This is a genomic window from Nostoc paludosum FACHB-159 (assembly GCF_014698835.1).
In the GTDB taxonomy this organism is placed as follows: Bacteria; Cyanobacteriota; Cyanobacteriia; order Cyanobacteriales; family Nostocaceae; genus Nostoc; species Nostoc paludosum.
Genome location: NZ_JACJTU010000011.1, coordinates 1 through 115,343, shown reverse-complemented (window position 1 = coordinate 115,343; position 115,343 = coordinate 1). Strand labels below are relative to the sequence as shown.

The following is a 115,343-nucleotide window of genomic DNA, read 5'->3' as shown; positions in this document are numbered from 1 at the left end:
ATTGGGCATGGGGCAACCAGGAAGTGTGGGAGGTCTGGGAATATGGGCAAGAAATCTTTCTCCCCACACTCCCATCCCCCCTGCGCCATCATCCGCTACTCCCCCAATTGAAAAGTTTTTTTGAATTTGCATAAATTCTTAATTCACCTTTGATAAATCTACAAAAGGCGCTACCCCGATTTCTGGAGTAGCGCAAGTTAATGCGATCGCGGATGAGATTTTGTCAATTTCGTAATCAATAAAAAACAGTAAAAAACCTAATTGTTCGAGGATGACTATATGAAACTGCTCCCTTTAGATAAACTAGGAGCTAGAGAAACCAATGGTATTGTTGATTTTGGATTATTTCTTCCTTGGGTTTCTCGAAGTGATGGGAATCGACTCAGGGTTAAAGTTATCCACGAAAAAGATCAATTTATACAAGACATTCAGCCTGTAGAATTTGAACTAAACCATTCTATCGATCCAGAGTATGGCGATTATTGGTCAACTCGCATAGATATCAATACTCAACCAAAACCTAGCCCCAAATCTGCATGGGGAGAACCAGGCAGATATGTTTATCGTTATTGTTTACAAAACCCCAATAAGGGAGAAATAGATTGGATTATTGACCCTTTTGCTAGAGAATTTGGTGTAGGTAAATTATCTGCTTTTACACTCGGCTATCAACCATACGAGTGGAGCGAGAACGAAAAAAATTGGAAAACTCCAAACTTAAAAGATATTGTTCTGTACGAATTGATGATTGATGAATTCGGCGTTAATATTGACGGAACAATTGAAAAACTCGGCTATTTGCAAGATTTGGGAGTTAACTGTTTGGAAATCATGCCACTTTCCAATGTGGCATTAACAGTAGATTGGGGTTTTTTACCACTCGGCTACTTTGGTGTAGATGAGAGATTTGGCAAAAGAAAAGATTTACAAAAGTTGATTGATGCTGCACATGAACACAACATTGCTGTCATTGTAGATGCCGTTTATGGTCATACTGGCGATCATTTTCCTTACTCTTATGTTTACAGAGAACTAGGATACCGTGACAATCCTTTTATGGGGACATTTGCCAAAGATTATTTTGGCGAAAGTACAGACTATAATCGCAAGTTTACCCAAGATTTTTTCTATACAGTCAACTATCATTGGCTAGAAGTTTATCATGTTGATGGTTTCCGATATGACTGTGTACCCAATTACTGGGACGGTTCTACAGGAGTTGGTTACGCTAACTTAGTTTATACTACTTACCAAACTGTTAAAGAAAAGAAAGAAGCTGGTGAATATTGGCAGAGATTCTTTAACAATAACACTATCAATTTGATTCAATGTGCTGAACAATTAGAAGGGCCTAAGGAGATTTTGGCACAAACTTATACTAACTCTACGTGGCAAAATGAAACTTTAGGTGCTGCTAAAAGTGTAGCTAATGGAAATCAAGCTGATTTAGCTAACCTTGGCTTTAAACTGGGTCTTGATGGCTATCCCACAGAGGTTACAAAAAATGGTGACAAAATCGCTAAGACGGGGCTTCAATATATAGAAAATCATGACCACTCCCGCTTTGTTTGTAACTTTGGTACTATTGCCCGTGATAATGATTTATTACAAGAAGGAAATCGTAGTCTGTGGTACAAAGTTCAGCCTTACCTGATTGGAATTTTAACAGCTAAAGGTATTCCTTTGTTGTGGCAAGGTCAAGAATTTGGTGAAAATTATTACCTTCCAGAGCAAGGTTTTGGCAGAGTAATGTTAGTTCGACCTGTACGATGGGATTATTTTTACGATTCCATCGGCAATAGCGTAGTTGCTTTAGTACGAAAACTGATTAAATTGCGTCTTCAGCAACCCCAGTTTACTGAAGGCGAACATTTCTTTTACAACAATTATGACCGCTATCATTCTAAAAATGTGCTGCTATTCTCTCGCAAACACGGTAACAAGTTTAGCCTAGTAGCGCTTAACTTTGGTAATAGCGATCAAAGTGTACCTTTCTGGTTCCCAATTGCTGGCGATTATCAAGAAGAACTGCACGGACAAAATAATTTAATCGGCGTTCCCAGTTATTCGGAATATTGGGTAAATATTCCCAGCAATTACGGAAGGATCTGGACAGTGACAACCAATACCTAATCCTAATTTATTTTTGTTTGCACTGAACAAAAATTAAACCACATAAATAATGTGGATATTTTAACAAAAAAACGTAGAGAATAAATAATTACTCTGCGTTTTTTTGTGTGAAAAAACAGTACAAGTCCTGTACGCTGGAATTTCAAGCTTTCTGATGCCAGAGTTAAGCTAAGGCGCATCTAAATTGCACATTTTTTTTTAGAACTGTCATTGTCCATTGGTCATTGGATAAAGGAAAAATGACTAATGGCAAAGGACGATACTCAAGAGTAAATATGCAGTTTAAATGCGTAGCAGCTTAGCAACATTTGGAGTTTGTATCACAAGTTTAGTATGACAAAGGCATTCCCAAATGTATCAAGGCGCTTGAAGAGTAGAGTAATCAAGTTGTTTAAGATGGGAATCTTCGTTATAACCCGTTTTATAGCAAACTGGAAACGCTATTTTTTGGGCGACATTGTTGATGTTCACCCCTCCCCCTCCTTCGATGTCCGTTCTCCTTCCTTGGCTGGCCCGGTTCTTAGCTTAGGTGGGGGAGGCCCCGATGTCGATGATGCTATTCAGTGGATGATTAACGAAGTGAGGGGAGGTACTAATTCCGCCACGAAAGTTAATGTTGTTGTAATTCGGACTTACGGTAATCACGATTACAATCGCCTAATTTCTGCTATGAAAGGCGTAAACTCAGTAGAAACTTTGATTGTTAGCAATCGCCAAGAAGCGAACAAACCTGAGATTGCTGAAAAAGTCAGAAATGCTGATGTGATTTTCTTTGCTGGTGGCGACCAATGTCAATACGTTCGCAGCTGGAAAGATACGAAGTTGGAGGCTGCTGTTAAGTCAGTTTATTTGAAGGGAGGTGGTATTGGTGGCACCAGTGCGGGTGCAATGATTCAAAGTGAGTATGTTTACGATGCTTGTGCTTCTTCGGAAAAAGGCATTGAAACTAGAGATGCACTCGAAGATCCTTATCGAGACATTACTTTTACTTACAACTTTTTGAACTGGGGTTATTTGAAAGGAACCATCGTAGATACACACTTTGACAGACGAGAAAGAATGGGTCGAATTATGGCTTTTATTGCCCGTCAAATTAAAGATGGTGTATCTAGTAGTGTTTTAGGTATTGCAGTTAGTGAAAGTACGTCGGTGGTTATAGATAAATACGGTCTGGTGAAAGTGATAGGTAGGGGCGCAGCATACTTTGTACTAGGCGATCATATGCCGGAACTATGCGAACCGCGATCGCCTTTGACATTTTCCAACTACAAAATTTGGAGGGTTCCCCGTGGCGACACCTTCAACTTAAGAAACAGACCAACTTCTGGATACTATCTCAGGAGTGTTAAAAGAGGACGGATTGATTCAAATCCTTATTGAATGGGCATGGGGCATAGGGCATGGAGCATGGGGTATGTATGGGGTATGGGGAGACAAGGGAACAAACAAAACAGACAAGAGAAAACTTGCAATCAGTCTTTCCCCTTGCCCTCTTCCCAATGCCCAATACTTCGGCTGCGCTCAGTACAAGTGCCCAATGCCCTATGCCCGTTTACCAAGGAACCACGCCATTCTCGTCAAAAAATCCTCCGGTAGAACCATCATCAGCGAGGGTAGCAAGTCTGACTGCTGCTGTGGCTCCCTGTTCTATGGTGCGGTGACCTTGATTTTGATTGATGTCGGTTGCTGTGTAACCAGGGTCAGCGGCATTGACTTTTATTGGGGTATCTTTTAACTCAGCAGCAAACAAAACTGTGAGGGCGTTTACTGCTGTTTTTGATGAGTTATAAGCAACAAGCTTAAAATTGGCGAACTCATAATTTGGGTCAGAGTTTAGAGTCAGAGAACCTAAGCCACTGGAGATATTTACTATTCGCCCTGCTGTTGACTTCTTCAAAAGTGGCAACAGGGCTTTTGTGACTGCAAATACTCCAAAGACGTTTGTCTCATAAGTATGTCGCAGTGTTTGAATATCAACTTGACTAGGTGGAAGGCGATCGCCATCACTTAGTATCCCAGCATTGTTGACCAGGATATCAAGTTTTCCGAATTCGCTCTCGATTTGTTGGGTCGTGGAGTCGATTGTCTTTTGGTCTACTACATCCAGTTGAATTGCTTTGCCTTCGATATTATTTAAACGAAGTTTATTCGCCGCTTCTTCACCACGTTCGATATCTCTTGCACCGACAAGAACAGTAGCACCTCTAGAACCTAGTTGGCGTGCGATTTCATAGCCAATACCTTTGTTTGCACCTGTAATAAGTGCAATTTTGCCTTTTAAATCTTCTGACATATTATTCTCTGTATTTAACTAACAACTGCTACTATTTACAAGCCACTCTAGTGTATATGTAGTATGCTCTCAACACAATATTTAGCATTTAGTAATGCTACACAAGTGTGATTAACTATAGTGTTTACACTAGTAGTCATTCACACCTGAGATAGCGGTTGATACAATATTGGCAGCCTAAACTACTAATTGACTCAAAAATTCTTGGAGAAAAGTAGATATGCAAACCAAACAGCTTGGGAATTCAGAGCTTCACATTACTCCAATTGGCTTTGGTGCTTGGGCGATCGGTGGAGGTGACTGGGCTTTTGGTTGGGGAACGCAGGATGACGAAGAATCGATGGCAGCAATCAATCGCGCTCTTGATCTGGGCGTGAATTGGATTGACACCGCAGCTATCTATGGTCTGGGACATTCGGAGGAGGTTGTTGCCAAGGCGCTCAAAGGTCGAGGCGATCGCCCCTACATTTTTACTAAATGCTCAATGATCTGGGATGAAAACCGCAAAATAGGTAACAGCCTCAAGGCTGATTCTATACGGCGGGAGGTTGAAGCTAGTCTGCGCCGATTGGATATTGAAACCATTGACCTTTACCAAATCCATTGGCCGAACCCAGATCCAGAAATTGAAGAAGGGTGGACAACTCTCGCCAAGCTAAAAGATGAAGGTAAAGTTCGCTATATCGGGGTTTCAAACTTTAATGTCCAACAGTTACAACGTGCCCAGAACATTGCGCCAGTCACTTCATTGCAACCGCCATATTCACTAGTCAAACCTAATGTTGAAAACGAGATTTTGCCTTTCTGCAAGGAAAACAATATCGGTGTAATTGTTTATTCACCAATGCAATCTGGCTTGCTTACAGGAAAAATGACACCTGAACGTGTAGCCAATTTCCCAGATGATGATTGGCGTAGGAACAGCAGTGAATTCCAAGAACCGCGTCTATCTCGCAATCTCAAGCTGGTGGAAGTATTACGACACATTGGTGAAAAACACGGCCGTTCGCCTGGTGAAGTGGCGATCGCTTGGACTTTAAATAATCCGGCGGTGACTGCGGCGATCGTTGGTGGACGCAATCCCCAACAGGTGGAAGGCATCATCGGTGCTGGAGATTTTCGCCTCAATCAGCAAGAACTAGATGAAATTGAGGCTTTCATCCGCGAAAATCCGTAACTCTTGTACAGACGCGATTCATCGCGTCTCTACTCCTAACTCCCCAAATTCACAAAAGCGGAATTACGCAAACTTTGAATTGTGGCGATCGCATGTTTCGCTACAATATCAATTTCTTCTTGTGTATTAAATCTGCCAATACCAAATCGTACCGATGCATAAGCAAGTTTTTGGGAATGTCCCAGTGCTGTGAGAACATGGGAGGGTGCGGTGGTTGTCGAGGAGCAAGCAGAACCAGAAGAAACTGCCATTACTGGCTGCAATCCTAGCAAAAGTGCGGCTCCATCCACTCCCTCAACGCTGATATTCAAGTTTCCCGCCAATCGCGCTTGTGGATGTCCGTTGAGATGAACTCCTGAAAGTTGCGAAAGTTGTTCCCACAATCTTTGTCTGAGTTCGGTGAGACGTTGCGTTTCTGTGGCTTGTTCTGCCAAAGCGATTTCTACGGCTTTGCCGAAGCCGACAATTTGCGGTGTATACAATGTGCCAGAACGCATTCCCCGCTCGTGTCCGCCTCCGTGCTGCTGTGGAGCTAGTTGTACTCTGGGGTTGCGCCTACGGACATATAGCGCCCCGATGCCCTTCGGGCCATATATTTTATGTGCAGTGAGCGACATTAAGTCAATTTTCATCGCTTGCACGTCCAAGGGAATTTTACCAATAGCTTGGGCGGCGTCGGTGTGGAAAATGATTTGGCGATCGCGGCACATTTCCCCAATTTCTGCCAATGGTTGCAACACACCAATTTCGTTATTTGCAGCCATCACCGATACTAAAATTGTCTCTGGACGGAAAGCTTTTTCTAGCTCAGTTAAATCAATTAATCCATCTTTTTTAACTGGCAAAATAGTAATTTCAAAACCCAGAGTTTTTAGATAATTACAAGGGTCAAGAACAGCACTATGTTCAGTAGCAACAGTAATAATATGTTGACCTTTTTTAAAATAAGCTTCCGCAACACCTTTAATAGCTAAATTATTCGCTTCTGTTGCACCGCTAGTGAAAACAATTTCTTCAGGAGTCGCGTTAATTGCTGCTGCTAAAATTTCTCGTGTTTGTTTAACAGCAGCTTCCGCTTCCCAACCGTAAACATGACTAATACTAGCTGGGTTGCCAAAGTGTTCTGTAAAATAGGGGAGCATTGCTGCTAGTACCCGTTCATCTACAGGTGTGGTAGCGTGGCAATCAAGGTAGATAGGGCGAATAGACATAAATTAACTCAAAATTTGACTCAAATTTTTTAATATACTTAGAACCTGATACAATTCATTTTTTCGTTTCAAAAGTGTAAATTGGTCAGATATAGCATACTGTGGCTGATTTTGTTTAGTCAGTTTCAAAAAAATAAAATCACTACCATTTGTTACTAATCCAAAAGTAGGTTTATCTTGACTAGGATTCGCTAGCATATAAACAAGTGCTTGAGGTATTGCTTCTAAAAGAGAAAAACTAGACCTTTTAGATTCAATTACTAACACCCAGAATTGTTCTTGAATAACTAAAATATCAATTCTGCCTCTAATAATTTCTCCTTCATCTTCCGCAGAAATTTTTATTGATTGTTCGCCTCTTATATAAAAAGGCTCATCATAAAATCCAGCTAAGCTGAGTAAAGGAGATAAAACTACTAATTTCACCGTTTCTTCTGACAAAGGAGGATGTTTAGCTAAACGGAGAAAATGAAGTTTTACTTTGTCTAAAGCTTGCTTTTCTAAATCTGTAATTTCTGGTAAATTTTCAAACCATTCTGTGAATAACGCCTCATCTTCAGCTAGCTGTAGACTAAATTTTTCCTCTAAATAGGCAAGCCCGACATTTTGAGCTTGAATAACTTGAATCATAGTTCATGCAACTGGATATCCTACTATAGCAATCCTAAATCATTTGTAAAAATTACATTTCTATTTCTTCCCTTTGCGTACTTTGCGTACTTTGCGGTTCGTTTCCTTCTCTATATTTTTCACAAATCAAATAGGGCTGCTATATAGCGATCCTATCTTAGTTGTAAAAATTAACGCAGACCCGCTACAGGCTACCGCCAAGACGCCTTCTCTACGAGACGCTTTCACAAAAAACTTAGCACTGCTATACCCGCATCCAGTTGCATTTATGTGGCTGCTAATTCCCGTAATTTAGTTAAAACTGCCTGAGCATGACCTTTAGTTTTCACATTAGGCCAAGTATAGGCAATAATTCTATCAGGTGAAATCAAAAAAGTTGAGCGAGCCACACCCATATATTCTTTGCCCATAAACTTCTTTAAGCGCCAAGCACCATAAGCTTCTATCAAAATATGTTCCGGGTCGCTTAAGAGGAGAATTGACAAGTTATGTTTGCTGATAAATTTACAATGGGATTTACCAGAATCTGGACTTACACCTAAGATTTTGGCTTCGAGTGCGCTGAACTCTTCATACAATTCGCTGAAATCTTTGGCTTCAGTAGTACAGCCGGGGGTGTCATCTTTGGGGTAGAAATAAAGCACAACCCATTTACCGCTGAAGTCAGAGAGAGTTATTGGATTGTCATTTTGGTCTGGTGTGGAAAAATCTGGTGCTGGTTGACCGATTTGGGGAATGCTGCTCATGATTGCACTGTGAAAACCGTTTTAGAATTGTACATAGGTTAGGCGATCGCTGTTCATGAATTAACAATGAATCCAGATGTAGAGACTAGCAATTGCAACGTCTCTACAAAGATTTTGATCTCACACACAATCGTTTTCAGACATGAAACGCCATAATAATGATTTAGCCTACTGTTATTTTTAATTTGTCCATTCCCACCTTTCAAAATTCAAATGTCTAAAGATATGCAACGCGAATTTACCAACCGCGATGAGTTGGTAGCTTACCTGTGCGAACAATTTCCAAATGCAACCCAACGCGATGACCACATCAGCGAAACTGTAGGAGGGCGCAAAGCGGCAGAAAAGGCGCTGCAAAAAATCGACCCAGTACGCTACGCACAAACACGCAATTTCTTCGCAGGTGCAGTTACGCGACTTTCGCCTTACATTCGCTATGGTGTTTTGAGTTTGCGAGAAATTCGAGATTTTGTCCTTGACCGGGTACAACAGCAAAATGATGCTACTAAATTAATCAACGAGTTGGGCTGGCGGGATTATTGGCAGCGGTTATATGTAAAGTTAGGGGATGGAATTTGGAAAGACCAGGAAGAATACAAAACTGGTTACACTGTGGCTGAATATGCATCGGAATTACCGCAAGATATCAAACAAGCAACTACAGGTAGAGTTTGTATTGACAGCTTCAGCCGTGATTTACGAGAAACTGGCTACTTACATAACCACGGACGGATGTGGATAGCCGCTTACATTGTGCATTGGCGGCGCGTTCGTTGGCAAGCAGGAGCTAAATGGTTTTTAGAACACCTTTTAGATGGCGATCCTGCTAGTAATAATATGTCGTGGCAATGGGTAGCCAGCACTTTTAGTCATAAACCGTATTTTTTTAATCGCGAAAATTTAGAACGATATACCAAAGGTATTTATTGTCAGAAATGTCCGCTTTATGGTCATTGCGATTTTGAAGGTAGCTATGAAGAATTAGAACAGCGACTTTTTCCCAAAGGGAAATTTAGCAAGCAACCTAATAGCAAAAGTTGGCGGTAGATTTAGCTATTATTCATTGTTAATAAATCTGCTTTTTTAGGGCGGGCGAGACGCCATCGGTTGTCAACTTAAGCTCAAGCTCTTGCCCCACAATCGTTTTACCCCACCCCCAACCCCTCCCCTTGCCAAGGGGAGGGGAGGTTTTGGCTTTAGACAAAACCGGGGTGGGGTAACGGGGATCGAACTCGTAAATGAGTGAATTCAAAACTACGTCATGACAAAGGTTTCACGTTAAGTTGACACTAATGGCAAGACGCCCACCCCACAAGAGTTAGTTGGATATTTTTTATTGTCAGTCTTTAATAAGAATAAGAAAACTAAAACTTTTATTACTATTGCCTTATTGCAAAAAGAATTTTTAGTCAGTCATAGTTGATAATATCATTGAGTCGGACAAGTCTTCGGTTTTGCAACCTACCAAGCTATCCGACTCGGTTTGATATTCGGAGGTTGTCGCCTTCCTCGCTGGTTCAGGTCTGGACTCCTTGGTGTACGCTCGATAAATTCCCATTTACCGACTCTGACTTTGAGGAGTACTCACGCCACAGCCACCGCCACCACACGAAAACCAACATTGTTGTTGCGATTCGCGCGCGCGTTCCTATTGCGATTGGCAGAACGGCAATTCCTAGCGTTGTTGTTCCAACTACCGCCACGCAGCAGCTAAAAACGACCTGCCCCATGCTCAAATTCTCAAACTAACTGAGAAATTTGATTAAACGCAGTGTATAATATTCTTGATGTCAAGACACCAATTTTTTTAAAAAATTTTTTATCCGCCTGCGGCGGAGAGGGAAGAAGAGAAAAGAATAAGAAGTGTAGAGGGCAAAAGGGGAAGAGTGTAAAGGGCAAGGAATCCTCACGCCACACCCACCACGCGAAAACCAACATCGTCGAAGCGATTCGCGTCTGCGGTATAATCGCGATTCGCACAACGGCAAAATCCTGCACTGAAGTGCCAACTACCCCCACGCAGCAGCTTTTTGTTATTATATTTACCAGTTAACCACACACTACTATCTTTTGGCGCACTCTGGTAATTGTCATTATATACATCTTGACACCATTCCCATACATTACCATGCATATCGTATAAACCGAAAGAGTTTGGCGGAAATTTTCCGACATATGTTGTTTGATCGCGATATTCACCTTTGGGTACAGAGCCGTAGGGATAGTTACCGTCGTAGTTGACTAAGTCTGTGGTAATGGTTTCGCCAAAATAAAACGGTGTCGTTGTCCCAGCGCGACAAGCATATTCCCATTCAGCTTCGCTAGGTAATCTGTAAGTACGTCCTGTCTTCTGACTCAGCTTTTTACAAAAATCTACTGCATCATCCCAATTCACCTGTTCTACAGGTCGTTTCTCACCTTTGAAATTGGCAGGATTTGTCCCCATAATTGCTTGATACTGTGCCTGGGTAATTTGATATTTTCCCATAAAAAACCCAGGAACTTTTACCTCATGCTGTGGACTTTCATCTGAATATCGTTGCGCTTCTGTTTCCAGTGAACCCATCATAAAGGTTCCCCCTGCTATCTGCACCATTTCTAAGGTGACACCATTCCCCAAGTCTTCAACAAAATATTTCGCTTGACGGTTACTGCGGTTGGTGATTTTCGCGGTTGCGTCTACCGTTACGACTTCAAATTGAAAGGTTTTTAAAGGATTTTTTTCAACTGTAGATGCTCCTTTTGTAGAATTGTCAGCACTAGGCTTAGGTGGTGGTGAAACTGGCTGTTGAGGTTCCCACCGCAACCTTTCAATTCTTTTAATTGCTTCAATTGCATCCGTGTCTTGTCCTGAAGCCGCAGCTAACACCCTTATCCATAATTGTTCTGCTAAATCTAGATTTCCTTCATCTTTTGCGCGGTAAGCATCATTTTTCAAAGTAGCAATATCTGCTAAAGTTGCATATCGCGGTACAAGTATGAGGTGTGATTTATTTACAGGTTCAGCAATTATATAAGGAGTTTGCCTCGTATTTTTATGGTGACGCACAATTTCCGGCACGCGAAAGTTGAGATACTGATTCAATCTTTCAACGGTGGCGCATTGTCCCCGAATTCCCAACCCTTCTAATAACGCCGTAGTAAAAGCACCTTGTTGTAGCGCTTCAATTTCATAAGAATATTCCTGCGGACTACAAGAAAAAATGCTGATAACTCCTTTTTGGCGTGCTTGTTCGGCGGTTTGTTCCCCAATTCCTTCACCTGTTTTTTTGCCTTCATTGCGACAAGCATCCAGAATGAGGACAACGTTATCAGCACCGCAGCAACGCAGGCGTTCGGTGACAAAGTTAATGGGAATGGCTGTTTCTTCTATGTCTGCTGGATTGCCATCCAAGGGCATGAGATAATCGCGTTCAGCATGGCGCATCCCGTGTCCGCTAAAAAAGAACCAAAAGTTATCTCCTGCACCCATGTTTAGTCGTTGAGGAAGGTTTAGTAATACATACCGTAAGTTGCTACGGATGGGTAGACTTGAGAAAGCCCGATTTTGAAAAGAAAAATCAGGGGAATCATCGGAGAATAATATAACCTCATCAAACCCCGCCTCATTGCGAAGAAACTGCTGGATTAACTGTGCATCCCGCTTGGCATAGTTTAGCGGTTGCAGATAATCATACTGATTAATTCCAATTGCGATCGCCCAATTTTTTGCCATCTGATTATGGTTCTTGGCGCTTGAACTTCAGCTTAATTGCTCCTTTACTCCCAGCTTTGGCACCATTACCAATTAATTTAACTTCCCCTTCGGCACTAATTTCTATGGATAACTCAATTTCATCTAGCTGCATTCCGACGGAGTTAACTTTTGCTTGCCGTTCAGCTTGACTAAACAAATTTGTTACTAGTTTGAGAAAGTGAGTCATATTTTGCTCTAATTTTTGAGCGCTAACCTTAACGGCATCTGTGACTCCTTTGCTACCAGTGCTTTCGGTGATGGTTTCGTCTCCCCAACTGCGTGTAATAGTATTCCCGCCTTTAACACCGTCAGGAATTGCTATTTGAGGTGTTTCATCGGTCACAATCCAAATGCCGTCTTGAGGCGTTTCTAGCATATTACTTTCAGTATTTAGATGAAATTGTGCCATAAATACAGATACAGCGATAGATATGGCGATTCCGATTAGTAAGAAATTTCACACAAGCTTAAAATAGTCTTGGCGAATGGAATTCGCGGCTACACAGGCTTTCGTCCGCCTATCGCGCTTGCGCTGCGCTTAGCGCACCACGCGGAATAACAGAAAATTAAGGCTTTTGAAACCTGCGTAGGCAGGTTTTGTTTGTGTAGACGCGGTTTATAACCGCCCGTTTCGCGTTAAGTTGACTGCCCGAATTCAATAAACGATATCCCGAATTCAATAAACGACACCCCGAATTCAATAAACGACATCCCGAATTCAATAAACGACATCCCGAATTCAATAAACGATATCCCGAATTCAATAAACGATATCCCGAATTCAATGAACGATATCCCGAATTCAATAAACGACACCCCGAATTCAATGAACGATATCCCGAATTCAATGAACGATATCCCGAATTCAATGAACGATATCCCGAATTCGATGAACCGTGATGAATTATAAGACGCGATGAATCGCGTCTCTACATGAATAATTGGTTTATGGGGGTTGCAGGAAAGACAGATCCCCGACTTTTTTAAAAAAGTCGGGGATCTTGATAGTGGTTATTGCATTAAAATTTGACGGATTAAAATACTCATCATCTCGTCGGCGTTACCTGTTGGTACTAATGGACTCCAGTCACCAACGTTAGCGTAGCCAATAACTTGTAGATAATGAATTGTGCTGATAATGGCTTTTGCAGAACCTATCAATGTATGTTTAATCGGTTCTCTTTTGGGTAATGGATTTTCAGCAGGTTGATTTAAAGCAGGTATATTTAAGTTTTCGTTACCCAAGTATTGTTGCAGTTGCGATCGCTCTTGTAGAAACTCTTCTTCTTGTGCCATGATGGTAATTATCTCTCAGAATGAGGGTTTAGGGAAAGGCGATCGCAAGCTCTTGCCGGAGGGCGATCGCCTTTCTTATTCTCATGTTAAAGTATAATTTTATACTTGTAAAGCACTTTGAGAAAAATAATTAGCATTTATCAGTAATTTTTTCAAGAATTTTATCTAAACTTGATATTTTCAAGAAATTCAATCAGCAAAAGCTGTAATTGCTTTCTCTAAAACAGGTTTTACTTTCTCAAAACAAGCTTTGGCTTTCTCGTTTTGGTATTTTCCGCAAGCAAAAGCAAGTTTTACTTTTTCAAAACAAGCTTTTACTTTCTCGTTTTGGTGTTTTCCGCAACTCAAATAAACTTTGACTTTCTCAAAAGAAGCTTTTGCTTTATGATTTTGGCGTTTTTCTCAAGTCAACTTAGAATTAAAGCGAATACAAGTCGCCGCTATACATGCAAAGTTAACCTGCAAAGACTAAGTAGTCGGACAGAATTACAATTTAATTCTGTCCGACTATTTAACAGCCTGCATGAATAGACCTCTTGCAAAAATCCTTGAATTACCCCTCCCCAACCCTCCCCTTGTGAAGGCTACGGTGTACACACAAGTTATGGAATCACTATCAGTCATTGAATTACCCCTCCCTAACCCTCCCCTTGTAAAGGGGAGGGAACTAGATTTCTTTTTTCCCCCTTTCCAAGGGGGGATTAAGGGGGGTAATTGACTTGTGTGTACACCGTAGCCTTTATAAGGGGGGATAAAGGGGGATCTATTCGACTTATGCAAGAGACTCCATGAACACAATTCACAACGAAGGAATGAAAATATTTCTTTCCTAGTCCCCAGTCCCCAGTCCCCAGTCCCCAGTCCCCAGTCCCTATTTTCAAGGCAGGTCTAATAAACACTTATTCCTGTGGAACCCAAATCCCATGAAACCCATAAGGTACGCGCTGGGGAATTATCACCCGCGCTACAGGTTCAGCAGTTATATCTTGGGCATTCACTACTACTAATTCTGAAGCATCTGAACCTTCATCGTGGAGGAAAGTCACAAGCCAACCATCATCCTCAGCCGTTGCACCTGGACGCGGCGCAAACACAGCTTCACTGCCGTAGCGTCCTTCTCCGTATTCATGGATTTGGGACTTTCCGCTGTTGAGGTCGTATTTGATGATACCTTCAAATAAAGGTAAGGGATTGTTGGCCATTTTGTTAGTGTAGCCATATCGGGTTTGCCGCCCCAACAGGTTTTCGTTGACGCGGGGAAATTCTGAAGCTACATCATCTAACATTTCTTCACGCACTGTCCCAGTGCTGAGGTTAAATCGCCAGCGATACAGGCGAGGAATGTTTGCTTCTGGGTCGGGTTGGGAATCATCAACAATCAAGACTGTGGTAGAACTCATGCGGCAAGCAATCAGCACTACTTCGTCTCCCTCTTCGTAGGCGTTGAGGGTATGGAAGACGTAGCAAGCAGGACTTTCAAACCAGCGGATATTACTGTTGTTACCGTGACGTGGTACAATGCCGAAACGACTGGGGCGATCGCGCTCAAACATGATTACAGATTCTCCCCGTTGCGCTCTTTGGGGGTTAAAAGTCATCGGCAAATCCATGAAAATGGTGTAGTTCTCAGTGATGGCGAAGTCGTGCATCATCACCCCTATTGGCAAGTCAATTGGCACTGTCCATAACAGCTCACCTTGTGCGGAAACTACACTATATTGCAGGTACGGCGGCACAAACGGAGAGTAGCCAAAGAAGATCATTTCGCCGGTCACCGGGTCTACCTTGGGATGAGCTGTGAAGCTAGAAACTAGTTTGCCATCGTAGGTGTACTCGCCAATGGTTTCTAATTCCGGAAGCTGGATGGCGTGAGGACTACCGCCCTCGTTCAGCGCCAACATTTGACCAGCGTGCCACACTAGGGCGGTGTTGGCTGTGTTTTTACTGGGGCCGTAGGGATTATCCATTTGTGGTGGTTCTAACAACCCAGTCCAAATAGCCTTACCCACTTCTTTTTCTATTTTCCATCCCCTTGTCTGGATGTAGCGGTTGCGATAAGTTGCCACACCGTTGCTGATTTCTATACCGTGCAACATCCCATCTCCATCAAACCAGTGATATTCACCGATTGGCGGCCATTGAGGGTTAGGGCCATTGCGAACAAACATCCCCGATAAGTCAGGAGGTAGTTCGCCAATAACTGACAATTTGTCAGCGGTGATTTCTTGGCGGATTGGGGCAAAATTGCGATTGAGATAGGGGTTAACTGCTATTGTTGTCATTCTTCTGATTGATGAGAGTTAGAAAATTTGATATTCTGATGAATGTGGATCTTGCTGACTAATAACTTTGATTGCTGTCTTCAACCAATCAATATAAGTCTGTTCTCTACGAATCACCAACTCCAGCACCAGCCTTTGCATTACCTCCTCACGGCTAGCAGACTCGTCGCCTAGTACTGGCAAATTGATATTTTCACATTTGGCAAGCTTTTCGTTTCGAGCCGCCAATTGCTGCTCTAATAGATGAATAATCATTTCATTAGGCAATCGATCTGCAAACTGCAACTGAACTAGCAATGGTTCCCGTAGAATCGGTAAGGGTTGGTGAGTACCAAGCCATCTGATTAATTCAGCTTTCCCTGATTCGGTTATGGTGTAGACTTTGCGGTTAGGGCGATCGTGCTGAATCTCAATCGTACAGGTAACACAGCCTTGCTCAACTAGCTTTTCCAGGGTTCTATAAATTTGTGCCTGGTCTGCTGGCCACAAATGGCCAATACATTGGTCGAAGCAGCTTGTTTTTAGGTCATAGCCCGTCATTGCTTGCTGCTGAAGAAGACCGAGAATTACATGTGCTAGCGACATGAAAACGGTTTTTCCATAATTTACTGTTTACTCATAGCTCCTATCTACATACTTGCTATAACTTTATGCTAATATATGATTAATCAAATATGAGATATGACACTATAAAAAGAGATGTTAGCTATAGTGTGTCCTACTAAAAAAATCGATACAGCAGCTCAAGCATAATTTAGGGCATAAACTAATCGTAAAACCCTGACATCAAAAGATTTTCAAGCCCATTGCCCATTGCCCATTGCCTATTGCCTGCTACACATGAACTTTAGTTGATAAATACCAAAGCAGAAATTATTCAAGCTATTAAAGACTATCGTAACGAGAGGATGGCTAACATTGACTTCCAACACACTTCTACAAAGAATCCGTCAACATCAATATCTGCGTGATTTGCGAAATAAATTATTGTACCTCCACAAGATGTTACTGGAGACAGAACGCATCGCCTACGAACAGGTTAGTGGACGGGTATCAAGTACAGAACTTCTGCAACTAGTCATCGGTCACGAACAATTTGCTTGGCTACATCGGATTTCTGAGATTGTTGTGCAAATTGATGAAATGCTGACAGCAGATGAACCAATAGCCCTGGATTATTTACAAAAGTTGATTGCCGATGTCCGCAGTTTAATTGTGCCCTTAGAGACAGGTAATACCTTTGAAAGAAAGTATTATAACGCCCTCCAGAGCGAACCTGCTGCTGTGTTGGCACATGCGGAGATCTCAAAGCTTCTGATGTCTAATGTTGAATGATAAGCTGTCGGGTGCAGCATATCTTTTTGTGTTGGCGGTTGACTGTTAACCGTCAACACTCAACAAACTTAAGAAGTGACTGTGCAATTTTCAAGCTTAGTAGCTTAGCACTTGACGTATAGTTTAGGACATAAACTAATCGTAAAACCCCAGCCCCAATAGACTTTCTTTGTCTATTGCCTATTGCCTGCTATAAACAGCCAACGATCATCCCAGCAAGTAAGATAAAACCAATCCAGACATTTTGTCGGAACATCTCACCATAAGCAGGGTTAGGTAAGTTTTCCTCTCTTAATCGGAGAGATTGCCAAATCCAGCCGATGCTGGCTAGTGCAAGGCTAATCCAGAAAGGTAGGTGAAGGTTTATAACTATGCCTAACCAAGCTAATAATAAGATTGTGCCAGCAAAGAAAATTCCAATAGCCACAGGCGCATAGTTACCAAAAAATAGAGCGCTAGAATTAACACCAATGCGGCGATCGTCTTCTTTGTCGCTCATGGCATAAACTGTATCAAATCCCAATGTCCACAATACAGTTGCGCCCCAAAGTAACCAAGTTGGCTGGGAGATAGTTTGGGTTACCGCACTCCAGCTAATCAATACCGCAAAACCCCAGGCTATGGAAAGTACTAATTGTGGAATAGGAAACACCCGCTTTGCCCCTGGATAAAGTAGAATTACTGGTACCGCTGCCACAGATAACCAGAAACTCAAGGGATTAAGATAAAAAGCCAGAACTGCTGCACAAGCCATCGCCACGATCGCGACGACAATCCCAACTTTCACTGATAAAGCACGAGAAGCAAGGGGGCGATCGCGTGTTCTCTCCACTTCTGGATCGATATCTTTATCCCACAAATCATTGACAACACAGCCGGCTGCACTTGTGGCTAGAGTACCCAATACAATCACGCCAACCAGAGGTAAAGGCGGTTTCCCCGCAGCTGCCAAAAATACAGCCCACAGGGCAGGAATCATCAATATTAATCGTCCTTCAGGTTTATGCCAGCGCAAAAGCCGGATAATCACAAGCCAAACTGGTTTTTCGTCGCGTTCAGGTGTCGTTAACATAACTATTGGGCATGGGGCATGGGGCATGGGGCATGGAAGCAGGGGAAAAGGTTAAAGGTAAAAGGGATAATTTTAACCTTTCCCCATTCTCAATACCCAATGCCCAATGCCCGAATCTATAATTCACACATCTTTACATCTATAGAATAACGTTATTTGTTATTTGTAAAAACATAACCCCAAGTGGCAACTTTAAAGTTATTTAAGTAGTCACTGGAGTTGTAAGCAGTAGGGTGAATATACTTAGCTCAGTTAATCTCGACCAAACTGAGTAACCAATGCTAAGTGAGTAATTTCACTTGTTGACTCAAAACTCAGCACTGAATTTGAGCAAGTATGTTGCAACAAATACCAGGTCAGCTACCCCGACATACCACCGTTTGCCATCACTAATACAGAGAGAAAACTAGATGCAGAATTTAGTGACTAGCTGGGAGAGTGTTCCAACTCAACCAGTTGAGCAACACCGGATTATTGCTGCCATTGATTTGGGGACAAATTCTCTACACATGGTAGTGGTAAGAATCGATCCCACACTACCAGCTTTCAGCATTATTGCCAGAGAAAAAGAAACCGTCAGATTAGGCGATCGCAATCTTGCTACAGGGGAACTAAAACCAGAAATAATTAGAAAGGCGATCGCTGCTTTAGGACGCTTCCAAGAAGTTGCCAAAACGATGAATGCCGAAACAATCATTGCTGTGGCGACTAGTGCTGTACGCGAAGCCCCCAATGGTAAAGATTTTTTGCACGCTATAAAAGCGGAGTTGGGTTTAAGCGTTGACTTGATTTCTGGTCAAGAAGAAGCGCGACGAATCTATCTTGGTGTACTGTCGGGGATGGAATTCCACAACCAGCCCCACATCATTATTGATATTGGTGGCGGTTCCACAGAATTAATTTTAGGGGACAGCCACCAAGCTCGTACTCTCACTAGTACTAAAGTCGGTGCAGTGCGACTCACTAGCGAGTTGATTACTACCGATCCCATTAGCAGTACTGAGTTTCAATATCTCCAAGCTTACGCACGCGGAATGTTGGAACGTTCTGTAGAAGAAGTACAAGCAAATCTAGAGGTGGGAGAATCTGTACGTTTGGTGGGTACGGCTGGCACCATTGAAACCCTGGCGATGATTCATGCACGGGAAAAGTCTGGTGGTATTCCCTCTACTCTCAATGGCTATCAATTCAGTCTCAAAGATTTACGGGAGTTGGTAAATCGGTTACGGAAACTGAGTAATGCCGAAAAGGCTACTATCCCTGGAATGCCGGAGAAACGGTCAGAAGTCATACTGGCTGGGGCAGTAATTTTACAGGAAGCAATGACCCTTTTGGGTATTGAGTTGGTGACAGTTTGCGAACGTTCTCTGAGGGAAGGTGTAATTGTAGACTGGATGCTGACTCACGGTTTAATTGAAGATAAACTGCGCTATCAAAGTTCAGTTCGGGAACGCAATGTTCTCAAGCTTGCTAATAAGTACCACATTAATTTAGAACATAGCGATCGCGTCGCTAAATTTGCCCAGAGTTTATTTGACCAAATGCAAGGTGTTCTACACCATTGGGGAGCCGACGAGCGACAATTACTTTGGGCAGCTGCAATACTACACAATTGCGGGCATTATGTCAGCCATTCCTCTCACCACAAGCACTCCTACTATCTAATTCGCAATGGTGAATTACTCGGTTATACAGAAACTGAGATTGAAATTATTGCCAATTTAGCCCGTTATCATCGCAAATCGCCGCCCAAGAAAAAACATGAAAATTACCAGGGTTTGCTAACTAAACATCAGCGACAAATAGTCAGCCAATTGAGTGCCATATTAAGATTAGCTGTCGCATTAGATAGACGACAAATTGGGGCGATCGCTCAGGTACAATGTGAATATTATCCTCAGTTTCGGCAAGTCAATCTGTTGATTTTTCCATCTCAATTGGATGATGATTGTGCCTTAGAACTCTGGAGTTTAGATTACAAAAAAGGAGTCTTTGAAGAAGAATTCCGTGTGAAATTAGTAGCGACTTTAGAAAAATCTGCTGTTGCTCGTTTCTCCTAGAAGGTACTAATCAGGTGCATTACAAAGCGTTTATGCACCTGTATAATACAGTATAAGCGCACAGAAATACGTTAATACCTATTAATTTGAATTCAGGCATCTATCTTTATAATTCCATTACATTTTCATCCTACTTAAGGAAGAATATATAAATCTCCTTAAGAAGTATTTAAATAACCAAAATTAGCTATTAAAATGTAGTTAACAGTTTAGTTACTGTTAGGTTATGTTGCAAGGGGATATCTAGGCTTGAGAAACCGAGGTATCCTCATTCTTATATATTCTTATATATATGTAAATTTGTTGGTATTCTGCACTGAACAATACCCAGATTTCAGCGTATTAGTTGTTCCATATTGTAAGAAAGCACAACTTATGTAATTAAGTTCTTAACTACTGTTCATCTTCGTAAGAGTACTTACAAAAGTCATTGTTTTCAAGCTCTTGTTTAAGCTACACTGGCTGATTAAGAAACGAAAGCTAACAATAAAACATAAAACTTCATATCTGCCTTGAAAATAGTGTTGACTGTTGACTAATGACAGGGAAAGAAATATTTTTATGTCTCGGTTGTGGGATTTTCTTGTGATTGACTAGTTTGAAAATAGAAACTAAAGAGCAGGGAAAGAAACCTTTTTGATACTTGGTTGTGGGTTTCTTCTGGGAATAGCTGTTTTCAAAAGTTGAGAGTCAAAAAAGCCTTATTTTGCAAACCTTTCGCATTATGGGTTAAGTATTCATTCATTCACAAATTTTGTATTTTTTAATATTCAAAAGCACTTCAAATCAACACACCTAGCAACTAGCATCAGGTGTTTAAAGGTACAAATATAGCAGTAGCCAGTGAGACTAGGACATCAACCAATACTTGTCGGGTTTTGGGGAAAAGGGGAAGGGGAAGGGGGAAAGAAAAAACCTTTACCCTTTTCCCCAAACCAAATTCCGAGTTCAACATGCAAAACCCGACAAGTATTGGGACATCAACTGATTGTTAAATATGGCCATCAGAACAGTTTTAAGCCTATTGCTCTTGCCTATTGCCTCTTGCCTGTTGCCTACCACAAGTATTTTTACTTCACAAAACGACATAATTCGGTAAAATTGGGTAAAGCAATTTTTACGCTTGTTAAATAAAAGCGCCTGCAAACCCATGCAACTGAAACTCAGTGCATTACGACTGACATTCGCTCCTGTTTTTTTAGTTGCCCCCTTTTTCCTATGGGGGACAGCAATGGTGGCAATGAAGGGAGTGATACCCCATACAACACCTTTATTCATGGCGGGTGTGCGTCTGTTACCAGCTGGAGTGTTGATTTTGATAGCAGCAGCATTTATGGGTAGACCCCAGCCAAAAAGTTGGGCTGCATGGCTATGGATTGCCTTATTTGGCTTAGTAGATGGGACACTTTTTCAAGGATTTTTGGCAGAGGGATTAGTCAGAACTAGTGCTGGGTTAGGGTCTGTGATGATTGACTCCCAACCCTTGGCTGTGGCCTTGCTGTCATTGTGGTTATTCCAGGAACGCATTGGTTTGTGGGGATGGCTGGGATTAGGCTTGGGAGTCACGGGTATTAGTTTAATTGGCTTACCAGACGAGTGGATTTTTCAGCTTCTGGACTCAGGTGCAAATGTCACAATTGGTAACTGGCAAGATTTGTTCGCTAGTGGCGAATGGTTAATGTTGCTAGCAGCCCTATCAATGGCAGTAGGAACAGTGTTGATTCGATTTGTGTGCCGACATGCTGACCCAGTAACCGCTACAGGCTGGCACATGATTTTGGGAGGATTGCCGCTGTGGGGAGTTTCATCAGTTGTAGAATCCCAACAATGGCAGAATTTAGGAGCATCTGATTTAGCGGCCTTGGGTTATGCTACCGTATTTGGCAGTGCGATCGCCTACGGATTATTCTTCTACTTTGCCTCCAGTGGCAATCTCACCAGTCTAAGTTCCCTCACCTTTCTTACACCCATCTTTGCCTTACTATTTGGTAACCTCTTTCTCTCAGAATTCCTCAGCCCATTACAATGGCTAGGTGTTTTCCTAACTTTAATCAGCATCTACCTGATTAACCAACGTGATAATTTAGCAGGGCACAATGACAAGATTAATACTGGCGAACAAGCCAACATACAGCAATCGGTTTTAGAATCATCTGCTAAAAAATTTAATCCTGTGGGCACTAGGGAGTAGGGAGTGGGTACAAAGAGGCACAGGAGAAGTTGCAGTAAATCTTTCCCCTTGTCCCCTTGTCCTCTTCCCATGCCCCATGCCCCATAACAAATAACAAACAATACTTAACATTTGGGCATCTTGAAGGTATTGTAATATCGATGACTTCAAAAGCACGTTCAGGCTGAAACTTGCAATATGAGGCTATGCCGTTCCTCAATCGTGGTATTTACCTGTTTTTCTTGCTTGGGTTTTTATACAAATACCCCAAGCACAGCTACATCTAACCCTCTACCTGAAGTTTTAGAATTTGCACAAGCTAATTCCAGGGTTGCTGCTAGTCCACCTGTTTTAGGACTAGGTAGCCAAGGGTCGGATGTACAGAGACTACAAATCCAATTAAAAAAATTAGGATACTACAGTGGCGCAGTAGATGGGAAGTATAGCGTTACTACCGAAATCGCTGTAGCTAAATTCCAAAAAGTCAAGGGCTTAAAAGTAGATGGCATCGTTGGTTTAGAAACAAAAACAAGACTGCAAGCAGCCTTAGCAGCCAAAACTCAGCTGTTTAGTTCTCCAATTGTTAAATCTCCAATTGTTATCTCTAGTGCTGCAACTCCCAAGCCAACTGCAAAACCCCAGCCAACCGAAAGAGGTTTTCTCTGGTGGTTAATATTTGCTGTTGGTGTTCTTGGAAGTTTTGGGGCATTGATTTTCCTGCTGAGGTGGTTTCGTCAAGTCAAACAAGTACAAAGGTCGGAAATATCAAATACTAAAAGTTTAAGTCCAGTGAAAAAAGATGCCGTTACAGCACCTTCCTCAGAAAATTTAACTAGTTCCCAGAGAAATAAGCTACCAGCAACTACACAATTGCTGCTACCAGAAAAAACTTCCCGTCTTGCTAAGCTCAATATCGTTGACGAATTAATTCAAGACTTACGCAGTCCTGACCCAACCAAGCGGCGCAAGGCGATTTGGGATTTGGGTCAACAGGGAGATTCTAGGGCAATTCAGCCAATGGTTGACTTAATGATTGATGCTGATTCTCAAGAAAGCAGTTTAATTTTGGCAGCTTTAGCCGAAATTGGCGCCCGCACACTCAAACCAATGAATCGTGCTTTGGCAATGTCCATGCAAGATGAAAATCCACAAGTGCGGCAAAATGCAATCCGTGACTTGACTCGTGTTTATGACATGATGAGCCAAATGAGTCAGATATTGTGCCATGCACTAGAAGATCCTGATGCTGAAGTACAAGCAACAGCACGATACGCTTTAAGTCAAATGAATAGAATACGTGCTTTGCCAGAACAAAAGAATATATCAGAAGATTTACATAGTAATTCGTAATTACAACAGAGTTCTAAATTCAGGAGTCACAATTCAAAAGCTGTCATTAGTGCCAACTTCAGCTTAAACGCTTACCATAACCTGCAAGCGGGGCTACGGTATACACACAAGTCGGAAATATTAGTCTGTCAAGGAATAATTGACGAGTAGATTTTCTGTAGAGACGACGATTTACCCAAGTCTTTCTAACGAGTCAGTCTTTTAGACGCGATAAATCGCGTCTCTACATGACGGCTTTGGAGCTTATTCCAAGGGTATTGGGATAAAACTGGATCTGACTTGTGTGTAGACTGTAGCCATTTTTCTAAAAATATTTCAATTGAACTTGGATATTAGTGTTCGGGCCTGCTACCAAAAATACTGCTTCGCTAAATTTAGGCGCACTTGTCCTAATTTCTGGGTTTCTGGAAAATCCAAAGCCTTCGACGGGCATACCAAAAGTATTACGATTGAGAGTGCGATCGCTATTTTGATCGTGGATCACAGCAACGGCATAATTACCTGCTTTTAAGTTATCAAAAGTCATCAATAAGGGAGTATCAGTAATTTCAATACACTGTTTTTGTAAAATGCGATCGCGTTGGTTAGGAAATCCTTGACTACTAGCAAATATACTCGCACAAACTTGTCCTTGTTTATTTTTCAATCCATCAATTTCCACGGTGAGTTTGCCGTTATAACCTGCCTTAGCAGTAAATGACCATGCCAAATTTCCCAAGACTGCCAACAGCAGCATACTAACTCTCAATCCTCTCACCATAAAATTTGTCCTTTGTTATTAGTTATTAGTCATTAGTCATATCAAGTTAGGCTAATAACTTATCATTAAAATTTATCGGGAAAGGCAGAGGGCAGGAGGCAGAAGGCAGAAGGGAATTCTGATTTCTGCCCTCTGCTACGACCGTTCGCGCAGCGTCTCGTAGAGAAGGGAGTAGGGGTTTAAGACCCCCACCAAATTGAAAATTTGGTGGCTCTTGTTCAGGTGGGGTATGTATCCCCTTCTGAACAAAACTTTCTGCCCTCTGCCTTCTGCCTTCTGCCTTCTGCCTTCTTCAATTGTCTCAAAGCGTTTTCGCGTCTCCCGCACCCCTATGGGAAGCAAGCTAGGCGTAGCGTCTCCACCAAAAGAAGGTTAGCCATGACTATGACTTCTGTTTACGCCAGCTTAAATGATAAGTCTTTCAGCGCACATGATATCATTTATTTTTTGTTATTTGTAATTTTTTCTTTGTCTCAAACAAATAACTAACGACTATTAGAAACAATGGGTAATGTAAACCAGAAAGTCGCGCCTGTTTCGGAAGTGGCATTAATACCAATTTCCCCGCCATGAGCATTGATAATTTGTTTGCATAGATATAATCCTAATCCCAAACCTACGGAATTGCGGATGTTATTGCCTCGAAAGTAAAGCTCAAAAAGTCGATCGCTTTGTTTTTGACTAATGCCCACACCGTTATCGCTAACAGTACAATAAATTTTGTCATCTTCAGGAGTGGCGTTAATTGTCAAAAGCAATCCAGGCGGATTGTGTTTGAGAGCGTTGACAATTAAATTAGAAAAAACTCGCCATAGTTGAGTTGGATCGGCATCCACTAATGGCAAATCTGCGGTTACCAAATTTGTCAGAGTAGCTTGGTTTTGTACTAGTAATGGCTCTAAATCTGCGATCGCCGCTTCGACAATCGTCAACAATTGTACTGGTTGGCGTTGTAAAATAATACCTTGTAATTCGCTGACATGAGCTTCCATCAACGAATCAATTAAGTTAAGTTGGCGATCGCTACTTTGAATCATTCGCTCTAAAATTGAACGCGGTACAGGAATTGAAGAAGACGTGGGGAGAAGGGGAGTGGGAGACGCGGGGAAAGAATTCTCCGTGTCACCGCGTCCCCGCGTCCCATTCCCCACTCCCTGATTTAACAAATTCTTCAGCACCATCAAAGTACCCAGCACTGGGTTGCGTAAGTCGTGGGAAACTGCATGAAAAAACACTCGTAGTTCTTCTTCAGTTTGTTTGCGCTGTGTAATATCTTCAATTAAACCTTCGTAGTATAACAATTTTCCCTGTTCGTCACGGACTGCATAGGCTTTTTCGGAAATCCAGACAATACTGCCATCTCGGCGATAAATTTGGGACTCAAACTCGGAAACTCTGCCATACTTTTCCATTAAGCGCACAAATTCGGCTCGGCGGTTTGGATCGACATACAATTGGTGTTCTATGTCTGTGAAATTTGCTGTGACTTCTTCTGGTAACGAGTAGCCATAAATACGTGCTAAAGCTGGATTTGCTGTGATGTAGCGTCCATCGGGAGTGCTTTGAAAGATACCTTCAATGGCATTTTCAAAAATGGTGCGATATTTCGCTTCTGCAACTTTGAGTTTTTGATAGGCAGATTCCAGTTCTTGACGGGCGAAAAACTCAGAACGTTGTAAGCGATCGTAGAGATAAACACCTATATCAGATATCGTACAAAACCAAAAAATATATAAAATAAACGTTACATTATATATCTCTGGGTGTTCTGGAATTGGTGTTTTTAGTCCAAGTATTGTATTTACACCAAAATAGTAAATCAGCACAGCTGCTTGAGACAACAAGTGAAGAGTCCAGCACACTGGCATTAATATAGCTTGACTCAAGAACAGCAGCGACCAACCAATACTATCGGGTAGTGCGAAACCTCTGAGGGTTGCAAATAATTGTGATGCTAAACTAATTGACCAAGAAGAACCCAAAAATAATAAATCTGGACGATGGCGGCCGAGTTTAGTTCTATGTAGAGCAAAGCAGACAAGTATATTTAGAAGCATTGCAAAATTAATTACAAGGCTTCTTGGCTGAAATAATTCTGGCAGCTTTTTGAACTCTTGGAAAGGGAAAAACAAGCCATAAATGTCGCGCAAAGTAAAAGACAACAGACAAATCAGTGCCAGCCACAACCATAAACGGAGTCTCTGCCACAAAAATCTGTTGCGCCAAGCTTTGTAAAGAATATTGGTTTCATCTGTTTTTGGTGCAGAAAGGGTTTTTCTCCACCAGCTTTGCACTGTTGTAAATGGGGTAGCCATCTGGCATTGCTTAGCAGTCTTTAGTAATACTTAGCATATAATTAGCTAGTATTTACTGTCCCATTTTTCGGTACTTTATGAGCGATTTATTGCGGATGCAGTTGCTAAAGGTAATGTAAACCAAAAAGTTAACCCGCGCTTGCGGTTATTAATCACACCAATTTCGCCGCCATGTGCCTTAATAACTTGCCGACAAAGATACATTTTTAAGCCAATGCTTGTGGAACAACAATCTTGGGGATCGCGGACATGGAGATCGAAAAGCCGATCGCACTCTGATTTACTCATTCCTACACCGTCATCTTGAATCTGAGTGCGAATCATTCCAGCTTCAACACTGGTACTGAGGGTGAAGTTTAATCCCGGTGGATTATTTTGCAAGCTATGTGTTACTAAATGCGCCACAACTTTCTGCAAGCGAGTTGCATCTGCCATTACTAATGGTAAATCTGCGCGAACCAAGTTTTTCAAAGTCGCTTGGTTTTGTGTCAGCATGGGTTCCAACTGAGCGAAGATTCCTTTAAGTAGGGTGCTAAACTTTACAACTTCGGGTTTAATTTCAAGACCCTCTTTTTCACAAGAATTAATTTCTAACAATGAGTTAATCATCGTCAGTTGGCGATCGTTTCCTTGAATCATCCGCTCGATTATTGAACGAGATACGGGAATTGGGGATTGGGCATAGGGCATTGGGGATGGGGCATGGGAATGAGGTAGAGGTTTAGGGATGGGAGGAGACAGAGGCGAAAAACTTGCTGTAACGTCGCGGCTGCCCCTCTGCTCCTGTGCTCCTGTGCTTCTCTGTTCCGCAGTTCCCAGTCCCCAGTCCCCAGTCCCCACTCCCTGATTGAACAAATTTTTTAATACCATTAAGTTACCCATAACAGAAGTTCGCAAATCATGAGTAACTGTGTGTAAAACTACATCTTTGAGGCGATGTAATTCTTCAACTTCTTGGATTTTTTGTTGCAATTGTGCTGTACGTTCTCGGACTTGGTGTTCTAAATTAATGTTGAGTTGTGCTAATTCTTGGTAAATTCGGCTTTGGTGAATGGCGATCGCTACTTGTTCTGACATTTGTTGTAGCAAATCAATTTCTATTGGCTGCCAATTACGTGGTGCTGAGCATTGATTGGCAATTAACGCACCAAATAATTCTTCATTTAGCATAATTGGTACAGCTAAACTAGCCCTTGTTTGAAATTTTTGGCAGTGTACTCTTACTTTGGAAGATTGGGGCATTTGCGTCATATCTTCCACGACACGCACAACATTATCTTTTAAAAAGTTTCTTAATTCTTGTATATAATCTTCATCATTAGTAGACCAACCATAAACTGATGGATATTTGGGATCTACTGATTCAGCAAGAGTTTTGATTCCTGAATTGGCATTATATAGACCAATAAAAACCCGGTCGGCTTGCAGAAATTGTCTGACTTCATTGACTGTGGTTTGGAGAATTTCTTCTAAGTTTAGCGAAGATCGAATTCGCACTAGGGTTTCTGCCAACAAGCGATCGCGTTGGGCACAGAGGCGTAATTTAGCTTCTACTTGCTTGCGTTCTGTAATGTCGTGATGAACTGCGAGTAAGGAAGGAATACCATCCAAATCAATGACTTCAGCTGACAGCAAGGTTGTAATTATTTTTCCAGATTTTTGCTTAAATTCTATTTCTAAATTGCGAATTACTCCCGTGGCTTGTAATTCCTGTATTAACTTCAGGCGATCGCTTGCATTTACCCAAAGATTTAAATCAAATGAAGTTTTACCAATCGCTTCATGTCGCTCATAACCAGAAAGTTTGACAAAAGTGTCGTTAACTTCTATAAAGCGTCCTTCTTTGAGCGTACTAATAGTAATGGAATCGGGACTGCAACTAAAAGCTTTAGCAAATTTTTGGGCAAAATTTTGCAGAGCGATTTCTGCTTGTTTGCGTTCTGTGATGTCTCGAACAATTGCTAATATTTCATCTTGGCCACTCACCACCAACCGCGCTTCATAATCTCTGATTCCCAAAGGTGTTGCTAGCTGATATTCGCAAGTTTGTAAACTTCCAGAATCTAAAGTTTTAGCGATCGCTTCTTGGCTAATGGCCGCAACATCACTCGGCAATAATTCCTGCAAATTCTTTCCCACTATTTCTTCGCGATCTAGTGTGACATTGGCTCCCTCACTTTTCAAATCGAGATATTCGCCATCGCGGCTAATGCGAAACATCAAGTCTGGAATAGCAGACAAAATTGCTTTATACCGCGCTTCACTCTCTTGCAATTTTTCTTGGACTTGTTTTTGCTCTGTGATATCCATGACTAGGCCATTCCAAAGCAAATCGCCGTTAGCTTGTGGTTCTGGAGTAGAACTACCTTGAATCCACTTTATGCCGCTAGGTGTGATGATACGGCCTTGCCAATGCCAAGGTCTAAAAGTGGTACTACAAGCGGTTATGGATTCTGCAAAGCCTTTTATATCCTGTGGATGAATCAGTTTGCATAACACGCGAAAATCTGCCTGTATAACTTCTGGTTCTATTTCATACAACTTTTTACAATCAGAACTTATATAAAGAACACAAACAGAACCATCCTGTCGTTGCAGAACTTGGAAAATTATTCCTGGGAGATTAACAGCAATTTTGGAGAGCAGGTTAATAACCTCTTGCTGGCAATCCGGTGTATGGGCATGTACAACAGTTTCATCCACTCTTTGACCCTTTATAAACAAGTTATTGATGTATGATTAAAAGCTACAATAGCCAACAGACCAGTTTGGATTCTGTTAGCGATGATGCTCCCAGAACCAAGACTGCACCTTCTCCCAGAGTAGTTCGTGAGCAAGCGATCGCATTCACCCAATCGGGTGAACCATTTGTTAGAAGGAAGATAAAATTGTTAACAAGTTAATGAGAATTAGCGATCGACAATACTTTTTTTACACAGCGATCGTCTTCAGTTAACTCCTATAACTCTACACTGATACTATCTGAAGATCATTGATTATAAAGATAATGCTGATAGTTTATAGAGTTTCCTAAAAGCTTTGATGCTTGCGGCAAGCCTACGCCGGAAGTCGGTGCTCAAACTTTTCGCTGTGTAACTTTGCGCTTGACTCTGCGCGACGGCAGTCGCTACAACTCTTGGAACCCCCGCAACGCGCTGCCTCCCCTTTGCGTTAAAAACAAAAGTTTGTATACCTCACTTAACTGGGAATCGCTATATCAGAATTTAATTTCATAAATAGCCCAGGCAAGTACTTCTAAAATTTGCCTGAAAACTATTTTATAATTAAGACTAGTAAAAGATTAATAGCGCAAAAATACTAATTTTATTGCGTAAAAAGATCGCTCTCAACTCTGAAACGCTGATTACTTATTTCCCTATTCTTTAGTTAGATCGTAAATTCAAAAATTAAAACTAGCTAATATAATTTATTTTATTTATAACTATATAAATAAACAACTAAGTAGAATTAAAAAGAAATTATTAAGAATAAATTATTATGATTTTTTTAATGATATAGACGGGCGAGTAAAAGTAATTCTTGGGTTACCAAATACAAAGCTACCTGGCACTACAAACTTAGTATGCAGTAAGGCAAATCGCTATTTAGCAATAAGTAGCTTATTTTAAGTACCAAATTTAATTATTTGGTATTTAACAGTACTAAAAATATCATTTTTAGTATCACTACGATACCGTTTATAGACACTAGTTAGCAACTTAGGTCGATACTCGTAGCTCAGCTAGTAGATATACTGAAGCCTTCTTTGCTTTGGCCTAGCTAGTTAGAAAATAGACGTTGTGAGAGTATTAACTGCATGGATATTGCAGAAATTTGGCTAAATTTGGCTAATAAGAAAAAAAAATTAAACGCCCTAACCTAGTCACAGAGTAGTTTTGATTTTATCGGAGATATTTACTCAAAGAAACTACCCTTGACTATTTTTACCAAAAATTCATAAACTGTACTCGCTTATAAAAAAACGAAAAGGCGAGTGAATTTTACTATTTTTTATATTGGTAAAATCGCTTAATTATTCGCGTGCAAACATATTGCCATGCAGTAATTTGTGTTCCCTGTGTGGTGCTAAGGAGACTTAATGAAAAAACTTCATCTAGGTTCGATGCGCTCGACCATTTCTTCGGCGCTTAGCTTTGCCATGACTCTGGGTATGGTAGTTAATACCCCAATATATGCTCAAACTCTCACTTCACAATCGACTCCACTAGATCATCTTAAAGCCGCACCTCGACCTGTATTTAAAAAAGGCAATACTCTATTACCTTTGGGTCAAGCGCATTGTGGGCTATCGAAAGAAACTTACATAGAATTAGCTAACTATTGGGGCTATGGACTACCAATACAGAATGCTGATCTGGCACAAGTGGCCCAAGCTAATCCTGGTCGTTACCATTTGATCGCATCCGTAGGAGAGGTCTATAGATTTTATGACAACTATGATGGACGCCACCCTGAGCTACCGAAGCTCCCGCCGAACACATGGTTACGTAACGCAAATGGAAACATCATTCTCAACGGTGGCCGACCGATAGTAAGTCCAGCTGCACCAGATCAGGCATTTCAAATCATCGGCGACTACTACGGAAAATCTATCAGACAATTAGAGATTACTGCTGGCCAACCTATCAAGCTGGTACAGAACCAAGGAGAATCTGGCTTGTGGGTTCCCCTGGACAACGATCCTGCACAGTTATACGGACAAGACCCTCAAGTAAAAGCTGACTTCACTAACTCTGGTCTGAATGACTGGTTCGCCTATATATCTCGCAACAAAGCACGACAGGAAGGAGCACTCAAAGAAAAGTTATTTAGTAACTTGCAGTCTCGACCTGTATACTCTTGGTATCAGGAACAATACGGTACTGAGCGGGGACGTTGGGCTGGATGGCCTTGGTATATGTTTAAATACGAAAATTTCCTGAATTCTCTTCAAAAAACAATAGTGTCTGATTATACATCTCCAGAGATGTATTACAACTTTCACAACTCTGGCTGGACAGGTATAGAGTACAATAGCGCCGTGCCGTGGGACGCATTGACACAAGCCTTGAATAATATTTCTGGCGCAATCAGTCTCGGACAGAAGTTCACATATCCTTGGGTAACTATGGGTTGGGAAACACCAGGCCAACCAATCTCCAGTCCAGATACCTTTATGGGGATGATGAAGGCTTACTACACCGCAGGAGCTATTGGATCTGTGGGCGGGTATTTTGTATGCAGTGGGTCATTGTGGGAATCACTCAACTACAACAAGCCGATTGGTGCCACAACTCCCACACTAATTAAGCAGTTAACAATCCAAGGTCATGCTCATGCGTTGTTCTCACATTTAGAAGAGTACTTACGTAAGGGTGACCTTTTACCGGGGCCAAATCAGCATCCCTATAAGAGTTGGACTAAGGTATTGCCCGCAATGGAGTTTCCTGCTCAAGGTCAGACACAGCAAGTACAAAGTAGATGGGGGCTTGTTAGCATACCGACTGCTCGTGTGTTGGCACGCAAAATTAGCGGCGAAGATCGTTGGCTAGTTACTGCTTGGGCAAATGTGGGTAGCGATCGCGAGGTGAAGGTGAACATCGATAACAAACTCGGAACTCTGACTTTACTTGCTAGGAGAGCAGGCTCTGTATATGTTGTCAAATATATAAATGGTCTGGTTGAAAAGACTCTGATAGATACTGATGGTATGAACCCGACTAAGTACTTGTCTCCTTAATATCAAAATGGGGAGTGGGTACAGACGTGATTAACCCTTGTCTGTACGGAGTAGGGAGTGGGAGTGTCAAAAGTGTGGAAAGTGTCGAGAAATGGGGACAATAATAACTCCTCAGTCAACATTCAACATTTAACCAGCACTCTCAATACCCAATTTCCGTTGCTTTATAGCTTGAGCTGGATTACCTGCATAAATTGTCATGGGTTCTAAAGAACTACTAGCTACTCCCCCTAAGGTAAGTACTGCTCCCCGACCGATAGTAACTCCTGGGCCAATTACTGCTTTGGCTGCAATCCAACTACTCTCTTCAATATAGATAGGTGCAGTAATCAATTGGAAATTAGGATGGCTCCAATCATGATTACCGGTACACAGATAAACGCCTTGAGATAGACATACATGACTTTCGATAGTGACTAGAGCAAGGTTATCAATCCAAGTATCTTCTCCAATCCATACATAATCGCCAACTATCAATCGCCAGGGGAATTTGATGCGAACTCCTGGCTTGATACGGACGCCTTGACCAATTTTTGCTCCAAAAGTACGAAGTAGCAAAACTTTTAAGCCTGACATGGGAAGCAAGCGACTTTGTACTAAGGGTGAACCGAAAAAGTACCACAGAAGTTGCTTCCAATAAGGTGCGCCAGGAATATAATTACCGACTGTGTAGCAATCTAGACGCATACTAGGGTAAATCAATAACAGACTGAAGGCTGGTTCCTGTACGACCTGTGACAATCCATAGTAGGGAGCGTCCTAAATCGCGAATAATAGGAGAAATAGTTTCTTTTTTTGCTTTTTTTGCTTGATCTGGAGCTGATGGTACAGAAATTGGAGTAAAGGCGATACCCTTGATACCAAGAATCATAGTGGCGATCGCTTTAGCTCTAGGCATGTGGAAATCTGAAGTGATTAAATAAATATGTTGTATACCTTTATCCTCAAACTCCGGCACAATTGTAGTAAAGTTTGTCACGGTATCAACAGCCCGATAATCCAAGTGAAGACGACTGTCTGAAATGCCAGCAGCTTGAAAAATCGGTCGTGCTATTTCAGGGGGAGTACCAGAGGAAACCCAAACTTCCAAAGAAGGGTACCAACGAGCTATGTCCGCAGCAGCCTGTTCGCGATCTGTCCAAGCGCCAAGAGTGAGGATAGCTTGGGGTCGGGGGGCTTGGTAATGGGCTATGGTCAAACGCACAGGAATTATCAGTACTAATGAGAGGAAAAAACTTGCTAAAGCTAAAATTAAATATTTTTTGCGTAGCCATTGAAATTTTCTCATCATGCTTGTTCTTTGAATTCCTCGGCTTCAATTAAACGAATTGCCAGAAGAATTTCTGCTAATATACGCTGAAATGCATAGTACCAACCGTGCCAGCCATCAAGAATGCCGCCTTTGAAAATCAGGCAGTAAAAAAGGATGATAAAAGGAGCAAAAAGTTTTTGTTTGCGGATGCGATCGCCCCAACTTAGTTCGCTTGTTGGTGTATCCAATAGCTTTTTGACTTCAATCACCATGTAACGATCCTGTGCCCATAACCAACGACTCAGAGGTTTGCGATCGTCGTGGTATATGTAACTAGAGAGCATCGCAGATTTACCCTCTACCCAAACTCGATGAGCATGTCCATCATCTTTGTAAGTTGCTTTTTCTTTTCTGTAAAGTACTTTCCGGGGTGGAAGTAGAGTACCACGCAGAGGCTTGCCAAACACACAATACTTGAAGTTGACGCTATAACTATCTACATCAGACTTTGATGCCAGTGATTGAATTTCATTAATCAAACCATCAGTTAAAACATAATCAGCGTCTAATGATAGTACCCATTCAGATTCTATTTTTTCTAAACCATAGTTACACTGACCAGCAAAAGAATCAAACTTTCTTTGAAAGACTTGTACTTGAGGATAGGAGTACAAAACCTCTAAAGTTTCATCTGTACTGTAACTGTCAATAACTACAATTTTCTTAGCCCAATTTACTCTTTGTAGTGTGCGATCGATGTTGCTTACTTCATTAAATGTTAGGATTAATGGTGTAACATTTTCTGCTATTGAAGTGAAAACCATTGCATTAGGTATAGTAAATTTAATTTTTTTCTAAAGTAGCAGAACACAAAACTGATTTCCAAAAGTAAGGTACTCTTCCTGCAAATTTAAAGTTAATATCGGTAAATCCTTCTTCTTCTAATAACTTAGTTAGGGTTGCAACTGAAAAAAATTTTATATGTCCTCCATCCCAGAGTGGATTTAAATGTCCATCCATTTTACCAAGGAGTGCCATTGCCAGATTTTTCCAATAGCCATGAAATGGGGTTGTGAGGATAATATAACCTTTTGGCTTTAAGCATCTTTTTGCAGCTCTGAGTAATTCTCTGGGATAGAACAAGTGTTCAATTACTTCCGCAGCAATAACTATATCGAACTCTTTCTCTAACTCAGCATAGGGTAAATTGTAGATGCTTGCCTCAATAAAGCTACATTCAGGAATATTCTGACGAGCAAGTATAATTCCTGATGCGGAATTTTCTACTCCTACCACTTCATGTCCTGCGCGAGCAATTTGTTGACTAAATCTACCGTTACCACACCCTAAATCTAGTACTCGCAGTTTTTGTGTCGGATTACTTGTGGTTCGAGAGATTAGCTCCAATACTGGAGGAAGTAAATATGCGTGATGATGTTCATTATCACCATCTATGTAAGTATATTCGTAACCGCCCGTAGTATGTTGCACAGTAGATTTTAATCCTTGATAAAAAAGAACAATTTAAACAAATATCATAAAAATAAACTAACTATAAAATTAGTTTTTCTATAAACTAATTACGAAAAAATTAGGATATAATTATGAATTTTGCTGAATAATTAACTTATATATTTCTAGCAAATCTTGAGCAATATGATTCCAGCTATATTTATCCGAAACCAATTGACGAGCGCGATCGCCCATTTTTTTTGCCTGCTGGGGATTGCTGAAATAATTCTCTAAAGCATCGGTAATCGCTGCTATATCTAAGTCTGGAACGTAACCTAGTTGGTTTTGTTTGACAACAGAAGCTAGAGCTACACCAGGAGTCACAAGAACAGGAACGCCTACAGCTAATGATTCTAAAACTGAGACAGCAAAGTTTTCTGAATAGGAAGTCAGAACAAAAAGGTCAGAACCTTGCATCAATATATCTTTGGTTTCACCTTGGACAAATCCCACAACAAGGGTGCGATGGCGCAATCCACTAGAGATAAGCAAAGATTCTATTTCAGCTTCGTAATCCGGAGCGCCGTTGCCTGCAAGTATAAAAGTAAAACGGTGGTGAGCCAGTTTGCTCAAAGCCGGAATCAGATACTCTAAACCTTTTTTATAATGCAGCCGAGATAAAAACAAAATCACTGGTTCGTCTGGGGTAATGTTAAACTGTTGCCGCAGACGGGAACGAGCATCAGAAATTTCGGTTGGTAAAGATATTCCCAGAGGTAATACAAAATTAGGTTTTTGCAGTCCAAGTAAAGATACTTCTTGCCGTTCCTTTTCGGAGGTAAAGTGAATTATTTGACTGCTGTCAAGATTTGCTTGTTCTATAAGTTTCAGATAAGTTTGCTTTTTGTGCGTACTTTGTTGTAAAGACCACTCACATAGTAAACCATGTGGAGTGACTATGTAAGGAACATTTTTCCGACGGGCGATGGCCATAGCGATAGTTGATGCATAGGAAAAAAGAGCGTGGACATGTACAAGCTCATACTGAGAAATATTTTGCCAAAGCCATTGTGTCAATCCACCACTGAAGGCATATTCTCTTACTGGTTTAAAATTCGGTGAAAAGCGGTGGAAAAACCAAACTGGAACATCATTATATTTAATAAGTTTACGGAGTGGAACATCAAGTAAGTCATCGCCATCATCATTAGTTGTGGCAATTTCGGCATCGACATTAGTTATTTGCAATGCCTTTACCATATCTAAAACAGCTTGACTAGTACCGCCACGAACTTTTGTGATAGAAGGAGTAACGTGAAGAACTTTCATTAATATTAAATAATAAATTCAAAAAGTTATATATATTATATATAAAAATTAATCCTATTTTCCAAAGCTTAATTTTGCATTATCTGTGACAAAAAATACTTCTTTTGTATACGATCTAAATCAAGTAAATACTTTCCAAGTGATAAATACATCAGCAATGAAAAGACAGGAAAAGATAGATTACCTAAAAGAATAGCTTCTGAAAAGCTTCCTACCAAAAGACCTGCTAAACCGGCTATAACAGCACTGCTATGCAAAAAATAAGTAGATTTTGTATTACTTAATTTATGCAGTTCAAACATCATCTTCAAACACCCTAACCCCATCATAACTATCGGTATAAATCCCATCAATCCTGTAGTATCTCCAGCAGCTAACCAAGAATTTTCTCCAAAAACCAAACGTCCTCCGTACAAAGGAGAACCAAAAAATGGATTACTCATAAAGCCGTTCCACATACCAGTCCAAGCTCCTTCACGTGTATTTCCACCTGAAATGAACCTATTACTGACTGATGTGTTTTCGGTAATGGCATCTGGGCTTATAAACCAAAAGATGGCACCTAACAAGACACCAATAAACAAGCCTAAACGTAATAAAGAGCCAGCTCTATTGCGATAAAAAAATAAAATCGAGCTGATTCCCATAATGGCCCCAGTCCGAGAACCAGTGATAAATAAAAAGTATGCAACAACAAGTAAAATAGCGATCCATAAAGCTTTGATCCAGTCCCATTTTTTCCGGCTTTCAATGAGAAACATGAAGCAGGGAACTGTGCCTGCTAACAGTGCAGCAGCATGTTGTGAATTACCAGTTGTTCCTAAGAATCTACCTTGCACAAATGTCATTGCAGACATATTAAATTTTGCTTGATAAGCACAGCCGATAGCAAAGATGACACCGGCCATTGCCAGCGACCAAACACCTAAGTGAAAATTGCGTTCATCCTGCAACCACCGAGAAGGGCCTAACTTAAACATAAGCACAATTGCCCCAAATGTAATTAGCGCAAGTAAGGCAAAACCTACGTCACCATAAATTAGAATCTTAAAAAAAACTGCTACCTGAAATGCGATCAAGTAATAGACTGGCTGTGGAATAATTATCCGCCGCCATCCATTCTGTGTTTGCATTCCCAATAAGATAAGTAAAATTAGGAGAACTATTGTCAGGGGACGACCCATATCGCGTAGCTGTTGCAACGGAAAAACTAAAGGTGGTGGTTCAGTTATCCATTCATCTTGATATTTTCCTAAGGAAGTTGTATAACAGCAAAATGCGAATAATAGCCAAGCTAAACGTCGGGAGCGTGTAGCTTTATCCAATATGAAAAGACCGATGATAATACCCAATATGCCATAAGGGCTGAAGATGAGGTCAAGAAATTTGCTAATAAAATCCGAAGTCATACTTAAAAATTTTCAGTAACCAGATTACTTATATTTTGCTTAACTGTTTTCATCTGGTGTGCATTTTGTAACAATTCCTGCCAACGGGTTGCCCAGATATTAGCAGCGTAAGGAGCTGCTAGTTGTTGCGATCGCTTTCCCCAAGTTGCTAAATCACAATAGTGCTGGTGTAAAGTCACCATTGCCTTGGCTAAAGCGTTTGGGTCTTCTTTAGGTACAGTTAAGCCATTATACCAAGGTCGAATTACCTCAACCGCAGAACCACAGATATCAGTACAAATAATAGGTAACCCAGCCGCAGCAGCTTCAACTAAAGCTAGCGGCCAAGGATCGAATCGACTGGGTAAAATAAAAGCTCCTGCCGACCGCCATACAGCTTGCATTTCGGATGGTTGTAAAAATCCTCGATTTTCGATTCCTGGTTTTCCCTCAAGATGTGATTCCAATGCTCCTTGTCCACAACATACCAAAGTCCAAGGATTAGAAACTTGAGAACGGTAAATTTGGTAAGCTTCTACAAGGACATCAATTGCCTTAACCGGAACGTAGCGACCGACAAATAAAAATGAACGCGGCCATTGGGACTGAAGGCGTTGTTCCCACAATGGAGACCAAACATTATAATCAATACCATAAACTCCATGTGTTATGTTTGCTCTTGCAATTCCTAAACGTGAAGCATATTGCCAACTACGTTCTCCAGCAACAACAACACTATCTATACATCGCAGGTAAGAACGAAGAAACCAGGGAGCTAAATGTTGTTTCCACGTACCCCACCAAGGCGTATCCATCGTCATCACAAAGGCGGTTTTAGATAATTCATAAGCAAACGCCAGCTGACGATAAGGTTTATGCAACCAACCGCAAAGAACAACCACATCTGGTGATTCTGCAAGCACCAAATCTTTGATTAAATTTGCATCTTGTCTTTCTTTGATATCCAAGAGTCGGCAAGGAATTCCTCGCATCAATTCATCAGCAAATGCCGTTTCAGTACGAGCTTGAAAGGCAATGACAAATACATCAATTTCTGGTATTTGGTGCAGAGCTAGCCAACAGGCTGCCATGTAACCAGAGATATCAGACCAGCAAAAAACAACTTTTAAAGCCATAAGGATTTGTTGATGTTAAGCAAATTCCTGTAAAGCAGTTATTACTCTGTTTACACATCGTAACCAAGTATGTTCTGCTGCATATTTGCGGCCTCGTTGAACATATTCTTCTGCAACACTAGGATTTGCTTCTAAGTTTATAAGTATTTCGGCGATCGCATCAGTTTCTTCTGGATTAACAACAATCCCAGCATCGCCAACAACTTCGGGAAGAGAAGCTCTATTAGAAACAATTACTGGAGTCCCTACAGCCATTGCTTCTAGCGCCGGCATCCCAAAGCCTTCATAAAGAGAAAGAAACAAAAGTGATGATGCTTGGCGTAATAATTTCGGTAGATCTTCGTCAGAAACCATGCCCAACAAGCTGATATTAGAGTGAGCTTTAGCTGCTTCAATGTAATCAGCTTCTAATTCACCAGCCACAAGAATCTTTAAATTACTTTTGCGCTCAAGGAGAGCTTTTGCAACAGCAAGAACATAATCGCCTCCTTTTTTTTGACGCAAACCACCAATAACCAAAGTGTAAGGTGCTTCCACCAGTGGCTTAAAATCTAAAGAATTAACTGATGCAATATCAAAAAAAGACTGCTCAACGCCATTTCCAACTACTACAATCTTTTGCGGATCGGCTCCTAATAATTCCACCATCCGTTGCTTAGAAAATTCCGAGACAGTAAAAACCACCCGACATTCAGACAATGCACGACGCACCCAACGCCCCCACTTATAGCGAAACCATTGATGCTGCCAAGTACGCGACCAAGGCAAATTTATTTCAAATGCTTGTACGTCATGAATTGTAACAGCAACCGGACACTTGGATACTGGGATGTAAGTTTCCATCGGCGCGTAAAGCCAGTCTGTCTGTTCTGGCAAATATTTATCCATGCGAGGATAGCCAAATAGTTTCCATGTCCGTTCAGTGGGGTTTTCTAGCCCAGGAAAAGTACTCTTAGGTAGTTCCCGTAAGGGACAACGTGGGTTAAGCTTACCGTCAGCCTCCAACCACTGTTGTGAGAAAAGCAGATTTAACTCAACGCCACTTTGCTCTGCCAGTCCAAGCAAAATTTGATTTATATGCCGCCCTACTCCCGTACAAGGTAAGTATGTGCGAATGGGATGAATGTAAGAAACTAATTTCACAAATAAATTAAAATTATAGTATAAAAGTTTAGCTAACTAAGCAATGGTGCTTTGATGGAATAAACCCTCGGTATCTAGCCGTGGGTTCAATCCGTTCAATCCAAAATCTCAAATTATCTGACAAGCTTATTGAGAGCTAACGGCTGAAGGAGATAATTGAACTACAACCTTTTCTCCAAGTATTGATTGCACAAAGTCAACACCGCCCAACGCTCGGTAGAATGCACTACTACATCCTGGTAATACTGCGTCATGAAACTCTATTAAATATGTATTGACTGAATAAATCCAATCTTGGAAATTTAAAGAAAATAAATCTTTTTCAGAACCTTCTATATCGATTTTCATAACATCTATTTTGTTGATGTTATATTGGCGCATTAATTCTTTAATGGATATAGCTTTGACTAAATCGCCAGTACTATTTTTGCTTTCACCAAACCTTAAAGCCCAATCTTCATCTTGAGGATTTTGTAAAAATAATTCACAGTTATCGTTCCAAACAGCTGCTTGTAAACAAACAACATTTTCGTAAGATTGAGTATTTTTCTTTAAAAGTTCAAAGCTTGCTGACGAAGGTTCCAATGCAATAATTAAGGCATGAGGATATTTTTCGGCAAAGTAGGCTGTTGAAATTCCGATATTAGCACCACAATCAAGAATTACACCTTTTTCAGAAACAGAAAAATCCGACTTAAATTCATTAAAAGCATAAACTGATGTGAAGACGGCAATATCTGACGTTCCTTTGCGGAGATAAAACTTTTGTTTATTACCAGGAATTTTAATTTCTGCTAAACCTTTCTTACCAAATAATTTGATAAAAATATTTAAACCAGCAAATTTGTAGAAGTATATTAAACGTAAACATGTCAGTACTTGAATATAAGCTAAATTAATTAACATATTTAATCTTCCTTTGATTATTCTAAGTTTTTAGATAAACAGCATCATGTATCTCTACACCACAATTTAATGAGCATTGGGTATGATTTCTGGAAAATATTCAAATCCAAAATTATCAATATGCTGTGCTGTTAACGGTCTAGCACTAACTGTCTGCCAAATTAATTTCTTGAGAGACCGCCAGTTAGCAAGCGAGTGCAGCATAATACTTTCAGAATGACCAATAGTGTAAGCTGCTGCTCTAAATGGCATTGGCTGTAATGGCTTGCCTAATTGTTCGCAAACTTTCTTCATTTTTAAATGTTCCCAGAAATCTACAAAAAACTCATTATCTGGAGTTTCCATAGACTTGGGTAAATCTTTTTCAGTTAGCCATACAATATTTGAGGTAGCTGACCAACAATAAAAGTCGTTGCGTAGATATATCCATTTCATGCCTTCTTGATACACAAAGCCTTTTGGAAAATACCATCCATTGGAGCCATAATTATTTTTCACAAAACTGACAAGTTCTTGATGAATAAAATCGTCTGCATCCATCCGCATGACATATCCTTCACCAAAACCTTTGCAAGCAACCATACCTCGTTTAACTTTAAGTTTTATGTCAAGATATACTTCCCCAGTATTTTTGGGAATGGGAAAAGAATCAGTTACTATTTCTATTCTCGAATCTTGAGGACAATTTTCTGGTGGTTCATTGCAGACTAAAATTATTTTGAAGTCAGGACAAGTTTGTCGAAGAATGCTATTTAATGTTCGGGAACAAAGCCGAGAGACAAGAGACCAGTTTTTACTAACTTTGGGACTCTTTAATGGAACAATAAAAGTAAGAATTGGCGATTGCATAATATAAATAAGTCGGCTTCAATAATTGTCGTTGAAATCAGGCAAGAGAATTAAATTATTTTTTTCTCAGAATATGATATATACTATTAATAAAACGATTTTGCCGCAAAGTTTCCAAAGGATTTCTCCATAAATAATCTAAAGTTTTGTATAAATAAAATATGCAAGATTTGAAAATAGGTTGTCTTTTGAGGTAAAATTTATCAAAGAAATTTCTATAAGGCATCAAAGAATTAAGTTGATATCCTGCCCAATGTAGAAGAATAACTTGTTTTTTATGGTCTAAACTGCCATAATTCCACAGGAAGTATTTTCCACTGTTCTCGAAAATATTACCTGATTGACGTGCCCAACCGTTCTGACAGATACCTCCGATTACTTCTGCAAAATGCCCATAGCATACGGGTTTCATATCGCAGCAATAGTTAATAAAAGCTTGATCTGTATTTCGGGGATTAAGTTGGTTACGTATTTTCAATGCGCTTTCTGCTAGTTGCTCAAATTCTTCTATTGAAAATAGCCCTTTTCGGGAAGCCCAACGACCAGAGTTAAATCCACGTCCTCGTCTTTGTTTTAATAGTTCTTGGCGAAATGTTCCTTGTTCATAAACTTGGTCGATCGCACAGTCATAATGCAAAAAGTCAAAACCAAAAGTTTCTATTGCCTCGATAAATGGTTTAATATCTGCTAACACAATTTGCCGAGCATCTAAGTACATAAAATAGTCTAGTGGCCCCCAAAAAGATGCGTAGCGTCTGAACCAATAGGGACCAGTAGGGGTATAGCCTAGCTCAAATGCTTGACCGATCGCTTCGAGCCGCGAAAAAGATGAATCAGTATATACCTCGAATTTATAAGTATCGGTTAATTTTAATAGGCGATCGCACTGTTCGTTAAAAGGAATCAGAATCAGGCGTAAATCTGGGTTGAAGGTTCTAAAGCTGTTGAGAAAAGCGATCGTCCATTCATAAACTGCATCATTCGCTGAAAAATAGACTCCAATATTTTTAGAATGAGCCATATTAATCAATATATTTTTCTATATTTACGTAAAGTAAGAATCCACTCACTAGGAACCATCTCGCGTATTTTACTAATGATGTTTTTTTCCAACCAAAAACTTTTGTATTCATTCATAAAATACAACTCTTGTTGCAAAGATTTGCCAAAGTATCTTCTACAAATAGACCAACGCTCTTTAGTAAAGCTCAATAAATCTCTAGATGCTCCTCCTGAAACGTCAAATCTAGAAATAACTACAGGAACTTCTTGAAAGCGATAGCCAGCAACGTAAATTTTGGCGACTAAATCATGATCTGCACACCAAGTCAACAATGTATCAAAAGGATATTTAACTTGTAGTTCTCTTTTAACAAAAATACTTTGATGACAACTAGGTATTTCACGCCAGATTATAGATAGATCATATGGCTGACGTTGATATGTATGATACCCATATTTATCATTAACAACATATTCAGTTCTGCCATAAACAACATCGACTGAATTATTAAGATATTCTGCAACTTTAGCTAGTGTATCCTCTGCAAAAAATTTATCGCCGCAATTCATAAAAATTATCCAGTCTCCAGTGGCCGCTAAGGCTCCTTTGTTCATGGCATCATAAATTCCGGCATCTTTTTCGCTCACCCAATAGGATATATTTGCACTGTTTTTGTTTAGGAAATCTACAGTGCCATCCTGAGAACCACCATCAATAATGATATATTCTACATTTTTGTATGTCTGAGAAATAATGCTGGAAAATGTTTCGCGTAGTCCTTCTAACCGATTAAAACTTACTGTAATCACAGAAATTTTTGGATATTTTTCCTTCAAGGACTGCTCTTGAGCAGCAAAATCCTTGAATCCATCATATTTGCTTACCATCAAAACCTTTATTTTTGGTTAAAATTCTACCAGTAGCAACCATTTTCAGTTCCATGAGATTGCACAAAATTATTAACTGTTGCCGGCTTTTCTGAGGGAAGGGGATGTACCCAATGTTCGTTAAATAATTTTTGGTAATAAGGTCTTTCATCCCATCTTGCACCACGAATACCAAATAAAATTTGAGTACCTCCTCCAAGGTGAATAGCCTTTTTGCCAATATTCTTGACAAAAGCAGCTAATGGCAAACCATAGGCTCCTGCGCCGATAACAGCTATATCAAAATCAATATTGGAAATGCGATCGCACATAAAATTAAGAGCATCAAACCATGTGGGAAAATCTACACTATTTCCTGCAATAGATTGAACTGCTGGCATGGTTTTTAGTTCAAATTCTGGTAAAACTTTGCTATCCGCAAATAACAAATGTCTTTTATTATACTGTTGTTTGATACTTTCTTCAAAAGGATATATTACTAAAACTGTTTTTCCTTCTAAAGCTGCTGACCAAGGCCGTTCATGGCGATACGGTTCTAAATCTGTTAGTAATACTTTTGTTGCATTTATTGTATTAGGTAATATTTGGCTAAATCGCTCCTCTGCTTCTAACCAGGAACCAAGTACATCAATATTTTTGATATCACGAATCATTAATTCACAAAAACGATTTAAGTTAGTTTCGTCAGCGGGGAAAAAGCCAGATAAATTTATAATTTTTTTCTTGACTGATTCATCCCACCAAAACCAACCAAAATCGCCATTGATATATTTAATGCTTTTCAGTAAAAGGCTTGATTTATCGATGATATTTAAATATACCAAAATAGTATCAAGTTCTGTAGAACCTAGTCTACTAATCATACAGGGTTTATCTCTCGATAAAATATCTTTTATATAATCTCCTGCCTCTTGCCCTTGGATATCAAAATGTGTTTGGCATTTGTCTAAAGTTTTGTCAGAAATGCCAGGTCTTCTTCGAGAAATTAAATATCTACTTATATTCAAAAACGAACTAATTATCGTATTCATATAAAATTGAATATTATTTAATAATAACTAGATAACGGCATTTTCTTGCATTTTAATCTCTTTCAGAGCCAAATTTTTACCCTTAATTCCTGCTTGATGGAAAGAGTATGTTTTTAAGCCATATCGTAAAAATAAATATAGCGAATATATTTTTGAGCTTTTCCAAAAAGATTGGGGCACAAGAACACCTCGAAAATATGCGAGGATTGTTTGCGAGTAAGCCAGTCCTTCTACTAAACGCAACAGATAGTCTTCTTGTAAACGATTAGCAGGTATTAAGTGAGTCAGTTTTAAAGATGCAAATAGGCCTGTACCTAAACCGATATCACAGGCTGTAAATGCTAAGTCTGAGTCTCCACAAGAGGTAAGCATTTTACCTTTGCGATCCATATTTGCTCGTTGAGGATTTTCACGAACTAACTCGCTGTACTTTTGTGCAACAACCTTACGGATGCAAAGCCCAGCCCCACATGGGGTTGTTTCATATTGCTCTGTTAAATTAGACCAGCGATCGCCCTGAAATTCTCGAATTGCCAAATTTCCTAAATAAGGTTTTGCCCAAGATGGAGGTGGTACTTCAAATTCAGGTTTAATTTGCCCACCCCAAGCACCAATAAATGGAAAATCTTTACTAATCCGCCATGTGGTTTCTAAATAATTTGAATCTAAAACGTTATCATCATCAACAAATACTATTACTCCAGCTGTAGCTTCTCGAACTCCTCTCAGCCGAGCCGCAGTCAGCCCTAGCTGTTCTTCTCGAATATGGCGAGCTTGGGGATGCCAACTTAAATCAATTTCCAGAGCTAGAGGGCGATCGCTAGCATTATCAACTAACAAAAGTTCCCAAAAATCTTTAGATAATGTTTGAGATTTCAGCGCTTCTAAAACCCTCTCCAAATAATTTCGCCGAGGATTGTGAGCACAGATAATGATACTAAGGGGTAGTTCCATATAAAATGACTTTGGGCTTTGTTTTAAAATGCTGAATGTTCAAATTCTAAACAACCTTTTTCTACTTTACGTAGCCAAAGAAGATTATCAACTTGTCCGCCAAATTTCCATTTACCACTAGCAAGAGCTTCACCAATTGTTCTAGCTACACCTTCAAAAGCAATACAATCATGGAATGCAAGAATACCTCCTCCCACAATCCAAGGAGTTGCTTTTTCGTAATCATTTTTGGCTCCTTGGTAACTATGATCGCCATCAATAAAAACAAGATTTAGATGATTATCAAGAAAATCTGAAGGTATCAGTTCTTGGCTATTCTTCCTAATCATAGTGATGTGATGAGCTACTGCTTTAGTATTATTTTTAAACTCCTTGAATGTATCTCTTTCACCCTCCGGCATAGTTTGGTTTTCCCAAGTATCAACACAAAACAAGTGTCCGCCTTTTGGAGCCAAAGCAGCCGCAATATAACAACTAGATGCTCCTAAATAAGAGCCTATTTCTAAAGCTTTTGCAGATTCTCCAAGTTCCTTAGCTAATATGTAGAGCGTATTTAGTTCGCGAGCAGTCATGTGTGTGCTTATGTTTTTCTTATTTAAGCAACTTAGTTTGCTAAGTTCTCTATTAATTGAAGAACTTTGGAAATCAGTTAATAATTGTTCTGCTCGCCAAACCAAGTGATATGATGCTCTGTAAGAAAAATCCTTCATTTGCATTTTCATTTTCTTAAATCTCCAAAAATCTGTTTTCCTCAACACTGACAACGAGTAATGAAAATTTATATTCTCTACTCTTTACTCACCATTGCCTAATTACTATTTTTCCAGTAGATTATTTAAGTAATTTGCTCAAAAATCGCATAACCGTTACGTAATTCTGGATTTTCAGTAAATACTAAATAATTGGAATCTAAAATGAGTTTTTGATGATTTTTGTAGTTTTCAAATGTATTTATGTCATCAAGTAAAACAAATTTATAGTCTTCCAATTCATTGTCTAATTCTTCAATACTTATGCTTAATTGAGAGCCATCAATTAAAACAATATCAAAAAAATTAACATTGTTTTCCTCTTTAATATTTCTGATAACTTTAGTGGTTTCTTTAGCTAATTCTTCTGAAGAACTTGGTAGAATATCATAAAATTTAACAACATCACCGATAAAACGCTTTTGCAACTTATTAAATTTAGGACTAGAAATATTGATACAAAAGGCGGTTGGCTTGTTTGGATTCTCTCTGATGCCTGTTAAAAGTGCTTCGGTAATCACCTCTCCACTAGACGCTCCAATTACTAAAGCTGTTTTGATATCTTCTTCCTTGACTATTTTGCGGATTGTTTGAAAAAATTCATCAGATTTTATAGTTGAAAACTCGTAAGGCAGGAAGTAGCCAAATCTAGTTTCTAAACGAGATAGCGGCTTACGTAGTAATGTTTTTAAATTTAAAATCAGCCACTGCTTTACCGAACTTTTATAAGTTTTGAAACTGATAAACTCAATCGATTTATAAACCAAATTAGATGATTTGGCAAAAGTTTTGGTTTGTTTGTTTAATGATTGAGATTTTAAATAAGCCGGATCGCTCAACAATTTAGCAAATTCAAATTGTTGACATGCTGTAAGCAGCATACAGATTTCCTTGAGCCAGTCTTGGAAGTTTCGGCTAGGCAATCGGTGAGCGCTATAGCGGCATTTTAATGAGTCACTGTAGGGTAAAACATCTCCACTTATGAGAGTATTAACAACCCAACGAGTCCGATCTAGTTCGGGATGGCAAAGAGACGGAAACTTATTAGCATAGTTAACAGCATCATTTAATTTTCCTTGACAAAGGAGAGTAATAATTAAATAAGCCCACTCTAATGGATCGGGATCTGTAGCTTTTAGTAGATCGAGAGTCCATTCAATTGGCTGAATAATCCAATAATGTGCCGTTGGTGCATTTCCTTTGTAGAGGTTACATAATGCCAGCCGGAATTTTGGTTGTGCTTGAGAGTCTACAAAGTTTAAGCATTTGAGATACAAAGCTTCTGCTTCATCATATTTACCCGCCCAGAGTTTTTCATCTCCTTGACGCAGCAGCGCTACATCCGATGCGTTCACAACAATATGTGAATTTTTAATTGCTGATGAACTGTCTACAACCGTCAAAGGCTCAAAAGGACTTTTTTGAACAATCCTTTGATTTGGTTTTAGAGCTTTGTGTAAATGAAACCATTGCAAAATTTGATCTCGTTGTTTTAATGTATGTTGGGAATGAACTAGTTGATAACCAGCATTAGTAATTTTCTCTAATTCTTCTCGATTTTGAAATAAATAATCCAGTTTATCTAATATGTCATTTTCATCAGCAAAGACGCAATTTTCCATATCAACAAAACCTGCTGCTTCAACAGTTGCATTTTTTTCTGTGATCAAACAGGATTTAGAACCAGGAATTTCTAGAAATTTGCGAACAAATTCCCTTGCCATTGTGCCGCACGTAGGTGAAAAAGAAGAAGCATTAATCATCCGAGCATACTGTTCGCCAAAAAGCATTCTTGATGTTTCTCGGTTTTGCATATATCCTAAGTGCGGACAAATTAGAGTGGGGTAATATTTAGCAACAAGTCTATTAATTTTTTGTCGCCAAGGATATAGTGATGTTTGGCTGCCAGTAATCAGCACTGGGATATTTTTAGGCTGATTATAGTCTCTAAATATGTCAGAATCTATGAAATTTGGCCAGATAAATAATTTCTCGGCAATCTCTGGAAGATATTCAGCTAAAGGAATTGATATTGTAAAGACTGTCTCTATTCCCCAATGTTCGATATCGGAAAGAAAGGCTGAATGAAATCCACAAAAAGAATCTCCGTTATAGAAAGCTAATTTTGGTATTTCTGGATAATAATGAGTATTTTTAACCCGTCGTTTATCAGATGAAGCATTACCAGTTTCAAACAATGTTAAATCTGGTTGATATTGTTCGCAAATTTCTTGATAGTCACTTTCGTCGCTAATAACAATTACTTCAAAAAATTCTGATAAGCACTTAACATGCTCTTGTTTATGTACATTATAAAATTTGGCTGATCCTTGATTATTCCATTGAAAAAAAACAAGTTTTGGCTTATTAATATTATTCATAATTCTCCTTTATATAATTTTTTTTAACTCTAATTGCTTAATTTTATGTGTTATGTATGTTTTAGAATATATCGTAGACTTTTAATATTAATATTACCAATTAATCTATTTTTTGAAGTTATCATTTTTTAGCAAGAAGGGAAGCGATTGCACAAAGGTTTTAATTCATGCGATCGCTTCTCGCTCACTAACACCAATTCTCTAAAATTCACTAACAGATTCAACTCTTGAAATCTAGATCCAATCTGAATTTATTAACTGTGAATCGCGTTAGCGCGGCGGTGCTAGAACTTACGCACTGAAGTCTGAAACCGAGATCCCCCCTAGCCCCCCTTAAAAAGGGAGGAAATTTAAAAGCCTCCCTTTTGAAGGGGGTTGGGGAATCTGAGTGCGTAAGTCCTGGCTGCGTACTCCTACAACAAGCAAGCTACGCGATAGCGTCTCGTAAAGAAGCCCATCGCGAATTAGTATAAACTTCTAATTCTACGGAGCGAATGTAAACTTTTCAGATTCAAAGTTCCTCACTCGCCCCAGCTTGCCGGTTTTCACGTCTACTGTAAATACGGCATTGTTTTTTCTATTAGTATCAGCAGCAACCGCATACAATTGACCAGAAGGAGAGAAAGCCAAGTCTTTAAGATCGTTAGAAAGAGGGCGTCCTTCAAATATCAGTGGCGCCAGTCTCTTAATTTTCACCTTGCCAGTAATTAGGGCTTTCTCTTGTAAGTTGATTGAAACTAAAATCGGGATACCTTCTGAGCCGATCTCAGTTGCGAAAATATTTCCCTTAGCATCTTGGCAGAGGTTAGCGAATCGATGGGTGGGCGGTAGTGAAGGTAGATCCAAATCGTCGCGGTCAAGAACTTTACCTGTTGTGAAATCTATCGTTCTGAGACTAAAAGGCGGGATGCCCTCAGTTCCTACCAGACACAGAAGTCGATTATTGGGAAGGCTCAGCAAACTTTCAACGGTTTGATTGGATTTCTTAAAGCCTAGTACTTTTTTCGCTTTAAATACAGGGACAGCAGCATTACCGACAGTAAAAAGCAGATGGTTGAAAAAACCATTTCTCGTGCTAGACACAGTAGAAATTACAAGACTTCCATCTTTAAGCGCGATCGCTTTTGTAACTCGGTTCGGACTAGCAACATAGAAAGCTTTTGCTTTTTTTGGTACAGACAAGGGGTTGTCAACGAACAGAGATAGGCGATTGAGCTTAGAAAGAACTTTTCCTGTTGCGAATTCGGCAGTACTCAGCTCTATTGACGGAGTTTGATCTTCGGGGTTTTGATTGTTGGGTGTACTAAGAGGCTTTACTCCATAAAGAATTTCCTGCTTGAGTTCGCTCTTCTGAGCAATTGCCTTATTAGACAAACCAGCCACAACAGTAGAAGTCAAACTAGCAGCAGCCAGCTGGCCAAATTGTCGGCGTTTCAATGATGGCATTACGATACTCCTTGCGGTGTGCTTTAAGGAACAACCAGATTTGCATTTGGTGTCTGGGGTTTAGCCCCCATATCTGCTAAGATGTTGACAGTTATTTGCTTGGCGCGAATATCTTCCCGAAATGGGCTAACGCCGTCACTGTCTAACCCCCATGCCCACTGAATGGTACCGGAGGCAAAAACTTTAGCCCCACTACTAGCTGTGTAGCGGACTGAGTGAGATTTAGTAAAATCCTGATTGGCAGGAAGTGACTGTTCTCCAGGGGGTTCGTCAAAGGTGGGCAATACAGTGGAGGGTATGGTTGCCGACTCAGACAATTTGACGAGTCCAGAAGGAGTAGACCCATTATTAACAATAAAATCCCATTCATAACCCACTAACATAGCCAGCTGATCTCCATTCTGGAGTCCTGTGTTCGCGTAGTAAGGATCGTTAGCGTTGGTGACGGTAAAATTAAAACCACCGTAGGTATCTAGGTCGCTACCGTACATCACTCCGAACAAAGCGTTTTCTGGCCGCTGGTTCTGGACGCTGCGGAATTTATTAGTTGCGGCTGATGGTCCCTGCTGCTGGGCAACTGGATCTAGTGCCCAATCTGCTTTATAACAGGTCATCACCCGGTTAGGTCTGACTTGTCCCGCAGCAGTAGTAGAACTTTCAAACCTCACTCGCCAATAACAACTATTAGCTGAGAAAATTCCTAAATTAATTCCGGCATTGCGGGCAGCCTCGACGCGATCGCGCATTTCTTTAGACCAGTACTCATCGTGACCTACAGAGAGGAATACTTTGTGATTGAGCAATTGTTGTCCGTTAGTATGAACCTGCATACTGTCGATGTAGGTAACATCGTAAGCTTGAGATTCTAGCCAACGCACCATATTGTATTCCCATCGCAGAGGTGTGTCTGCTTCGTTGGAATTTTGATAAGTCGCCTGGGCAAAGGGTCGGTCGTAGGAAACCTGGAAAGCCCGCTGGCCGTTAATGCTGTTAGAACTGTACAAGCTGTAGCCCCCCGTGGAGCTATAGGCTAAGACAGTAGAAACGGCACTCTGGAATAAAACATCAGCCGTGCTGCTATCATCGCGGACTACAAACCACACATGTGCCACCACGCCAGTTGCCTGGTCAGTGAGTTTCGCTACATAAATACCACTAGTCCAGTTACTGCCTACCTGCAAGACGTAGGAAGTTGTCCAGTTACACTCAACTAGTCCAGTATCATAGTTAACACTACAGGCGGGTTGGGTCGTGCCATTGAGGGAACCGCTGCTTGCCATCAACCTTCCTCCCTTACCACCGTAGTAGCCTAAGCGATACACATCGATGGTATATTGTCCAGGTTGTCCAAGAGAAACCTTAATGTCTAGTGTTCCCCCTTTATTGACACTGGTCGCCGAGGCATAACCCGCGATCTCGCCATTACCCCGGTTGTCGAGCTTCCAGTTAGTCGTGCCTGGATTGAGGTTTTCCAAATAGATCGGATTCGGGTTTGTGGGAATTGCCGTAGCCGAAAAGGAGGTAGTGCCAATACCTATTGCCGTCGCCCTGACTGTCACGCCTCCAGGTGCGCTAGGAGCCTGTCCCAGAGTTACAGTTGTACTTGCTTGACCGCTAGCATTAGTTACTGCACTAGTAACCGAGAGCGATCCCCCACCACTGATAATATCAAAGTTCACCGTCACCCCTGACTGAGGAGTGTTTTGAGCGTTTACAACTCGTACAACTAGGGGGTTGGGCAGAACTGCTCCCGTTGTGGCACTCTGATTGTCTCCACTGACTTTAACCAAGGCACTGCCGACGATAAAGCCAATGTCGCGATAATAGTTAGTATTCCGGTAAGAACTCGTTGGGAAAGAATTTGGATTTAAGTTATATACCCCATTACTGCCGTCTGCTACTGAGCTAAGATTGCCATTAACTATCGGGCTAGCCAGTTCATCATAAGTGGCCACGTAATGGCTGTTTACGTTCACAGAAACCACATAAGTCGTATTGGCTTGAATATTTATCGGTGTTTCTAAAATCTGTTCCTGCCAGCCAGAAGCCGTTTCGTTAGTAAAAACGACACTTGCTAATAGAGTTCCCGTTGCCGTCCAGATTTTGCCGACATGACTTCCTGTCTCGCTAGCAGCTTTCCAGTAGCGAATGGTGGCAACTCGTCCGCCTTGAGCGCTGCGGAATTTCAAGCCTAATTCATAGGAAGAGTTATAATCTGTAGAATTTGGAAAATCTGGAACTTGATTTGTAAACAGAGTTTGACTTTCCCCCGAAGGACTGGCATTAGCAGAAAAGATAACGCTGCCTATGTTTTCTGCTGTGGCAGTTACAGTATTAATCACACGACTTGTAGCGCCAGGATTTGCTCCAAGGGTTAAGGTGGTACTAGCCTGACCATTAGTATTGGTGACTGCACTTAAAGGTGATACCAATCCCCCCCCACTGCTAACGGCAAAGGTTACCGTAGTTCCTGACTGGGGATTGCCAGCTGCATCTTTGACCTGAACAACCAAGGGATTGGGTAAAGCAGTTGCGGCTGCACCAGTTTGATTGTCGCCGCCGATCTTTTTAATCGTCGGTTGGGGAATAGCTACAAAGTCGATGTCACGGAAATAGTTCGTATTCCGGTAAGAACCATTGGGGAAAGATCCAGGCGTGAAATTATACACACCATTTTGACCGTCTGCCACCGAGCTAAGATCTTCATTGACGATCGCACTATCGAGCTCGTCATAAGTAGCAACGTAATAGCTATTTACGTTGACAGAGACCACATAAGTCGTGTTTGCTTGAACGATCAATGGTGTGTTCAGAGCCTGCTGCTGCCAGCCAGAAGCGGTTTCGTTAGTAAAAGTAGTGCTTGCTAACAGAACTCCGGTTGCTGACCAGATCTTGCCAATATGAGTTCCTGTCTCGCTAGGGGCTTTCCAAAACCGAACGGCCAAAATCTCTCCCGTTGCGGTGCTGCGGAATTTCATCCCTAATTCGTAGGGAACGCTATCACTGTAATTTCCAATGTTTGGAACTTGATTGCTGAAAATGGTAGCCATAGTTAATTTTCCATAAGGTTTAATGACTACGGAAGATAAAAAGTAACTTCTCTAAACCTGACAAGCCACTTTCAAAACTTCCACCACATAGTCCTGTTCCTGTTCAGTCATCTGATGAAACAGAGGTAGCAGGACTGTGTGGTCTTGTGCCTGTTCACTCTCAGAAAGGCGATCGCACTTTCCAACTTGACACTCACAAGCTTTCGGCTCAACTCCACATGACCAAGCTTGTGTTTGATAAGCACTTTCACGGTGAGCGCACATAATTCCGCGTCGTGTGGCAATGCCAGCATCTAACATTCGCTGCATTGCTTGAAGCTGGTCGTATCTCTCTGTAAGCCTTATACAAAAACTTTGCCAGTTACTCTTGGCCCAACTTGGCTCGGTGGGTAACTTTAATCCCGGCACATCTTGGAGTTTTTCCTGATATTGCTGTGCCAAATAACGCCGACGTTTCACAATCTCTGGAAGGCGTTTGAGTTGTTCTCGTCCAACTGCTGCTTGAATATCAGTCATGCGGTAGTTGTAACCTAGCATGGGGTATGACTCAAATATCACCTGTTTTGCACCGTGGCGCACAGTATCGGGAACGCTCATCCCATGTTGCCGCCAAAGCCGAAACTGCTTGTCCCATTGGGGATTATTTGTAGTCAGCATCCCACCGTCACCAGTGCTGATGATTTTTCGGGGGTGAAAAGAAAAGCAAGCGATATCTCCATGCGGCTTGCCAATTTTCTCCCACTGCCCATTCCAGAGAATTTCACTACCGATGGCACAAGCCGCATCTTCAACTACTGGCAACCCGTGGCGGTGGGCAATATCCAAGATGGCTTTGAGGTCGCAAGGCATCCCGATCTGGTGGACAATCAAAATCGCACGGGTGCGATCGCCAATGGCCTCCTCAATTAATATCGGGTTGATGTTGTATGTCTGTGGTTCAATATCCACAAACACTGGTATTCCGCCGCAGTAGCGAATACTATTAGCAGTGGCAATATAAGAATGGCTGACGGTAATCACTTCATCCCCTGGTTGCACGCCTACAGCTAATAGCGCTAAATGCAATGCTGTGGTGCAGTTGGAGACGGCACAGGCGTAGTTTGCTCCTACGTAAGCGGCAAATTCTTGTTCAAAAGCAGCTACTTCTGGCCCTTGTGTTACCCAGCCAGACATGATTGGACGCTTAGCTGCTTCAGCCTCCGCTTCGCCCATCCAGGGTTTGGTAATTGGGATATTGTGCATTTTTCTTAATAGTTAAAATAGCTATTTCTTTGAACACAATCTATGATTAGCTCGAATTTTTAAAACCGAACAATGTTCTAACTTTTTTACTGCCTAAAGCTAAGCCGTCACGAATGTCTACGCGCAAGCACATACATATGACCATTCATAGGTACGCTTGGCAAACGTTTGGCAATACGAGCAAGCAAACCATCAATACGCCTTAAAGTCCGAAAAAACAGATTGGAAGGCAGAGATCGTTGCGGCTGAAGCCCAAGTAACCGACCTAGTGCATTTGGTGTATACAATAGGTCATTGAAGTCATCATCATGGCGCGGACTTAAGAAATCTAGTTCATACACTAGGCTTGCAAAAAGTTTTTCCATTACTCCCCAAGACTGTTGTATTTCGATACGTTCTATATTGAAGCCAAAGCGTGACAGCAGACAAATAAGTGCCTTCTTCGTAAACAAACTGATATGGCATGGTGCCGTGTAAGGTGCATCGGCATACCAGGGAAAGAAAAGACCAAGTAGGTTATCAACAGCGGGCGTAGCAATCAGTATGCATCCACCAGGTTTAACAAGACTTGCAATCTGCTTGAAGAAAATATCTGGTTCCGGAAGGTGCTCGATTACCTCAAGGAGTGTTACACAGTCATATAACTGATGCTGTAGCTCCTCAGGTGATAAGGCGATCGTCAAATCGTAATTACGCTTAGCAATTACTACACTTTGGCGGTTCAGTTCGAGACCTTCAACATTCAAAAAGTTGAACTTGTCACGCAAAAGTGACACAAAGGTTCCTGGACCACAGCCATAATCCAGAATTTTGAGCGATTTGTCGTTTCCCAACCAAGTTGCGAGATGGTGCATTGTATCAGTACCAATGCTGATGCTGAAATGATTTCCTTGGGCTATTTGCTTTTCTTCAAGCTGCCTGTAATTACAGTAGAAAGGGCTGTTATAGAAGGCACTAAGAACTTTGTCTGAAGGAACTGGATTTGCAAATCTAAAACCACAGGCGCGACAGCGGCTATATGGCATATGCCGTATTGTTGCGAACTTCGTAACAGACCGCATCTGGCACGCAGGGCAGATGTCGATCTGACGCCACGATTTTATTTCTGTAACAAGCTCTTTATTAAATGTACTCAGAGTTGGCGTAGTAACGTAGCCTGGATTACTTACTGGTTGTGAAATATTGTTGTTTAGCATAACTTACTAGTAATTATTTTTTACTTAAGTTTTCCTCTGTCTGCTTTTGAGAATGCCACCAACTAACTAATCTTTCTAATCCTTCTTCTAAAGATACCTGCGCTTTAAAACCCAAAAGCTCCTGTGCTTTACTCACATCAGCAAGTCGGCGTGCCACAGGGTTGACTTTGCGTTCTGGACCATATTCTGGCTGCAAATCTGAACCCATCACTTTAGCCAAACTATAGGCTAGGTCGTTCAAGCTGGTTTCCACATTACTGGCAATATTAAACACCTCATCAGTGACATCAGCTTTAGCAGCCAAGATATTTGCTCTGGCAATGTCTTCGATATACACAAAGTCCATTGTCTGTTTGCCATCACCGAAAATCAGTGGTGGCTGACCTTTAGCGATGCGCTCCATCCAGCGAATCAGTACTTCAGTGTATACGCCGTAAATATCCATACGCGGGCCGTAGACATTGAAATACCGTAATGCTACATAGTCCAGCCCATACATATCATAGAAACTGCGTAATAAACCTTCGTTAAAGACCTTTGCCGCACCGTAGAGAGTACGGTTATTGTAGGCGTGATGAGATTCGGTTGTTGGGAACTCCTCTGCCATACCGTATATTGAAGCTGATGACGCAGCGACTACCTTTTTTACCCCAGTTTTGACTGCTGCTTCTAACACATTGAAAGTACCATCTGCTAACACTTCCAAAGCTAGACGCGGTTCTTCGGCACATTGGGTAATTCGGATTGCTGCTTGATGAAAGACTATATCTACACCTTCCATGACTTCACTCAGGAGTTTTTGATCCCGGATATCACCTTCGACAATTACCAAAGGGCCGTGTTCCTTTGCCCAAGCAAGGTTTTTCAATTGTCCACGAGTGAAGTTATCTAGGATAATAATTTCCGAGACTCCCTCTTTTACCAGTAAATCGGCAATATGGGAGCCAACTAAACCTGCACCACCTGTGATTAAAATTCGCTTATTTTGCATATTCTTCCTTTAATGTTTCATATCCTTCCCGCCAGCGTAAAAATTTAGCAGGCACACCAGCTACGATCGCAAATGGCGGTACATCTTTAGTAACAACAGCCCCAGCACCAACGATACTGCCTTTGCCAATGGTCACACCTGGCAGAATTACTGCATTCATACCAATATCAGCCCCTGTTTCCACTTTTACCGATTTAATTTCTAAATCGGTTTGGATAATTGGCACATCAATCGGCAAGCCAGTATGTGCCGAACCTAGTACTTTTGCACCCGGCCCCCATCCCACATAATCTTCAATAATTAAATCGCGAGCATCAAAATAACTCTGCGGCCCAATCCAAACGTGGTTACCAATGATGCAAGTACCATCGAATCTTCCCTGAACGTAGCTTTGGGAACCAATAAATACCTGGTTCCCAATCTCAAAGGTTTCGAGATGTTTAAAGCCTACACCATTACCAATACGAACGTTATGACCAAATTTGCGTGCTACCGCCCGCCAAATGGCTCGTCGCATTAGCCCATCAAAGTCGCCGTCACTTGTAGCAAAGCGGGCGTATAATTCGATTAATGGTTTTTGTTCGTACTGAGTGCGTAAATATTCTGCTAGTTGAATTTCAAAGTCAGGGTCTAGCTTTTGAGCTTGTAAGCCGTGGACAGCTTTGACTATCTTAGTCTTACCTGGATCGGACATTGAACTCCTGGGTTATGTAAAGCTAATTACTGCTTTGGCAACTTGAGTTTGTGACTCTTTGCTTAGTTCTGCATACATCGGCAGAGATAATACTTCTTTGGCTGCCGCTTCTGAGTGGGGAAAATCTCCAGCTTTATAACCCAATTCAGCATACGCTTGCTGGAGATGAACTGGAATTGGGTAATGAATGCCTGTTTGAATTTCCAACTCTTGGAGGCTTTGTTGCAGGGCGTCTCTTTGTGGCGATCGCACTGCATAAACATGGTAAACGTGGCGGCTGTAAGGCATCACAGTAGGTGTGCTAACACCAGAGTCTGCCAACAGTTGGTCGTAGTATGCTGCGTGACTTCTTCTGGCTTCTGTCCAGGCTTCGATGTAGCGTAACTTCACCCGCAAAATCGCTCCCTGGATGCCATCCATGCGATAGTTATAACCTTTGAGAATGTGGTGATACCTGCGTTCTTGACCCCAGTCGCGCAGCATTCCCATAATCCGCGCATATTCGGGATTTTTAGTGACTGCCATACCTCCCTCACCGTAAGCCCCTAAATTTTTACCAGGGTAAAAACTAAAACAACCAATATCACCAATACTACCGATACGTTGGCCTTTGTACTCGGCGCCGTGAGCTTGGGCTGCATCTTCAATAACAGTCAAACCATAACGGCGAGCAATATCTAAAATTGGCTCCATGTCTGCTGGTTGACCGTATAAATGTACGGGCAGAATGGCTTTTGTTCGCTCAGTTATGGCTTTTTCAATTTGGTTGACATCGATTGTGTAGGAAACAGGATCGATATCTACGAAAACGGGTGTGGCTCCGGTGTAACAAATTGCTGCTGTGGTCGCTACGAAGGTGAAAGGTACGGTAATTACTTCGTCTCCAGCGCCGATGCCTGCTGCTAATAATGCTAAATGCAGGGCACTAGTACCTGTATTGACAGCAATGCCATAATCTGCGTTGCAGTAATCTGCAAATTCTTTTTCTAATGCTTTGACTTCATTGCCCAAAACGAATTGGGTGCTTTCCAGGACTTTTAAGACGGCTGTATCAATTTCGTCTTTAATACTTAAATACTGAGCTTTTAAATCTACAAATGGAATCATGCTGCTACCTCTGCCACATTCAGTTCAATTAATTGGCCTTGTTTTTTGAGAGACTGGGTTGCAGCTTCGAGAATTCTGACTACTCGCAGTCCTGCTTCTCCATCAGTCAGGGGGCGATCGCCTTTTTGAATACAATCAATGAAGTGTAATCCTTCTGTCTTGAGTGCCTCTGTCATATCCAACTTGGGCGACCACATATCTCCTGTGCGATAACCAATCATCATCTGGTAGACGCTTTCAGCATTGCCGTTGACTGTAATACCCTTGTCGTAAATTTTGAGTTTCTCACTCGGTTCTAAGTCATCGTAAACAATCATCCGTTGACTACCACCAATCAATGTGCGGCGGATTTTCACTGGCGCTAACCAATTGACATTTATGTGAGCGATGAGATTTTTTTCAAAGAATAAGGTCAAGTAGGCGAGATTTTCCGGTTCTCCAGGAACGTGGCTAACGCCTGTGGCCGAGACAGCATAAGGCTGGGATGGCAATACATAGTTCATAATAGATAAATCGTGGACTGCCAAATCCCAAATGACATTCACGTCATGCTGAAAAAGTCCCAGGTTGACGCGTACAGAATCATAGTAGTAAATGTCACCCAGAGAATTAGTGGCAATCAAATCGTGCATTTTGCGTACAGCACCGGTGTAAACAAAGGTGTGATCCACCATTAACACTAGGTTACGTTTTTCTGCCTCTTCAATCAGCCGCTTTGCTTGTTCGGAGGTAGTTGTCATTGGCTTCTCGACTAGCACGTGTTTGCCAGCCTGCAATGCAGCTAAAGCTAATTCAAAGTGAGTTGAAACTGGTGTGGCAATGGCTACAGCGTCAATTTTAGGATCTGTAAATATATCTCGACAATCTTGAGTAACTTGGATAATAGGATATCGAGCTTGCACTTTTGCTAGTAGTTCTGGTTTAAAATCGCTGACTGTTTTTACCTGAACTCCTGGCATTTCGACAAAATTTCTTACTAAATTCGGCCCCCAATAACCATAGCCGATGACACCGATATTTATCATGTTTCTTGTTGCTTTTAATTAATCAGAATTTATTTTTGAAGCACTATCAACTACTGCCACAGAGGCAATAATTGATAGTTGGATTGTAATTTATTTTCTATTTGGTCTAAAAAGCTTTATTTTTGCAAGGCTTAATAATTCGCTAAAAATTTAGCCAATGTCCAAAACTAAAATTGTTCAAACAGGACATAAGCAAAAATCTCATAAACTAGTAGCTGAAATTTGCAAGTTTTGGCCATCGCCTACGGCGGGGCGTAGGCCATCGCGCACATCCCCTATAACACGAGCAGGGACTCCAACTACAATTGCATAATCAGGAACATCGCGAGTTACTGTGGCTCCAGAACCGACGATGGCTTTTTCACCAATAGTTACCCCCGGCAGGATGGTAGCGTTACTACCAATAGATGCACAGCGCTTCACTAAAGTTTTGATTGTATACCAGTCATCAGCTGTTTTTAAACTACCATCTTCATTGGTTGCACGGGGATAAAGGTCATTAGTAAACATGACTCCATGACCAATAAATACTTCATCTTCTAGGACAACGCCTTCACATAAAAAACTGTGGGATGAAATCTTACACCGACTTCCAATGGTGACATCTTGCTGAATTTCAACAAATGCCCCTATTTTCGTATCATCGCCGATAACGCAACCGTAGAGGTTTACAAGATCGGGATGAAAAATCTTGACGTTTGTGCCTAATTTAACATCATTTTTTACAGCCATTATTTAATCTGCCTTCAAATTAATGCTTTTCCACTGTTTGCCAAATAGCATCTTCTAAATAAGTACACTCATCAGCTTGCCATTGATAATCTACACGCTCGAAGTTGTGCATAGTCACTTCAAACGGGCAAATTTCTCTCAAGTTTTCTAGCAGAGTATCGCTACGACGGTTGGAAAACCATGTCGTTAAGGTGTATGAACCCATATACAGTCTCAATTTGGGAATCTCACATCGCAGAATAAATATTCCCGGCTCTCGACAAAAGGGAGCATCAGAGTTGAAAAGCCAGAATATACAAATCCCTTGTTGTAAAAAATTGACTATCTGAAAGGAAAAACGCAGACTTTCATGAGGTTCACTTACATGTAGGGCAAACTCAAAGGTAATCGGTTCTCCCCAACAGTGAATTCCTTGCCCTTCAGAGGTGTGTGCCCTTGCCCAAGCTACATAATTACCACTTTTGTTGGTAGGAGCTTGGTAATAAGCTTGGGATACAGAATCATCTTTTTCCCCAGCCATGTATAACTGCACTGCTTTGCCAGTATCACCATCAAACTGAACGCTACCCTTAGAAAGTAGTATGCAACGTTTGGTGAGTTGGGCGATCGCTTGCATACTATGACTTACAAATAAAACTGTTCGTCCTTCTTTGGTGGCAACATCACCCATTTTCCCCAAGCACTTTTTCTGAAATGCTGAATCCCCCACAGCCAAAACTTCATCGACAATTAAAATCTCTGGCTCTAAATGGGCTGCAACAGAAAAAGCAAGCCGCACGTACATTCCTGAAGAATAGCGCTTGACTGGGGTATCTAAAAACTTTTCCACCTCAGCAAAGGCTACTATTTCATCAAATTTCTTTTTAATTTCGGCTTTACTCATTCCCAAAACGGAACCGTTGAGATAAATGTTCTCGCGTCCCGTTAATTCTGGGTGAAATCCTGTCCCTACTTCTAATAAACTCGCCACCCGCCCTTTGATGGCGATACGTCCCCTCGTGGGTTCGGTAATTCGGCTGAGAACTTTTAATAAAGTAGATTTACCGGCGCCATTGCGTCCAATCACACCAATGGCTTCACCTTGTTGAATCTCAAAGGAAATATCTTTTAAAGCCCAAAATTCTTCCCGCGCTGGGTTGGGGATTTTTTTGCCACTAGGTTTAATAAATGCCTTGGCAAAAGATTTAGCACCATCAGCAATTACATCCCTCAGCGCTTTGTAGCGACTTCTTCCTTCCTGCTGGTGAGCGATGATATATTTTTTGCTTAAATTTTCTACACTAATGATGTTCTCAGACATCTGCACAGATCCTTGCTAAATTACGTCAGCAAATGTCCGTTCCACTTTGCGGAAGTACCAAATGCTACTTACCAGCAACAGAGCAACTAGTCCTAAAGATAGCGTGAATCCAGCCCAATAAAGTTTGGACTCTCCCCCTAAAATAGCCCAGCGAAAGCCATCAATCACGCCTACCATTGGGTTTAAATAGTAAAGCAAACGCCATTGCTCTGGCACAATACTGCTACTAAAACCTACGGGCGAAATGTATAGACCAAACTGCACAATAAAGGGCACAATATAACGGAAGTCTCGATATTCCACATTTAAAGCTGCCAACCATAGCCCCACCCCTAATGAAGCAGCAAAGGCAATGGCAACAAATAACGGTAAGGATAATATCCGCCAACTGGGAACAAAATTATACCAAGCCATTAACCCTAAAAGGATCATCCCAGAAATGAGGAAGTCCACAAAGCTAACAATCACCGAACTAGCAGGCACAATCAGGCGGGGAAAGTAAACTTTAGAAATCAAGTTAGCATTGCTAATTAGGCTGTTACTACACTCACTTAGGGCACTGGCAAAAAATTGCCAAGGTAACAAGGCGGCAAATACCAGTATTGGATAGGGTGCTGTGCCTTCTGAAGGTAATTTCGCCAAGTTTCCAAAGATTACGCTAAAGACGACCATCGTTAAAAATGGTCGAATCAGTGCCCAAAGCATACCAATGGCTGTTTGCTTGTAGCGTACTAAAATATCACGCCAGGACAGAAAATAAAATAGCTCTCGATAGCGCCATAGGTCTTTCCAATATTGCTGCTCTGTTTGTCCAGCTTCAATTATTAACTCTGGCTTTGACGTAATTCTTTTACTATTCATAATATTAATTAAAGACCACGCTTTTGAGCGTTAAGTGACCAACTGAAAATCTCGGATGCTGCGATAATTTAGCACCTTTGCCTGCCTACGAGTGAATTCTCCCACGGAAGGGTTTCCCTGGGGATCGATCGCTCCTGTTACCTGTTGCCAAAGTTCTTGTGGCGCTAGAGAAACTTTATAGGTGTGTTCGTCGGACTTACAAATGTGATACCACTTTGTCTGCTGGCACTGGTCGCACCAAAAGGCCTCCAACCATTCTCCCTCCAAGGAAACTGTGGTTTGGTTGGCTACAAGCATCAATGCACTGCGGCGGCTCATACCTCGCTGTTGTAATTGTCCTGCTCGATGGGCAAACAATTGATATTTTTGACTCCTGCTTTCTAGGCAGCAGCCATGATTTGGACAGTAGATAGCTCGCCGTTTTGAACGTTTCCGATTTCGGTCACACCTTCTCTGCAATTCGGCCTCCCACTTGATTAAATAAACAACAAATTCTGGAAGGTTACGTTGGAGGAACTGAGATCGAAAAGACCATCAAAGCTCATCTCCTAAAGTTAAAAACTAATTACTATTTAATTAAAGTCAGCTGATTTAAAAAGATTATTAAATCGTGAATTTGTTTCTTGTAATGTAGCAACAAGTTTCACCTTGTTATTAGACAATAATATTGCCTATTTTTTTAATAAGTGATTATTTATCACTGTCAATCTGTCTTAGAGCATAACATACTCTGGCGACTTCATATTATCTTAATGAAACTCATTACAATCGAAACACAAAACTATTTTTTGCATTACTTGTGCGATTCTAATCATACAAATAAGTAAGACTGATAAAATACTTATCATCTATAAGCCTAACTGCTAACTGTTAGTATTGGTCTATTATGAGAATTATTTTTCAGTTCAATTACGCATTAAATACAATCCTCCAAAAATTAAATTTTATTCAAGATACAAAAGTTTTTATTTAAGCAAGGTGTCGGTCTAGCTTAAATAAAAAGGTAAATGTCTATGGTGAAACAGTATTTTGTATTTTGTTTGCCTATTGTGGCAGTGTTTCAAGATTGAGAAAGTACTGCCAAACTCAAAAGATGATAATAAATCTTACTATCAATTTGTGAGTGTTGACTGACTCTGCTAATAGGATTTCACTGGTGCAGAGGCACAAGCAAAGGACAAAGGAAAATAATTTGTACTCTGCATTTTTGAGGATTGGTATGAGGCTAAAGGGATTTTGAGCCTACACCAATCTGTTTCGATTATTTCGCAAATAACTATTTTGTATGGCTTTGAGACATAGCGATCGCATCATCAGATAAGATTGCTTGCTGCAAAACATCAAGGTATTGTTGAGAGATAATCTTGGGTGTGAAATGCGAACGCAAGTATTGACGGCCTGCTTTGCCCATACGCTCTCCCAATTGCCGATCGCGACTGAGTAAGCGAATAAATTGAGCTAAAGCATGACTATCTCCGTTGTCAAATGTGCCACCGCACTCAGCTTCAGCAACCAGTTCTCTCAAGTATGAATACTCCGAACAAATCACCGCTATTGGTCGTCCCGATGCTAAAGCTGAGTAAAGCTTGCTAGGAACGACTAAACTCTCGGTGGATGCATCCACACTCACTAGTGAGAGATCGCAAGCTGTTAATGAATAAGGAAGTACCTGCTTGTCTTGATATGGCAAAAATGTAAAATTCAAGAGTCCTAATTCATTCACTTGTTGAATCAATTCATCGCGTTTGGCTCCACCACCAATACAGACAAATTGAATTGGCTCATCTTGTAGTTCTTGAGCAGCTTCAAGCATAGTTGCCATATCATGGCAGCGTCCCATATTCCCAGAGTAGAGTACGGTAAATTTGTCTACTAGCTTATGCTCCAACGCAAACCAATTTTCTTGCTTCGGAATTGGCACAATCAATTCCGGGTTCGCCCAACTGTGGATTACTGAAATTTTATCGGCTACTTGCGGGCAGTTTGCTAGTACTTGCTGTTTCATGGCTGGACTAAGAACCACAATTCCCTTAGCGTTTAGCCAAACTTGTCTGTTAATAGCACGCCATAACCTTGCTATCCAATTATGCTTTGAGATCACTCCCAAAGCGATCGCAATATCGGGATAAAGGTCATACAGAATGCAAACATAGGGGATTCTAAACAGCATATGAGCCAGATATCCGATGACTGGCAAAAATGGTGGAGCCGTAGTTACCAACAATACATTGCTGCGCCGCCAAGCTCTGAGTAAATAGAGCGCAGCACGTAAGGTGTATAAGATTCCATTGACAGCTTTGCCGCGAATTCGTCCCGGCCAAAGTTGGGCTGTGCGCGATCGTTGAACTCGGATTCTACCCATACGTTCAACTGGTAAAGCAGCTGTATGAGAGTCAAACGCATATCCTGGCTGACTTGTAAAAACTTCAATATCAACTCCTTGCTGCCCCAATTGTTTCACCAGTTCCTCAATCAACTGTCCTGTGGGAGCATAGTCTGGTGGAAAAAACTGTGTGATCACAGACAATTTGATAGATTGCTGGCTTTTTAGAGAATAATCATTTTTTACATCTATCCGTGTAGAAATGGATTGCAAAAATTTTTGATTAATCCATTTATTGAGTCTCATCACTTGTATCCTATTGTAGAAATCTTATTCAATACACTACTGAACTGCTCAAGCCATTAATCAAACACCAAAAGTTATCTTAATATTAAGAAATATTTTCAATTTGCCTAAAGTAAGATGATTAATTTGCGAGTATACATAATAGTCTCTTCAGAAACGCACATATATAAATATATAAACATATATACAAGAACCGCGGTGCTAATTTTAACCGCTTAAATATGTCTATTAATATATACTCGTTTAACTTGTATACACGGTCTTTTGGGAACATAGGAACACAACAAAAAGCAAAAGTCTAAATGGCTACCGTCATATTAGACGTGTAATATCACTCTACAATAACACTTTTTACAGGCTTCTAAGCAACTTTACTTGATCTCTAGATAACTCTAAAAGCTATTATGTACTGATTTAGTCTAAAAAATAGAAAGTCTATGGTCATTGGCTTTAAGGTATTTTGGTTTACTTAATGGAGACTCAAACAAGCAATATTTTTTACATATAAATATTGGCTATTGTTTGGGATTCAATACTATATTTTACATGTAACTTGTTACAAGAATACCATGACAAAAAAATGTTTCAAATTTACTGAGACACTTTACAAAAAATTTATTTTTTTGGCAATGCACGTAAACAAAAGCTTCATAAACTAGTTAGTCTTTTGTAAGCAAATTTTGGTACATAAAAATTTGTATATTTATTTCAGTCTAGGTTAGTCATTTTCGTAATGTTACTAGTAACATATGTATCAATTTTTTTGGGCACAAAAGTAGTATCTAAAATTAAAATAGTATTAAATTTTACTCCACTAAAATATCGTAATAGTTTTGAAAATAATAATTGGCAACTCACCCACTGATATTTAAATTACTTTGGCTACAATTAATGTAAAAGACTTATCATCTGCTCGATCTAAACAATATTTTGACCTAATTGCAGATTGATTTTGAGTTCAGCTATGATATGGAACTAAAAAAATGTATACTTAGAAACAAAGATTTTCTCCTTGTTGCTTACTCAGCTAGAATCTGAGACAGGTAAAAATTGTAAAATTATAACAGTTGAAACTAAGTAAGCGATACCATAATAGAGGGTCAAAATTAACCTAAATGCTGCATTGATATTTACAAATTAACAAAATCTTGATTTATGCCTCCCTTTGATGATGCATTATACTAACGAGTTTGCGAGTTTGGCAGCTAAGAATAAACCTTTGTGTACTTGCTCCGTTAACTGAGAAGTACCGAAGCTATTACATACATTTTTGGTAGCGTAAATAAATTAATTAAGTATTTTTAAATAGATGGAGAATCATTCTTCTGAATCGTCAAGTTATGGCCAGAATATGAACTCTGTACCGCCATTTCTTCAGTCTCAACCTTTACCGTGGTCACCAGAGGAAGCAAATGATTCGAGTTTCGCACAAATTCTGAGTGTTATACGGCGACGAGCGCTAGTCATTGCAGGGGTAACTATTACTTTAACGACAGTTGTTTTTGCCAACTTGATACTAAACAGAGAGTTACCAGTATATGAAGGTAATTTTCGCCTATTAGTGGAACCTGTAAATGATGATTCCAAAGTAGTGGATATTGTCAAAGATCCTAATGCAAGCAAATCTGGTTTAGATTATCAAAGTCAAATTGAGGTTCTCAAAAGTCCTGAATTAATGGGACAGATTGTAAAGCACTTACAAACTACCTATCCAGATATTAGCTACAGTTCGCTGATTGCAGATTTAACAATTTCTCGGTTTGGTGAAACTAAGATTATAGAAGTTCGTTATCGGAGCCACGATCCAAAGCAAGTTAAAATTGTACTCGACCAAGTTGCTGAGGATTATCTAGATTATAGCCGGGAAAGACGACAAACTAAGTTACGCCAAGGAATTCAGTTTGTAGAAAGACAGCTGCCATCTATCCAAAATCGAGTCGATCAGCTTCAGAAAGAGCTGCAAACGTTCCGGCAAAAGTATGACTTTGTTGACCCAGATGTCCAGTCTGAACAAGTCGTGACTCGCATCAATAGCTTGTCTGAGGAACGACAAACAGTCAATCGGCAATTGGCAGAGGCTCGTGCCAATCTATCTTTCCTACAGGAGAAAGACGGTAAGGTGGCAACACTCAAGGATGCTGGTTTGTATCAACAGTTGTTGGCTCAATTACAGCAACTAGACGTTCAAATTGCTACAGAGTCAACTCGTTTACAAGATAGTAACCCAACTCTCCAAACATTGAAGCAGAAACGAGCAATGTTATTCCCATTGCTAAATAAGGAAGCACAACGTTTTCTGAGTACAAAAATAGCAGAAGTAACGACTCAGGTTCAAACTTTAGAAGTGCAAAGCCAAGAGCTTGCTAAAGTAGAGCAGAAACTTGAACTACAACGGAAGCAATGGCCAATTTTGGCACGACAATACACTGAACTACAGCGAAAGTTACAGGTGGCAACTGAGAGTCTGAATCGTTTTTTGTCCACTCGCGAAAATCTTCAAATACAGATATCTCAAACAGAACTTGGTTGGCAGTTACTTGAAGAACCAAGCCAGCCGAAGTTTCCTATTTCTGATTCAAGCGTCAAACGTTATTTAATACCAGGAGTGCTTGGAAGTATAGCCTTAGGAATTGGCGTAGCCTTACTGCTGGAAAAGCTTGATAAGACCTACCATAGCATTCAGGCGCTCAAAGAAGAAGTTAAATTGCCGTTGTTAGGAAATATTCCATTTGAAAAACAAATCGCAAGCGCTCAAAGCTACACAACTACCGGGAAAGTTGCCATCATAAAAATGCCAAGTCCTATTTTTAAAAGTATTTCTGGCTTAGGTGTTATCAGAAAAAAAGATTGTAGTAGCTATCAGGCAAAATTTTTAGAAGCTTTGCGGGTGCTTTATACAAATGTTCAATTGCTGAGTGGCGATCGCTCTATTAGTTCTCTAATTATTACTTCAGCTATGGATGGTGATGGGAAATCCACTATGGCCTTCCATCTAGCTCAAGTAGCTACAGAAATGGGGCAACGAGTACTACTTGTAGATGCTGATTTACGCCAACCCAACATTCACAACTTATCAAATTTAAATAACTCATGGGGATTAAGTGATTTAATCTCAACAAATGTACTGATGAATGAGGCGATCCGACAGCTACCCTCAATGAATGGACTATCTGTAATCACTGCTGGCGCCATACCGTCCGATCCGACAAAGCTACTTTCATCTGAAAAGATGAAGCGATTAATGATAGATTTCCATCATACCTTTGACTTAGTGATTTATGACGCTCCCCCTGTATTGGAACTAGCTGATGTTAGCCTGCTAGCACCCCATACTGATGGCATATTGCTAGTGGTAAGAATTGACAAAACGGACTCATCAATGATAAAACGAACTTTAGAACATCTAAAGACTTACCGGATGAATGTCTTAGGTATGGTTAGTAATGGTCATAGGAGCAATATCAACCCTAATTAACTCAAGCTATACCTGCAAAGCCGGAAGCAAGCTACGCAATTCTCAATTCAGAAAGTCAGATTGAATTGTAGGTTTTTACAGTAACCTAAATCAACTTCAGTTCTAGGGAATTTACCCCAATCCTCCTTTACGGGAGAATTGAGGAGAGAAAATACAGCAGATTTCAGGTAAATGAGGTACAGAAACACCCCACCCCCGCTATCGTGCACCTTCCCCGATGCCTTTGCGAGGGGTGTACCTCATATACTTGCAAAACGCTGTATTACGGGAATAAATAATGATACTCACTGAGATAAAATGCACGGGGTTCTCAATATATCCTTATAAATTCCCTTACCAAAATTAGCCGCCAATAGTTGTGCGTCCAGTTACTGAAGGTACACCAGAACCATTGCCCTCTGTCTCTCCAACTTTCGGCGTACCATGTAGTCGCAGATCGGGTTGGGGTGGTTGTGGTTCTGGCCCCAGTGGTTGGGGATTTGCCACATACTGGAATTCACCTTTGCCATCTATTGATTGGCCTTTCGCCCAGCGACCTTCAGCGCTTTCAGTTCCTTCAGAATGATTCCAGAACTGATAGGAAAACTCGCGTTTCTCCAAGTCTAATGGGAAGGAACTAGGAACTGGAGTCTTTTCTAGTCCAGAACTTTCTAAATCTTCAATGGCTGCTAACCACAGGTTTTGATGCATCGTATCGCGGGCGATCATGAAGCTCAAGGTGTCTTTCACACCAGGATCGTTAGTCATTTCATATAGTCGTATTGCCTGCAAACGTCCTTGACTTTCTGCGTGGAGATTAGAGCGAAAGTCTGCCAACAGGTTACCACTGGAAACAATAAAGCGAGCATTCCAAGGATAGCCAACGCTATCAGATGGTGTAGCACCCAAACCAGAAACAATAGCATGTTGGGGGTTCATGGCCGCCGCCATAATCGCATCTCGTGGATTACTACCACCCATCACTGCACCCACAACCGCATCTTTTACACTTTCTTCTTGCATTTTGAGCGGCGCTTTGTCTAAAAGATGGGCAATCATTGTAGCCAGCATCTCAATGTGGCCGATTTCCTCAGTACCAACATCTAGCAACATATCCCGGTACTTGGCAGGCCCTCGACAATTCCAGCCTTGAAACAGGTACTGCATCATCACAGTCATTTCACCAAAAGTCCCGCCAATGAGTTCTTAAATTTTCATTGCGTAGACTGCATCTGGTTTTTCTGGTGGCTTAAAGTACTGTAGTTTCTTGGTGTGATAAAACATTTGGATTCCTTTTTCATTGCAGATAGTAGAAACACAAAATCAAATTATTGCCAAAGTTTTATTCCATATTTGTGTTGCTTCTCTTATCTAGGAAACTAAGTAAATCTTTGATATTCATCAGCCTCTAGTTTGATAAAAATGTGACATAATTTCCCAAAATTTAAAACTATAGATACATATAAAAAACACAAATAATTTCTCATCTGTGTTTATCGTTGTTGCTGATTTAATGTAATGATTTTGTCTTATATCAAAATCATTGTAGAAACGTTGAATTAATTGTAACATCTCTACATTTGAATTCATCCCGCAATTCAGCAACGCCTGTTTATCCAAAGTTTGATTTTCAATTTCTAATTTTCATCTCGTCCGTGAACTTGAGCAGGGGGGCTTGTTGCCTCAACAGCAGTGAATGGTTCTAAAATTTTGTATGTGTGGCTAGCTCCTTTTGGTACTACCCAAGAACTCCCCGGTTCTAGTAAGATATTTTGTCCTTCAATGTGTAATTCTGCACGACCATTGATTACATAACCAACAGTTTCATATTCCCGTGCAGTTGGCTCTTTAGGTTCATTTGGTTGCTCATTTTCCCACAAACGCATGGAAATAGTTTTGCCAGATGCCAGATATTTTTGGCCTAGTTGACCTTTAGGAGAATAAGCAGAGTCTATTTTTGTAACGGTTTTATCAGCCATATTTTCTCCCTTGAATAATCTATGGTGTTTGTATCTAATTTGTGAATTTATTAAGTAGGCAATAGACAATATAAAATTGCCTATTGCCTACTCTGCCTTTACCTAAGGTATAGATAATTTGTTCACACAATCAAATCAGCATCGATATGTGAATCAAAAATTAGACTCAAGACTTGCTAAAATTCTAGTCTGCGCCTCTAACTGGTGTGTTAGGAGAATATTGGTAATAGCCTTGTGTATCTCTCTGTAATCGGCTAGTTTTATCTGCGGCTTTGTTTTTTGTAGAATCAAAAAACTCTTTTGTAGCTCGTGGAGTTTCTTCATCCAAATTTAACTTTTGGCGGACATTATCAACAGCGCTTTTTAGCTTGTTTTGGGTGTTTCCGATTTGGTTATCGTTTCTAATGTCACCTTGACCCTCTGGTACACCTTTATAATAAGTGCCTTCTGGAGTGATCGCATCAGCTTGTGCTATATTACCGTAGCTAAAAGCTTGACCGAGTAAAAACATAAATCCTACCAGAAAGACTACAATCATCTGACGGATACGAATATTTTTTAGCCAAGAATTCAGTCGATTCATAAAAATCCTCAATTACATTTATGTTGGGGTAAAATTCACAAAATTGAATGAGTATTTGCCATTCAATATTTGAGAACGATTTTGTTCGAGTTGTCTTTCTTTGAAGAGGCCAAGCCTCCATGTCTGCATTTCCAGATTGTTCCGAGAAACGAGATTTGAAGAAAGTCTGTTTTTGTAGGGAAGTACTGCTATGCTTCTCTACTAATGATTATTTACATCGATACAGCAGCGCCGGTAGTTGGTTTGGGAGGTTGAATTTGAGAGGCTGTTCGCGCCCGATACAACTCCAGTAGTCGCTGTTCGTATTTCAATAAATCCTGGTAAATTTCTTTAAAAATAGCAGTTGCTACTGGGTCAGTGTACATTGCACACAAATTGCCAATATCCCCAATACCTGTTTGCACATCTCCCAAAGCAGAACGTAATTGATAAATGTCGTCACTTCCTGTTAGGGCACTTTTAACTTTGGCATACTGATTAGCGATATTTGCACCTAAAGAGGGCTTTTCACCTAGTGCTTGAAGATATGTTTCGAGCTTTTCAATATGACGTTGTTTGTTGGCAATCATATCTTGAAAAACTAATTTGATTTCGGCATCAGATTCTTTTTCTGCGTATTTTTCTAAAGCTTCCAGGGAATAACGTTCTCCTGCAAGGGCAGTATTTAAGCCTCTGCCGATTTCACTTTTTGTTGAGCCATTCCAAGCATCAGCTAGTTTCCACCATTGGGCAGTTGTATCTTTTTCATTTGGCAGTGCAGCATCTTTGCCACCATAACCCAATCGGCTCAAAATGGCTGTGGTGAAAATTGCCAAGTCTCCAGGTTCACGAGATGTAATTAAATTTCCATCTACTATTAAAGGTTCATCTAAATAATTTGCACCTGCGTTAGTGATGTCTTTGCTAATAGCACTAAAACCAGTAACTTTTTTACCTTTAATTAAGTCGCCTTCAATCAAAACTTGTGGCCCGTGGCAAACCGCAGCAACTAATTTTCCTTGTTGTACAGCTTCTTGTACAAAGCGTACTGTGTTGGGGTTGCGTCGCATTCTATCGGGAGCCATACCGCCAGGAATTATGACTGCATCGAATTCGGCTGCGATCGCTTCTGTTGTTGTACCATCAGCTTGGACGCTGAGTTTACCGCGTTTACCCTTGTATTTTTCATTCATCCGGGAACCAAGGACTACTACGTCCATTCCGGCTTGTTTTAGCCCATTATAAGGAACTGAAAATTCTACATCTTCTACTCCATGTTCAATGAGAATAGCAACTTTTTTCTTACTAAAATGATTGTTATTTAGAGTCATAGTATGGTATCACCTGTTGATTTCTAGTATTTAACTAGCTAGTATTTTCAGTCAGAAGAACAATTAAACAACTAGGATTTATCCCTTATATGATGTTTGTTTAAATTGTCCGCTATGCAGGTACTTCGCCTGTTGGTGAAGTAGCAAACAATTCTTCATAATCGTGAGACAAATGGGCGTGAAAAGCAGCAAATGTTTGTGGGTTGATAGCGTTTTGCAACACTGCAAATACAGCCCGGACATGAATCGCAGTTGTAGTGGGTTCTATATTTTCTTTTTGACTTGCCCGGAAAATAAATTCTTGCAAGTTGAAAGAATGATCGCCATTTAATTTTTGTCCTCGCAAATAATCACCTAGTTGTTGAGGTAAGTTTGCAGCTAATTCTTCTGCCTCATCATTAGCTATCCGTTCTTTAAGAGTTTCTAATGTGGCACGGGTAGCGCGTTCTGCTTCTTCGCGAGAATCTGATTGAGCCAAGGTTTGTACATGTGTAATAAATTCGTTGTATTCCACTTTGCTACCTCCGCTGTGCAAAATCATTAATTGAATGTATTATTGTTGAGCATTCAGGTAGTTAAGAACATCAAAATGGTTAAATTAAATTCTCTTTTTTGGCTAATAAAAAATAGTTACGAGCGAGAAGTTGACTATCGAATAATTTCGCTTTGATAACTCCCAACTCATAACTAAAAACTTCAACTACAAGTTGCTTGACCATGAATTGATATTTCCAATTTACGCCGCGATCGCTAGTTTAGCTTCGTACTAAGGGGATAGATTATTTTACGACTAAAGCTATACATCTTTAGTAAGACAAGTTTTTAGGGAGAAAACGTTATTGTAAAAGTGCAGAAAATAGCTACTAATATGGCAGAAAAAAATCACAATGACGAGATAAAAACTGATGATTTGCCGCAAGAAATTACAGAATCTTACGGTACTGGTGTGAAAGACTTGCCAGGATACAATATTGGTGGGCGATCGCTGCGAGATGAAAGACGCGAGTACACAGAAACTAGCCCCGAACTCACTGGTGGCGATGTTGATGCTTATTGGCAGGATGCAGATGCAGTTGGAGATGAAGCTGTTGGCGGTACTGTTGCAACTCCCGATCAAAATGTCACCGAAGATATAGAAGCAGCAGTGGGACTGGAAATGGACGATTTAGCCTTCCTGCGTACCAACGATATTTTAGAGGAACGTGACGATCGCCGTTGGGAGTTAGATCCCATGTCTTCCGAAGATTATCAACAACGGCGAGAGTAAATTGGTTATGGGGCATGGGGCATGGGGCATTTGTCAGTTGTCTTTCATGCTTCCTGTGTTTGCCCCCTACACTTCCCCATCTCCCCAGCCCCCATTCCCTTCTACTTATTCTTCCTGCACATCAATCCAGATACTACCTTCTTCCACACGAATTGGAAAAACTGGTAGTGTTTTTTGCTGTGAAACCAACGAGAATACTTTACTTACACCAGGTGGCCAGGGACACCATTGTTTTACCTCACCAGTACTTAGGTCAAAACTACTGCGATGGAAAGAACAAACAATCGCCTTATCTTCAGTGATTTTTGCGCTTTTCATCGGCAATTTTAAGTGGGGGCAAATGTTATCTACGGCATAAAGCTGATTTTCGTGATTTAAAAGTAGGATTTTTCGGTTACCAACTTTTACCACTTGTCGCGCACCTGGCGACAGTGCTTCGACAGCAAGAACTTTAGTCCAGCTCATTCGGCTCTCCTTTCCTAACAGATCTGCTTTTAGTTTCTCGCAATTGTGACCAATGCGATCGCTTTTTAAGGATCAGAAGGCGGGAGTGGAGAGTGAGAACAAAACTTAAACCCAAGGTTTTCATTCACAGCATAAGCGGTATCTGGATAGTCGCTAAATACGCCATCAATACCTAATTTTAAAAATAGCTCATATTCTCCTTGGGGATTTCCTTGAAAATCCAATGGTAAAAAGTGGTCTTCATTGCGGAAAGTCCAAGCATGAACTAATAAATCAGATGCATGAGCATTGATAATTAAAGATGTTGGTGAGAGCAATTTACCAGTGCTGTCTCTAGAAACTAACAAATTTTTATGAATTCCGATCGCCTGTGCATATTTAGCAATTTCTTCTAAACCTGAAGTCGTTATTAAATCTGCATAGGTACTACCATTGCCAGTAACTACAAAATCATAAGGTTTACCATCATTATTCAGCAATTGCACCAAAGGCAAATCAGTTTGTGTAGATAAATATTGCAAATTACTCACTTCAAAAGACTGAATGAAAACACGTGCATTAGCTCCCTGATAACCGTTTGTGGTTAAACTTGCTAATAGGGGTTTTTCTAAGGGTAACCCAATAGATTTAAAATAAGTTGGGTGCTTAGTTTCTGGATAAATTCCGATCTGACGATTAATTTCGACGCTTTTATTTTTGACTAAATCGATGATTTCTTGGAATGTGGGAATTTCAAACAATCCATCATAAAAAATATTTTGTGGACGCAGTTGGGGAATTCGTTCTTTCGCCCGTAGTGTTTTCAGTTCTGCAAGGGTAAAGTCTTCGGTAAACCAACCTGTTTTTGATTCTCCATCAATTATTTTGCTGGTTTGACGGTGAGCAAATTCTGCATGTTTAGCAACATCAGTAGTTTCAGAAATTTCATTTTCGTGACGTGCAATTAAAACACCGTCTTTTGTGGAAACTAAATCTGGTTCAATATAGTCTGCCCCTAGTGCGATCGCTAATTCATAAGCAGCTAGAGTATGTTCTGGTCGATAGCCACTAGCGCCTCGATGTGCAATAATGATTGGGGATTTACCTGTGAATGTTTTAGTCACCTCGATTACAAAATCTTAGTTTTTATCTGGCCTCAAGTTAGCTTAATGTAAATTGCTAATTTACATTAATTTTAAATTATTCCCATTTTATTAATTACAACACAATGTCAGGTAAATCGTAATTTAGAGATTTTTCTTCTTCATTACCTATTCCTCATCCTCACGAACTAGTTACGTTGATATCTAGATATTTAGGATTTCACAATTTATTTATTGCTGACAAATTTATACATTTTAATATAGCGCCAACTTTGCTCGTTTTCTAAATTATATAACTCACTCATTTCACCTTTAAAAGTATCCTTAAATTTCCAGTAAAACTCGCGATTAATTAGCATAAAAACTGTTTTTGCATTATTGGTAGCTGTCTTAATTTTTTCTGCTAAATTTTTTCCGTTTGTTTTTTCGAGAATATATGGTGGTAGATATAAAGTCGATGAGTCGCCATAATACTTGAATAATCTATTCTGTCCCAACATTAATACAGATCTTGCAGATGCATCTCGATTTTTTACTAAATACTGAACAGCTGAGCGATAGTCATCTTTTCCATATATTGGATCTAAATAGTAATTAAAGTTGGAATAAATATTCATAATTACCAAACAAACAGTAGCTATTTTGGCAAACTTAGATAGTATATCAACTTTACTTATAGCTTGGTAGTTATGCAAAAATGCTGACGGGATCAAAATGAAAAATGGAACACATAAATAAAAAGAATGACGCGGTAGCCAATTAATTTTAGTAACTAGAGCAAACACCAAATTCAATGAAAATGATGTGATCAAAATCAATGCAAATAAATAGTCAGCACGCTGATATTTGTTTCTCTTTGAGTGCCTTAACAATCTCTTACCTAAAGCTATAAAAATTACAGTAATGACAATAAAAAAGATTAGGAAATGAGGCCAGTAGTTAAGTAAAATATTTATTTTATTATCACCGCGTAAGTCCTCAAGTGGCGGCCCATAAGATGTCCCGACTAATATACCGTAGACGACAAACATAATATTCAGAATTATGGGTAATCCAGTACGAGTTACTGCTGTACCTGTTGGATCGGATGCAGCAGGTGAAGATAAATAAAACCAAATCATTGGTGAGGAAAAAATTACTGAAGGTATCAACCATTTCAGCCATTCTTTAAAGTTTCTATAAACAATAGCATGAGATATATAAAGGGCGGAGGTAAACATTAGTGTTAAGACACTGCCAAAACTGGCTATAGCAGTAAAAATCCCAAAAAAGACTTGTGAAATAATCTTATTATTTTCGTCATCCTTGAGTGAATTACTAAAAAAATATATTTGAAGTGAAACTATAAATATTAATAATGAGTAAGGTCTGGCATCTTGGCTATAAAATACACTAAAAGAACTGACTGCTAAAATTAAGGACGACCAGAATGCGTGTTTTTTGCCATAAACACTTAGGCAAGTAAAATACATTATAATTACTGAAGCCACTCCAAACAAAGCTGAGAGCGATCTAATGGCAAATTCACTTTCCCCAAAAAATGAACGCCAATAAAACAATAGTAAGTAGTAAAGCACTTGGTATTTATCACCAGCTTCTCGATTTACAATTTTATAAAAATTTTCTTGCAAGCTTGTTGCATCAGATAAAGTTAGGCTCCAGCCTTCATCAAACCAAAGACTTTGATTTTGCAATAAAAATAAACGGGTAAAGATGCTAATTGTAATTACCGTAAAAAACACAAAATAATATTTTGACTCTTTCATGTCTATCTCCGAAGTATATATAGGCGTTTCCTAAGCAAATGAGGTAAAAGCAAATCTTTTTTGCCTAGCTCACCAGCTTTGAATACGTACCTGAACAGATTTGCAACCGCCATATATTAATATACGCAATATTTAAGTTTCAATTATCAAAATTCTATTTAGAATTGATTGAGATATTAAAAATAAATATCTCCAATTTGGGGCAAGACTAATTTGAGCTATGGAAGACCTTATCACATGAAGAAGTATTTTTTTGTGTTAATTCTTGTGTTAAGGAGAATAACCTATTCCTCAAATGATGCTCAAACTTGATTGACTGCACACTCTTATAAGCATTTCTTCGCATGGCACTAAACCTTTAAAATCTTTAGCAGATGAGTCGGTATATTGCCATGAGTGAAAATACAGAAACTATTTTCAGTAAAATTATTCGTCGGGAAATTCCCGCTGATATTGTTTACGAAGACGATTTGGCGTTGGCATTTAAAGACATCCACCCCCAAGCGCCTACTCATATCCTCGTGATTCCCAAAAAACCTATTGCTACACTAGCTGATGCGGAATCTCAAGATCATGCAGTGTTGGGGCATCTTTTATTAACTGCCAAACGCGTTGCCCAAGAAGCTGGGCTGAAAAATGGTTATCGAGTTGTTATCAACAGCGGTGATGATGGTGGCCAAACAGTCCACCACCTACATCTACATATCCTGGGAGGGCGGCAGTTAGATTGGCCTCCTGGTTGATAAAACCAGATGACGTTGATAAATGTGGGATGAATTAAAATTTTTGACGAAGTCTAAAGATAGATTCTTTGCGCCTACCCTAGGGGAACACCTAAAAGCGAATGCGTGAGGTTAAAATCATCCCTAGATTTAGCAATGCCAACCAGATGAATCGCATTTGCAAGTGCGATTCATCTGTGAAACAAATCGGTTTTATAATCAATACTTATTTAAAATTTCTTTACAAATCTTAATTTTGGTCTTAAGGTAGTAAATATAGGTAAGTAACTTTGCTTACTGAAATCATAAATTACCAACCGCACTTATAAAACAATGACAGCAACCATTCAACGTCGCGAAAGCGCCAACGTATGGGAGCGGTTCTGCAACTGGATCACCAGCACCAACAACCGCCTCTACATCGGCTGGTTCGGCGTATTAATGATCCCCACCTTGCTAGCCGCCACCGCCTGCTTCGTAATCGCCTTCATCGCAGCACCTCCAGTAGACATCGATGGTATCCGTGAGCCTGTAGCAGGTTCCTTACTCTACGGAAACAACATCATCTCAGGTGCAGTAGTACCTTCCTCCAACGCCATTGGTTTACACTTCTACCCAATTTGGGAAGCAGCATCTCTTGATGAGTGGCTGTACAACGGCGGCCCTTACCAATTGGTAATTTTCCACTTTTTGATTGGCGTATTCTGCTACTTAGGTCGTGAGTGGGAACTCTCCTACCGCTTGGGAATGCGTCCTTGGATCTGCCTAGCGTTCTCTGCACCAGTAGCAGCAGCAACCGCAGTATTCTTGATCTACCCCATCGGACAAGGTTCATTCTCTGACGGAATGCCCTTGGGTATCTCCGGAACCTTCAACTTCATGATCGTGTTCCAAGCAGAGCACAACATCTTGATGCACCCCTTCCACATGTTAGGTGTGGCTGGTGTATTCGGTGGTTCTTTGTTCTCCGCAATGCACGGTTCCTTGGTAACTTCTTCCTTAGTTCGTGAGACCACCGAAAGCGAATCTCAGAACTACGGCTACAAGTTCGGTCAAGAAGAAGAAACCTACAACATCGTAGCTGCTCACGGTTACTTCGGTCGCTTGATTTTCCAATACGCTTCCTTCAACAACAGCCGTTCCTTGCACTTCTTCTTAGCTGCATGGCCTGTGATTGGAATCTGGTTTACCGCCTTGGGTGTAAGCACAATGGCGTTCAACCTCAACGGTTTCAACTTTAACCAATCCATCATCGACTCTCAAGGTCGTGTAATCAATACCTGGGCTGACATCATCAACCGCGCTAACTTGGGTATGGAAGTAATGCACGAGCGTAACGCTCACAACTTCCCCTTAGACTTGGCTGCTTCTGATGTTGCTCCTGTTGCTCTAACCGCTCCTTCCATCAACGGTTAATTGCTAACCAAGTCAACTAAAAATTAAATAGAATCAAAAGCGCCCTCCTGAAAGGAGAGCGCTTTTGATAGCAACAGGACTTACGCAAAATCATGAAAAAACGTGGGCATTAAGCAGCTTGCCGCAGACTACTACAAAAAACACAAAGTTATTGCGTAAGTCCTCAACAAATAGGTATTGGTGGATAGAACCCATTTGGGATCTATATAAAATAAATCTTCAGCATAATTTCTCACTTGAGCGTGCGGTAGCGCAAGAATAACTCACTTCCAACCTGACGAGTTTCAATGAGTTCGAGTTTAGGCGCGACACTGGGAAGAAAACCCTTGCCCTCCACGGGAGTAGGCGCACTTTCTCCTCCATAAATGACTGGCAAAATGGTCAACCACCAATCGTCAACTCGCCCTGCCTCAACTAAAGAAGCTGTTAAAGAGCCACCTCCCAAAGCAAAAATTTTACGGATACCCTGCTCTAGCATTAAGTCATAGGCTTTATCCCAATCCAATTCCGTATCGCCCACTTCGATTAATTTGGCGAGTTGGTGTAGAGTTGTTGCATCAGAACTACGCTCAATAGCAGCCTTTGTCGTAAATATCCATCGCTCAATATCCTGACGGAAAAAATCCATATCCGGTGGTAGATTAAGCGAAGCTGTGACAACGCAGGTAATTGGCTGGGGAGACTGACCCCGAAACTGGCGTGCTGCCAACAATTCGGGATTCTCAATTGTAAAGGCTACTCCCTCATTGCGAGCCGTTCCGGCTCCCATTAAAACTAAATCGGATAGAGAGACTTGATACTCCAAGTGTTCTAGATCTACTGGATAGGAATTACGGGGTGCTTTAGAATCTACAGGACTAATTTTCCCGTCAGCCGTCATAGCAAGAATTACAGTTGTTTGGATAGTTGGCATAATTACGTTGTGAGAGTTAAGTGAAGTTTCAATTGATTGTGCGTAACATTGACTGTGGATTGGGTTGGAGGCTATTTATCCGGCCTGACAATTAGTTAATTCGCCAAACGATGATTTTGTTGCTCATGGAAACAAGGAAAAACGAAATTTTATTAACTGTTGCAATTGAATCTTTGAAGCATTAACCGTTGGCACTGTTAACAGAACTTGCACAAGATTTGTAATGGCAAAACCGATGGCAAACTGCGATGCGATCGCTTTGTCTGGCACTCAACACCTCCAAGGCAAGCTGTTCATCGCCAAATTTAGTTAGGGCAAACATTTTCGCTAGTAGCAGCTTTAGAAACTACATCACACTAAATCACAATTTTCTTTCAACTATTAACATTCGCCTATAAGATAACCATCCACCTAAAACCATCATGACAGCAAACACTACTAAAAACCAAAAGTGTGATGCAATTTTATCGAGTTCATCACCTTTTGCGGATACTGCTACCAAAGCTTCATTCATGTGATAAATTGGGTTAAACTTGGCGATATTAGTTAATGTTTTCGGAAACAATGAACTGGGTAAAAAAGCCCCTCCTAATATTAATAAAGGAACCCCAAAAGCTGCTACCAGAGCATTTACATCTTCAATTCGACGTGCTAATTGTGTTCCTAAAATAAAACCTAAACCAACGTAAGCAACAATACACATTAAAATAATTGTGAATCCTAAAAAAACTGAACCTTTGAAGGTAGCGCCCCAAAAGCCTGCAATAGTATAAACCAAAAGTGTTTGCCCAATGCCAATGCAGCTATGAGCGAGAAAAATTCCTAAAAAATAGGATGTACCACTCAAAGGAGAAATAAACAGGCGTTTGAGAGTTTTTTGTTCTCTTTCTGCAACTACAGTGGCGACGCTACCACCCAAGCAACTAAAAAATAGTGCTGCACCTGCTAAAGTCGAAGGTGCAGTATATTCAAAAGCAACATTGATTGATAATTTTCCTCGTTCTGCTAATATGAATCCGCTGAGAATTAATACTGAAATTGGGAAAATACTCCAAAAAATTAAGCTGCGTTTGCGGCGTAACAATTCAATTAAAATACGCTTAGTTACAGCTATAGTTTCACGCCAATACTTCATTTTGTAAGGGATTGGGAATTGGGCATTGGGCATGGGGTATTGGGCATGGGGCATGGTGTATGCTTACTTTTGAGTTAGGAGTTAAGAGTTCTTCTCGTTGTCCCCTTGTCCCGTCTGCCCCTCTGCTCCCTCATTGTCTCATTAGCGTAGTATATTGATTGAGGAACTGGTGATTATTGCTAGTTAGCTTACGCTTGAGAGTGGATTTGATTGGCACAGGGACGGCCTTGTTCAATATCGGTAATATTAGCAAAAGTTGTTTCTGCAATATTATGGAGAGCTTCTGCTGTAAAAAAGGCTTGGTGTCCGGTAATAAGTACATTGGGAAATGTTGTCAAGCGCTGGAAAATATCATCCTGAATGATTTCGCCAGACAAGTCCTCAAAAAACAATTCTGATTCTTGTTCGTAGACATCCACACCGAGATAGCCAATTTTACCAGACTTTAATCCTCCAATCACTGCTTGGGTATCAATCAGCGCTCCTCGGCTAGTATTAATTAGCATTACTCCTGGCTTGATTTGTTCTATGGCTTGGGCATTAATTAAGTGATGGGTTTCAGGAGTCAGGGGGCAATGTAAGGAGATGATATCAGAGTTGGCGAATAACTCAGGCAATTCTACATACTTTCCGCCTAAAGCTTCTAATTCTGAATTGCGATACACATCATAAGCGAGTAGGTTACAGCCAAATCCTTTCATAATCTGTCCCAAAATTAGACCGATTTTGCCAGTGCCGATAATCCCCACTGTGCGCTGATGTAAGTTAAATCCCAAGAGTCCATCTAGAGAAAAATTACTTTCTCGGACGCGGTTATAGGCGCGATGAATTTTGCGATTTAGGCTCAAAATCAATCCTACAGCGTGTTCTGCTACGCCATAGGGTGAATAGGCAGGAACGCGCACAACAGTAACCCCTAAGTCTGCTGCTGCTTGTAAGTCTACATTGTTAAATCCAGCACAGCGCAGGACAACTAGGTGAGTTCCCCGTGAGGCCAGAAGTTCTAAAGTTGCGGCATCAACCTGGTCATGGACGAATATGCAAACAGCGGGAAATCCAGCGGCGAGAATAGCGGTATCGCGATTTAAACGAGGCTCAAAAAATACTAATTCATGTTGAGTGGAAGAATTTACAGCTGACAAAAACTGCCGATCGTAGGCTTTTGTGCTGAATACTGCTACTTTCATCTCCTACCTCAAGCTGTATGCTGCATGGTGTTCGAGTAGATCGTAACTTGATATTCAAAGCAACTATGTCTACCACGGACTATGGCTGTACGTCTGCGATCGCTGCAAATTTGAGGAATGGCTTAATGTAAAATTTATAACTCAGTAAATTGGTGGACTGATGCGATCGCAGTTTTTAGCCACCATAACCCTAATCGACCTACACAAGCGATTGACACATTAATGTTAAGTAACGTCGATATTAGCTAAAGTACAATAAATTGTATTATAGGAAATTCTGATGAATCGTTCAAAATTAGTTGCAATTATTACAGGTGCGATTTCTGTTATTTTAGCGATCGCCTACCTCATCCTCGTCCAACTGTTAGACTACCGGGACATGAAACCTGCGCCCATTAGCCAATTTGAGCAAGCGCCTGAGATTATTTGTCAGTTTTGGCAGATTGACAAAACTGTCAAATTATAACATACATTCAGTTTATTTGTATCTGTTCTTAATTTGTGGCAGTTTTCGTTGAAATAGGGACGCAGTAGCTAGCTGTGCGTCCCTTGCTTAATGTCTATCGATAAAACTAATGATGACTATTGATTAATGCCAGGGCTAATTCATAGATAAATAACAATAGCTATTATTTATTGCTCAAATACTATATATATAAGATTTAATTACCATAATTATCTTAGATTTATTTAAATCAGGTAATTCCATTTGGACGCAGATAACGGTAAGCTGTTTCTAACAAAATTAAATAAATATAAATTCGCGTTAGTTGCGAGTGCTGAGTTTACAGGGATCAACGTAAGTTGATTGAAAACGGCACAATTGTGATGAAATATATAGAGGTTTATTCATGGCTCAGTTTCTATTGGAGACTGTTTGGCTAGTTCCGTGCTATGCCTTAATAGGGGGATTATTGGCCGTGCCTTGGTCGCCGGGGATTATTCGCAAAACAGGCCCAAGACCGGCGGGTTATGTCAACTTGGTAATGACATTTTTGGCATTCTTACATAGTGTCATTGCCTTACAAGCAACTTGGAATCATCCACCCCAACAAGTATTCATTCCTTGGTTATCTACAGCTGGTTTAGACTTGACTATCGGTTTAGAAATTTCTTCTATTAGTGTCGGCGCTATAGTCACGGTCACAGGGTTAAATTTGCTAGCGCAAATTTATGCCATCGGCTACATGGAAATGGATTGGGGTTGGGGACGCTTCTATTCCTTATTGGGATTATTTGAAGCCGGACTTTGTGCCCTTGCTTTGTGTAATAACTTGTTCTTCAGCTATGTAATTCTGGAAATCCTGACGCTGGGAACTTACCTATTAGTCGGCCTATGGTTTAGTCAGCCTTTGGTGGTTACAGGTGCTAGAGATGCTTTCTTAACCAAACGGGTGGGAGACTTGTTTTTGCTAATGGGTGTTTTGGGGTTATGGCCTCTGGCTGGAACTTGGAATTACACAGAGTTAGCCGAGTGGGCGACTACAGCCGATGTTAACCCAACAGCCATTGGATTGGTGAGTTTAGCTTTAATTGCCGGGCCGATGGGTAAATGTGCCCAGTTCCCGTTGCATTTGTGGTTAGATGAGGCGATGGAAGGCCCTGTTCCCAGTACGATTTTGCGGAACTCGGTAGTAGTGGCTAGTGGTGCATGGGTGTTGATTAAACTCCAACCCGTGTTAAGCCTCTCACCCATAGTTTCCTCAGCAATGGTGGGGATTGGTGCGGTTACAGCGTTGGGTGCTTCGTTAATAGCGATCGCTCAAATCGATATTAAACGCTGTCAATCCTATTCTGTCAGCGCATACATGGGTTTAGTATTCATCGCCGTGGGAGTGCAGCAAGACGAAGCAGCATTATTGTTAGTCCTCACCCATGCCATATCCGCAGCACTATTGGTGATGAGTACTGGCGGAATTATCTGGAATAGCATCACCCAAGACGTAACCCAACTTGGCGGACTGTGGAAGCGTCGCCCAATTTCCGCAATCGCCTTTATTGTCGGCAGTTTAGGGTTAATTGGTTGTCCACCACTGGGTAGCTTTTGGGCGCTGATGGAATTAGCTGATGGGTTATGGGAAACTCAACCTTGGTTAGTCGGCATCATCATCGGGGTAAATGCTTTAACAGCAGTGAGTTTAACCAGAGAATTTGCTTTAGTTTTTGGTGGTAAAGCCAAACAAATGGCTCAGCGATCGCCTGAAGCACACTGGCCTATGGTTCTACCGATGATGATTTTACTTGGCTTTAGTCTAAATCTGCCTTTTGTGTTGCAAAGCTTATCAGTTTTACCAGATTGGATAAATCTGAATAAAGATGTCGCACTACTTTTAAATTGGTCGAGTATTTTCGGTTGCACTATCACTGGTGTGATTTATTTGGGCAATATTCCCAAACCGATTCGTTTACCTTGGAAAGGTTTACAAGACTTAATCGCATACGATTTTTACACACCCAATATCTATCGGATGACGATTATTTTCACCGTTGCCCAAATTTCCCAACTTGCCGATATGATTGACCGCTTTGTAGTCGACGGCATTGTTAATCTTGTCGGTTTATTCTCGCTTTTGGGCGGCGAAAGTCTTAAGTACAGCACCTCTGGTCAAACCCAGTTTTATGCCTTCACCGTGCTTTTAGGAGTGGGTGTTTTAGGAATGTGGGTAAGTTGGCCATTTTGGGGCGTACAGTTTTTGGATTTGATTTTCTAAGTTTCCAGATTCGGGTGGTTAATACTCGTTTTTACAAGCTGATTTTAATAGTGTGAGGAGAATTTCATGAGCATACAAGATCCCCAAATCAATGTTTCCCGGAGAGGTTTACTGAAGTTTGGTGCAGGTGCGATCGGTACAGGTGTAGTAACCGCCGGACTTGGTTCCAACTTAGTTGCACCGGAAAAATCTGTAGCACAAGAACCTCCAGCAAAACCTCCAGCAAAAGAAGAAGAAATAACCCCCGATAAAGCATTGCAAGAATTACTAGATGGGAATGATAGGTTTTCTAAAAGCAAACGTAAAAATCCCCACCAAAGTTATTCACGTTTAGCCGAAGTTGCCAAAGGCCAAAAACCGTTTGCTTCTATTTTGAGTTGTGCAGATTCACGAGTTCCTTCTGAAATTGTCTTTGACCAGGGACTCGGAGATTTATTTGTCTGCCGTGTAGCTGGTAATATTGCTACACCAGAAGAAATTGGTAGCCTAGAATTTGGCAGTTTAGTATTAGGCACAAAAGTCATCATGGTAGTGGGACACGAAAGATGTGGTGCGGTAGATGCCACAATCAAAGGCGCTCAAGTACCAGGAAAAATTGGTAGTTTAATTGAGGCAATAAAACCAGCTGTACAAAAGTCAAAAGATCAACCAGGCGATAAATTAGAAAACGCTTGTAAAGCTAATATCTTGTTACAAATTGAAAAATTGAAATCATCATCAGTTTTATCTGAGTTAATCGATGCAGGCAAACTCAAGATAGCTGGTGGTTACTACGATTTGGATACTGGTAAAGTTAGCCTGGTTAGTTAGTTTTTTCATCCATTGTCATTGGTCATTAGAACAAAGTGAAACTGACCAATGACAATGGACAACGGACAACTGGCAAAGAACAAAGGACGAAGTTATCATGTTAAGTGTTTTAATTTGGCTACCAATTATATCTGCTATTTTCATAGCAATATTACCTGCAAATATCCCTAATCATCGCATTCGTTTAGCAGCACTATACTTTTCTGGAATAGTTTTTGCATGGAACATTGCCATCCTGTTGAAATTTGATATCAACAATCCAGCAATGCAATTCCAAGAGTATTTACCCTGGAATGAAACTCTTGGTTTGAGTTATCAATTGGGTGTTGATGGACTTTCTATATTAATGTTGGTGTTAAATAGCTTGCTCACTTGGATTGCTATTTACAGCAGCAGTAAAGACACTGAACGTCCCCGGCTGTTCTACTCGATGATTTTATTAGTGAGTGGAGGAGTTGCAGGTGCTTTTCTAGCAGAAAACTTACTGTTGTTCTTCTTGTTCTACGAATTAGAATTAATTCCCTTCTACTTACTAATATCTATTTGGGGAGGGGAAAAACGGGCTTATGCTGGGATTAAATTCCTGATTTATACGGCTGTTTCCGGAGCATTAATTCTGGCGACATTCTTAGGTATGGCCTGGTTGAGTCATTCTACCAATTTTGCTTTTGATGCATTCTCTACAGAAAATCTTTCAATCACAAAACAAATCCTTTTACTAGTAGGAATAGTATTAGGTTTTGGCATCAAAATTCCTTTAGTTCCCTTCCATACTTGGTTACCGGATGCTTACGTTGAAGCTTCAGCGCCAATTGCCATTCTTCTAGGCGGCGTGTTGGCAAAGCTGGGAACCTACGGACTATTGCGATTTGGGTTGGGTATGTTTCCCCAAGCTTGGAGTATTATTGCACCGACTTTGGCAATTTGGGGAGCAATCAGCGCTATTTATGGGGCGGTAGTTGCGATCGCTCAAAAAGATATCAAACGCATGGTAGCATACAGTTCCATCGGTCACATGGGTTACGTATTGCTAGCTAGTGCCGCCAGCACTCCCCTTGCACTTGTTGGTGCAGTCGCCCAAATGTTCAGCCACGGTATCATCCTAGCCATCCTCTTTCATTTGGTGGGAGTTGTGGAAGCCAAAGTCGGTACCCGCGAGTTAGATAAACTCAATGGTTTAATGAGTCCCATCCGCGGTTTACCTCTAATTAGTGCCTTACTCGTTTTAAGCGGTATGGCTAGCGCTGGTATCCCAGGTTTAACAGGATTTGTTGCTGAATTTATAGTCTTTCAGGGCAGCTTTTCTGTCTTTCCTCTCTCGACAATTTTGTGTGTAGTAGCAAGTGGTTTAACCGCGGTTTATTTTGTCATTCTTCTCAACCGTACATGTTTTGGGAGACTTGATAACTTAGCCTACTATCCCAAAGTCCTTTGGTCTGAAAAAATCCCAGCTTTAATTTTGGCAACTTTTATCATCTTTTTAGGAATACAACCCACTTGGTTAGTGCGTTGGAGTGAGTCCACAACTACAACAATGGTGGCTGCAATTCCCTCCATAGAAAAAACTACCATCTCTCAAGTAGCACTGGAGTATAAATAAGAGAGTTATGTAGACATTTATAAGGATAAAAGATGAATCTGACATTAGTTCCCAGCAGTCTAGTTTTATTTCGCTTTTTAGTATCTCCATTTCTGTTGTGGGATGCCCTAGATGGTAAAACTAGTGTTTGGTTCATCGTTGGTTTTGTAGCAGCCTTTGTTTCAGACATTTTTGATGGCATTATTGCGAGACGATTAAATGTTAGCAATGCCCAGTTGCGGCAAGCCGACAGTTGGGCTGATGTCTGTCTTTTTAGCTGTATCTTCATCAGTGCATGGCTAATACATCAAGATATTCTGATTGCTTACTGCGTACCTTTGTTAACAGTTGTTTTTGTACAAATGGTGTGGTGGCTGGTGAATTTAGTCAAATATGGTAAACCGGCCAGCTATCACACCTACTCAGCAAAATTTTGGGGAATTACTCTTTTTATTGCCATTATTGCCCTATTTGCCTTTAATTATGCCGGAGTCACTTTATGGATAACTTGTATAGCTGGCACAATTTATAGCATTGAAGAAATAGCGATGACGCTAATATTACCAGTTTGGACACATGATGTTTTAAGCATTTTTCACGCGTTGAATATTCGTCAAGAATTAATAACACCAATTAGCGACTACCATGACAGCAATTCAAACAGCTACTAAATTACCTCCTTCCAAACATGAATTTTCTGAAGTCATTCATCGCCTAGAAGCTGGCGGTGCCATGTTACCCGATACCCCAGAAAATTTGATGCAAATTATCGGGTTATACAAAGCTTATGCTGTGCCAATGGACTTTTATTGGCGAGACTTACTTTATATTGCTGAAAACGTATTTTTAGATCCTTTGCCTTTCTTTAAATACTTCTTGCCCAAAGAGTATTTAGAGTTACATAATCATTATGCTGGTGATGATGCCGATTTACGAATTTGGCGCGGCCAAGCCACAGCCCACCCAGAACTTTTGGCATTTATTGAGAAAGGCGAAACTTTCAAAATGCCAAAGTTATTGCATCACTTATTACACGATCGCATTAACATGGAATTTGCCGAAGCTTGTATGCGGGCAATGTTGTGGCACCGCGGTATGGGCGGGCAATTCGACCCTTACTTAGATTCCGACGAATATAAAGCTAACGCCGATAGGGCAATTAAAGCTTATTTCCAAGGCAACCCAGTGATGCTGGGACTTTACAAACTGTTCCCCGATATGTTTTTGGAACAGTGCCGCCAAATGTCATACTACGCTAATTTGGGTTTGTTCTGGGAAGTCATGGCACCGGTATTTTTTGAAATGTCCGACCGCTATGACGAAGGCACCATTAGCACTGTCCCAGAAGCGATGAATTTCCTAGTTAATGGTATATTTGCGATCGCAGGTCGTCCAATTTACCATCACGTTTATATTCGCGGCGAATGCTACGAAATTATTCCCAAATCTAAGGGTTTCATGTGGCTGTATGAAGCAGCCTTACCCTATGTAGAAGCTGTTTTCTACCGCACCGCACCTTTTAGGGGGACAAAATCTTATAATGCCCAAGCACGTCAAGTACCAGAAGACCAAAAAGACTTTCACTTTGGCATTCTTTACGCTGATGTATTTCCAGTAGGTACTGCTGGCATTCCCCCCACATTATTAATGCAAGATATGTTGCATTTTTTACCCCCCTATCTTGTTGATTATTACAAACAACATTGCCGGGGTGAAGAAGATATGTTGATTCAGTTGGGAGTTAGTTTTCAACGGTCAATGTATTGTGTTACTTCTGCGGTAATTCAAGCCTTAAGGGCTGCACTTTTATACCCATTAGATGACCCAAATCCCAAACATTTACAAGCCAATCGAGAGTTTTTTGAAATGCAGCTAAATCGCTTTACTCGTCCTGAATACAACATTCGTGATGCTGCACGTTTGGGGAGTATTCAAAGTCAAGATTATCGATAAGATATGCCCCAAGCCCCCTTTTTAAGGGGACTTTTTTTATTAGTGTATTTACTGTTTTATATCGTTTCTTTGTGAAGTTGCATATATTTACCCCCCGACTACGCCGTCCCCCCTTGCAAGAGCCAGGGCGGTCTTGATAGTGTGCATTTTCATACAGAATTGGTATTAGCCAATAATAACTTTAGGTTACGTGAAAATGGTGCTGTGTGTTTTTTGCGTCACACAACACGATTCCTTATTCAGACTCAATGTGATGTAGTTGTCTGAGAGCTAGATGAAGCTAAATTGTACTGTATCGTTCAGGTTGAGAGTACCGGGTGCATCCTGAACGATCGCAATCAACTCAAGTGGCTGTAAAAATCCTGTTTTCTTGAAGATTCCGACATCTGGAGTGCTACTTCCTTGCGCCAGAGAATTGCTAATTGTTTTCAATTCATAGTTACTGCGCGGGCCACTCAAGCGAATGAGATCGTCACTAAAACCTATGATACGAGCAAAATCTCCAGTGCCATCAATGCCATCGCCCAAGTTGCGTAGATCGCCATCTGTAACCAAGTTGCCATCATCATAGAAGTTGTCCAGGACAAACGTATCTCGACCTCCACCACCTATGAGTACATCCACTTCGCCCCGACCGAGATTGGATCTTGTAGCACCTGTGAGTGTGTCATCTCCAAATCCCCCTGCAAGGAAATCATTTCCTTGATCGCCAAAAAGAGAGTCATTTCCGCTACCACCTGAAAGAGTGTCATTTCCGTTACCGCCACCAGCAGCGAAGACTGCGGATGTAGAACTCACTAACAGGCTATCGTTTCCATCACCACCGTTGAATTGGATAAAGGAGACGCCACTCCCTAGACTCAGATTGCTAACTATCAATGTGTCATCTCCACCCAGACCATTAATGGCATTGAAATTTTCTATGCTCTGCGTTCTCAGGGTGACAGCAGTGAGATTGGTGCGTTGTAAGAGAATGTCTGTCCCAACTTGGCTAAGAGTAATTTGATCGCCCTCAGTGACAGAACCGTTGAATACCACGGTATCATTACCCGAGTCACCTTGAATGGTATCACTACCATCGCCATTCACCCATGTAAACTGGTCATCTCCATTACCGCCAATCATGGTGTCATTGTCTTTGTCACCCCTGAGCGAATCACCGCCATCGCCCCCTTCTAGTAGATCTACCCCATCGCCTCCCAAGAGTTGATCGTCGCCAGTTTCTCCATAGAGCGTATCCCTTCCTGCGCCTCCTAACAGGCGATCGTTTCCTGCACGTCCAAAGATCTGGTCACTGCCAAAACCACCATCTATAATATTTGCACTACCATCGCCCGTTAAAATATCACCGTTGTCACCGCCTACTAGGTTTTCAATGTTAGAGTAGGAATCACTGCCGCCAAAGAAAGTAGCTTTTCTAGTTTCTAATGAAGCAATAACGCTGTTACCTAAGCCAGAATAGCTAGCGGTATCGATTCCCGCTCCACCATCCAAAGTATTGTTTCCAAAACCACCAACTATACCATCGTTGCCACCCTGTCCATTAATCAGATCGTCGCCTGCAAATCCAAAAATATTGTCGCTATCCGCACCACCCAACAGAGTCTCGTTGCTATTTGTTCCAATAATGAGTGTCATATCGTTTTTCCTAGATAGAAGTAGAATTAGAGCGAAATCAGAAGAATTTGTTTCGATTCGCTATGTCACAATATTAGGAAAATGCTTTAGGCAATCCATCTGAAGAACGTCGCGATCGCTCATCAACGAAAGGGACATTCTCTCAGGGGCGAGGTACTCTAACTTTAGTCATACCCAAAGAAAGTCACATCAACGAAAGTTGTAAATTTGCGTGTTTTTCTGGAAATTCAGTGCAACTTGCAGTATTTGTTAAAAATATATAGATACAACTACTGGAAGCCGTTGCCATGACTGCGATCGCCTCTATATTCAAAACACAGCCTCAACCGTTTCGCTTTCTGCTGTATACCGAATGGACGATGTTAAGCTGTTGTGGGGTGATGGCAGCCATCGAAGCTTGGCAACGTCAAAATCTGCCGCTACAGCACATTCTGATTTTGGTGACATTGGGGGTAATGGGATGGATGTTGCCTCGTGGTAAAACCCCGTTTCGCTATTTCTATACAGCGATCGAAATGGGTCTGATCTTCTACGGCACAACTTTGGGATATCTACATATCCTGCCGACACTCTATTTAATTGTGTTGATTCGCAGTTGTTTTTTATTTGAAGCTCCTGGTCGATGGATTGTAGCGGCTCTCTCCCTTGTGCTGTATATGGTTCATCAGTTTCAATATCTTCAGATCGTGACTCCTTTGATGCTACCGAACGTTCAACAACAGCAAATTTGGATGCATCAGACAGCAGAACTGTTGATGTTTGGGTTGGGGTTGTTTTTTGTCTCGCAGTTAGTTAGTACCTTGATTGCAGAGCGAAGAACGCAAGAACAATTATCACTAGCCCACGAACAGTTGCGAGAGTATGCCCTACAAATTGAAGATTTAGCAGCAGTTCAAGAACGCAATCGAATTGCCAGAGAGATCCATGATTCCCTGGGACACGCCCTAACGACACTCAATGTCCAGTTGCAAACTGCCGTGAAACTGTGGCAGCACAACCCAACCGAAGCCAAACCGTTTTTAGAACAGGCGCAACGACTGGGTAAGGTGGCGATGCAAGAGGTAAGACAGTCGGTGCATACCTTGAGGGCAGATGTGGGAACAGAAGAGCCATTAGAACAAGCGCTCGCCTCTCTGGTGAAAGAGTTTGAGCAAAGTACAGGAATTCAGATTGCAGTCCACATCAATTTACAAACCATTCTGCCGGCTCAGATGGCAAAAACAATTTACCGAGTCGCACAAGAAGCATTAACGAATATTTGCAAACACGCCCAAGCTACTGCTGTACAATTCGATTTAATGCAAACAAGCGATCGCGTTCATCTGAGCATTCGGGATAATGGATGTGGTTTTCAGCCACAGAGCAAATCTGTTGGATATGGGTTACATGGAATGCAAGAGAGAATTGCCGCGCTTCAAGGCAGTTTTCGAGTCGAGTCAGAACCACAAGCCGGTTGCTGTATTCTAGTGGAGTTACCGTTACAAGAGGGACTGTAATGATTCGTCTGCTGTTAGTTGACGATCAGAATTTAATTTGTCAAGGATTAAAGGCGATGCTATCGCTGGAACCAGATTTAGAAGTTGTTGGCATTGCGAATAACGGTGAAGTGGCGATCGAACAAGTGGCAGCGTTACAGCCTGATGTAGTATTGATTGATGTGCGAATGCCCGTAATGGATGGACGAGAAGCAACTCGCACGATTACGCAACAATATCCCCAAGTCAAAGTATTAGTGTTGAGTACATTTGACGACGATGGGTATATTGCAGATGCGATGCGGGCAGGTGCGAAAGGATACTTATTAAAAGATATGCCCTCGGAAGAGTTAGCACAGGCGATTCGATTTGTGCAATTAGGCTACACCCAACTAGCTCCCGGCTTAATGGAAAAACTGATTACAGGATTTTCAACGGCTTCAGCCGCCCAAACTATAGAATCAACCGCATTAGCACAATTAACACCCCGCGAACAAGAGGTACTGCAATTGATTGGTCAAGGTTTAACAAATCGAGATATTGCACAACAGCTTTTTATTTCAGAAGGAACAGTAAAAACTCATGTCACCCATCTGCTGAATCGCTTGAATCTGCGGAATCGAGCGCAATTAGCTATTTATGCCCATTCTGCGGCTACACAACGTGGATCTCTACCTCATCCTGCTTAAACATAATTACTATGCTGTGAGCTTTTGAGCCTTAACGCTGAAAATTTTTCCGTATTTCTTAATAAGAAAACAATATTCTTGATATGTTAAACACTCAAATCCCCCCCTTTTTTAGGCTACGGTGTACACACAAGTTTCTTGGCCTGCACCTTTAGCAAAAATTAAACTTCTCCAAGTTACACAACAACTCTAAAAGACTTGTGTGTAAACGGTAGCTTTTTTAGGGGGGCTTTATTTTTTGAATTCAAAAGTAGACTTAAATTCTCTACATTGGGAAAGAGGAGAGCTTAATTACCTCCTATTTAAAGATGGTTAAGGAGAATGCACCACAGTTTGTTACTCCACTCTTTGTAACTGTGCTACTCTGGGGTCAACGATTTTTTGTCCCAAACTGGCAAATTTAATCGCTACAGACAACTTATTACCCGCTCCGAAAACATGGGTTATTTCACCTAGACCGAAAGTTTTATGTAATACGCGATCGCCTACTTGCCAATTATGCGTTGTCTCTTGCTTACCGCTAGAATTAGAGGCACTTTTAGTATAAGTTTGACGACTCACGCGTTGGGTAGCTAATAATTCTTCTGGTAATTCATTGAGAAATTGCGAAGGCATAGCTGGTTCGCGGGAACCATACAAACGACGTTCGCGTGCATGTGATAAATACAACCTTTCTTGGGCGCGAGTAATTCCCACATAACACAGCCGACGTTCTTCTTCCAAAGCTGCGGGGTCACTTAGGGAACGATAACCAGGAAATAATCCCTGTTCTAATCCCACTAAAAATACTACGGGGAATTCTAGCCCTTTAGAGGCGTGTAAAGTCATTAAAGAAACGGCTGTTTGTCCTTCTTTTAAGTTATCCAAATCGGAACTGAGGGCGGTACTTTGGAGGAATGCTGTCAGCGAAATATCTTCGTTTTCTTCTTGAAATTGTAATGCGGCGTTATAAAGTTCCTGCACGTTTTGTACTCTATCTGTGGCTTCATCTGTGCCTTGATTCATTAAGTCTTGAACGTAACCAGAATCTTCTAATATTCCTTGCAAAACTTCAGTCACCGGAAGCGTACCGATTTGTCCTTGCCAACGGCTTATCATTTCGGCAAAACTATTTACAGCTTTTGTTGCCCTTCCAGCTAATGTATTAACTGATGTTTCATCGCTGAGGATTTCCCATAAAGTCGTCCCTAATTGTTGAGAGGCATTCACCAAAGCATCAATAGTGGTTTTGCCAATTCCGCGCCGGGGAGTGTTGATAACTCGCAATAAACTTACTGTATCTGATGGATTGGCGATCGCTCTTAAATAAGCAATCACATCTTTAATTTCTTTGCGATCGTAAAATTTCATTCCTCCCACAACTGTGTAAGGAATTTGATATTTAACTAACAACTCTTCAAAGGGACGAGATTGGGCATTTGTTCGATAAAGTACAGCAAAACTACCCCAGTTCAATTCTGGATTTTGCTGTTCTAAAGTGCGAATTTGATGAATCACAAATGCCGCTTCTGCTAGTTCTTCATCAGCTTTATGACAATAAATTTGCTCTCCCGGCCCCCGCGTTGGTTTGAGAATTTTATCAATTCGTTGGGTATTATTTTCAATTAATTCGTTAGCCGCTTGCAGAATATTTTCACAAGAGCGATAGTTTTCTTCTAACTTAACCATTGTCCGGGTATCATCATCTGCTAAACCATCGCCAAAATCTTGCTGAAATTCTAGCAAGATTGTGAAATCGGCCATCCGAAAACTGTAAATTGATTGGTCTGCATCGCCGACAACAAAAACTGAGCGATTTTTCCATTCCCATTCGCTCTTTTTGGTTTCGCCATTAGTCACCAATAAGTTAATTAGTTGATATTGAGTCCGGTTAGTATCTTGATATTCATCTACAAGAATATGGCGAAACTTGCGATGCCAGTAATCCAAAACTTGCTCGTTTTGTTGAAATAATCTAGTAGGTACGAGAATTAAATCATCAAAATCGAGAGCGTTGTTTTCTGCTAACTTATCTTGATAGCGATTATAAACATCAGAAATTACCCGCCCGCGATAATTGGGTTGTTCTTGTTCAAATTCTTGGGGTGATAAGCCTTGGTTTTTGGCATTACTAATAGCGTAGCGTACAGAGCGGGCGTCAAATTTTTTATCGTCTAGATTTAACTGTTTGGTGACAATTTCCTTGATGAGAGTTTGAACATCTGATTCATCAAAAATAGAAAAATTGCGATTCCATTTGCGTCCTTTTTCGTCTTGATATTTTTCAATATCAAAGCGGAGAATCCGAGAAAATAGACTGTGAAAAGTACCGCACCACAAATCTTTAATAGTCTTTTTGTAAACTTGCGATCGCAATTGCATTTGTTGATATTCTGTCAACAAATCTAACCGCTGACCGTGTTGTTTCATTGCTTCTTCTTCGGCAAACAGCCGTTGAATCCGGTCTTTCATTTCCCGCGCGGCTTTGTTGGTAAAAGTAACCGCCAGGATATTTTCAGGATCGACACGGTGTTTTAGAATCAGATTAGCAATCCGATAAGTTAGCGCTCGTGTTTTACCGGAACCGGCGCCAGCAACAACTAGCAAAGGGCCGCAGTAATGCTCGACAGCTTGGCGTTGGCTGGGGTTAAGATGACTGAGAAAGTCAATGGTTGTTGTCATGGATGTGAAAAAGCGATGTCTACGACGGGCTACGCCTACGCTAGGCGTCACATCACTAAAAAAGTGGCTATTGCCCAGGTTACAATATCCTAGCGAAACTTGGTTAATAAAGATTGTCGGCCAATGTTATTAACCAAAATGATACTCGATCGCGATTGACGAAAGTAGACGCAGGATTAGCTTTCTACCGATAATCCTAGAATTGTAATCAGTGCGATCGCTAGCTCTTCCATATAGCTATCATCTAAATGACCAATTACCTTAACAATTCTGGATTTATCTACAGTTCCCACCTGTTCGGAAAGTATTACAGAGTTTTTATTTAAGTTCGCAAATCCCGCTGGAACAAATACATGAGAAGGCAAAATGGCACGTCTAATATTTAGTAGTAAAAGGCGTAATACATAGTGTGAGGGCTGGCAACATTAGCTCTATCAATTTTGCCTCTATGTTTATAGAGTAGCTTCATGCAGCTCTAAATTTACACATCTGTGGCAATACTAAAAGAATGTTGATTTTTTACAGTTTTTCTATGACTACATTCTTTAGTTGGTTTAGACAATTACTTCAATATCTGCGTACCTTAGCAGCAATAGGTATATTATGTTTTCTTCTTACCTGGTCACTTCCTTCACAAGCCGCTAGCCGCATCGATCCCCAACTAGAACAACAAGTATTACAAATTATCCGCGAACATCCAGAGGTAATTATCGAATCTGTTCAAGCATATCAGCAGCAACAACAACAGAAACTTAATCAAGTACGGCAAGGATTTTTACAGGATTTAAAAACAAATCCTCAAACAGTGATTGGTAACTCTCCAACTACAGGTTCAACTAATTCAAAAATTCTACTCGTAGAATTCTCAGATTTTGAGTGTCCTTACTGTGCTGAGGCGCATAAAACCTTGAAAGAATTGTTAACTAAATACCCAGACAAGATAAAATTAGTTTACAAAAATTTACCGCTTACTTCAATTCATCCTCAAGCATTGCCAGCAGCAGCAGCAGCTTGGGCAGCACACCAGCAAGGTAAATTTTGGGAATATCATGATGCCCTATTTACTAATCAAAAGCAACTGAGTGAAACACTGTATTTAGATATTGCTAAAAATCTAAATTTGGATTTGGTCAAATTTAAACGCGACCAGACTCTTGCTACTCCGGCAATTCAAAAAGATATCCAGTTAGCAGAAAAATTGGCTGTTGCTGGCACACCTTTTTTTGTAATTAGTAGTCCAACTATTTCACGAGTGGTGCAGCTACAAGACATTGAAAAGATATTGGCTAATACTAAATAAATTTGTGTATTTGCTGATGAACTAACATTGGTAAAATTATCTAGATGTAGAGACGTTGCAATGCAACGTCTCTACAAGGATTTTGATATCATACTCTAATAAACAGCAATAAACTGGATCAATCTATACTGAGTAACTATCTATATTCATACTATTGGTTTAGATATATACTTGATTATTTAACATAAATTGCTTCTTTAGTTAGAGGTTTCATACATCAGTAAACTGTTGTACTTGAAGCAAGTGTAAGGAGTAGCTTTATGAGGAGTAAGGGGGAGAGATTTTCCTAACTCCTCATGTTCTTAAAGATGCGATTGATTCACTGAGTTATAGAAAATTTAGTAAAATATTGCAATCATTGACTGATATTTCACCTCAAAAAATCGCGTATGACTTGTTATTTGCTCTTATTGTCTTTATATCTACGCAACCTCACCAAAGCTCTAACTCGCCCTTTAAATAGTTCAAATTCTTCGGCGCTCAATTTAGTTTTCTGCCATGCCGGACGTTGCATCAAGCGATCGCACCACTCATATATTTTGGTGTAATTATTAAGATTAATACCTAAATTAGGTAATGAAAGTACACCTATTCCTGCAACAATGTCTGCTAATGTTAACTGTTCGCTACCAAAAAAAGAGCGATCGCCAAGCACTTGTGTAAAAAATTGCAGTACCTTATCTATATGCTGCCTTGCTTGTGCAGCTTGTGGTGAATCTTGACTCTCATAAATTAGTGAAACGATTTGCGGAAATAATTCATTACTAGTGATTAATTGCACCATCCTCACCATAGCTAACGCTTGAGGTTCAGCAGGTAGCATCGCAGGTGTGGGATATTTAGTTTCTAAATAATCCATAATTGCCAGAGATTCCACAACTCGAAAACCATCATCCACCACAACCGGAATATGATGAAATGGGTTAGTTTCCACAAACTCTGCTTGTAACTGATCGCCATCTAACTTTATTAAAACTGGTTCAAAGGCAATCTCTTTTTCCAGTAAAGTAAGCCACACACGACGAGCATTTGGCGACATAGGATTGTAGTAAAATTTCAGCATGTTTAATCTTCGATAAGTAAAGTAAAAGTAGGGTGTGTTATGCCGCAGGCTAACGCATTATCTGAGATTTTTTATTTATGTTTCACTGAATTCTCACTCCTGAATTTTTAGATTCATCATGAGTCACTTGCTGAGAATGAAAATATTTCTTCTGTAATTCTTCTGGAATTCTAATCGGGCGACCATTTTGCAAACTAACAAAAGCACCTTTTTGTGTAGCTACTGCTGCTAACTCATCGTTAGATAAGATTTCAGCTTTCACAGTCCATTTCAAGCGACCTACATCACTCAACCATAAACGCCCAATTACGCGATCGCTAATTTTTATCGAACGTTTATATTCAATTTCTGTCCCAGCTAAAATAGGTGCATATCCTTGTTCAAGTTGTTGATTCAATTGCCAATGTTCATCTAAAAATTTTAAACGTAAATCCTCTAGCCATCTAATATAAACAATATTGCTCACAATTCCCACAAAATCGATATCATATGTCCTCACAGGAATTGCCAATACTACCTCTAATGGTCTATGCAAGTTGTTACCTAATACCATAATTTCTCCTAAATAAACTAAATTTTAAGACCAATCGGTCTGTAAAAAAGCAAAATTTTACCTTAGATAATTTTTGTCCACTTTTAAACTTGACTAATTAGAATAATTTTAAACTTCTACTTGGTAGTTTAAAGTTAACTCATCACCAGGTAAACCTCTAATTCCCCAGTTATATTTAGGGGTTTCAAAAATTGTAATTTCAATATCGTTAAGAGAAATATTCAACTTTTCATGAATATTTTGAATCAAGAGACGAATTAGCTGTTTTTTCGTTTCGACCGAGCGCCCCTCAAACATACTAATTTCGAGGATAAGATAATTTTCTGATCTGTCAGATGGATAATAGAAATCTGATTTTTCAAGTGGGAAAAAGCGGTGAAATCTCTTCTCAGGAGTAAGCTGTAAAATTTCAATAACACAGGCATGAATAATATTTGACAACTCTGTTTTAATAGGATTTAATTTATCTGCTAAACCATATACCTTGATTTGCGCCATATATTTAAAGATGAGTTTCTAAGTATTGATTTAGGTGATTAATTACCCTATGCATGTGAATTGAATCTCCATAAAGCTTGCTCATCATTATGGCTCCTTCTAGAGTTGCAATGATAATGGTAGCGGTTTCATCAGCATTCACATCAGGACGAATTTCACCTTTTGCAATTCCCGTTTGAATAATTCGACGAATCAGATTCAACCAAGAGTTCATCCCCTGTTGAGCGCGATCGCGCAGAACTGGATGAGTATCATCACTCTCAACAGCAGTATTTAGCAATGGACATCCTCCCTTGATGGGTGGATTTTCTGCAAAGCTACTAAAAACTCCAATTATCGCTTGCAGCCGTTCTACTGCATGGCGTTTGTTTCGCAGAGCCGATCTAGTATGCTCTTGAATGCGAGCGATCGCAAACTCAAAAGCCTGGAGCGCTAAATCATCCTTGCTTTGGAAGTGATTATAAATTCCTCCTTTCTGCAATCCAGTGGCACGCATGATGTCAGACATCGATGACCCTGCATACCCCTGCTGATTAAACAGTTCGGCTGCTTGCTGGAGAATTCTGGTTTTTGTTTCTTCACCTTTAGACATTAAATCTTTCAGACCGATTGGTCTGATTTAAAATACCATTCTAAACTTTATAAGTCAAGTATTTTTCAATATAGAGCATTAGGGGTGTTAACTGTTGACCGTTGACTATTTACCAAAAAGTCAAGAATTATTCCGCCCATGCCCCATGCCCCATGCCCAATGCCCCATGCCCCATGCCCAATGCCCCATGCCCCATGCCCAATGCCCAATGCCCCATTCACTATACAAAGCAAATACAGTAGACGTTTAACCATAATTCCTATTAAAATACGGTAAGTTAGTCGGATTACCGGGTTTTATGTGTAAAACTGCAAACAAATTAGTCAGGAGTCGTAATTCAGTAATCGGTGAACAGTGAACAGCTATCAAGGCTTCGTTTGGGGAATTTTAACCCAGCTTAATCTCCTCACTGATAACAAGACTGCGATCGTGCGGACACTTGATAACTGATTCTTGAAATTCCCGAAGAATATGCACTATCTACTATTACCATTTTTAAGCTTCTTCGTTGGCATCATTGTTGGTTTAACGGGAATTGGCGGAGCCTCTCTCATCACGCCAATGTTGATTTTTTTCTTTCAGGTTCCGCCTTCCATTGCTGTGAGTTCTGATGTTGTGGCTGCCACATTAATGAAGATTGTCGGTAGCGTCAAGCATTGGGAACAGAAAACCCTTGACACAGAAATTGTCAAATGGCTGGCATTCGGGAGTGTTCCAGGCTCACTGTTCGGTGTAGGAATTTTGCACTTCATTAAACTTACCGGCGAGTATAACCTGGATCGAATTTTGCTTCGTTTGCTTGGGGTGATGATTCTCCTAGTCACGTTGTTAGCATTAGTACAATTGTTGCTATTGACTTTTTTCCCCAAGTTTAATTTACCTGAACTACCAAAATTAGACTTAGAAACTAACTTTGGTCGTTTCCAAACAATGACTTTGGGAGCAATTTTGGGCTGCTTAGTTGGTCTAACAAGCGTCTCCTCTGGTTCAATGTTTGCCCTAGTAATGATTGCGTTTTTCCGCCTTGATGCGCGTAAGTTAGTCGGTACAGACATTTCACACGCAGCGATTTTGTTGCTATTTACCTCCTTTGGACACCTCAGCCTGGGAACAGTTGATTGGAGTCTAGTAGTACCTATCTGGTTAGGTTCTGTCCCAGGAGTATTACTAGGTGCTAAAGTCTGTCAACTAGCTCCACAACGCCCACTACGGTTTATTATTTATGCAATCTTGATGATGGTGAGTTGGAAATTAGTTCATCAAGTGTAGAGAGAATAGGCAATGGGCAATGGGCAATGGGCAACAGGAAGAGATTAATTGTCTTCTGCCTCCTGTCTCCTGCCTCTCCTACCTCTGTTGCCTTTCACTGATTACTTTTTCAACCACGGCAATAGGCTGAATGTGCCTCGTTCATACATAATAAATACACCCAAGCCAATTAATACAAAAGGTACGAGAGCGTGACCATAGCGACTTAATATATTCGCAATGGTAGGTTGACGGCTTAATAAATAAGCGATCGCACACCAAATCCCTACCATGATAAAAAATATACCCAAAATCACTGCCAAACTCGTTAGATTCTGACCAGCAAATAACGGGATATATATACTGATATTGTCACCACCGTTAGCGATCGTTACTGCTGCAACCTTATAAGTTTGGGGGTGCAAAACACTCAAAAGAAAAGCCAATATCGGGTTAGTAGGTGTAGACTGACTAAAATCAGTGCTTACTGTCTGAACCGTTACACTTTCTTCTTTTTTAGATATTAATTGCTGAACACCAATTCCTATTGGTAACAGCCCTAGTAATCCTATCCATTCTCGCTGGATCGCTAAGCCACCAAAAAATCCTGGTAAGCTAGCAATGATAATGGCTGCAAAACCTAAGTATTGACCGAGTAAGATATGCCGCCGTCGAAAATTAATATCTACCTGTGAGAAAAATACTAATAAGATAATGATGTCATCAATATTGGTCGCTGTAAAGCCAATGATTCCTTCAGTAAAAGCTGTTACAAGCTTACTCATGCTCCATGCAAATAATACACAATTTATCACTATACCAAGTTAATGTCCTGGCACAACTATGTTACTGCAATTAGTACAGGTGCAATTACGTTTATTGCCACTAACATTGATGATATTGTTATTCTGTTGTTATTTTTTTCTCAAATAAATTCTAATTTTCGCCCCCGGCATATAGTTACTGGTCAATTTTTAGGTTTTACATTTTTGGTAATTCTAAGTCTTTCTGGTTTATTTAGTGGGTTAGTTTTATCAAAAAGCTGGATTGGATTACTAGGTTTGCTGCCAATTGCCATAGGTATCAGCAGTTTAGTCAATCGAGAAGAAGATTCATCAGAAGAAGTGTTACAAGAAACGGAAGAATATCAAGAAACAACAATCACTAATTTGTTGTCTCCTCAAATTTACAGTGTGGCAGCCGTTACAGTTGCTAATGGTAGCGATAATATTAGTGTTTACGTGCCATTGTTTGCTAGCAGCAGCTTAGAAAGTTTTGTGGTCACTATAATAATGTTTTTTATCTTGTTAGGAATTTGGTGCTACGCAGCATACAAATTAACTAAGCAGAAAATTATAGCTGATATCTTAACTCGCTACATCAATCATATTGTGCCTTTTGTGCTTATAGCATTAGGCGCTTTTATTGTATTAAAAAGTGAAGCTTTGAGCTTAATTAAACTAGCTTTTAGTTGTTTTTGTTTGATGATTTTGGTGAAAAATAACGAAATTGAAGAAAATTCAAGTACTTGACCAAGACAATTTTATCGAGAAAAATTCATACTAAAGCACAACCCTGTGAAAAATATTACACAGGGTGTAAGACTAGTTTGTCATTGAAGAAGAATTCACAAGCAAAGCCACAGACGTTTTTGTTGCTCCGGTCAGAATTCATAAACACAGTAAAATCAAAAATTCGTTTATGGCATCAAACTTTGCTCAACCACTCATTTTCCTCTGGGTCTTTAAACAGTGAGGTACTGAGGTAGCGTTCGCCGAAGCTAGGCTGCACCATAACGATTAGCTTACCCGCATTTTCTGGTCGCTGTGCAACTTGAATAGCCGCATACAAAGCAGCGCCAGTAGAAATGCCAGATAGCAATCCTTCTTCTTTTGCTAGACGACGGCTGTAGGCGATCGCTTGCTCATCTGTAACCTGAATCACTTCATCTACCACGTCTGAACGGTAAATTGCTGGGACGAATCCCGGCCCGATACCTTGGATTTTGTGAGGGCCTGGCCTACCACCAGCTAATACCGGACTACTGGTTGGTTCAACTGCGATCGCTTGAAAACTTGGCTTGCGTTGCTTAATAACTTGGGATACTCCTGTAATCGTCCCACCAGTACCGACTCCCGCCACCAGAATATCCACTTCGCCATCGGTATCATTCCAAATTTCTTCTGCGGTGGTTTCGGCATGAATTTTCGGGTTCGCAGGGTTGCGAAACTGCTGCAACATATAAGCATTGGGGGTTTGAGCTAGAATTTCCTCTGCACGAGCGATCGCTCCTCGCATCCCTTCTACCCCTGGCGTTAACTCTAGTTGTGCGCCGTATGCTCTGAGCATGGCTCGTCTTTCCTGGCTCATTGTGTCAGGCATCGTTAGAATAAGATGGTAACCCTTCGCGGCTGCCACCATCGCCAACGCAATTCCTGTATTTCCAGAGGTTGGCTCAACTAAAACCGTCTTTTTGGGGTGAATCAAACCTTTTTCTTCTGCGGCTTCCACCATACTGGCACCAATCCGATCTTTGACAGAAGATGCTGGATTCATGCTTTCTAGCTTCACCACAATTTGAGCAACCGCTCCCGAAGCTTGGGGAATCTTGTTTAATTGAACTAAAGGAGTCCGTCCGATTAATTCTGTAATATCTCTTGCGATCTTCATATAAGTACTCCTTTGTCAAACAATTTTCGATGAAAGAATTTTAGATTTTAGATTGACTCCATACCCGTCTGTTAGGCGTTCGCGCCGTCTAGGTAGGGGCTTGAGTAAACAATTGTAGATTTGGAATCAAAGGATTTATTCCATAAATCAACTAAGCTTGCTCTGGAAACTCTTTAGATTTTAAATTTTGAATGAACAATCCAAAATTTAAAATCTAAAATCTAAAATTCGCTGACTAAATGTAATACATGGGACTCTGCTGGGCGCGAATTTCCCTTTCCTGGCACAAATCTTGGAGTGTATAGCGACCCAAAACTTCAATTGAAGCTGCATTGGCTTGCTCCCAGATTTCATAAACTAAAGTCCTTTCTAGAGTGGGAGATTCAGAGCTATCTTTCTCTTTGCGCTCACCTTCCACCAAAGTCACAATTTCTAGCAGAGTGATCTGCCAAGGTTCGCGAACTAAGATGAAACCTCCTTTAGAGCCTCGTTGACTCTGCACCACACCAGCACGCCGGAGGTTGGTCAAAATTTGTTCCAGATAGCGCTCAGGTATGGGTTGTTTAGCAACGATCTCACTCATGGTTAGGGGAACTTTTTTCCCGTGGTGGCTTGCTAGTTCTAAAAGTGCTAGTAGCGCGTATTCCACTTTGGAAGACAGATCGAGGAGAGAGTAGTTTTGGCTATTCAAGACTGTACTCAATATACTACGGTTAATTGAGGGATTTATCGCATTTTAGGCGAAATTTATTTTTCCAGGTGTCGGATGTGATAGCATCCCACTTACGATCCACAAAAACACTATAATCTATCGACTTACCGTAGTTTATCATTTAAGAAAATTCCCATGAATACTTGATTTTTGAGTGGGAATTATCTGAGTTTGGGAACTCCAAAAATCAAACAAAAACTCAAAAAAATATGCTACTAACTGATTTGCGAACCATTTTTGAGCGTGACCCAGCAGCGCGTAACTGGATAGAAGTACTATTTTGTTACCCTGGATTTCAGGCGCTACTGTTCCATCGAGTAGCACACTGGCTGTATAAAATTGGAATTCCTTTTCTACCCAGGTTTATCTCTCATATTAGTAGGTTTTTAACTGGAATTGAAATCCATCCTGGGGCATTAATTGGCAAAGGAGTATTTATCGATCACGGGATGGGAGTAGTGATTGGTGAGACAGCGATCGTTGGGGACTATGCCTTGATTTATCAAGGTGTTACACTTGGTGGTACCGGCAAAGAAAGTGGCAAGCGCCATCCAACTTTAGGTTCTCATGTGGTTGTGGGAGCGGGTGCTAAAGTATTGGGAAATATTCAAATTGGCGATCGCGTGCGCGTTGGAGCAGGTTCAGTAGTCCTGCGAGATGTGCCCAGCAACACCACAGTTGTCGGGATTCCAGGGCGCGTGACTCGTCAGAACAATTTATCTGGCGATGTTCTAGATCATGATAAAGTTCGGGACGTAGAAGCCGAAGTCATCCGGGCTTTATTTGAACGAGTCAAAGCTCTAGAAAAACACTTAGGCGAATTAGAAGATCGATCGAGCCTGTTTCCAAATGAGCTTGGCGACGAACAAACCGACAAACCCAAGTGCAATAATTCTGACGGAATGATTGAAGATTTTCTCGATGGTGCGGGAATTTAAGAATGGGGTATGGGGCATGGCGCATGGGGCATGGGGCATGGCGAGATGAGGGAGAGTGAAGAGGACAAGGAGACAAGGAGAATAATTCATAACCAATGCCCAATGCCCAATGCCCAATGCCCAATGCCCCACTTCATACATAAAAACATTAATAATTTCAATATACACATGCTTTTATAACCTGATATATATATACTACGGTTAGTTTACCAAAATACAGTATTATGCATTATGGTTTCTTTATACACAAATATTACTAATTTACCAAGTAATAATACTAAGCAAGTTTTTGCACGTCGTTCATTTTTGCCAGAGTATCAAAACGGTCTTTGGAAGATTGAAACGGGTTTTGTCAGGACTTTTACTTATCTGGAAGATGGTACAACTGTTGCTCTGGGATTGTGGGGCCCTGGGGATGTTGTGGGTAAAGCTTTGTCAAAATTAGAACCTTACCAGATGGAGTGCTTAACTAAAGTGGGGGCGACAGTCCTACCTTTAGAAGAGTGGACTGAACTAACAGAAACTCTACTAAGCCATATCCAACAGGCTCAAGAATTGATGGTGATTCGTAGCCATAAAAAAGTCGATACCATGCTCATCAAGCTGCTAGCATGGTTATCTAAAAAGTTTGGGTCGGAAGTTGAGAAAGGGCGTTTAATAGATATGCGTCTAACTCATGAAGACCTGGCAGAAATGGTCGGTTCAACTCGTGTAACCATAACTCGCGTTCTTGGTCAATTTGAGCAAGAAGGCTTGATCGATCGCCTCTCCTTGCACCGAATTGTGCTACGCGAAGAAGACATTTGGTACTACGAAATTTAAACTAATTATGAATTATGAATTATGAATTTAGCGATCGCCATAGACGCTAGACAAATCCAACCAAATCGGTAGTCCAAGTTTTTCTAAATAACTTAGGCTGGAGTAGAGTTGCTTTGTTCTACCCCATAAATCCAAATCAAACCAGCCGTCATCTTGGCTGTCGGGTTTAAGTATAGCGCTGGTGATATTAACTGTTAGTCCATAACGAGAAACTAACTTGGAAATCACCGGTTGTTCGTAGTAGCTTTTCAAGATGCACAGTTGCAAGCGCAATCGATTGGTCTGACCTAGAGAAATCCATTGTTGAAATTGTTCTTGCCATCGAGCTGCTAGCCATGCCGAGTCTTTAGGGTTGAGTTTGTAAGCTGAATCTGGAAAAGATAAGGAGTTATGGGTGGCTTGAATTTGGTTGGCGATCGCTAGTTGTACTAAATCTACTCCCAATCCTTGTAAGTAAGATAGGCTATTTGTCAGCTTTTGGGGATTTCCCGAAAGTTCTAAATCAAACCAGCCGTCGCTGTCACTATCTAATGTCAACGATGCAGCTTTGATATTGACGGTTAAATCATAACGAGACACCAGCCGCGAAATGACAGGTTGCCGATGATACCGCCCAGGCACGAGAATTCGACTGTGGACTGAAGCAGGTTCTACAGATTTAGTCGCAGACATAATACCATTATTGTGATTCCAGCCTTACAATGATTTTCATCCTTTTAGCTTTGATTAAAATACGGTAAACCGATAAACTTACAGTCTTATCTGTAATGTAAAGGAGACTCCCATAAAGTCTAGAAAAAAACAATGGGTGAATTTACGTAAAATATGCTCAATTTATGTAAAGTAATTGCCCGCTAAAGAATTGACAGATTAATTTATATGTGATAATGGTTTCTTGATAAGAATTAAGTGTTTCCAAAGATTGAAACGCAATTTTAAGGTTTTTTAATCGAAATTAAATGACTGGCTACTGAGCGATCGCATTAATTCTCATAGGTTGGCAATTTGATTGCCTATCAGAATTAATGATGATTGAAAAACTAGGAAGACTCACATCAAAACCTACTGGTGGAATTTGGATGTCTGATTTTTATTGACTTGATGTATCGCAGGAATCAGAGTCACCCCTTCAGTGTGCTGACTTTACAAGAACAAACAGCAAATCCGCCTGGTTTTGAAACTTTGGTGTTGCAGGTAAAGCTTTGTGCAGTGCGATCGAGTTCAGAGTTGCCTGATGCCGATATGAGCCACTCCCGCAATTACAAAAAACCCAGGAGAAAATCATGGCTAATTCATCATTTAATCTCTCAGATATCAATGGTAGCAATGGCTTCGTGATTAACGGCATTGCCGCGGATGACTTCTCAGGCTCGTCTGTCAGTAGTGCTGGGGATGTCAACGACGACGGCTTCGATGACCTGATTATCGGCGCACCCAATGCCGACCCCAATGGCAGCTCTTCTGGGCAGAGCTACGTGGTGTTTGGTAGTAGCACAGGCTTTACCACCAGCCTCAACCTATCAAGCCTTAACGGTGCTAACGGCTTCGTCATTAATGGCATCGCGGTGTATGACAACTTAGGCTACTTTGTCAGTGGTGCTGGAGATGTCAACGGCGACGGCATCGACGACTTGATTATCGGGGCACCTTTTGCCAGCCCCAACGGCGAGAATTCTGGGCAAAGTTACGTGGTATTTGGCAAGAGTACAGGCTTTAGCTCCAGCCTCAACCTATCGAGCCTCAACGGCACTAACGGCTTCGCCATCAACGGTATCGCGGCAGGTGATTTATCAGGCTTATCTGTCAGCAGTGCCGGAGATGTCAACGGCGACGGCTTAGACGACCTAATTATCGGGGCAAGAGATGCCGATCCCAACGGCCACTGGTCTGGACAGAGCTACGTGGTGTTTGGCAAGAGCAAAGGCTTTAGTTCTACCCTCAACCTATCGAGCCTCAACGGCATTAACGGCTTTGCCATCAACGGGATCGCGGCGTATGACATCTCCGGCTCGTCTGTCAGCAGTGCTGGGGATATCAACGGTGACGGCTTCGACGATCTGATTATCGGTGCCCCCAATGCCGACCCTAACGGCGACGCATCTGGGCAGAGCTACGTGGTGTTTGGCAAGAGTAAAGGCTTTAGTTCTACCCTCAACCTCTCTACCCTCAACGGTGCTAACGGCTTCATTATCAACGGCATCAATGCATATGACCAATCAAGTGCTTCTGTCAGCAGTGCGGGAGATATCAACGGCGACGGCTTCGACGACCTGATTATCGGGGCACCTACTGCCGGCCCCAACGGCTCTTATTCTGGACAGAGCTACGTAGTGTTTGGCAAGAGTACAGGCTTTAGTTCTACCCTCAACCTCTCTACCCTCAACGGTGCTAACGGCTTCGCTATCATCAATGGTATTTCGGGCTATAAAGGCTTAGGCAACTCTGTCAGCAGTGCCGGGGATGTCAACGGCGACGGCTTCGACGACTTGATTATCGGGTCATTCACTGCTGACCTAAACGGCGAAGATTCTGGGCAGAGCTTCCTAGTGTTTGGCGGTAGCACAGGCTTTAGCGCCAGCCTTAACCTTTCCACCCTCAACGGTGTTAACGGCATTGCAATCAACGGCATCGCCGGGAATGATTTGTCAGGTTGCTCTGTCAGCAGTGCTGGAGATGTCAACGGCGACGGCTTCGACGATCTGATTATTGGGGCACGCTATGCCGACCCCAACGGCTCCCAATCAGGGCAAAGCTACGTGTTGTTTGGTGGGACGAATATCGGCAACACTTCTAACCTTACGGGAACTTCTGGTGCAGATACTCTCATCGGCACAATTGGCAACAACATCATCGACGGCAAAGTTGGTAACGATATCCTCACAGGCAACGGCGGTCAAGATAGGTTTGTGATTCGGCGAGGTGATGGCAATGACACTATTACCGATTTTGGTGGTGTCGGTAAAGGCACTAGCCCATCAGCAACGGTAATTGCCAACGTTGACACACTGCAATTTATTGGGGCTGGCTTGACTGCTCAAAATCTGCTGTTGACTCAAAATGGCAGTAACTTAGAAGTCACTTTTGAAAATGTGTCTAATACAAAAGTCACTCTGAAAAACTTTCAGTTAGAAAATCTGGATAACTTGAAAGCTTCTGGAAGCAAACCAGCCATTGGTAATATCCTGTTTGATGGGCAAACTACTATCATTGACAATTTTAATGTCCTTGATGCCAATTCTACTGATACGGCGATCGGCATCCAGAACACTGTAACTTTCCTCAATGACCTCAATAACCAAATTACCGGTTTGGACAACTCGGCTGATGTTATCAATGGTCAGGGGGGTAATGACAAAATCGATGGTAAGAGTGGCAACGACTTACTGCGGGGTGGTGCTGGAAATGATAGTCTTGTTGGCGGTGCTGGAAATGATAGTCTTGTTGGCGGTGCTGGCAATGATACTCTTGTTGGTGGTGCTGGCAGCGATCGCCTCACAGGTGGTGTGGGTGCCGACTATTTTCTTTACAATACCAATGCTGCCTTTGTTAGTTCTGCTATTGGTCAAGATACCATTACTGACTTCAACCGCCTCCAAGGTGACAAGATTATCCTAGATAAAACTACCTTTAGTGCTATTACTTCTGCGGCGGGAACTGGTTTCAGTAATGCTAGTGATTTTAAAATCATTTCTAATGGGGCAACCAGCACAGCGAAAATTGTCTACGACCCTGTGAGCGGCCAGTTGTTCTACAACCAAAATGGCAGCGCAGCTGGTTTCGGTAGCGGTGGTCTATTTGCTACCCTTAGCGGTGTCCCCACTCTCACAGCTACGGACTTCATCATTCAAGCGTAGCTAAGTAGGCGGGCATAATTAAACGTAAGATGTCATTGGGAGGAACGAAGCAATCGCAAAGACTGGGATTGCTACCCTTCGCGAACATCGTTCCTCCTCTCTACGAGACGCTACACGTAGCTTGCTTCCCCACAAGGGTAGGCAATGACAAAACATATTATATCTACTCACACCGATCTACTTAACTGTCAACAGCCATTGATATCATGTCCGCTTGATTGCTTATTAAACCGGAAGAACCCCACCCCGCCAAAGCTACGCTTTGTCTCCCCTCCCCGCTTGCGGCTACCGTGTACACACAAGTCAATTACCCCCCTTAATCCCCCCTTGGAAAGGGGGGAAAAAGAAATCTAATTCCCTCCCCTTTACAAGGGGAGGGTTAGGGAGGGGTAATTCAATGACTGATAGTGATTCCATAACTTGTGTGTACACCGTAGCCGCTTGCGGGGAGGGGTTGGGGTGGGGTGTAATGACTGTGGTTAGCATAACTAATTATGTGCACATGATATGATTTTCAAGTTTTCGCCTGACGAATTGGCAGTTCAACCACAAACTCTGTGCCTTTGTAAGGTTCAGATTGGCAGTAGATCTTACCTTTGTGTTTATCTGTGACAATCTGGTAGCTGATGGAAAGCCCTAGTCCTGTGCCTTTACCAACAACCTTGGTTGTAAAAAATGGATCGAACAAGCGAGAGAGGATTTTTTCATCCATACCAAGTCCATTGTCGGCAATGCGAATGGCAATCCAGTCTTTATTGACCAGTGAGGTAGAAATTCGGATTTCGCTGGGGTTTGCTACTAACGCTTCAGGGGTTGCTTGGGCATTTCGTTCTTCTAAAGCATCAATGGCGTTAGACAGCAAATTCATAAATACCTGATTCAACTGACCGGGATAGCATTCTATTGGAGGTAAAGTATCATAGTCTTTGGTCACATGAATGGTAGAGCCATCAATTGACGACTTCAAGCGGTTTTGCAAAATCATCAACGTGCTATCGATGCCTTCATGAATATTTGCTGATTTGAAATCAGCTTCATCTAAGCGGGAGAAGTTCCGCAGCGAACTGACAATTTCACGAATGCGTTCAGTCCCAACCTTCATGGACTGGAATAACTTAGGTAAGTCGTCGAATAAAAATTCTATTTCCGCTTTATTTAAAAATTCTTGGATCTCTTGTGTGGCATTGGGATAACTTTGTTGATAAAGCTGGACACAACGCAGCAAGTCTTGGGTATATTGGTGGGCGTGTTCTAAGTTACCGTGGATGAAATTAACTGGGTTATTAATTTCGTGGGCTACACCCGCCACTAGTTGCCCCAAGCTGGCCATTTTTTCAGTGTGAATAATTTGCAGTTGGGCAGTACGCAGCTCATTTAGTGCTTGGGCGAGTTGATTTGCTTCTTCACGGGTTTGACCCAGCAAACTGGATTGTTGGAACAACTTGGCTTGACGTAGTGCTACACTTACTTGAGCCGCCACTTGGGTGACAAATTCTAATTCAGCTTCTTCCCAATCACGTGTATGTGTGCATTGGTGAATGCATAACAATCCCCAGAGATCGTCACCTTCCATCAGTGGGACAATAATCTGTGCTTTGACTTGGAATCGCTCAATTACATCAAGGTGAGGGACTTTCGAGCCAACACTGTTGACATCAGAAATTACTTGCACTTGTCCTTGGCGATATTGCGGTGCATACTGGTCACCAAAGCAATAGTCTTGCACCTTCACAGCGAGGGCAGAATCAAACTTGGGTAGCACATCTTCAGCGATAAATTCACCACTGCAAAAACCTACATCAGGTTCAAAGCGGAAGATGCCAGCTCGATCTGCTTTGAGCGATCGCCGCACTTCCTGTACTGTTGTCTTAAAGATCGTCTCTAAATCTAAAGATTCCCGAATTTTGACGACTAAATCGAATAAAATCCGTCGCTGTTCAGCCGATTTGTGCAATTCATCAGCGCGAGTTTGGATTTGCGTCACCATCTCGGAACTTTGCATTGCTACTCCGAGTTGGCTGGCTACTTGTGCTAAAAATTCTACCTCTACACTACCCCACTGACGCGGTGCAGAATGTTGATACGCAGCCAGCAATCCCCACAGATTCCGCCCCACAAAAATTGGGGTCAAGGCATAGGCACGAATCTTGAACTGCTCTAAAATATCGAGGTGACAGCGCGAGTGTCCGGCTTGGTAGATGTCGTTGACAGCAAAACTTTCGTTATTGCGGTAGCGCCCACCTTTGGTTTCTTGTAAGTGGGTATCCTCCCAAACTAGATTTTTACCAAATAAATTAATGCTGTCCCACTGTGCCTCCACCATGCCGAAATGGCTGACGAATTCGCCACTCCAGTCTTCATTAAAGCGATAAACGCCGACTCGCTCAACTCGTAGGAGTTTACAAACTTCCTGACAAGTAGTTTTCAGAATTAAATCAATATCTAAAGAGGAGCGAATTTTACCGACGACTTCGGTGAGTGCGCGTTGCCGAGCGATGGCATTTTCTAAAGCTGTGGCCTGTTGTTTCGACTGGGTTAAATTTTCGGCTTGCTGAATCGCCACTCCCAGCTGTGCCCCCACCTGTCCCAGGAACTCGACTTCATAATTTGCCCATTGACGCGCCCCTGAGTGTTGATAAGCTGCTATGAGTCCCCACAGTTTCGGCCCGATGAAGATTGGCGCTAAGGCATATGCCCGAATTTTAAATTGCTCCAAAATGTCTATATGACACCGTGAATGACCAGCTTGATAAATGTCGTTAACAGCAAAACTTTCGTTATTGCGGTAGCGCCCACCTTTGGTGTCTTGGAGGTGAGTATCTTGCCAAACAAGGTTTTTGCCAAATGGATTGCTTCTATCCCATTGCGCCTCAACCATGCCGAACTGGCTGACAAATTCACCACTCCAGTCTTCATTGAAGCGATAAACTGCTGCCCGCTCTAACTTCAGGAGTTTGCACATTTCCTGACAGGCAGTATCGAGAATAATTTTGGTGTTTACAGAGGAGCGAATATTTCCCACAACTTCTGTCAAAGCACGTTGCCGCGCAATTGCATCTTGCAATTCTGCTGTGCGTTGTTTGCTTTGTTCTAAAATTTCTGCCTGCTGCATGGCTACGCCGAGATGGCTGGCGGCTTGAGCTAAAAACTCTACTTCGTCAGGATGCCATTGCCGGGTTGTGGAGTGTTGATAGGCTGCTAGTAAACCCCAAAGTTTTGCACCAATGAAAATAGGTGCGATGGCATATGCTCGAATTTGAAACTGTTCTAATACCTCAATATGACAACGAGCGTGTCCAGCATCGTAAATGTCAGCTACAGCAAACGGCTCATTTTTGCGATATCTTCCTCCTTGAGTTTCTTGCAAATACGAATCTTCCCACACCAAGTTCTTTCCAAAAGGATTGAGTGTATCCCACCGTGGTTCTGCAAAACCAAAACTATTGATAAAACTACCACTCCAATCACTGTTGAAACGGTAGATCGCAACTCGCTCAATCTTCAATTGTCGGCAAATATCTTGGCAAGAAGTCGAACACAGAGATTCTAGGTTTACAGATGCCCGAATTTTCGCTAAAATTCTCCCCAAAATTTTTTGATACTGAACCGTTAACTGTAGCTGTTTTTGACACTCTTCCACATTTTGGACGTTTAAAGTTTTATAATCGTTCGTTGTCATAAAGTGTAGGGAATGACGAAATACCTAATTTCAGTATTCCCAGTTTCGTTTTGCGATCCTCAGCTGCAAGGAGAACTCAGCTGTGACTACGTAACTAACAAGCTTGTCAATGCGCCGCCCTTTCCGCACTTTTGTAGTCAGGTTGCCCTTCACTACCCATATTATTTTTAGTAAAAATTTATTTACTTCCGCTTAAGCTTCACATTAGCAACATACATTTACAGATATTAGTCAGTTATCACTGAAGAGGTACAGTTTTTAATGTATCTGATATCTACTTAAAGATAGATTTTCCCAACAGATTCTTTTGAAATTTATAACGATTGCCTTGTAAGCTAAAAGGAAAGTTTTGGAGCACTACCAGTAATCAGAGTAGTGACCATACCATTGACACCATTTATCTACAGCATATTGAAAGTTGCTAAAGTACGTGAGTTCGACGGAACTAAAAAATGGCAGGAGGTAGAGCAGGCAAATCTTTTGGGTAAATATCAATCGACGGTTTTTTGGGCAAATAAGTATAAGCAGCTAAACCAGCCATCAAGTTAACCAAAAAGTTAAATGGACTACGATGGCGGGAGTGTTCGATTTGACAGATATTTTTCAGATGATCATTGACCGACTCAATCACTGCTCGTTTGCGTAAGAGAATTTTATCAATCAGTTTGACCAAGCGATTTTTCATTCTTTTCTTAGATTTTGTGACTAACTGCAACCCTCGTTCATATAACTCTTCAAATAATTTTTGGGAGATATATCCTCGGTCACCAAATAATTTACCAATGAGGTCACGAGTCATATTTGGGACTGGTTTTCGGTCATCCACATTGGCTGGAGTTAGTGAAAATGCGAGTAATTCTCCACAATCATTAATAATCAAATGTAGTTTAAATCCAAAGTGCCAGCCCACAGAGTTTTTTCCCCATTTTACTAATCCTTTAAATACCTTGTGAGAATGCGCTCTACAGTTATGACAAACATTAATTGGAGTAGAATCTATAAAGCTAATCCCTGTAATTTCTCCTGTACGTGTATGTAAAAAGCAACATAGCAGCATTAAACACCAGGGCATCAGTTCCACAAACCGAGTATAGCTGACCAAATTTGGAAATGCTTGATGCCATCCTGGAAGCACATGCATTGTATAGAATTCCTTGAAAGTCTTATATCCACTGCCATGAAATGCGATGACTATTGTCATCACTTCTGATAAATGCATTCGGGAACTACTGCGCCGTTCTCCTTTTGTCGATGGCAATTGTGGTACTTGTGAACAGAGATTTTCCCATTAGTTACAGAAATCATCTACGTCGCAGAAAATTTGCGTGATATCCAGGCAAGATACAATGGTAGACATAGCCGAGACCTTGATTTTTCTTTGATATTTTTTAGTCTCGGCATTTTTTGTGAGTTTTTTCCCGATTCTCAATCAATCGTAGCGATTGCCTCCTCCTGTGCCCACCCTCAGCGATCCCCGGATTTCTCACAAGTGAAAAAAAAGTATTCACATAACCTCAATGACTAACAATTTTTTAATACATGAGTAATTTAGATTCAAAGGTAAAAGTCAAGTAAGCATA

General features: G+C 41.0%; 99 protein-coding genes and 2 pseudogenes (1 of these 101 running past the window's edge). 30 read left to right on the top strand and 71 right to left on the bottom strand.

The window, feature by feature from the left end:
- From H6H03_RS13785 to H6H03_RS13775, 3 genes are all read left to right on the top strand, one after another.
- A protein-coding gene (locus H6H03_RS13785) for a hypothetical protein (RefSeq protein ID WP_190955657.1) crosses the window boundary here: on the top strand, window positions 1–124 show its 3' portion. It extends 14 nt beyond the left edge of the window; 124 of the gene's 138 nt are visible here — the last part of the coding sequence; its start codon lies off the left edge, out of view; it ends in the stop codon at window positions 122–124.
- A gap of 155 nt (window positions 125–279) precedes the next feature.
- Window positions 280–2,133 (top strand): alpha-amylase family glycosyl hydrolase, encoded by a 1,854-nt coding sequence (locus tag H6H03_RS13780; protein WP_190955656.1) that lies wholly within the window; start codon window positions 280–282, stop codon window positions 2,131–2,133.
- A gap of 333 nt (window positions 2,134–2,466) precedes the next feature.
- Window positions 2,467–3,513, top strand: a complete 1,047-nt coding sequence (locus H6H03_RS13775) for a cyanophycinase (protein ID WP_190955655.1) — start codon at window positions 2,467–2,469, stop codon at window positions 3,511–3,513.
- Window positions 3,514–3,685: 172 nt separating this feature from the next.
- Here H6H03_RS13775 and H6H03_RS13770 read toward each other — a convergent pair whose 3' ends face one another.
- Window positions 3,686–4,426, bottom strand: coding sequence for an SDR family oxidoreductase (locus H6H03_RS13770; protein WP_190955654.1), 741 nt, complete (start codon window positions 4,424–4,426; stop codon window positions 3,686–3,688).
- Window positions 4,427–4,646: 220 nt separating this feature from the next.
- Between H6H03_RS13770 and H6H03_RS13765 the strand changes: the two genes are divergently transcribed.
- Window positions 4,647–5,603, top strand: coding sequence for an aldo/keto reductase (locus H6H03_RS13765; RefSeq protein WP_190955653.1), 957 nt, complete (start codon window positions 4,647–4,649; stop codon window positions 5,601–5,603).
- Between the two features lie 35 nt (window positions 5,604–5,638).
- Here H6H03_RS13765 and H6H03_RS13760 read toward each other — a convergent pair whose 3' ends face one another.
- The 3 genes from H6H03_RS13760 to bcp all read right to left on the bottom strand — a co-directional run bounded on the left by H6H03_RS13760 (window position 5,639) and on the right by bcp (window position 8,190).
- Window positions 5,639–6,814, bottom strand: coding sequence for an IscS subfamily cysteine desulfurase (locus H6H03_RS13760; protein ID WP_190955652.1), 1,176 nt, complete (start codon window positions 6,812–6,814; stop codon window positions 5,639–5,641).
- A gap of 3 nt (window positions 6,815–6,817) precedes the next feature.
- Window positions 6,818–7,444 carry a type I restriction endonuclease gene (locus H6H03_RS13755; protein WP_190955651.1) on the bottom strand — a complete coding sequence of 209 codons (627 nt, stop codon included), beginning with the start codon at window positions 7,442–7,444 and terminating at the stop codon, window positions 6,818–6,820.
- A 266-nt stretch (window positions 7,445–7,710) separates the two neighbouring features.
- Window positions 7,711–8,190, bottom strand: coding sequence for a thioredoxin-dependent thiol peroxidase (gene bcp, locus H6H03_RS13750; RefSeq protein WP_190955650.1), 480 nt, complete (start codon window positions 8,188–8,190; stop codon window positions 7,711–7,713).
- A gap of 213 nt (window positions 8,191–8,403) precedes the next feature.
- Here bcp and H6H03_RS13745 point away from each other — a divergent pair, with 213 nt between their 5' ends.
- Window positions 8,404–9,237, top strand: coding sequence for an FAD-binding domain-containing protein (locus H6H03_RS13745; protein ID WP_190955649.1), 834 nt, complete (start codon window positions 8,404–8,406; stop codon window positions 9,235–9,237).
- A gap of 537 nt (window positions 9,238–9,774) precedes the next feature.
- Here H6H03_RS13745 and H6H03_RS42010 read toward each other — a convergent pair.
- The 7 genes from H6H03_RS42010 to H6H03_RS13715 all read right to left on the bottom strand — a co-directional run bounded on the left by H6H03_RS42010 (window position 9,775) and on the right by H6H03_RS13715 (window position 16,089).
- Entirely contained in the window at window positions 9,775–9,897 is a 123-nt protein-coding gene (locus tag H6H03_RS42010; RefSeq protein WP_334706216.1) for a hypothetical protein, read from the bottom strand.
- Between the two features lie 199 nt (window positions 9,898–10,096).
- A complete protein-coding gene (locus tag H6H03_RS13740) occupies window positions 10,097–11,905 on the bottom strand; it encodes an SUMF1/EgtB/PvdO family nonheme iron enzyme (protein WP_190955648.1) in 1,809 nt (602 codons plus the stop codon).
- Window positions 11,906–11,909: 4 nt separating this feature from the next.
- The gene (locus tag H6H03_RS13735; RefSeq protein WP_190955728.1) at window positions 11,910–12,302 is read right to left on the bottom strand and encodes a Pepco domain-containing protein; all 393 of its coding nucleotides are present in this window, start codon (window positions 12,300–12,302) and stop codon (window positions 11,910–11,912) included.
- 635 nt (window positions 12,303–12,937) lie between these two features.
- Complete coding sequence (locus H6H03_RS13730; RefSeq protein ID WP_190955647.1) at window positions 12,938–13,222, bottom strand: hypothetical protein; 285 nt, start codon at window positions 13,220–13,222, stop codon at window positions 12,938–12,940.
- A gap of 189 nt (window positions 13,223–13,411) precedes the next feature.
- Window positions 13,412–13,570: a hypothetical protein gene (locus tag H6H03_RS13725; RefSeq protein ID WP_190955646.1), complete on the bottom strand. Its 159-nt coding sequence runs from the start codon at window positions 13,568–13,570 to the stop codon at window positions 13,412–13,414.
- A gap of 551 nt (window positions 13,571–14,121) precedes the next feature.
- A complete protein-coding gene (locus tag H6H03_RS13720) occupies window positions 14,122–15,504 on the bottom strand; it encodes a carotenoid oxygenase family protein (RefSeq protein ID WP_190955645.1) in 1,383 nt (460 codons plus the stop codon).
- Window positions 15,505–15,522: 18 nt separating this feature from the next.
- Window positions 15,523–16,089, bottom strand: a complete 567-nt coding sequence (locus H6H03_RS13715) for a PadR family transcriptional regulator (protein WP_190955644.1) — start codon at window positions 16,087–16,089, stop codon at window positions 15,523–15,525.
- A 333-nt stretch (window positions 16,090–16,422) separates the two neighbouring features.
- On the opposite strand from H6H03_RS13715, the gene H6H03_RS13710 reads away from it, so the two are divergent.
- A complete protein-coding gene (locus H6H03_RS13710; RefSeq protein WP_190955643.1) occupies window positions 16,423–16,839 on the top strand; it encodes a hypothetical protein in 417 nt (138 codons plus the stop codon).
- Window positions 16,840–17,029: 190 nt separating this feature from the next.
- Here the strand turns inward: H6H03_RS13710 and H6H03_RS13705 are convergent, their stop codons facing one another.
- Window positions 17,030–17,911: a 4-hydroxybenzoate solanesyltransferase gene (locus tag H6H03_RS13705; RefSeq protein ID WP_190955642.1), complete on the bottom strand. Its 882-nt coding sequence runs from the start codon at window positions 17,909–17,911 to the stop codon at window positions 17,030–17,032.
- Between the two features lie 410 nt (window positions 17,912–18,321).
- On the opposite strand from H6H03_RS13705, the gene H6H03_RS13700 reads away from it, so the two are divergent.
- The 3 genes from H6H03_RS13700 to H6H03_RS13690 all read left to right on the top strand — a co-directional run bounded on the left by H6H03_RS13700 (window position 18,322) and on the right by H6H03_RS13690 (window position 23,491).
- Window positions 18,322–19,971, top strand: a complete 1,650-nt coding sequence (locus H6H03_RS13700) for a Ppx/GppA phosphatase family protein (RefSeq protein ID WP_190955641.1) — start codon at window positions 18,322–18,324, stop codon at window positions 19,969–19,971.
- A 1,150-nt stretch (window positions 19,972–21,121) separates the two neighbouring features.
- The gene (locus tag H6H03_RS13695; protein WP_190955640.1) at window positions 21,122–22,162 is read left to right on the top strand and encodes a DMT family transporter; all 1,041 of its coding nucleotides are present in this window, start codon (window positions 21,122–21,124) and stop codon (window positions 22,160–22,162) included.
- Window positions 22,163–22,339: 177 nt separating this feature from the next.
- Entirely contained in the window at window positions 22,340–23,491 is a 1,152-nt protein-coding gene (locus H6H03_RS13690; protein ID WP_190955639.1) for a peptidoglycan-binding protein, read from the top strand.
- Between the two features lie 304 nt (window positions 23,492–23,795).
- On the opposite strand, the gene H6H03_RS13685 is transcribed toward H6H03_RS13690, so the two are convergent.
- The 3 genes from H6H03_RS13685 to H6H03_RS13675 all read right to left on the bottom strand — a co-directional run bounded on the left by H6H03_RS13685 (window position 23,796) and on the right by H6H03_RS13675 (window position 29,269).
- Window positions 23,796–24,251 (bottom strand): DUF2141 domain-containing protein, encoded by a 456-nt coding sequence (locus H6H03_RS13685; protein WP_190955638.1) that lies wholly within the window; start codon window positions 24,249–24,251, stop codon window positions 23,796–23,798.
- 485 nt (window positions 24,252–24,736) lie between these two features.
- Window positions 24,737–26,566, bottom strand: a complete 1,830-nt coding sequence (locus H6H03_RS13680; RefSeq protein ID WP_190955637.1) for a PAS domain-containing sensor histidine kinase — start codon at window positions 26,564–26,566, stop codon at window positions 24,737–24,739.
- Window positions 26,567–26,641: 75 nt separating this feature from the next.
- Window positions 26,642–29,269 carry a PAS domain S-box protein gene (locus tag H6H03_RS13675; RefSeq protein ID WP_313931840.1) on the bottom strand — a complete coding sequence of 876 codons (2,628 nt, stop codon included), beginning with the start codon at window positions 29,267–29,269 and terminating at the stop codon, window positions 26,642–26,644.
- Between the two features lie 32 nt (window positions 29,270–29,301).
- On the opposite strand from H6H03_RS13675, the gene H6H03_RS13670 reads away from it, so the two are divergent.
- Window positions 29,302–29,469, top strand: coding sequence for a hypothetical protein (locus H6H03_RS13670; protein WP_190955636.1), 168 nt, complete (start codon window positions 29,302–29,304; stop codon window positions 29,467–29,469).
- Between the two features lie 1,196 nt (window positions 29,470–30,665).
- Window positions 30,666–32,306, top strand: coding sequence for a hypothetical protein (locus H6H03_RS13665; RefSeq protein WP_190955635.1), 1,641 nt, complete (start codon window positions 30,666–30,668; stop codon window positions 32,304–32,306).
- Window positions 32,307–32,435: 129 nt separating this feature from the next.
- Here H6H03_RS13665 and H6H03_RS13660 read toward each other — a convergent pair whose 3' ends face one another.
- From H6H03_RS13660 to H6H03_RS13520, 29 genes are all read right to left on the bottom strand, one after another.
- Window positions 32,436–32,993 carry a WcaF family extracellular polysaccharide biosynthesis acetyltransferase gene (locus tag H6H03_RS13660; RefSeq protein WP_190955634.1) on the bottom strand — a complete coding sequence of 186 codons (558 nt, stop codon included), beginning with the start codon at window positions 32,991–32,993 and terminating at the stop codon, window positions 32,436–32,438.
- Between the two features lies 1 nt (window position 32,994).
- Complete coding sequence (locus H6H03_RS13655) at window positions 32,995–33,594, bottom strand: YdcF family protein (protein WP_190955726.1); 600 nt, start codon at window positions 33,592–33,594, stop codon at window positions 32,995–32,997.
- The gene (locus H6H03_RS13650) at window positions 33,594–34,382 is read right to left on the bottom strand and encodes a glycosyltransferase family 2 protein (protein WP_190955633.1); all 789 of its coding nucleotides are present in this window, start codon (window positions 34,380–34,382) and stop codon (window positions 33,594–33,596) included. Before H6H03_RS13650 ends, H6H03_RS13655 begins: the two co-directional genes overlap by 1 nt.
- A 19-nt stretch (window positions 34,383–34,401) precedes the next feature.
- On the bottom strand, window positions 34,402–35,049 hold the full coding sequence (locus H6H03_RS13645; RefSeq protein ID WP_190955632.1) for a methyltransferase domain-containing protein: 648 nt from the start codon (window positions 35,047–35,049) through the stop codon (window positions 34,402–34,404).
- Window positions 35,050–35,160: 111 nt separating this feature from the next.
- Window positions 35,161–36,339 carry a glycosyltransferase gene (locus H6H03_RS13640; protein WP_190955631.1) on the bottom strand — a complete coding sequence of 393 codons (1,179 nt, stop codon included), beginning with the start codon at window positions 36,337–36,339 and terminating at the stop codon, window positions 35,161–35,163.
- Between the two features lie 68 nt (window positions 36,340–36,407).
- Window positions 36,408–37,748, bottom strand: a complete 1,341-nt coding sequence (locus H6H03_RS13635) for an O-antigen ligase family protein (RefSeq protein ID WP_190955630.1) — start codon at window positions 37,746–37,748, stop codon at window positions 36,408–36,410.
- Between the two features lie 2 nt (window positions 37,749–37,750).
- Window positions 37,751–38,863: a glycosyltransferase family 4 protein gene (locus H6H03_RS13630; RefSeq protein ID WP_190955629.1), complete on the bottom strand. Its 1,113-nt coding sequence runs from the start codon at window positions 38,861–38,863 to the stop codon at window positions 37,751–37,753.
- A 15-nt stretch (window positions 38,864–38,878) separates the two neighbouring features.
- Entirely contained in the window at window positions 38,879–40,006 is a 1,128-nt protein-coding gene (locus H6H03_RS41770; RefSeq protein WP_190955628.1) for a glycosyltransferase family 4 protein, read from the bottom strand.
- Between the two features lie 126 nt (window positions 40,007–40,132).
- On the bottom strand, window positions 40,133–40,912 hold the full coding sequence (locus tag H6H03_RS13620) for an FkbM family methyltransferase (RefSeq protein WP_190955627.1): 780 nt from the start codon (window positions 40,910–40,912) through the stop codon (window positions 40,133–40,135).
- Window positions 40,913–40,978: 66 nt separating this feature from the next.
- Entirely contained in the window at window positions 40,979–41,761 is a 783-nt protein-coding gene (locus H6H03_RS13615; RefSeq protein ID WP_190955626.1) for a glycosyltransferase family A protein, read from the bottom strand.
- A 55-nt stretch (window positions 41,762–41,816) separates the two neighbouring features.
- Window positions 41,817–42,782, bottom strand: coding sequence for a hypothetical protein (locus tag H6H03_RS13610; RefSeq protein WP_190955625.1), 966 nt, complete (start codon window positions 42,780–42,782; stop codon window positions 41,817–41,819).
- Window positions 42,783–42,787: 5 nt separating this feature from the next.
- Window positions 42,788–43,651, bottom strand: a complete 864-nt coding sequence (locus H6H03_RS13605; RefSeq protein WP_190955624.1) for a glycosyltransferase family 2 protein — start codon at window positions 43,649–43,651, stop codon at window positions 42,788–42,790.
- Between the two features lie 26 nt (window positions 43,652–43,677).
- The gene (locus tag H6H03_RS13600; RefSeq protein ID WP_190955623.1) at window positions 43,678–44,682 is read right to left on the bottom strand and encodes a hypothetical protein; all 1,005 of its coding nucleotides are present in this window, start codon (window positions 44,680–44,682) and stop codon (window positions 43,678–43,680) included.
- Between the two features lie 27 nt (window positions 44,683–44,709).
- Window positions 44,710–45,636: a glycosyltransferase gene (locus H6H03_RS13595; RefSeq protein ID WP_190955622.1), complete on the bottom strand. Its 927-nt coding sequence runs from the start codon at window positions 45,634–45,636 to the stop codon at window positions 44,710–44,712.
- Between the two features lie 23 nt (window positions 45,637–45,659).
- Window positions 45,660–46,358: a class I SAM-dependent methyltransferase gene (locus H6H03_RS13590; protein WP_190955621.1), complete on the bottom strand. Its 699-nt coding sequence runs from the start codon at window positions 46,356–46,358 to the stop codon at window positions 45,660–45,662.
- Window positions 46,359–46,471: 113 nt separating this feature from the next.
- A complete protein-coding gene (locus H6H03_RS13585) occupies window positions 46,472–48,766 on the bottom strand; it encodes a glycosyltransferase (RefSeq protein ID WP_190955620.1) in 2,295 nt (764 codons plus the stop codon).
- A 483-nt stretch (window positions 48,767–49,249) separates the two neighbouring features.
- On the bottom strand, window positions 49,250–50,212 hold the full coding sequence (locus tag H6H03_RS13580) for a hypothetical protein (protein WP_190955619.1): 963 nt from the start codon (window positions 50,210–50,212) through the stop codon (window positions 49,250–49,252).
- Window positions 50,213–50,235: 23 nt separating this feature from the next.
- Window positions 50,236–53,262, bottom strand: a complete 3,027-nt coding sequence (locus tag H6H03_RS13575) for a N,N-dimethylformamidase beta subunit family domain-containing protein (RefSeq protein ID WP_190955618.1) — start codon at window positions 53,260–53,262, stop codon at window positions 50,236–50,238.
- Window positions 53,263–53,313: 51 nt separating this feature from the next.
- On the bottom strand, window positions 53,314–54,504 hold the full coding sequence (locus H6H03_RS13570) for a DegT/DnrJ/EryC1/StrS family aminotransferase (RefSeq protein WP_190955617.1): 1,191 nt from the start codon (window positions 54,502–54,504) through the stop codon (window positions 53,314–53,316).
- Between the two features lie 107 nt (window positions 54,505–54,611).
- Window positions 54,612–55,700, bottom strand: coding sequence for a class I SAM-dependent methyltransferase (locus tag H6H03_RS13565; RefSeq protein WP_190955616.1), 1,089 nt, complete (start codon window positions 55,698–55,700; stop codon window positions 54,612–54,614).
- Between the two features lie 13 nt (window positions 55,701–55,713).
- Entirely contained in the window at window positions 55,714–56,691 is a 978-nt protein-coding gene (locus H6H03_RS13560) for an NAD-dependent epimerase/dehydratase family protein (protein WP_190955615.1), read from the bottom strand.
- Window positions 56,681–57,385: an acyltransferase gene (locus H6H03_RS13555; RefSeq protein ID WP_190955614.1), complete on the bottom strand. Its 705-nt coding sequence runs from the start codon at window positions 57,383–57,385 to the stop codon at window positions 56,681–56,683. Before H6H03_RS13555 ends, H6H03_RS13560 begins: the two co-directional genes overlap by 11 nt.
- 12 nt (window positions 57,386–57,397) lie before the next feature.
- Window positions 57,398–58,492 (bottom strand): DegT/DnrJ/EryC1/StrS family aminotransferase, encoded by a 1,095-nt coding sequence (locus H6H03_RS13550; protein ID WP_190955613.1) that lies wholly within the window; start codon window positions 58,490–58,492, stop codon window positions 57,398–57,400.
- Window positions 58,489–59,517: a Gfo/Idh/MocA family protein gene (locus H6H03_RS13545; RefSeq protein WP_190955612.1), complete on the bottom strand. Its 1,029-nt coding sequence runs from the start codon at window positions 59,515–59,517 to the stop codon at window positions 58,489–58,491. The genes H6H03_RS13550 and H6H03_RS13545 overlap by 4 nt, the downstream gene beginning before the upstream one ends.
- Window positions 59,518–59,718: 201 nt before the next feature.
- Window positions 59,719–60,249: an acyltransferase gene (locus H6H03_RS13540; RefSeq protein WP_190955611.1), complete on the bottom strand. Its 531-nt coding sequence runs from the start codon at window positions 60,247–60,249 to the stop codon at window positions 59,719–59,721.
- Window positions 60,250–60,268: 19 nt separating this feature from the next.
- The gene (locus tag H6H03_RS13535) at window positions 60,269–61,549 is read right to left on the bottom strand and encodes an ABC transporter ATP-binding protein (RefSeq protein ID WP_190955610.1); all 1,281 of its coding nucleotides are present in this window, start codon (window positions 61,547–61,549) and stop codon (window positions 60,269–60,271) included.
- A 15-nt stretch (window positions 61,550–61,564) separates the two neighbouring features.
- Entirely contained in the window at window positions 61,565–62,410 is an 846-nt protein-coding gene (locus tag H6H03_RS13530) for an ABC transporter permease (protein WP_190955609.1), read from the bottom strand.
- A 30-nt stretch (window positions 62,411–62,440) separates the two neighbouring features.
- The gene (locus H6H03_RS13525) at window positions 62,441–62,869 is read right to left on the bottom strand and encodes a hypothetical protein (protein WP_190955608.1); all 429 of its coding nucleotides are present in this window, start codon (window positions 62,867–62,869) and stop codon (window positions 62,441–62,443) included.
- A gap of 817 nt (window positions 62,870–63,686) precedes the next feature.
- Window positions 63,687–65,039: a glycosyltransferase family 4 protein gene (locus H6H03_RS13520; protein ID WP_190955607.1), complete on the bottom strand. Its 1,353-nt coding sequence runs from the start codon at window positions 65,037–65,039 to the stop codon at window positions 63,687–63,689.
- 1,309 nt (window positions 65,040–66,348) lie between these two features.
- Here H6H03_RS13520 and H6H03_RS13515 point away from each other — a divergent pair.
- Complete coding sequence (locus H6H03_RS13515; protein ID WP_190955606.1) at window positions 66,349–68,514, top strand: GumC family protein; 2,166 nt, start codon at window positions 66,349–66,351, stop codon at window positions 68,512–68,514.
- Window positions 68,515–68,856: 342 nt separating this feature from the next.
- Here the strand turns inward: H6H03_RS13515 and H6H03_RS13510 are convergent.
- The 6 genes and pseudogenes from H6H03_RS13510 to H6H03_RS41280 form a co-directional block, all read right to left on the bottom strand.
- A pseudogene (locus tag H6H03_RS13510) lies at window positions 68,857–69,777 on the bottom strand (manganese catalase family protein).
- 353 nt (window positions 69,778–70,130) lie between these two features.
- Window positions 70,131–70,472 carry a cupin domain-containing protein gene (locus H6H03_RS13505; protein WP_190955605.1) on the bottom strand — a complete coding sequence of 114 codons (342 nt, stop codon included), beginning with the start codon at window positions 70,470–70,472 and terminating at the stop codon, window positions 70,131–70,133.
- Window positions 70,473–70,656: 184 nt separating this feature from the next.
- Window positions 70,657–71,055 (bottom strand): hypothetical protein, encoded by a 399-nt coding sequence (locus H6H03_RS13500; protein ID WP_190955604.1) that lies wholly within the window; start codon window positions 71,053–71,055, stop codon window positions 70,657–70,659.
- 212 nt (window positions 71,056–71,267) lie between these two features.
- Complete coding sequence (locus tag H6H03_RS13495) at window positions 71,268–72,365, bottom strand: DJ-1/PfpI/YhbO family deglycase/protease (RefSeq protein WP_190955603.1); 1,098 nt, start codon at window positions 72,363–72,365, stop codon at window positions 71,268–71,270.
- 112 nt (window positions 72,366–72,477) lie between these two features.
- Entirely contained in the window at window positions 72,478–72,879 is a 402-nt protein-coding gene (locus H6H03_RS13490; protein ID WP_190955602.1) for a DUF2267 domain-containing protein, read from the bottom strand.
- 79 nt (window positions 72,880–72,958) lie between these two features.
- A complete protein-coding gene (locus tag H6H03_RS41280) occupies window positions 72,959–73,084 on the bottom strand; it encodes a hypothetical protein (RefSeq protein ID WP_277926121.1) in 126 nt (41 codons plus the stop codon).
- 149 nt (window positions 73,085–73,233) lie between these two features.
- Between H6H03_RS41280 and H6H03_RS13485 the strand changes: the two genes are divergently transcribed.
- Window positions 73,234–73,632, top strand: coding sequence for a DUF6335 family protein (locus tag H6H03_RS13485; RefSeq protein WP_190955601.1), 399 nt, complete (start codon window positions 73,234–73,236; stop codon window positions 73,630–73,632).
- Window positions 73,633–73,737: 105 nt separating this feature from the next.
- Here the strand turns inward: H6H03_RS13485 and H6H03_RS13480 are convergent, their stop codons facing one another.
- The 3 genes from H6H03_RS13480 to H6H03_RS13470 all read right to left on the bottom strand — a co-directional run bounded on the left by H6H03_RS13480 (window position 73,738) and on the right by H6H03_RS13470 (window position 76,945).
- On the bottom strand, window positions 73,738–74,097 hold the full coding sequence (locus H6H03_RS13480) for a Rieske (2Fe-2S) protein (RefSeq protein ID WP_190955600.1): 360 nt from the start codon (window positions 74,095–74,097) through the stop codon (window positions 73,738–73,740).
- A 65-nt stretch (window positions 74,098–74,162) separates the two neighbouring features.
- The gene (locus H6H03_RS13475) at window positions 74,163–75,200 is read right to left on the bottom strand and encodes a glycerophosphodiester phosphodiesterase (RefSeq protein ID WP_190955599.1); all 1,038 of its coding nucleotides are present in this window, start codon (window positions 75,198–75,200) and stop codon (window positions 74,163–74,165) included.
- A 206-nt stretch (window positions 75,201–75,406) separates the two neighbouring features.
- Window positions 75,407–76,945 (bottom strand): glycosyltransferase family 39 protein, encoded by a 1,539-nt coding sequence (locus H6H03_RS13470; protein ID WP_190955598.1) that lies wholly within the window; start codon window positions 76,943–76,945, stop codon window positions 75,407–75,409.
- A gap of 392 nt (window positions 76,946–77,337) precedes the next feature.
- On the opposite strand from H6H03_RS13470, the gene H6H03_RS13465 reads away from it, so the two are divergent.
- A complete protein-coding gene (locus tag H6H03_RS13465) occupies window positions 77,338–77,688 on the top strand; it encodes a histidine triad nucleotide-binding protein (protein ID WP_190955597.1) in 351 nt (116 codons plus the stop codon).
- 312 nt (window positions 77,689–78,000) lie between these two features.
- Window positions 78,001–79,083 carry a photosystem II q(b) protein gene (psbA, locus tag H6H03_RS13460; protein WP_190955596.1) on the top strand — a complete coding sequence of 361 codons (1,083 nt, stop codon included), beginning with the start codon at window positions 78,001–78,003 and terminating at the stop codon, window positions 79,081–79,083.
- Window positions 79,084–79,315: 232 nt separating this feature from the next.
- Here psbA and H6H03_RS13455 read toward each other — a convergent pair whose 3' ends face one another.
- The 4 genes from H6H03_RS13455 to H6H03_RS13440 form a co-directional block, all read right to left on the bottom strand.
- Complete coding sequence (locus tag H6H03_RS13455) at window positions 79,316–79,996, bottom strand: RibD family protein (RefSeq protein WP_190955595.1); 681 nt, start codon at window positions 79,994–79,996, stop codon at window positions 79,316–79,318.
- A 181-nt stretch (window positions 79,997–80,177) separates the two neighbouring features.
- On the bottom strand, window positions 80,178–80,318 hold the full coding sequence (locus tag H6H03_RS13450) for a hypothetical protein (protein ID WP_190955594.1): 141 nt from the start codon (window positions 80,316–80,318) through the stop codon (window positions 80,178–80,180).
- 39 nt (window positions 80,319–80,357) lie between these two features.
- Window positions 80,358–81,131 carry an ABC transporter permease gene (locus tag H6H03_RS13445; protein WP_190955725.1) on the bottom strand — a complete coding sequence of 258 codons (774 nt, stop codon included), beginning with the start codon at window positions 81,129–81,131 and terminating at the stop codon, window positions 80,358–80,360.
- A gap of 188 nt (window positions 81,132–81,319) precedes the next feature.
- Window positions 81,320–82,318, bottom strand: coding sequence for a 2-hydroxyacid dehydrogenase (locus H6H03_RS13440; RefSeq protein WP_190955593.1), 999 nt, complete (start codon window positions 82,316–82,318; stop codon window positions 81,320–81,322).
- Between the two features lie 280 nt (window positions 82,319–82,598).
- On the opposite strand from H6H03_RS13440, the gene H6H03_RS13435 reads away from it, so the two are divergent.
- From H6H03_RS13435 to H6H03_RS13410, 6 genes are all read left to right on the top strand, one after another.
- Window positions 82,599–82,784: a hypothetical protein gene (locus H6H03_RS13435; protein WP_190955592.1), complete on the top strand. Its 186-nt coding sequence runs from the start codon at window positions 82,599–82,601 to the stop codon at window positions 82,782–82,784.
- A 385-nt stretch (window positions 82,785–83,169) separates the two neighbouring features.
- On the top strand, window positions 83,170–85,029 hold the full coding sequence (locus tag H6H03_RS13430; protein ID WP_190955591.1) for an NAD(P)H-quinone oxidoreductase subunit F: 1,860 nt from the start codon (window positions 83,170–83,172) through the stop codon (window positions 85,027–85,029).
- Window positions 85,030–85,095: 66 nt separating this feature from the next.
- Window positions 85,096–85,839, top strand: coding sequence for a carbonic anhydrase (locus tag H6H03_RS13425; protein WP_190955590.1), 744 nt, complete (start codon window positions 85,096–85,098; stop codon window positions 85,837–85,839).
- 97 nt (window positions 85,840–85,936) lie between these two features.
- Window positions 85,937–87,439 (top strand): NADH-quinone oxidoreductase subunit M, encoded by a 1,503-nt coding sequence (locus tag H6H03_RS13420; RefSeq protein ID WP_190955589.1) that lies wholly within the window; start codon window positions 85,937–85,939, stop codon window positions 87,437–87,439.
- A 32-nt stretch (window positions 87,440–87,471) separates the two neighbouring features.
- Window positions 87,472–88,089 (top strand): CDP-alcohol phosphatidyltransferase family protein, encoded by a 618-nt coding sequence (locus tag H6H03_RS13415; RefSeq protein ID WP_190955588.1) that lies wholly within the window; start codon window positions 87,472–87,474, stop codon window positions 88,087–88,089.
- Complete coding sequence (locus tag H6H03_RS13410) at window positions 88,064–89,371, top strand: CO2 hydration protein (protein WP_190955587.1); 1,308 nt, start codon at window positions 88,064–88,066, stop codon at window positions 89,369–89,371. Before H6H03_RS13415 ends, H6H03_RS13410 begins: the two co-directional genes overlap by 26 nt.
- A 270-nt stretch (window positions 89,372–89,641) precedes the next feature.
- On the opposite strand, the gene H6H03_RS41275 is transcribed toward H6H03_RS13410, so the two are convergent.
- Window positions 89,642–91,009 (bottom strand): calcium-binding protein, encoded by a 1,368-nt coding sequence (locus H6H03_RS41275; RefSeq protein WP_190955586.1) that lies wholly within the window; start codon window positions 91,007–91,009, stop codon window positions 89,642–89,644.
- Window positions 91,010–91,296: 287 nt separating this feature from the next.
- Between H6H03_RS41275 and H6H03_RS13400 the strand changes: the two genes are divergently transcribed.
- Together H6H03_RS13400 and H6H03_RS13395 are read left to right on the top strand one after the other, a co-directional pair.
- Window positions 91,297–92,505 carry a sensor histidine kinase gene (locus tag H6H03_RS13400; RefSeq protein ID WP_190955585.1) on the top strand — a complete coding sequence of 403 codons (1,209 nt, stop codon included), beginning with the start codon at window positions 91,297–91,299 and terminating at the stop codon, window positions 92,503–92,505.
- Entirely contained in the window at window positions 92,505–93,173 is a 669-nt protein-coding gene (locus tag H6H03_RS13395; RefSeq protein ID WP_190955584.1) for a response regulator, read from the top strand. Before H6H03_RS13400 ends, H6H03_RS13395 begins: the two co-directional genes overlap by 1 nt.
- Before the next feature lie 336 nt (window positions 93,174–93,509).
- On the opposite strand, the gene pcrA is transcribed toward H6H03_RS13395, so the two are convergent.
- Together pcrA and H6H03_RS39815 are read right to left on the bottom strand one after the other, a co-directional pair.
- Window positions 93,510–95,834, bottom strand: coding sequence for a DNA helicase PcrA (gene pcrA, locus H6H03_RS13390; RefSeq protein ID WP_190955724.1), 2,325 nt, complete (start codon window positions 95,832–95,834; stop codon window positions 93,510–93,512).
- Window positions 95,835–96,010: 176 nt separating this feature from the next.
- Window positions 96,011–96,199: a type II toxin-antitoxin system PemK/MazF family toxin gene (locus tag H6H03_RS39815; RefSeq protein WP_199338934.1), complete on the bottom strand. Its 189-nt coding sequence runs from the start codon at window positions 96,197–96,199 to the stop codon at window positions 96,011–96,013.
- A 167-nt stretch (window positions 96,200–96,366) separates the two neighbouring features.
- Between H6H03_RS39815 and H6H03_RS13380 the strand changes: the two genes are divergently transcribed.
- The gene (locus tag H6H03_RS13380) at window positions 96,367–97,134 is read left to right on the top strand and encodes a DsbA family protein (RefSeq protein WP_190955583.1); all 768 of its coding nucleotides are present in this window, start codon (window positions 96,367–96,369) and stop codon (window positions 97,132–97,134) included.
- A gap of 397 nt (window positions 97,135–97,531) precedes the next feature.
- Here H6H03_RS13380 and H6H03_RS13375 read toward each other — a convergent pair whose 3' ends face one another.
- The 5 genes from H6H03_RS13375 to H6H03_RS13355 all read right to left on the bottom strand — a co-directional run bounded on the left by H6H03_RS13375 (window position 97,532) and on the right by H6H03_RS13355 (window position 100,094).
- Window positions 97,532–98,197, bottom strand: coding sequence for a glutathione S-transferase family protein (locus H6H03_RS13375; protein ID WP_190955582.1), 666 nt, complete (start codon window positions 98,195–98,197; stop codon window positions 97,532–97,534).
- An 82-nt stretch (window positions 98,198–98,279) separates the two neighbouring features.
- On the bottom strand, window positions 98,280–98,750 hold the full coding sequence (locus tag H6H03_RS13370) for an acyl-CoA thioesterase (protein WP_190955581.1): 471 nt from the start codon (window positions 98,748–98,750) through the stop codon (window positions 98,280–98,282).
- Between the two features lie 108 nt (window positions 98,751–98,858).
- Entirely contained in the window at window positions 98,859–99,248 is a 390-nt protein-coding gene (locus tag H6H03_RS13365) for a tautomerase family protein (RefSeq protein ID WP_190955580.1), read from the bottom strand.
- 4 nt (window positions 99,249–99,252) lie between these two features.
- Complete coding sequence (locus H6H03_RS13360; protein ID WP_190955579.1) at window positions 99,253–99,840, bottom strand: TetR/AcrR family transcriptional regulator; 588 nt, start codon at window positions 99,838–99,840, stop codon at window positions 99,253–99,255.
- 65 nt (window positions 99,841–99,905) lie between these two features.
- Window positions 99,906–100,094, bottom strand: coding sequence for a hypothetical protein (locus H6H03_RS13355; protein ID WP_190955578.1), 189 nt, complete (start codon window positions 100,092–100,094; stop codon window positions 99,906–99,908).
- A gap of 217 nt (window positions 100,095–100,311) precedes the next feature.
- On the opposite strand from H6H03_RS13355, the gene H6H03_RS13350 reads away from it, so the two are divergent.
- Window positions 100,312–101,109, top strand: coding sequence for a sulfite exporter TauE/SafE family protein (locus H6H03_RS13350; RefSeq protein ID WP_190955577.1), 798 nt, complete (start codon window positions 100,312–100,314; stop codon window positions 101,107–101,109).
- A gap of 101 nt (window positions 101,110–101,210) precedes the next feature.
- On the opposite strand, the gene H6H03_RS13345 is transcribed toward H6H03_RS13350, so the two are convergent.
- Entirely contained in the window at window positions 101,211–101,873 is a 663-nt protein-coding gene (locus tag H6H03_RS13345) for a cadmium resistance transporter (RefSeq protein WP_190955576.1), read from the bottom strand.
- Window positions 101,874–101,915: 42 nt separating this feature from the next.
- Between H6H03_RS13345 and H6H03_RS13340 the strand changes: the two genes are divergently transcribed.
- Entirely contained in the window at window positions 101,916–102,620 is a 705-nt protein-coding gene (locus H6H03_RS13340; protein ID WP_190955575.1) for a cadmium resistance transporter, read from the top strand.
- 175 nt (window positions 102,621–102,795) lie between these two features.
- On the opposite strand, the gene cysK is transcribed toward H6H03_RS13340, so the two are convergent.
- The gene (gene cysK, locus H6H03_RS13335; protein ID WP_190955574.1) at window positions 102,796–103,758 is read right to left on the bottom strand and encodes a cysteine synthase A; all 963 of its coding nucleotides are present in this window, start codon (window positions 103,756–103,758) and stop codon (window positions 102,796–102,798) included.
- A gap of 235 nt (window positions 103,759–103,993) precedes the next feature.
- Window positions 103,994–104,476 (bottom strand): RrF2 family transcriptional regulator, encoded by a 483-nt coding sequence (locus H6H03_RS13330; RefSeq protein WP_190955723.1) that lies wholly within the window; start codon window positions 104,474–104,476, stop codon window positions 103,994–103,996.
- Between the two features lie 203 nt (window positions 104,477–104,679).
- Between H6H03_RS13330 and cysE the strand changes: the two genes are divergently transcribed.
- Window positions 104,680–105,408: a serine O-acetyltransferase gene (cysE, locus tag H6H03_RS13325; RefSeq protein ID WP_190955573.1), complete on the top strand. Its 729-nt coding sequence runs from the start codon at window positions 104,680–104,682 to the stop codon at window positions 105,406–105,408.
- Between the two features lie 231 nt (window positions 105,409–105,639).
- Window positions 105,640–106,230 carry a Crp/Fnr family transcriptional regulator gene (locus tag H6H03_RS13320; protein WP_190955572.1) on the top strand — a complete coding sequence of 197 codons (591 nt, stop codon included), beginning with the start codon at window positions 105,640–105,642 and terminating at the stop codon, window positions 106,228–106,230.
- Window positions 106,231–106,257: 27 nt separating this feature from the next.
- On the opposite strand, the gene H6H03_RS13315 is transcribed toward H6H03_RS13320, so the two are convergent.
- The gene (locus H6H03_RS13315; RefSeq protein ID WP_190955571.1) at window positions 106,258–106,902 is read right to left on the bottom strand and encodes an NIL domain-containing protein; all 645 of its coding nucleotides are present in this window, start codon (window positions 106,900–106,902) and stop codon (window positions 106,258–106,260) included.
- A gap of 396 nt (window positions 106,903–107,298) precedes the next feature.
- Between H6H03_RS13315 and H6H03_RS13310 the strand changes: the two genes are divergently transcribed.
- Window positions 107,299–107,568 carry a hypothetical protein gene (locus H6H03_RS13310; RefSeq protein ID WP_190955570.1) on the top strand — a complete coding sequence of 90 codons (270 nt, stop codon included), beginning with the start codon at window positions 107,299–107,301 and terminating at the stop codon, window positions 107,566–107,568.
- Window positions 107,514–110,084, top strand: a complete 2,571-nt coding sequence (locus tag H6H03_RS13305) for a beta strand repeat-containing protein (protein ID WP_190955569.1) — start codon at window positions 107,514–107,516, stop codon at window positions 110,082–110,084. The genes H6H03_RS13310 and H6H03_RS13305 overlap by 55 nt, the downstream gene beginning before the upstream one ends.
- A gap of 514 nt (window positions 110,085–110,598) precedes the next feature.
- On the opposite strand, the gene H6H03_RS13300 is transcribed toward H6H03_RS13305, so the two are convergent.
- Window positions 110,599–113,763, bottom strand: coding sequence for a GAF domain-containing protein (locus tag H6H03_RS13300; RefSeq protein ID WP_190955568.1), 3,165 nt, complete (start codon window positions 113,761–113,763; stop codon window positions 110,599–110,601).
- 445 nt (window positions 113,764–114,208) lie between these two features.
- Window positions 114,209–115,099 (bottom strand): annotated as a pseudogene (locus H6H03_RS13295) (IS982 family transposase).
- Between the last annotated feature and the right edge of the window lie 244 nt (window positions 115,100–115,343).

Coding starts and splice junctions, on each gene's coding strand:
- pcrA (WP_190955724.1), bottom strand. CDS start 95,834: ATGACAACAACCATTGACTTTCTCAGTCATCTTAACCCCAGCCAACGC.
- H6H03_RS13630 (WP_190955629.1), bottom strand. CDS start 38,863: ATGGCTTTAAAAGTTGTTTTTTGCTGGTCTGATATCTCTGGTTACATG.
- H6H03_RS13555 (WP_190955614.1), bottom strand. CDS start 57,385: ATGTCCGATCCAGGTAAGACTAAGATAGTCAAAGCTGTCCACGGCTTA.
- H6H03_RS13635 (WP_190955630.1), bottom strand. CDS start 37,748: ATGACTTCGGATTTTATTAGCAAATTTCTTGACCTCATCTTCAGCCCT.
- H6H03_RS13415 (WP_190955588.1), top strand. CDS start 87,472: ATGAATCTGACATTAGTTCCCAGCAGTCTAGTTTTATTTCGCTTTTTA.
- H6H03_RS13735 (WP_190955728.1), bottom strand. CDS start 12,302: ATGCTAGAAACGCCTCAAGACGGCATTTGGATTGTGACCGATGAAACA.
- H6H03_RS13430 (WP_190955591.1), top strand. CDS start 83,170: ATGGCTCAGTTTCTATTGGAGACTGTTTGGCTAGTTCCGTGCTATGCC.
- H6H03_RS13320 (WP_190955572.1), top strand. CDS start 105,640: ATGGTTTCTTTATACACAAATATTACTAATTTACCAAGTAATAATACT.
- H6H03_RS13665 (WP_190955635.1), top strand. CDS start 30,666: ATGAAAAAACTTCATCTAGGTTCGATGCGCTCGACCATTTCTTCGGCG.
- H6H03_RS13410 (WP_190955587.1), top strand. CDS start 88,064: ATGACAGCAATTCAAACAGCTACTAAATTACCTCCTTCCAAACATGAA.
- H6H03_RS13680 (WP_190955637.1), bottom strand. CDS start 26,566: ATGGCTACCCCATTTACAACAGTGCAAAGCTGGTGGAGAAAAACCCTT.
- H6H03_RS13640 (WP_190955631.1), bottom strand. CDS start 36,339: ATGAAAGTTCTTCACGTTACTCCTTCTATCACAAAAGTTCGTGGCGGT.
- H6H03_RS13740 (WP_190955648.1), bottom strand. CDS start 11,905: ATGGCAAAAAATTGGGCGATCGCAATTGGAATTAATCAGTATGATTAT.
- H6H03_RS13380 (WP_190955583.1), top strand. CDS start 96,367: ATGACTACATTCTTTAGTTGGTTTAGACAATTACTTCAATATCTGCGT.
- H6H03_RS13780 (WP_190955656.1), top strand. CDS start 280: ATGAAACTGCTCCCTTTAGATAAACTAGGAGCTAGAGAAACCAATGGT.
- H6H03_RS13745 (WP_190955649.1), top strand. CDS start 8,404: ATGTCTAAAGATATGCAACGCGAATTTACCAACCGCGATGAGTTGGTA.
- H6H03_RS13425 (WP_190955590.1), top strand. CDS start 85,096: ATGAGCATACAAGATCCCCAAATCAATGTTTCCCGGAGAGGTTTACTG.
- H6H03_RS13400 (WP_190955585.1), top strand. CDS start 91,297: ATGACTGCGATCGCCTCTATATTCAAAACACAGCCTCAACCGTTTCGC.
- H6H03_RS13520 (WP_190955607.1), bottom strand. CDS start 65,039: ATGAGACTCAATAAATGGATTAATCAAAAATTTTTGCAATCCATTTCT.
- H6H03_RS13505 (WP_190955605.1), bottom strand. CDS start 70,472: ATGGCTGATAAAACCGTTACAAAAATAGACTCTGCTTATTCTCCTAAA.
- H6H03_RS13340 (WP_190955575.1), top strand. CDS start 101,916: ATGTCCTGGCACAACTATGTTACTGCAATTAGTACAGGTGCAATTACG.
- H6H03_RS41275 (WP_190955586.1), bottom strand. CDS start 91,009: ATGACACTCATTATTGGAACAAATAGCAACGAGACTCTGTTGGGTGGT.
- H6H03_RS13720 (WP_190955645.1), bottom strand. CDS start 15,504: ATGACAACAATAGCAGTTAACCCCTATCTCAATCGCAATTTTGCCCCA.
- H6H03_RS13565 (WP_190955616.1), bottom strand. CDS start 55,700: ATGCTAAACAACAATATTTCACAACCAGTAAGTAATCCAGGCTACGTT.
- H6H03_RS13550 (WP_190955613.1), bottom strand. CDS start 58,492: ATGATTCCATTTGTAGATTTAAAAGCTCAGTATTTAAGTATTAAAGAC.
- H6H03_RS13465 (WP_190955597.1), top strand. CDS start 77,338: ATGAGTGAAAATACAGAAACTATTTTCAGTAAAATTATTCGTCGGGAA.
- H6H03_RS13370 (WP_190955581.1), bottom strand. CDS start 98,750: ATGGTATTAGGTAACAACTTGCATAGACCATTAGAGGTAGTATTGGCA.
- H6H03_RS13620 (WP_190955627.1), bottom strand. CDS start 40,912: ATGTTAATTAATTTAGCTTATATTCAAGTACTGACATGTTTACGTTTA.
- H6H03_RS13760 (WP_190955652.1), bottom strand. CDS start 6,814: ATGTCTATTCGCCCTATCTACCTTGATTGCCACGCTACCACACCTGTA.
- H6H03_RS13690 (WP_190955639.1), top strand. CDS start 22,340: ATGAGGCTATGCCGTTCCTCAATCGTGGTATTTACCTGTTTTTCTTGC.
- H6H03_RS13345 (WP_190955576.1), bottom strand. CDS start 101,873: ATGAGTAAGCTTGTAACAGCTTTTACTGAAGGAATCATTGGCTTTACA.
- cysE (WP_190955573.1), top strand. CDS start 104,680: ATGCTACTAACTGATTTGCGAACCATTTTTGAGCGTGACCCAGCAGCG.
- H6H03_RS13515 (WP_190955606.1), top strand. CDS start 66,349: ATGGAGAATCATTCTTCTGAATCGTCAAGTTATGGCCAGAATATGAAC.
- H6H03_RS13730 (WP_190955647.1), bottom strand. CDS start 13,222: ATGGCACAAGAAGAAGAGTTTCTACAAGAGCGATCGCAACTGCAACAA.
- cysK (WP_190955574.1), bottom strand. CDS start 103,758: ATGAAGATCGCAAGAGATATTACAGAATTAATCGGACGGACTCCTTTA.
- H6H03_RS13445 (WP_190955725.1), bottom strand. CDS start 81,131: ATGAAGTATTGGCGTGAAACTATAGCTGTAACTAAGCGTATTTTAATT.
- H6H03_RS13495 (WP_190955603.1), bottom strand. CDS start 72,365: ATGACTCTAAATAACAATCATTTTAGTAAGAAAAAAGTTGCTATTCTC.
- H6H03_RS13355 (WP_190955578.1), bottom strand. CDS start 100,094: ATGGTTAAACGTCTACTGTATTTGCTTTGTATAGTGAATGGGGCATTG.
- H6H03_RS13660 (WP_190955634.1), bottom strand. CDS start 32,993: ATGCGTCTAGATTGCTACACAGTCGGTAATTATATTCCTGGCGCACCT.
- H6H03_RS13365 (WP_190955580.1), bottom strand. CDS start 99,248: ATGGCGCAAATCAAGGTATATGGTTTAGCAGATAAATTAAATCCTATT.
- H6H03_RS13765 (WP_190955653.1), top strand. CDS start 4,647: ATGCAAACCAAACAGCTTGGGAATTCAGAGCTTCACATTACTCCAATT.
- H6H03_RS13560 (WP_190955615.1), bottom strand. CDS start 56,691: ATGCAAAATAAGCGAATTTTAATCACAGGTGGTGCAGGTTTAGTTGGC.
- H6H03_RS13705 (WP_190955642.1), bottom strand. CDS start 17,911: ATGTTAACGACACCTGAACGCGACGAAAAACCAGTTTGGCTTGTGATT.
- H6H03_RS13615 (WP_190955626.1), bottom strand. CDS start 41,761: ATGCAATCGCCAATTCTTACTTTTATTGTTCCATTAAAGAGTCCCAAA.
- H6H03_RS13305 (WP_190955569.1), top strand. CDS start 107,514: ATGGCTAATTCATCATTTAATCTCTCAGATATCAATGGTAGCAATGGC.
- H6H03_RS13585 (WP_190955620.1), bottom strand. CDS start 48,766: ATGAATAATATTAATAAGCCAAAACTTGTTTTTTTTCAATGGAATAAT.
- H6H03_RS13575 (WP_190955618.1), bottom strand. CDS start 53,262: ATGGCTACCATTTTCAGCAATCAAGTTCCAAACATTGGAAATTACAGT.
- H6H03_RS13455 (WP_190955595.1), bottom strand. CDS start 79,996: ATGCCAACTATCCAAACAACTGTAATTCTTGCTATGACGGCTGACGGG.
- H6H03_RS13535 (WP_190955610.1), bottom strand. CDS start 61,549: ATGTCTGAGAACATCATTAGTGTAGAAAATTTAAGCAAAAAATATATC.
- H6H03_RS13450 (WP_190955594.1), bottom strand. CDS start 80,318: ATGTTTGCCCTAACTAAATTTGGCGATGAACAGCTTGCCTTGGAGGTG.
- H6H03_RS13770 (WP_190955654.1), bottom strand. CDS start 4,426: ATGTCAGAAGATTTAAAAGGCAAAATTGCACTTATTACAGGTGCAAAC.
- H6H03_RS13470 (WP_190955598.1), bottom strand. CDS start 76,945: ATGAAAGAGTCAAAATATTATTTTGTGTTTTTTACGGTAATTACAATT.
- H6H03_RS13755 (WP_190955651.1), bottom strand. CDS start 7,444: ATGATTCAAGTTATTCAAGCTCAAAATGTCGGGCTTGCCTATTTAGAG.
- H6H03_RS13655 (WP_190955726.1), bottom strand. CDS start 33,594: ATGAGAAAATTTCAATGGCTACGCAAAAAATATTTAATTTTAGCTTTA.
- H6H03_RS13545 (WP_190955612.1), bottom strand. CDS start 59,517: ATGATAAATATCGGTGTCATCGGCTATGGTTATTGGGGGCCGAATTTA.
- bcp (WP_190955650.1), bottom strand. CDS start 8,190: ATGAGCAGCATTCCCCAAATCGGTCAACCAGCACCAGATTTTTCCACA.
- H6H03_RS13530 (WP_190955609.1), bottom strand. CDS start 62,410: ATGAATAGTAAAAGAATTACGTCAAAGCCAGAGTTAATAATTGAAGCT.
- H6H03_RS13695 (WP_190955640.1), top strand. CDS start 21,122: ATGCAACTGAAACTCAGTGCATTACGACTGACATTCGCTCCTGTTTTT.
- H6H03_RS13500 (WP_190955604.1), bottom strand. CDS start 71,055: ATGAATCGACTGAATTCTTGGCTAAAAAATATTCGTATCCGTCAGATG.
- H6H03_RS13300 (WP_190955568.1), bottom strand. CDS start 113,763: ATGACAACGAACGATTATAAAACTTTAAACGTCCAAAATGTGGAAGAG.
- H6H03_RS13570 (WP_190955617.1), bottom strand. CDS start 54,504: ATGCACAATATCCCAATTACCAAACCCTGGATGGGCGAAGCGGAGGCT.
- H6H03_RS13580 (WP_190955619.1), bottom strand. CDS start 50,212: ATGCCATCATTGAAACGCCGACAATTTGGCCAGCTGGCTGCTGCTAGT.
- H6H03_RS13480 (WP_190955600.1), bottom strand. CDS start 74,097: ATGAGCTGGACTAAAGTTCTTGCTGTCGAAGCACTGTCGCCAGGTGCG.
- H6H03_RS13610 (WP_190955625.1), bottom strand. CDS start 42,782: ATGGCTCATTCTAAAAATATTGGAGTCTATTTTTCAGCGAATGATGCA.
- H6H03_RS13600 (WP_190955623.1), bottom strand. CDS start 44,682: ATGAATACGATAATTAGTTCGTTTTTGAATATAAGTAGATATTTAATT.
- H6H03_RS13485 (WP_190955601.1), top strand. CDS start 73,234: ATGGCAGAAAAAAATCACAATGACGAGATAAAAACTGATGATTTGCCG.
- H6H03_RS13700 (WP_190955641.1), top strand. CDS start 18,322: ATGCAGAATTTAGTGACTAGCTGGGAGAGTGTTCCAACTCAACCAGTT.
- psbA (WP_190955596.1), top strand. CDS start 78,001: ATGACAGCAACCATTCAACGTCGCGAAAGCGCCAACGTATGGGAGCGG.
- H6H03_RS13420 (WP_190955589.1), top strand. CDS start 85,937: ATGTTAAGTGTTTTAATTTGGCTACCAATTATATCTGCTATTTTCATA.
- H6H03_RS13715 (WP_190955644.1), bottom strand. CDS start 16,089: ATGTCGCTAGCACATGTAATTCTCGGTCTTCTTCAGCAGCAAGCAATG.
- H6H03_RS13395 (WP_190955584.1), top strand. CDS start 92,505: ATGATTCGTCTGCTGTTAGTTGACGATCAGAATTTAATTTGTCAAGGA.
- H6H03_RS13375 (WP_190955582.1), bottom strand. CDS start 98,197: ATGCTGAAATTTTACTACAATCCTATGTCGCCAAATGCTCGTCGTGTG.
- H6H03_RS13540 (WP_190955611.1), bottom strand. CDS start 60,249: ATGGCTGTAAAAAATGATGTTAAATTAGGCACAAACGTCAAGATTTTT.
- H6H03_RS13435 (WP_190955592.1), top strand. CDS start 82,599: ATGAATCGTTCAAAATTAGTTGCAATTATTACAGGTGCGATTTCTGTT.
- H6H03_RS13595 (WP_190955622.1), bottom strand. CDS start 45,636: ATGGAACTACCCCTTAGTATCATTATCTGTGCTCACAATCCTCGGCGA.
- H6H03_RS13315 (WP_190955571.1), bottom strand. CDS start 106,902: ATGTCTGCGACTAAATCTGTAGAACCTGCTTCAGTCCACAGTCGAATT.
- H6H03_RS13605 (WP_190955624.1), bottom strand. CDS start 43,651: ATGGTAAGCAAATATGATGGATTCAAGGATTTTGCTGCTCAAGAGCAG.
- H6H03_RS13775 (WP_190955655.1), top strand. CDS start 2,467: ATGACAAAGGCATTCCCAAATGTATCAAGGCGCTTGAAGAGTAGAGTA.
- H6H03_RS13440 (WP_190955593.1), bottom strand. CDS start 82,318: ATGAAAGTAGCAGTATTCAGCACAAAAGCCTACGATCGGCAGTTTTTG.
- H6H03_RS13670 (WP_190955636.1), top strand. CDS start 29,302: ATGATTAAAAGCTACAATAGCCAACAGACCAGTTTGGATTCTGTTAGC.
- H6H03_RS13650 (WP_190955633.1), bottom strand. CDS start 34,382: ATGGTTTTCACTTCAATAGCAGAAAATGTTACACCATTAATCCTAACA.
- H6H03_RS13350 (WP_190955577.1), top strand. CDS start 100,312: ATGCACTATCTACTATTACCATTTTTAAGCTTCTTCGTTGGCATCATT.
- H6H03_RS13360 (WP_190955579.1), bottom strand. CDS start 99,840: ATGTCTAAAGGTGAAGAAACAAAAACCAGAATTCTCCAGCAAGCAGCC.
- H6H03_RS41280 (WP_277926121.1), bottom strand. CDS start 73,084: ATGGTCAAGCAACTTGTAGTTGAAGTTTTTAGTTATGAGTTGGGAGTT.
- H6H03_RS13685 (WP_190955638.1), bottom strand. CDS start 24,251: ATGGTGAGAGGATTGAGAGTTAGTATGCTGCTGTTGGCAGTCTTGGGA.
- H6H03_RS13590 (WP_190955621.1), bottom strand. CDS start 46,358: ATGAAAATGCAAATGAAGGATTTTTCTTACAGAGCATCATATCACTTG.